The following is a 115343-nucleotide window of genomic DNA, read 5'->3' on the forward strand; positions in this document are numbered from 1 at the left end:
TTAAGTAAACCTAAGCGATGAGAACGCAAGCGTTCGACAAATTCGTCTGGAACGAATTTGATATGCATAATATGTAAATTTCATTTGAATTTATTATCAATCCATCAATCTAAACAACAAAATAAGCTAAAGATTTTAATTTTGCAGATATTTAGGTAATAAAACGCATTAGTGCAGGTTTTCAATACAAACATAGTCATTGTTTAAAATGAAAGATCACTATGCTATAGATTAAAAAGGCTGGATTAATCAGGTTGGCTAATAAAATTTGACGAGATTTGCAAATATTTCAACTTAACTTGCAATCATCATAGTGATCACAAGTGTTGAAACGATCTTGTTGGTCAATAATGGTATATTAATTGTTTAAGTCAATTAAATACCTTGGTAAACATACATAATTAATCGATAAGCGATATAAAACATCACCAAACCGACCAAGCAATCTAAAATAACCCACATTCTTTTTTGTTTGAATAGGGGGGTTAAAAGTCTGGCGCCGTAGCCAATACCAAAAAACCAGATAAATGAAACACAAACAGCACCGATCAGAAATGCTATTTTCTGTTCACTGGTTAATGTGCCTGCAATTCCCCCAACAATAACAACCGTATCTAAATAAACGTGTGGATTGAGTAACGTCACAGCTAAAGTCGCAAGCACGACTTTCAGTAAACTATTGTTTTTTGTATCTTGAGATTCAATTTGCATACTACTTGTGCCTTTAATCGCACTTTTTAATGCGTTAAATCCATACCATATTAAAAAAAGTGCCCCTAAAATGGCAAGAATATTGGTAATTAAAGGATTGGCACTAATAAATGTTCCGACTCCCATGATGCCAATAGACATTAAGGTAAAATCACATATAAAACAGATAGCTGACACAAAGAATATATGATTTTTTAATAAACCTTGCTTTAGTACAAATAGATTTTGTGCGCCTATAGCAATAATTAGACTACCGGAGATCATCGCTCCCCGTAATATTTCCGCCAACATAGTGTAATAATCCCTTAAATGTATTTAATTGTTATTTTGATATATTCCATCCTATTATTCAATACACTATAGCATCGTTGATATAAATTAAAGTTGATTAGGTTATATATTCGCTTTAGTGAATGCCGTTAATTGGCATTTTCCTTGATTAAAAATCAGAACAACAATGCCTATCGTCAACCAGATAATCCCCACTATTTTGGCTTGATTATCAATATGCAGTAATACCGGTATTAAGACCAAGATACCGATAATAGGCAAGCATATATCAAATATAAAAGATGAAATCCCATGGTTGAAATTCTGTTTTTTAAACTTGAAATAGCCGATCACTGAAAGGTGTAACATAATAAATGCAGTGAGTGCACCAACATCAACAAATGAAATTAAAGTTGGCAATCCTTTTGGACTGATTGCTGCAATCGCTGCCAAGGCTAAATTAAAAATTGCTGCAAATAAAATTGCGATAGTAGGTACACCGCTTTGCTTACCGACCTTTGCAAACATTGCAGGTAAGCGTTTATCTCGACCCATACTAAATAGTAAACGGCTAGAAGCAGCTTGTCCTACCATGGCAGCAAATGACGCGCCTATTGCTTTCATTAAACCTAATGCCCATCCAAGCCATAGACTTATCTCTTGGTTAACAATATTGTAAAAGGCTTTTCCTTGTAATTCTGTATGCGTTTGCAGATATTCGGGAGAGTAGGGACTGAGTAAGGAACCGACATAAATTTGAATAACAAACAGTAACCCTGCTATGAATAAACAAGTTAGGATAGCTTGACTGACTAAATTGCGTTCACCACGATTTTCTTCAGAAAAAGTTGCGATGGCGTCAAAACCTAAATACGATAATACGGCAATGGATACCGCTGTAAATAATTTTTCCCAAGTAAATAATTGTCCCCCTGTAAATGGGCTTAACCAGTCTCGTTCAATATCACTTGTTAATAATACCCAAATTCCTACAGTTAAAATCGCTAATAAAATTAAGACTTCCAGAATTAATATAACTAAAGTGATATTAATCGATTTTTTAATCCCTATTAAATTCAGTGCTGTTGTCACAATAACCGCTAAACCCGTCCATAGCCAAACAGGAATATCAGGCATGAGAGCATTAAGGGATATTCCACTAAATAAATAAGCCACAGCTGGGATAAACAAATAATCAAGCAATAATAACCAACCGACTAAAAAACCAGCATGAGGATGAATTCCCGCTGAACAGTAAGCATAAACTGATCCGGCATGGGGTAACGAATTTGCCATTCTGGCATAAGAATATGCCGTAAACCCCATAACTAATGTCGCTACTATATACACTAACGCCGTGGCGCCATCACTCGTTGCATCTAATACCCCAAATAATCCAACTGGGGCTGCGGGTCCAATAAAAAGCAATCCAAGAATGACCAGATCTCGAAATCGCATACTCTTTGTTAACTGCGGCATAACCATTCTCATATAAAATCAAAGCCTACATTCAATATGTTAATGGATGAATGGTTATACAGCTAAGATCAACTTGTTATTTATATATAACTTTTCGATCTATACGATTAATGGTGCTCTCTTATTTCATAGGTGTAACTCATTTTTGCTGTTTTACCTAACATAATTGAGGCACTACAATATTTTTCAGATGCAAGTTTTATGGCTTTTTCGACGGCTTCGTTGTCAATATTCTTACCTGTGACGACAATATGAAAGTTAATCGAGGTGTAAACTTTAGGGGAAGAATCAGCTTGAGTTTTATCGATATCAATCCACAGATCCCGTATATCTTTTTTAGCTGTTTTTAAAATAGCGACAATATCATAAGCCATGCAACCAGCAGCACCATGCAGTAATAGTTCCATTGGACGAGCACCACGATTGCGACCGCCGTGTTCAATGCCGCCATCCATGATTAAGGCATGACCGCTTGCTGTTTCGCCCATAAAACAAAATTCATCAACCCATTTTAATCGATCTTTCATGATGTACTCCTTACCATTTTAATTTTTAGAAATTTATTTTATTCATTGATTTTCTATTAAAATAAGCGATTTTTTGTCATCTGTCACTATTTGATCATGACCAAATACATTGTCATGTTAAACTTAGGTGGTCTGTCAAATATTAACCCTGTAAAACCGTACAATTTCGATGTATAACCAAATGATTATTTGAAATATTATTTAAAATCTGAATTTATGATCTCGATTTTAATGTTAGCTACTAAAACAAAAGGATGCTTTATGATACTAGAATTTATTCTGTTTCTTTGCATTGGGGCAGCAGCAGGTCTGTTAGCCGGCATGTTTGGTATCGGTGGGGGCGCTTTGATTGTGCCGGCGCTAATTTTTACACTCAACCACTTTACCGTTAATAGTGTTTGGACAAACCATATCGCTATAGCCACATCTTTAGCAACAATTATTGGGACGAGTTTGTCTTCAAGCTGGATGCATAATAAAAACCACAATATCGAGTGGTCTATTTTAAAAAGAATGGTTTTAGGTTGTATTATTGGTACTATCGGAGGATCCTACATTACGCCTTTGATACCGGGTGTTTGGTTAAAATGGATTTTTGTCATTTTCATGATTTATGTTGGTAGTCAATTTGTTTTTAAAACCCGTCAAGTTGTGCACAATCACGCTACTGAAGTGGTAAAGTTGAATACTAGTATTTATATCGCAATGGGCGGTGTTATTGGTCTTTTTGCCGCTTTAGTTGGCGTAGGTGGAGGCGTATTAGTCGTGCCTTTTCTAAAAAAATGCGGTATTGGTATGCGTAAAGCAATCGGCACATCAGCGGCTTTTACGCTACCGGTTGCCATAGCTGGCACGATAGGTTACATCATTTCTGGTTGGCATGTCATGCCTCTACCAAAATATTGCGTTGGTTTTGTTTATGTTCCTGCTGTATTAGTCATTATGCTCGCTAGTATTCCTATGGCAAAAGTGGGCCTACTAATAGCACAAAGAATTTCAGTGGATAAACTGATTAAGTTGTTTGGGATGTTCTTACTGGTATTAGCATTAAAATTAATGATTTCTTAGCGTTATACTCTGTTTTTTTGAAATGGTAAACAATTTAGTTTAGATTTTTTGTTTCTGTAAATTGTAACGTTATCTATACACTTTTATAATAAAAATATGTTATGCTTTCTCTAATTTAACTTTTATCGGGTTTTATATAAGGAAAATATAATGGCAGAAGAAACTATTTTTAGTAAAATTATCCGACATGAAATTCCTGCAGATATCGTATTTCAAGATGATAAAGTGACCGCTTTTCGAGATATCTCACCGCAAGCCCCCACTCACATTTTAATCATTCCAAACAAACTTATTCCAACTGTTAATCATGTGACTGAACAAGATGAACAGTTACTTGGACATATGATGATTGTGGCCGCTAACATTGCTAAACAAGAAGGAATTGATGAAAGTGGTTATCGATTAATCATGAATTGTAATAAAGATGCGGGACAAGAAGTCTTTCATATTCATATGCATTTATTAGGTGGAAAAAATTTGGGGCGATTAATAGGTTAATTTAATATGAGAAAAATTATAAGGTTATTAGCATTTATTGCATTTGTCAGTTTATTGGTGGGGTGTCATCTTCTTGATTCTAAAAAAACAGTCGATACTCCTCCAATTGACAATTCACCAATAGGCATTATTGAAACTCCGCCGCAAATTGTTAAAAAAACAGATTGGCGAAGTATTTTATCGCCATTTATTACTAAAATACTACAATCCTCATCAATCCCTGAAGGCAATAGAGTATTATTAATCAGTGATATACAAAATCGCACAGGTGAATTTGTCGCAAATAATCAAATTGATGAAGCGCTACACCAGTTAATGAGTAAGCAACCCATTTTTTCAGTTGTTAATAAGCAATCAATTAATCAAGCTAAACAAGCAATTGGTATTGGTTCAGATGATAAATTTGTGTCTCGAGGAAAAATGATTGGGTTAGCTAAATCAATAAATGCGCAATATGTATTGTTTACCACACTTTATCAATTACCTAATGATGATAATGGCACAGATGCTGATCTTTCAATAGAATTACTTTCTACCCAAAATGGCGAAATTTTAGAGAGAGTAACTTCAAAAGATTTTGCTCAGCCAAAGACGCAAACTAATAATAATCAAACTGAGGCAAATGAGTAATGGGACCGCTATTAATTGATTTTGAGGGGACGACCTTAACCAAAGAAGATCAAACGCTGTTACAAAATCCTTTAGTTGCGGGCATCATTTTATTTAGCCGTAATTTTCAGAATGTAGAACAATTATCAGAATTAATAAAAGAGATTCGTTCAGTATCCCCAGAACGATTATTAATTTCAGTGGATCATGAAGGGGGACGAGTTCAGCGTTTTAGACAAGGTTTTACATTAATTCCCCCTGCACAATCGTATGCGTTGCTGAATGATATTGAACAAGCAAAATCCTTAGCTTTTGATGCCGGTTGGTTGTTAGCAATGGAACTAATTGCCTTTGATATTGATTTGAGTTATGCGCCCGTATTGGATTTAGGTCATGAATGTTTGGCTATCGGCTCACGTTCGTTTCATCAAGATGTCGATATCGCATACCAAATTGCATCAGCAATGATTGATGGTATGCATAGTGCTGGAATGAAAACAACCGGTAAACATTTTCCGGGGCATGGTCATGTTATTGCTGATTCTCATAAAGAAACGCCAGTTGATCATCGCAATCAATCATTAATTGAACATGATATGCAGATATTTTCCAGATTAATTGCTGATAAAAAACTTGATGCAATTATGCCTGCGCATGTTATCTATCCAGCGTTTGATGATAAACCAGCGAGCGGTTCAAGCTATTGGCTTAAAACAGTGCTTCGTCAACAATTACATTTTGGTGGTGTCATTTTCTCGGATGATTTATCGATGGAAGGTGCTTCTGTCATGGGAAATTATGCTGAGCGAGCAAAAAATGCATTAGCAGCAGGTTGTGATCTGTTGTTAGCGTGTAATAACCGTCAAGGAACTTTTGCGATTTTAGAACAATTGGAAAGTTTAGATAAACAACACTCCCTTAGATCAACCAAAGCGCAATCGCTGTTAACAAAAAACAAAATTAGCTATGACGATTTAATCAAAACAGCTGATTGGCAAAATCGATATAATAATTTGATGAAACTAAACGAAAAATGGGCGGATTATAATGCAAATAGCCATCCTTGAAATTGATCATAATAAACGACTGATAGCATATAATGACAAGGCTAAAGCGTTACTTTCATCGACTTTGTTAACGTTACAACAACCTTTTGACTATCAGGCAATATTTCATCTGGATAAGACGCAAGGTGTTGATGAGCTAGATGATACTATTATTGTACTTAATGCACAGTATTATCTGTTGCAAAAAGTTAATGAAACATCAAAAACTATTTTTATCATTCAACCTATAGAATATCTTAAAAAAAGATTATCCAAAATTCATGTTGTGGCAAGTCAGGCTTTTGATATTTTTGCGACCCAAAGTAATGCCATGCAAAAATTAATTGCCCAAGCTAAAGCGTTTTCGATGCAACGTGAACCGTTATTAATCTCGGGAGAAACAGGTACTGGTAAAGATCTGCTTGCTTATGCCTGTCATCAATACAGTCCTCGAGGGGAGCAAACTTTTCTAGCGTTAAATTGTGCTGCAATGCCAGATGAAGTGGTTGAAAGCGAACTTTACGGTCATGCTGCAGGGGCTTACCCAGGGGTAATAGAAAGTAAAAAAGGTTTTTTTGAACAGGCTAATGGCGGATCGGTTCTACTTGATGGTATTGATGAAATGTCTTTTCAAATGCAGACCAAGTTATTACGTTTCATTAATGATGGCTATTTTCGTCGGGTTGGTGATGATAACGAGGTGTATGTTGATGTACGTATTATTTGTGCCACAAAAGTTGATTTAGCCGATTTAGTCGAACAAGGAAAATTTAGAAAAGATCTCTATTATCGGCTCAATGTGCTTTCATTACATCTTCCTTCATTACGCGAACGCAAAGAAGACATTGCTCCGCTAACCATGATGTTTGTCAATGAATTTGCCGATAAACAAGGCATACCTGCTCCTTATGTCGATAATGAAGTTTTTGACTATTTAGCCCGCTACTCATGGCCAGGGAATGTAAGACAACTAAAAAATATTCTGTATTGCGCTCTATCTCAGTTGACATCAACTAAATTGACCGTCAATGATATTGAGTTACCAGTGCAAACTTCATCAAGAATATCTAGCATTGATAATATCGAAAATAAGACATTAGATGAAATGACCAAACAGTTTGAAAAAGAGATTTTATTACAGTTATACGATAAATATCCAAGTTCTCGTAAACTGGCGAAACGGTTAGGCGTATCACATACGGCAATCGCCAATAAATTACGGGATTATGGTATGAATCGATGATTAATTTTGAAAAAAATCCAATTGAAAAATAACGATTGATTTGTTTTATAAGACAAAATTGTTGAACTATTTATTATGGAAAACTGACGAGACAATAAAGAATGATTGAATGCTTCAAACGCCTTAATCGATATAGAAATTTTCTAATTAAAAAGATTAAGAATAATCTTAAAACAAATCAACTTAACAAACGAAAATTAAATCAAACCGTTTTTGATGCTGAAAAATATCACTCATTATTAATAGTCATGTGCGATTTTGGTATTGGTGATGCAATCGTTGCATCTTTTCTTATTAATGAATTAAGACAGAAAAATTATCAAGTGAATGTTGTTGTGGATGAACGGTTAAGCTTTTTATTTAATGGTTTTATTGAAGTCGATAATGCTTACTTTTTTAATAAAAAAGAGATAAAAAAATTTTGCAAAACCGAAAAAAATATCAAGATAGATCTTGCCATTGATCTTTATGATGAAGGTGATAATAGTCTTAGAAGAGTTGAACTTATCTCATCTTTTGACCCGACGCATACCATAGGGTTTAATCAATCTAAATTCTTACAATATGATACTTCAATTGTTTTTAACGAGGTGAACGCTCATATCACTCAACGAAGCTGTAAAATTCTAGATCTTCTGAAAATTAGTTATAATTGTGTTCAATATCATCTCAATATTTATCATGATGAATTATTAACAGCCAAAAAGTTTATTGACGAAGTGTGTAATGGATCGGATAAATTTATTATTGTTTTTAATCCGTTTGGATCGTCTGAAACGAAAAGTTTTTCACATGAACAAATAAAAAGAATTAACGCTTTTCTATCACAACAAACAAATTGTACTACCATTATTGTTGGGGAACAGAAGCAAATTTGTGCTATTGATGAATTACCGAATATTCATCTCAATAGAAATCCATCTTTTATTATGGCATCAGCGCTTGTTTCGCTATGTCATTTAGTCATCAGTGTGGATACATCAGTTGTGCATGTTGCATCAACTTTTAATAAACCAATGATAGCCGTTTATAATAATCGTTTTAATGCTGGTTTTAATCTGAATAAAGTTTGGGCACCTATCGGCACGAACGCTAAACTTTTATTTACACAACAAAACAAGATTACAAAGGCAGGTGATCCGATTGCTGAATTAGATATCCAATTGATTATCGAACAGATTAAAGAAACATTAAAAAGTTTCAGACCTTTGGTGTAATTTAAGCGTAGGATAATTTACGCTATCGATAATCGTTTAAATTTAGGTCATGTTGGTTGAAATTGTTAAGTAAATGAATCAATTTTTATACAAACGAACTTCAAAAATCAATATTTACCAACTTTCATTCCCAATTCAGTGACTAATAGTATAAACTTACCGCCATCCAATATTGAGTTTGGAATTATTAGTTAACTTTTTTATAAAAATAATGTTGACCAGTTATCAATTATTAAATATAACACTGTAATAAAATTTAAGTATTAAGAGTCAATAAAATCGTTGTGTCGTGAAATAATCTAAAAATCTTTAGTAGAGTGTGATTTCTATAGATTGGCATAAAAAAATACAGAATGTTGAATTAAAAATTATAATTGAAATAAGGCATTTTGTTTTAAATAATTGGCTATAAACTAAATAATATTAGAAAATTCCAAGTTTGGTTGTGCTTTGAAGACTGATTTTGGTGTTTAATCATGACTGATGTTATTTGACATATGATTGATAAGCTCACTTTAAACGTTATATTATAATGTTAAACGATACAGTATAGAAAAATGGGATCAGCTTTGTGATAAATGGCACTTGTATGATCTGTATCCCTTTTTTTGCGTGATTAAAATATATCAAACCTTTAACTAAAATATTAGCTAATTTTACCAAACGAATAATTGAATGTTTCAACCCAATTGCAAAATAGTACGTAATATAGTGATTAGAAAGTTAGAAAAGCAGTAAATTGTCAATGCTTTTAACGTTCTAATGTAAGCATGTAATGTAGCAACCCATTTAATTGATAGCGTTTATTAAATTACGAATTGTAATGGCTGGAAAAATTCAAATTAATACATGGGGTAATATTAATTATGAGTTATCTTAAAGAGTTACAGAGAAAAGTTAATAAATATAAAACAAAATACAAAGTTAATGATAAGAAAATTGCGCTTAAATTAATTTGGTGGAACATTGTTCAAATAATTAGTTTAAAAACCAGTAAAGATAAAATATCTAAGAAAAATCTAAATAAAATAGCCCTAATTTTATCAGGGGGTATTGGTGATATTTTAATTGGTTTTAATTACGCTTGTTATTTACGAGAATATTTAAAACCTAACAACATTATTATCGATATTTTTGTTAATAATGCTGGTATGGTGAAATCTTTAGATGGTGGGGCTGAATTTAATATTTTTCCCGTTTTAGAACCAATAAATGATAAATATCTGTTGAAAATAGGATTAGTTAGATACCCACAAATTTTAGAAAATAACCTTATTTATTCAAAGCATTCCAAAAATAAAAAATTGCTTAAACTTATTGACGTTTACAAAGATTTTTACAAGAAAAATACCCGTTTTTTTGATTACTTACCTTTTATGGACGGCATGACTAATCAGTTTTCGCTTATCAATGGACATAAAAGAATACAACAACCTGATATTGCTAATTTATTAAATATTAGTCGTAATTTTAAGTATACCCCTAAAATATTTCACGAAAACCGAATATTAAACAATTTAAGGCTCAAGCCAGGTAAATATATCACTATCAACAGGGGCGTTGATAATCAAGGTAATGTGATTGAGTCCACTAAACTGTGGAGCTTACACAATTATAATGCTTTAGTAAATCTTATTAAAATCAATTATCCAAATTATAAAATTGTTCAATTAGGCGCATCAACCGATCGATGTCAACTGATTGATAATGTTGATATAAACTTGGTTGGCGAAACATCATTAGATGCCCTTAAAGTATTACTTAAGCATTCTGTACTACATATTGATAGTGAAGGGGGAATGGTACATTTAAGAAAGGCTTTAAATGGAGGGGTATCTGTCGTGATTTTTGGGCCTACCTCTGCCGATTTTTATGGATATGCTGACAATATTAATATTGCTTCTAAAGCTTGCCCATTTAGTTGCGAATGGTTAAATGAAACATGGGCAAAAACTTGCATCAATAGTCTCAACAACCATATCTGCATGAAATCTATAGATACAAATTTTGTTTTTGAACAAGTCAAAAAATTTTTAAAGCATGATGAAAGTATAAATTAATTATTATCAATAGTCGCTTTATTGGAAAGGTCAAAGACTAAACTAGCATAGTTAAATAACACGATTGTTTACTCAAGTTATAAATATAATTACTTATTTATTCAGTTTTTTTGCTATAAAAATAATTTTAATTATTAGAAATTTTTCTAAAAATTTTCCTTTATTTTAGGGTATAATACCCCGCCCAAAAGCTAGGTTAATGTAAATATATTTTAATATTGAAACTATATGAGTAAATAAGAAATCAATTATGAACTATTTTGATAAATTACAGCAAAAAGTTAACAAATATAAATCACTTTATTCCAATAAGTATAAAAAAGCTGCAATCAAATTGTTGTGGTGGAATTTGTGTAAACTTTTTGACTTTAAATCAAACAAGCAAAAATTTGATCCGATTACTAATGAACCCTATGAAATTGAATATCGGTTAGATCGTTTATCTTTTTTCATTACAGGGGGAATCGGTGATATCTTAATTAATCTTAATTACTGTAGTTATCTCTTAGATTATTTGAAAGATGAAATTAAAACTATCGATATTTTCGTAAAGAATACCAAATTAGTTAAAGAATTGATTGGGGAATCAGTTTTTAATATCTATCATAAAGATGAGTGGAATCAAGATCGAGTAGCTTACTTACTTGATTTTAAAATAGATCGTTTTCCACTAATAGTTAAAAATAATTTAGTTTTACTCCCGTCAAATGTAAATTTGAAATTAAAAAAATTGGTTAAATTGTATGAAGAATTTTATCGAATAAATGGTAAAATTGTGTACGATCCACCTAAAATTGACTCATTAAGTATTCAGTATTCTATAATCAATAATCAAAATAGATTGCAACAGCCAGATATTTATGGTTTTTTGAATATTGATCGCAATAATTATAAATTTTTACCAGCACTATCTGATGATGAAAAAGTTTTAAAAGATCTAAAATTAGCCGATACAAAGTTTATTACGCTTAATCGTGGGGTGGATGGGACAAATCCTCAAAGTGAATCCACAAAATTATATCCGCTTGAATACTATGATGAATTAGTCAGGCTGATAAAAACAGCGTTTCCAGAATACAAAATTGTTCAATTAGGTGTATCGACAGATAGATGTCAGTTAATTAAAGGTACGGATTTAAACTTAGTTGGAAAAACGACGTTAAATCAGTTGAAAGCTATTTTGAAAAATTCCATGTTACATATTGACGGAGAAGGTGGAATGGTTCATTTAAGAAAGTCTTTAGAAGGTGGTGTTTCAGTCGTGATTTTTGGTCCGACCTCTGCAGACTTTTATGGTTATTCAGATAATGTCAATATTTCTTCCAGTGCGTGTCCTTTAACATGCGAATGGATAAATAATAAATGGGCATCATATTGTATCAATAAAAACAACAATCATATCTGTATGAAAAGTATCAAACCAAATTCGATTTTCGAAGAAATTAAAAAAATATTGAAATAGCACAAACTGGAAATATTAATATGAATCAATTTTATTCTTACCTTGATAGATTTAGAAATACTAAAGTAACGGTCATTGGGGATATTATGTTGGATCGTTTTTTGTATGGAACGGTAGAGCGGATTTCTCCTGAAGCACCCGTACCCATTTTCAGATTGGATCATGAAGAGGTGATGTTAGGTGGTGCAGGTAATGTGGCGGCAAATTTAGCGTCTCTTGGCTGTAAACCTACTTTTTTAGGATTTGTTGGTTTAGACACAAACGGTAAGCTTGTTACTTCACTTTTAAAAAATGCAGGAAGCCATAGTCATCTTTATCGATTAAAAAATCATCCAACTATTATCAAAACACGATTCATCGCTAATCATAATCATTTACTTCGTGCTGATGCTGAAAAGCTACTTCCGTTTGTACCTGAATTACTCCCTAAATTTTCTAAGTTAGTCAAGCAAGCCATTAAGATGACCGATATTGTTTTGTTATCGGATTACAATAAAGGTATTTTTAATCAAGAAACCACTCAGATGATTATTAATCTTTGTAATAAGTTTAATATTCCAGTTATTGTTGATCCAAAAGGTAATGATTATTCTAAGTATCGTGGTGCGACATTAATTAAGCCAAATATCAAAGAATTTTTTGATGCAACAGGTATTAAACTCAATCCTGATAGTCCACAATTTGATGATGAATTGAAACAAGGTGCTGATATTTTCTTAAAACAATATGGTATTAAAAATATTATTGTGACCTTAAGTGAATATGGAATGGCTTATATTTCATGTGAAAATAAAAATTTCATTGTCAAAATACCAACAGAAGCTAAAGAAGTTTTCGATGTTTCTGGTGCGGGGGATACCTCTTTAGCCACATTAGGTATTGCTTTAGGTGCAAAAGCACCAATTGCCGAAGCGATGCAATTAGCCAATATTGCATCAGGAATTGTGGTTGGAAAATTAGGCACAGCCACTGTTTCTTTTAATGAGTTAAAAGCAAAATTAACGACAAAAAAATGTGAAATTAAGTGTACTCGAACAAATAAAATTATCAGTTTATCCGATGCTAAGCCAATTATTGATGAATTAAAAAAACAAGGTAAAAAAATTGGATTTACAAATGGCTGTTTTGATTTGTTACATTTAGGGCATTTAAGTTCTTTGCAACAAGCTAAAAATGTTTGTGATATTCTCATTGTGGGAGTGAACTCAGACGATTCGATAAAAAAATATAAAGGTGCTGATAGACCTATTCAAGATCAAAACACTCGAGCCACGTTACTGGCTTCACTCGAATTTGTTGATTATGTCATCGTATTTAGTGAAGATAATGCGTGTCATATTGTTGAAGAACTTCGACCTGATGTGATTGCGAAAGAAGGCTACACCATTGATAATTGGCCTGAAGCGCAAAAAGTAGTCAGTTATGGTGGTGAGGCCATTATTCTTGAACGTATAGAAGGTTATTCAACCTCTCAGTTAGTCGCTAAATGTAAAAAATAATCGACGATTGGGTGATCTAAATGCATATCGAGCAGATATGCATTTTTTTTGATGCAAAGATTCTATTCTATTTTCAATTAACGAAGTTTTATTGTAGGAATAATTAATTAAGACTCTTTTAAGCATTTATTAAACTAACGAGACATCGTTATTTGTAGTATAATACCTATTATTTTGATAATTTTTAATTAACTTTATGTCGGACAAATATACCTCTTGGAAAACACTTAGACTGCTTTGGCCTTTTGTTGCACCATACAAAAAAGCATTAATTGCGGCCGTGTTTGGATTGCTATTAAATGCCGCTACTGATGCTACGCTAATTTCTCTTACAAAACCGTTATTGGATCATGGTTTAATGGGAAAAAATTATTCGTTATTGATGATCATTGCTGGATCGATCATTGGTTTAATACTGTTAAGAGGATTGTCAAACTACGCATCGACCTACTGTCTATCGTGGTTGTCGGGCAAAGTTGTCACCAAATTTAGGCAGTTAATCTTCAATCATCTTGTTAAAAGCCCCGTTAGCTTCCATGATAAGAGTTCTGTGGGTGACCTTGTGTCAGTTATCACATTCAATACACAACTCTTATCCAAAGCTTCATCTGATGCATTAATTATCTTGGTTCGAGAAATTACCTACGCCATTGGGCTTTGTTGTGTCATGTTTTATGGTAGTTGGAAATTAGCATTAGTGCTATTTATCATTGTTCCTTTAATCATTTTTATCGCACAATTTATTGCCAAAAAATTTAGAGAAACCATTAAATCGATGCAAAAAGGGATGGGTGAAATTACCACCGCTGCCGATGAAATGTTAAACGGTCATAAAGAGGTATTAATATTTAATGCCAAGGATTACGAAAAACGTAATTTTAGCCAGATAACGGATACTGTGCGACGTGGCGTATTAAAAATTGAATTTGTTTCAAGATTGTCAACACCAATCATCCAGTTGATTGCAACTTTAGGTTTAGGGGGCATCTTGTATCTGGTTGCCAGTGAAAGTTTGGATATCACGCCTGGATCTTTTACCGTTGTATTTTCTGCTATGGTTGCGGTTATGCGCCCACTTCGTGAATTAACCAGTTTACATGTTGAATTACAAAAAGGTGCGGTAGCTTGTGAATCATTATTTGGGATCTTAAATTCACCATTAGAAGAAGATGAAGGTAAAATTGAGAAAGATAAAGTTAATGGTAATATAGAGTTTAGACATGTTACCTATACTTATCCTACTCGAAATACACCCTCACTCAATGATATCAGTTTTACGATAAAAGCGGGGCAAACGGTTGCATTAGTTGGACGGTCTGGAGCCGGTAAATCTACCATAGCCAGTTTAATTCCTCGTTTTTATGATGTAACAAACGGCGAAATTCTGTTAGATTCGATTAATATAAAAGATTACACATTAAAATCATTACGAAGCCAGATTGGATATGTATCGCAACGCGTGCATTTATTCAATGGAACAATAGCCGATAATATTGCTTATGGAGAGAAAGGAAAACATTCTCAAGAAGCCATTATGCACGCTGCAAAATTAGCAAATGCTTTAGAGTTTATTGACAAATTAGAACAAGGTATTAATACTGAAATTGGTGATAACGGCGTATTGCTATCAGGAGGGCAGCGACAACGGATTGCAATTGCCAGAGTTCTGTTACGTAATAACCCGATTTTAATTTTAGATGAAGCGACTTCAGCATTAGATAATGAATCCGAACGATTGGTACAGGAAGCGATTGAAATTTTGCAAAAAAATCGTACATCTATCATTATTGCTCATCGATTATCAACCATTGAAAAAGCCGATCGAATTTTAGTTATTGATGAGGGAAAAATCGTTGAAGATGGCGATCATGAATCACTTTTAGCGCTGAATGGTATTTATTCTCAAATGCATAAAATGCAATTTAATGCGTAATATCATTAATTTATTTATGAAGAACAATATGACTAAAAAACATCAACAAGAAAAGCATGATCTCGATAAAGATTCATCAACATGGCAAACGTTTTTGAAACTGTGGCCATATATTATTGAGCATAAACTCATTTTATTTGTCTCTGTATTATTACTTTTCTTAAGTGCATTTGCCGATACATCACTCATTGCAATATTAAAACCCCTTTTAGATAGAGGGTTTAGTGATGGTGATAAAAGTTTTTTACTTATGGCTCCCCTCTATATTTTTGGGTTGGTTTTATTACGAGGTATCGCTAACTACGGCTATTCGGTTTCGTTAGCATTTATCTCTGGAAAAATTGTCATGCGGATTAGACAAAGGTTATTTAACCATTTTGTCGATGCGCCGGTTAGTTATTACGATCAAAATTCGAATGGTCGATTATTGTCTCGTATAACTTACGATACCGATCAGGTAGCCTCGTCATCATCCGATGCTTTAATTATCATTATTCGGGAATCAGCGTTTATTTGTGGATTATTTTATACGATGTTTTATAACAGTTGGCAATTATCATTGTCACTGATCATCATTACTCCCATTGTTATTGGTTTAATTACGTTTATTTCTGTGAAATTCCGACGATTAGCTAAAAATATGCAAAATTCAATGGGTAATGTCACCATGTCTGTTGAACAAATGTTAAAAGGACATCGTGAGATCATCGTATTTGGTGCACAAGACGAAGAGTCGAACAATTTTGTTAAAATAAGTAATAAGTTTCGTCGTGACGGTATGAGACTTGTCTCTATTTCAGCGCTCTCTACCCCAATTGTTCAGTTAGTTATTTCATTTGCAATTGCTTTTGTTTTATTAACGGCAAGTAATCCAGATTTAAATATCACAGCGGGTGAGTTTACGGTTGTTTTTTCTTCCTTAGTTGCGCTTATGCAACCTATTAAAAGTTTGACTAGTGTGAATGCGAGTTTTCAAAAAGGTATGGCGGCATGTCAAACACTCTTTTCCATTTTGGAGCAACCTGTCGAAAAAGACACGGGTAAACTTAACATTGAACGTGTAAAAGGGGATATTGAATTTAAGCATGTTAGTTTTGGGTATGAAACCCGACAACAACTTGCGATCCAAGATATTAGCTTTACTGTTTCGGCAGGAAAAACCGTGGCTTTTGTTGGGCGTTCGGGTTCAGGGAAAACGACGATCACAAATTTACTGACACGTTTTTATGATATTTCTGAAGGTGAAATATTGATTGACGGACATAACATTCAAGACTTAACTCTATTTTGTTTAAGAAACCAAATTGGATTAGTTTCGCAAAATGTTTTTCTGTTTAATGATACCATTGCCAATAATATTGCATATGGTCGACTTGATCAGTATTCACAAGCTGAAATAGAAGCAGCCGCTAAAAAGGCTTTCGCTTATGATTTTATTATGAATTTTGAAAAAGGTTTTGACACCAAAGTTGGGGAAAGTGGCGTATTATTATCAGGTGGTCAACGCCAGCGGATCGCTATTGCAAGAGCATTATTGCGTGACAACCCTATTTTAATCTTAGATGAAGCGACTTCTGCATTAGATACGGAATCTGAACGTGCCATTCAAAAAGCGTTAGATGAATTACAAAAAGGCCGAACATCTTTAGTGATTGCACATCGACTCTCAACGATTGAAAATGCCGATGAGATTCTAGTCATTGATGATGGACATATTATCGAGCAAGGTAATCACGCAGCTTTATTAGAGAAAAAAGGAATATACTTTAATTTATATACAGGTAAACAATTCCAATAAATTAAGTGAACGCAAACTATAATCAAAAGCTGTATTAGTCAAACCGGAAAAGTCGCTACTATTGGATTTTTGAGGGTAAAAAGAATAATTGCAAGATATTTAATTTAAAAATATTATTTGTAGTAAATGGTGCATCATGGAAATAATTTAGATGAATAAACAGAATACGATTAACATCGCTTTTTGCTCAGATAAAAATTACTTAAAATATGTAGCGATAGCTATTCAATCAATCTATTTTAACAATTTGAATAATGCGTTAAAATTTCATGTTTTTCTTTATGATGTCGAACAAGACGATATTGATCAATTGAGTCGTTTAAGCTCAGATATTATCGTCTATCCTATACCTGAAGCATGTTTGGACAAATATGATAACGAACATGCGATAAAGCATCTTAATCGTTCCATGTTTATTCGACTACTTGTCCCGCGGTTATTAAATGGAAAAGTGGATAAATTAATCTATTTAGATGCTGACATCCTTTGTTTCAAAGATATATCTGCAATAAATAATATTGACATCGATAATGTCGTGTGTGCGGCCGGTATTGATTCATTAAATAATGAAAACGTTTCTAAAAATATTCAACGATTAAACTTGTCGACTACACATTATTTTAATTCAGGTTTTTTATACATTAATGTAAAAAATTGGAATGATTTTAACACCGAAGATAAAGTAAATACGCTTTTATTATTGCATAAAGGTCAGTTGCGTTATCCTGATCAAGATGCGCTTAACATGGTATTACAAAATGATGTGTTAATCGTTGATCCTAGTTGGAACTACTTATTCACATGGATTAACGAAAAAAATAAAGATAAGTTTTTTGAAACTGAAAAAAATTTACCTTACTTTATTCATTTTACGGGAGCGAGAAAACCTTGGTACCATGAGCATGTGGGTGCTGCCCAGAATTGGTATCTTTTTTATAAACATTTTACGCCATGGCGAGATAGTTGTTTAGACAGCTATCAAGATAAAATGAGACCAACTGATTGCCGTGTCTATGCAAAAAAATTCTTTAAAAGTGGTCATGTATTAAAAGCCTTAAAATATGCATTTATGTATATTAAACTTAAAAACAAAAAATAAAGTTAATCAAAATGAAATTAAGTGATGAATTGTTTAAAGTAATCTATCGACTAACGCACTCTAAGCGTTATAAACATAACCGTAAACGTTGGCCTCATGTCAAAATCTCTCGTGGGGATTGTGGGCAAATAGTCGATTTTGCTTATAAAGGGATCTCGATTCCTATCATCGATCTTAAGTCATTAAAACATGCCTTTACCGGTCAATTAGTCATGGTTGCTTCTGGGCCATCCATTAATCAAATAACGTTTAAACACTCTCCATCGGTATTAACTTTAGGGGTAAATGGCTCATATTGTCTAAAGGACAAGATAAACTTTAATTTTTACGTTATCACGGATATTCACTTTTTTTCTCAACGACCTGAGATTGTAGAACAAATTATTGCTAACCCAGATCTTCTCTTATTTTTGCAAGTTGATGGTTTAGTGAAAATCATAAACCTTTTCGGTAACCAATCCATCTGTTGTAAAGTTGCGTTAATTGAAGATGCGTTCAAACTGACTTATCAACCAATCCAAACATTGTCTGAAATTGAAAATGATCCTACCCGAAATAAAAGTATTTACTTCTATCATAATGATCATCGGGAACATGAGCCGTTAGCCTTTGAGACAAATATTGTCAATGGCGTATTTCCGGCTAAAACTGTTGTTTATTGGGCGCTTCAAATAGCCGTTTACTTAGGTTTTAACCAACTTTATTTAGCTGGTGTTGATTTAAATAATTTCCATTTACCTCGATTTTATGAAACACCAGACAATATCACCTATTCACAATTAGCATCTGATTTTGAAAAAAATATTCTCCCTGCTTTTGAGCACGCAAGTTCTGTCATGAAAGCGTTAAAAGTAGAGGTTAAAAATATGTCTTTAGATAGTGCTCTTGATACGGATATTTTCGAAAAACAGGCTTATAACGATGTTTTTAATTCATTATAACTGAGTAAGCTTACGCTATATAAACTTCATGACAATAATATTTTTTAAGTGAAATCTGATTTAAAGATTTATTGTCAGCTGATCTATATAGTGCTTTAAGTTCATTATATCTAAATTTTGGGCTGAGTTTTCGGGTGCAATGATCTGTATTGCATTTTCATAATTAGGTTTATACACATCGTTATTTTTATATCGGGGATCAAAAGTATCAATCTCAGAACTATAAACACTAATTAAAGGTTTATTATAAGCATTGGCAAGATGTACAATAGAGGTATCAACCGAAATAACAAAATCACAATGTTTAATTAACGACGCAGCATGAAAAAAATGATTGAGTGGATTAATTACTATATTTGGTGATGGATGTAATTTACTGATTTTATCTGGCAAACCAACGACAATGGTTACTATATTGGGGTAACTCGACATAAGATCTATAATATCTTGTGCCTGTTTGCTTGAAAAACTTCGGCGATCTGAGGATGCATAAGGATTAAAAATACAGATCTTTTTAGATGGATAATTAGATAAAAGACCTTCAACTTGTAAATCATATTCATCGGAATAATGAAGATCATATTTGTAATCATTTTCGCTTGTTTGTATATTAATTCTATTTAAAATATACCTAAATCTTTGACTAAAATGTGCACTAAAATCCGTATAGGTGATGATTGAGTCATATACACGGTAACAATTGGGATAGTTAAAGCCAATAGTATGTTTAGGTTTTATTTTCTTGATGATCTTAAAAATCCAATTGGAATAACTGGTTCTATTGTTTGGATCAATAAATAGATCGCATTCTAAAGATTTTAAAACACGAATCTGTGATTTGGTTAATGGTCTGTCAAGACAAATAACTTGACTGACATAGGGATTAGATTCAAATAAAAAAGCATTGGATTTTTTTGTCAGCACTGTCACTTCAAAACCGTGAGTGGCGAGAATTTTAGGCAGTCCTGATATGATAACAGCATCGCCAAGTCCATTTTTACATGCTTGAATGGTGACTTTATCTATTTTTGATAAATCTAATTGAGACCGTTTCAGCTTAAAGGACAAAATAAAAAGTTTTACATTTTTGAATAAATAATTTCGTTTTCTGTTTAATTTGCTAATTGTATTGATAATTTTTTTAAGCATCGGCTAGGTCTAATTGTTTTGTCTTGATTTTTTTATTGTACCAAAATTTGTATCAGTAAAACATAACCATTAATAAGATAAAATGTTTTTCAAATTATGAAAAACAAATAAAGAATATTTAAATCTGATTGAATAAGAACACTCGAAAATAACGATATTATACAATATAATATCTTTATTCATTAATTAAAAAGGTAATTATTATGATTGTTGTGACCGGTGGAGCAGGATTTATTGGTAGTAATATTGTAAGAGGTCTAAATAAAAAAGGATTTAAAGATATCCTTGTTGTTGATGACTTAAAAGATGGGACAAAATTTTCAAATCTTGTTGATCTCGATATTGCTGACTATATGGATAAAGATGATTTTATTGTCGCCATTTTATCCAACGAAAATTTAAATATCGATGTCATTTTTCATCAAGGTGCATGTTCCTCAACGACTGAGTGGGATGGCAAATTTATGATGGAAAACAATTATCAATATTCTAAAGATCTACTACACTACTGTTTAGAATTTGATATACCATTTTTATATGCTTCTTCTGCTGCAACTTATGGTGGTCGTAGCGACAACTTTATCGAAGATAGAGCTTATGAAAAACCGTTGAATGTATATGGGTATTCAAAATTTTTATTTGATCAATACGTAAGACAAGTATTACCAACGGCTAAATCACAAGTATGTGGTTTTCGCTATTTTAATGTTTATGGGCCTCGTGAAACACACAAAGGTAGTATGGCAAGCGTTGCATATCATCTTAATGAACAGCTTCACAAAGGCGAAAAACTTAAATTATTCGCCGGAAGTGATACTTTCAAACGTGATTTTATTTATGTGGAAGATGTGGTTGATGTTAATTTATGGTTTTGGGAAAATAAAGTATCAGGCATTTATAACTGTGGAACTGGTAAAGCTGAATCATTCCAAACAGTAGCTGATGCGGTACTTAACTATCATAAAAAAGGTGAAATTGAGTATATACCGTTCCCGGAACATTTAGAAGGACGTTATCAACGTTTTACCCAAGCTGATTTAACCAAATTTAGAAATTCAGGTTGTCCGATTCAGTTCAAATCGGTGACCGAAGGTACGACCGAATACATGAAATGGTTAAATAACCAATAAAGTTTACGCTTTTTGGGCAATAGCATTTTTAATCATATTAACAACATCGTCCCTTAATAAACCGTTTTATCGTCATATCATTAAGGGGCGGGTTGATTAAGTAATTTTCCTCAAGTTTTTAATAATATCTAGTGCTGGCTGTAAATAATTGGTATAGTATATTGGTTATTTAAGTTACGGGTTGTTCAATTCCAATACAATCAATTCATCCCTTTTTTATGAAAATACTATGTTTTCTTTATATTGAATTATTCCTTAAATAAACTTTCTAGCGTTTACATATAAACTGAATTATCTTTTTAAATTAGGTGCATTTAAGTGATTGATGATTTTTCTGAAAATGGTTTGCTTGCTCAAACTATTCAAGGCTTTGTGGCAAGAGAGCCACAACGACATATGGCAAGTAAAGTTTCTGAATCAATTAAAAAACAAAAATCATTGGTTGTTGAGGCGGGAACGGGTACCGGAAAAACATTTGCTTATTTAGTTCCTGCGCTACGGAGCGATAAAAAAGTTATCATCTCAACCGGTTCGAAAAATCTTCAAGAGCAGTTATTTAGTAAAGACCTGCCCATTATCAAAAAAGCATTAGACTACACCGGTAAAATTTCGTTATTGAAAGGACGAGCAAATTATCTTTGCTTGGAACGATTATATCATCAATACGCGGCAGCCGGTGACCTTGATAAAGGATTACGGGTTGATTTAGCTCGCGTTAAAAATTGGTCAATCAAAACTAAAGATGGTGATATTAGTAAATGTACGACGGTAACAGAAGACAATGCGATATGGCCTATATTAACCAGCACTAATGATAGTTGTTTAGGTAGTGATTGTGAACATTACAACGATTGTTATGTGGTTAAAGCGCGTAAAAGAGCCATGAACGCTGATATTGTCGTTGTGAATCATCATCTATTTTTAGCCGATGTTGTTGTGAAAGATACCGGTTTTGGGGAGTTAATCCCTAAAGCGGAGGTAATGATCTTTGATGAAGCACATCAATTACCCGATCTTGCTTGTCACTATTTTGGGCAACAACTAACCAGTCGACAGCTTTTTGATTTAGCTAAAGAGATTAATCTTACCTATCGAACTGAAGTTAAAGATATGTCGCAGTTGCAGCAGTGTGCCGATAAATTGCAAAAATGTACGCAAGATTTACGTCTTGTGATTAATCAACAAGCACCTAAAGGAAATCTGCGGTTTTTATTCAATCAAGAACCAGTCAAAAAAGAGATAGCTTACCTTTTTGATACGTTGAATTTTTGTCATGAGGTTTTATTATTAGCGGTCGGACGATCATCAACTTTAGATAATTGTTTTGAGCGTGTTAATCAATATAAAACGTTGCTTAATAGATTAACTGAAACCCATGTGACTGGTTTTAGTTATTGGTATGAAAGCACTCATCATCATTTTGTCTTTGCTTTAACGCCATTATCTGTCTCGGATAAATTTACGGAATTACTAACAGAACGCAAAGGGAGCTGGATATTTACGTCAGCAACCTTGTCTGTAAATAATCAACTTGACTATTTTACCCAGCGTTTAGGGTTAACAAATGCGGATTCGTTAATATTAGAAAGTCCGTTTGATTATTTGCACCAAACGATAATGTGCGTTCCTCGTTATATGCCTTCACCCAATGAACATGGCATTGCAGAAAAATTGGTAGAGCTACTGTTACCAGTGATTGAGGCGAATAATGGGCGATGTTTTTTTCTGTGTACATCCTATGCGATGATGAATGCGTTAGCCAAGCAGTTTCGGGAACTGACAGCGTTACCAGTATTAGTTCAAGGTGAAACCAGTAAAGTTAAACTTCTAGAACAATTTATTAATAGTGGCAATGCGCTATTGATTGCAACCAGTAGTTTTTGGGAAGGAATTGATGTTAGAGGGGATACGCTTTCTTGTGTTATTATAGATAAATTACCTTTTACATCACCGGATGATCCCTTGATTAAAGCTCGCATGGAAGATTGCCAATTACAAGGTGGCGATGCTTTTAATGATGTGCAATTACCCGAAGCGGTGATCACGCTAAAACAAGGGGTAGGGCGATTGATTCGTCATCATGATGATCGAGGGGCAATCATTATTTGTGATAATCGTTTAGTCATGAGACCTTATGGCGCAATATTTCTTAATAGCTTGCCACCGTCGCCACGAACACGTGATCTGAACAAAGTTATTGATTTTTTGCTTGCCAAACACTAGCTTTTAAAAACGGACTATTTTGGAAAAAAAATGAGTACTATTTTAGCCATTGATACCTCAACTGAAGCGTGTTCAGTTGCGCTATTATATCAAAATGAAATCACGCATGATTTTCTTGTTTCTGCTCGAGATCATACCAAGCAGATACTGCCTATGGTGGATAAAATATTAAAACAATCCGATTGCCTATTATCACAAGTTGATGCTATCGCTTTTGGACAAGGTCCTGGTAGTTTTACGGGTGTAAGAATAGGTATTGGCGTTGCTCAAGGATTAGCGTTAGGCATTGACAGACCGATGATTGGTGTCTCGACATTGATGACGTTAGCCCAAGGCGCTTTACGTTTGAATCAAGCCAAAAACGTAATTGCCGCAATCGATGCCAGAATGAACGAAGTTTATTTAGGACAATATCAATATGTTAATGAGCAATGGCAAGCCATGATCGATGAATGCGTGATTGCTCCTGAAAAGGTCGCTGATAAAGTCAAACGAAAATGTACAGCTGGCTATTATAGCGCAGGTACCGGTTGGCAAACTTATCCTGAAATGTTAACAGATATTAAAAGCAGCGATCTTTTGTTACCTCATGCACAAGATTTGATTGTTATTGCCAACCAAAAATGGCAAAGACAAGAGTTAGTGAATGTTGAAGATGTCGAACCAACTTATTTGCGTAACGAAGTTACTTGGAAGAAGTTGCCAGGGCATTAAAAAAAATGCCACTGAAACGGTGGCATAGTATTAATAACCAATCAAGGAAAAGTGTTTAAACTACTCTTTAAATAATCCTAAGTGTGCTTTAGCATAAGCTTCAAAATCAGTACAACCGCCAATCGGTTTTTCATCAATAAAGATTTGAGGTACTGTTTCAACAGGTTTGCCAACACTTTTTGATAAATCTTCTTTAGTGATACCTTCTTCATTGATATCGACATAACGATAAGAAAAATCATCTCGCTCTTGAGACAGTTTTTCAGCTAATTCTTTTGCCCGTACACAATAAGGACAGCCTGAACGTCCAAAAATTACAGTAAACATTGGTCACCTCGGTTATATGTTATTTAATAATAGTTACTATACTTAACTTTTCTAGAAAAAAAAGCACTAAATCATATTTAATTTTATAGTTTAAACCTATTAATAATTTATTATTAGCTGTTAAAATTAATGAATACGTCTGATTTTAAATTAATTATTTCTAACAACGGTTAATTATTAAAAAACGTGTTTACCTAGTTTTAAACTAATATTGTTTATAAAGATAAGTTTCGTTGTTATTATGCTAAATATGGTTTTGTTAATGGCGTTTTTTTATGTCATGTAATTGATCATTTTATTATGGCAAATAAAAATTTTGTTATGTTTTTTATTTAAAGTCTGGTTATAATTTAACTAATCTTAATATATAAAAGTTGATATGTTAAAAAAACTATTGTTTTTATTATTGTTTAATTCATTCACTGTTTTTGCTGCTAACCAAGAGTGTGCAGTAAAACCCAGCTATGACATTGTAATAAGTAAACAGAATGTCCATATTTTTAATGATAAAAATGATTTATTGATTTCACCAACAGGAAAGATTATTTTCAATAATCAGTCGGTTTCGCCTTCTCCTCAATTGAAGCAAAATGCATTAAAATTTCAGCGTGCTTTACGTCAACAACTTCCAGAATTAGAACAACAAGCATTGAACTTGTTAGATGAAGTTAATACAACCTTCAAAAAAGCCATTATTACAAAATTGGATGATGATAGCGGATTACATGAACAACTCAAAAAATTATATAAACGATTAGTAAACTTATTACACCAATCGATTATCACTGAAAATAATGAAACCCATTTTTATTATAAAAATTTTAATAATTTAAAAAAAGATGGTGAACAGATTGGGCAACGAATTTTTTATAATATTGTCGGTAATAGTATTTTGCATTTTCGCCTGTTCAAAAATTATGGGGGAATTAAACAAATATCGAAAAATGAGTGGAAAACTCAAAAACCAAAATTAAAAGCTTTTGATAGTAAAATTTGTTCGGTAATTACAAATGTTGATACACAATATAAACAGATATTATCTGAACTTAGTCAAGCAAACGATAAGTGAATAGACATTAATAACAACTTTTGCGAAAATAAAGACTTTAGTGTTTAAAATAAGTAAGTATAGAAGCTCATGACTGCACATATAATTAATGGTAAAGCGTTAGCACAACAAATACGAAACGAAATTGCTAATAAGGTAAAAGTTCGGGTTGAAAATGGGTTATCTATTCCTGGGCTTGCTGTTATTCAAGTCGGTTCAGATCCTGCATCAAAAATATACGTAAACAATAAGCAAAAAGCTTGTGATGATGTTGGTTTTGCTTCATTTGCTTATGATTTTCCCACATCAACAACTGAAGCATTATTAGCATTGATAGATGAATTAAATCAGCGATCTGATGTGCATGGTATTTTGGTGCAACTTCCTCTCCCTGAAAATATTGATAAAACTAAAGTGCTTGAACGAATCGATCCGAATAAAGATGTTGATGGTTTTCATCCGTATAATATTGGTCATTTGTTACAGCGTGATCCACTTTTACGTCCATGTACACCCTATGGTGTGGTTAAAATGCTTGAATCGACCGGTATCAATTTATCTGGATTAAATGCCACTGTGGTTGGTGCTTCAAGTATTGTTGGTCGTCCCATGGCGTTAGAACTGCTTTTATTGGGTTGCACAACGACAATTACACATAGTAGAACGGTCGATTTAGCAAAGCATGTTAGTAATGCTGATATTGTTATCGCTGGGGTCGGAATTGCCAATTATGTGAAAGGCGAATGGATTAAACCCGGCGCTATTGTTATTGATGTCGGTATTAATCGTTTACCTGACGGTAAGCTTGTTGGCGATGTAGAATTTGATACTGCCGTAAAACGCGCGGGTTGGATAACACCTGTTCCCGGTGGTGTAGGGCCAATGACGGTCGCTATGTTAATGAGCAATACACTTCAAGCTTGTGAAAAATTAAGTAATTGAGTTCAATTAATCGAAACTCATTTAAGGTTTATTTGTTAGATTTACATTAAATAAAAATGAAAATAAGGAACATTTATGATCGTATTTCACACTACATATGGTGATATAAAAATTAATACTTTTGATGATAAAGCACCGGAAACGGTTAAAAACTTTGTCGAGTATTGTAAAGATGGGTTTTATAATAACACTATTTTTCATCGTGTTATTAATAATTTTATGATTCAAGGTGGTGGTTTTGAACCGGGTATGAAACAAAAAAAGACGAAAGCACCGATTCAAAATGAAGCCGCAAATGGATTAAAAAACAATCGTGGTACATTGGCGATGGCACGTACATCAGATCCGCATTCAGCTACAGCACAATTTTTTATCAACGTGGTTGATAATGATTATTTAAATTATCGTTCAGCAGATGTTAACGGTTTTGGCTATTGTGTCTTTGCCGAAGTGGTTGATGGACTTGATGTCGTTGATAAGATCAAAGCGGTTAAAACGGGACGTAATGGTATGCATTCCGATGTTCCAGTCGAAGACGTGATTATTACGAGTGTCACGGTTGAATAATCCTGTCCGTTATTTTATCGCTGATATCCATTTATCAGATAGTGAGCCTGTAGCTGATTCATTTAATATTAGCGCAGGCTTTTTCTCGTTTCTTGACACATTACCTAAATACAGTGAACTTTACATTTTAGGTGATTTATTTGATTATTGGGTGGGTGATGATGTTAATTCTAAATTACAAAATCAAGTTGCAGATGCATTAAAATTACTCTCTCAACGTCATATTAAAAAATATTTTGTTCATGGTAATCGTGATTTTTTATTAGGTAAAAGATTTGCTGAAACTTGTGATATGATCTTATTACCAGATATAAATTGCTTACCAAATCAAAACGGAAAAATTCTATTTTTACATGGCGATTTGCTCTGTACAGATGATCTTCAATATCAAAAGTTTCGTAAAGTTATGCATAACCGATGGTTGCAAAAACTTTTCTTAATGATGCCATTATTCATCCGTTTGAAAATTGCTGCAAAATTAAGACAACAAAGTCGTGAACGTAATCAAGTTAAATCAGCGTATATTATGGATGTTAATCAGCAAACGGTTGACAGTATGATGAAACATTATCATGCAGATATTATGGTGCATGGTCATACACATAAACCTGCTGTTCATGATTTTTTAGTGGACAATAAACCTGTAAAAAGGCTTGTACTGGGTGCATGGCATGATGGTATTTCGTATATTAAACAAGAAAAAGATAGTGCTCGATTAACTCTTTATAACCACTCTTGTAAATAAGCGCTTTGCAAAATAGAATCGGTTTTTCCATAATCTAATAATTTTCCTTGTTCCAAAATGACCACATCGTGAGCGATACGTTTGACTTCGTTTATGTTATGAGTGACATAAATTATTGGGATGTTTAGTTCATTAACCAATTTTTCGATGTAGCTTAACATCTCTTTTTTACGCGGCATATCTAACGCTGATAAAGGCTCATCCATTAATAATAGTTTAGGATGAGTTAATAGTGCTCGACCAATAGCGACTCGTTGCTTTTCACCGCCTGACAACATGGCTGGATAGCGTAATAATAAAGGGCGAATATTGAGTACATCGACGATTTCATCAAATCGTGACATTGTGATTTTTTTTGCACCATAGGTTAAGTTTTTTATGACCCGGTAGTGGGGAAAGAGCAAAGGATCTTGAAATACGGTGCCAATATCTCTTTTTTCAGGCAAAACAAAAATTTTTTGTTCTTCATCATATAAGGTTGTGCCATTAAGTTGGATAAAACCATGGTCAGGTTTAATTAAACCATTAATCAAATTAATCAGTGTCGATTTACCCGCACCCGATACCCCTAATACGGCAGTCACACCTTGACAAGGAATTTGAAGTTTAAATTCAAATAAAAAACGGGGAAGTTGTTTTTTTACTTCAAGATTTAACATCATTTATCAGCCTGCTAACTTTTTTTTATGCCAGCGGTTTAACATTTCAGATAAGAATAACGCCACTAACGATAAGATAATGGAGATAATGCAAAGTCGAAAAGCGGCGAATTCACCATTTGGTATTTGCAATAAAGTATACATGGCTAAAGGCAAAGTACGGGTTTCACCCTGTATATTTGAAACAAAGGTAATCGTTGCACCAAATTCACCTAAACAGCGAGCAAAACCAAGAATTATGCCCATTAAAATACCGGGAAAGGCTAATGGCAATGTTATGGTTATAAACACTCGTAACGGTTTTGCACCTAACGTGCGAGCGACTTGTTCAAGGCGGTAATCAATCGATTCTATCGCCAAGCGAATTGAACGTACCATTAAGGGAAAAGCAACAACGGCTGAAGCTAACGCGGCACCTTGCCAATTAAAACTAAAACTAATATCTAAATAACGATAAAGCCATTTACCGATTATTCCCTGTTTGCCCATGGTCAACAGTAACAAATATCCCAACACTACAGGTGGCAAAACTAAAGGAAGATGAACAAAACTATCCAAACAAGATTTTCCCCAAAATTGGCATCGAGCCAAAATCCATGCGGTGAAAATACCGATGGGTAAACTGCAAGCAATGGCTACGCCTGCAATTTTTAAACTTAGCAACAAGGTTTGCCATTCAAAGTCTGTCAGTAGCATAGTGATAATGTATTATTGCGTGATAAATCCATATTTTTCAAAAATTATTTTAGCATTGGATGATTGTAAATATTGATAGAAATCTTGTGCTTCAGGTTTCAATAAAGCGATAGGGTACTCAATCGAGGTAAATGTATTGGCAGGAAACGTCCCTACTATTTTCACTTTATTACTTACTTTAGCATCTGTGCTGTAGACAATCCCAAGTACGGCTTCGTTTCGTTCAACTAACATTAAAGCATCACGAACATTACTTGCCGGCGCAAATTGAGGGGCTAATTGATCATATACCCCTAAATTTGTTAATGACTCTTTAGCATAAAGTCCTGCTGGCACATGATCGGGATCACCAATAGCCAGTTTTTCATTTTTAGGCAAAATAGCATTCCAATTCGTTGTAGAATTAATCTCAACTTTATCAATCGAGGACTGTTTTGGTGCAATAAGTACTAAAGCATTTTTGAGTAAATTATCTTTATGGTTAACAAGATGATGATCAATCAAGTAAGTCATCCATTTCTGATCGGCAGACATAAAAATATCAGCCGGTGCACCTTGTTCAATCTGTTTAGCTAACACGGATGATGAGGCAAATGAAAACACAATTTCAACATTTTTATGATCGGTTTGATATTCATTTGCAATATTTTGCATAACGTTCGTCAGTGAAGCCGCAGCAAAAACAGTTATCTTCTCAATGGCTGAAACTGAAACGCTAAATAGGGTAGTTGCTGTTAACAATGTTACGGCTAACAATGTTTTTATGTATTTGTTCATCCTCTTCCTCGCTCGATATAGGTTGTTTTAATATGACCTATCATATTGGTTTAACTAAACTTGTCATAACAGATAGCTAATCGTTATATAAAATATTATATAGCGATGCTATCAAAATTCGTTAATAAAGTACAATTAAACTTTTTGATATTTAGGATTGATTCGACAATCGAAAGCGTGTTTAACGGTATAGGGAAATTGCTAAGTCATTTTATTGCTAATCAATCAATTAGTAAGATCGATTCATTTTTTGGTGGATGGCTAAAAAGCGTTTACAATAATAGAAATCTTTTGGTGAATGGTCGCTTTGAAATAAGCGTAATAATGGCTGAAATCATGTTTTCTCCTGAAATTTTACTGACATTAAATCTGAATCAACACCGGTTTGTCGATCCTCGTCGAATAGCCTTACTTAAAGCGATTGAGCAAACAGGCTCATTAAGTCAGGCTGCAAAACAAGTCGGCATGAGTTACAAAACTGCATGGGATGCTATTAATGAAATGAATGCGTTAGCCCCGACTCCTTTTTTTATTACCTCAATTGGTGGCAAGAAGGGCGGTGGAACAAAGCTTAGTCCTTATGCAGTAAGATTTATTCAGCTTTATGAATTGCTAACGCAATTACAGCAAAATGCTTTTAATATATTGAGTGATGATAAAGTTCCACTCGATGATATTTTAAAAACGACAGCAAAGTTATCTTTGCAGACCAGTGCACGTAATCAGTTATATGGTAGTATTAAGCAATTAGAGATCAATGAGGTCGCTGGCTATATCACCGTTCTATTAAGCGATAATCAAACTGAATTGAAAGTTAATATTACCCAATCAAGCGTGCAACGATTAAAATTGAGTCCAAATAAAACTGTTATGTTACTCATTAAAGCCCCTGCCATTGAATTTAATCATCTCAATGAAAACTGTTTATCGGCAAAAGTGCTGCAAATTAAAAGCGATAAACATTGGAGTGAAATTGAATTATTATTGCCCTCTGGGCTTGCCATTTATGCGACCAAATTAACCCAAGAAATAGAAAAATTGGCAATAACTAAAGACAAGAAGATTATGCTGTCTATTGATCCACAGCACATTATTATCGCCACCTTAATATAATATTGAATAAATGGAGGTATCCATGTTACGAATTGAAAATGCGGTTTATAAGATCAGTGATTATCGTGTATTTGATATTGAATCTTTGACGCTCAACTCAGGCAGTAGTTTAGCGTGTATTGGTCGTAACGGCAGCGGTAAATCGGTTTTTGTGAAAGCTATCGCTGGAGAGTTACCCCTATTATCTGGTATAATTGTTAACCAATTTAAATCCATTGCCCATATCTCGTTTGAGCAACTGCAAAAATTGGTTGATGACGAATGGAAGCGAAATAATACAGATATGTTAAGTGAAGGTGAGCACGATACTGGATTAACGACTTCGCAAATTATTCAACAAGCCCATGCAAATGAATCTTTGTGTCATCAATTAGCGCAACAATTTGGTATTAGCGAACTTTTAAGCCGTCGATTTAAATATCTGTCAACTGGTGAAACTCGCAAAGCATTGATTTGTCGAACGTTAATGGTAAAACCCGATTTATTGATTTTAGATGAACCCTTTGACGGATTAGATGTGCAATCACGTGAAAACCTATCTCAAATCCTTGAGGGGTTAGTCAAACAAGGAATTACTATCATATTGGTTTTAAATCGATTTAATGATATTCCTCCTTTCATTGAAAATATTGGACTATTAGCCGATTGTCAACTCTTGAAAATGGGCAAAAAAGATACAATATTAAAGGATGAAACAATCCAGCAGCTGGTTAATTTGGAAAATCTGCCTGAGATGTCATTACCAGAAGCAGATGAATCACCTATTGAACTTGCCGATCACTTAGATCGTATCATTTTAAATAACGGCTATGTTTATTATGACGATAAAGCGGTGATTAATGGATTAACTTGGCAAGTTAAAGCGCATCAAAATTGGCAAATTATCGGGCCTAATGGTGCCGGTAAATCGACACTATTAAGTTTAATCACAGGCGATCATCCTCAAGGTTATAGCAATGATTTGACACTTTTTGGGCGTAAACGTGGCTCTGGTGAAACCATTTGGGACATAAAACGTCATATAGGCTATGTCAGCAGTAGCTTCCATTTAGACTATCGAGTGAGTACCAGCGTTAAAAATGTCCTTTTGTCCGGTTATTTTGATTCTGTTGGGGTTTATCAAACAGCGAGTGATAAACAAAATAAGCTAGCGGATAAATGGCTACAACTACTTGGTTTATATTCTCAGGCTAATAAACCGTTTCAATCGCTTTCTTGGGGGCAACAGCGCTTAGTTTTGATTGCCAGAGCATTGGTTAAACATCCTACATTATTAATATTGGATGAACCCTTACAAGGATTAGATTATTTAAATCGAGAATTAGTCAAACGTTGGATAGATTGCTTAATTGTTGATGGGCATACACAATTGTTATTTGTGTCTCATCATGCTGAAGATGCCCCTAAATGCATCACTCATCGATTAACTTTTGTACCTACAACTGATGTTAACTATCAATATAAGATTGAAGAGATTAATTAGTTTGTTAGTTTTTTGCTATTAAAAACTATTTAAAAATAGAAAAAAACAATTAAATAAAGGCGATTTAATCCCTAAATTTTTTGTTGAAATTTGAAAAAATTTTAAAAAGACTATACTTATGGAGTTATCCCCCAACCCTGTGGATAACTCTGTGAGTAGTTTATTCAAAACAGTAAAAAACTCAGTTTCTATAAGGTTTTGTATTGAACTGTTTAGATTGTAAGCGTAATGGAATGAAATTAATAATATCAATAAGTTATCATAAATCAAGTTGTCATTAGTAAGCGGCGATTAATTGAATTTATGTTAACTGAACAAAAAATATAACATTTTAAAAGGTCAAGCCCTTTTGGGGATAATTTTTATTAATAGGTAAAATTTTAGGTTACGACGTAATGAAAAAATTCAAATTGTGTTCCGATTTTAAACCTGCCGGCGACCAGCCAGAAGCGATTAAAAGGATTAATCAAAATCTTGATGACGGAATAGCACATCAAACATTATTAGGCGTGACTGGCTCAGGTAAAACGTTTACGATGGCAAATGTCATTGCTAAACATAATCGCCCAACGATTATTTTAGCGCCAAATAAAACACTTGCTGCACAGTTATATGGCGAGATGAAAGCTTTTTTTCCTGAAAATGCTGTTGAGTACTTTGTTTCTTACTATGATTATTACCAGCCAGAATCTTATGTACCTTCAACCGATACATTTATTGAAAAAGATGCATCGATTAATGAACATATTGAACAAATGCGACTTTCGGCAACAAAATCTTTATTGGAACGTCGTGATGTCGTCATAGTCGCTTCGGTATCAGCGATTTATGGCTTAGGTGCGCCAGAAACTTACATGTCAATGATTTTGCATTTAACTAAAGGTACGATTACCGATCAGCGCTCGATATTAACCCGTTTGGCTGAATTACAATATACGCGTAATGACCTTGGATTTAGTCGTGGTACTTTCCGAGTTCGTGGTGATGTCATCGATATTTTTCCGGCTGATTCGGACGAACTTGCAGTACGGGTAGAACTATTTGATGATGAAGTCGATCGAATTACATTATTCGACCCATTGACAGGTAATAGCGTTAATGAAGTATCACGTATTACTATCTATCCTAAAACCCACTATGTTACACCAAGAAACATTATGGAAAATGCGATTGCTCAAATTAAGCTCGAACTTAAAGAGCGTCAGAAAGTACTACTTGATAATCAACGACTGTTAGAAGAACAACGTTTAACGCAACGTACGTTATTTGATATTGAGATGATGACCGAATTAGGCTACTGCTCGGGTATCGAAAACTATTCACGGTTTTTATCACAGCGCAAACCGGGCGATCCGCCGGCAACGTTATTTGATTATCTACCGGCTGACGGATTATTGTTTATTGATGAATCCCATGTTGCTATTCCCCAACTAGGTGCAATGTATAATGGCGACCGTTCACGTAAACTTAATTTGGTTGAATATGGTTTTCGTTTGCCGTCAGCGTTGGACAACCGTCCATTGAAATTTTCTGAATTTGAAAATATTATGCCGCAAACAATTTATGTATCGGCAACACCGGCAAAATATGAAATCGAAAAATCGGGTGGCGAAATCATCGAACAAGTGGTTAGACCAACAGGCTTGCTAGATCCTATTATTGAAATAAGACCGGTGGCAACGCAAGTTGATGACTTGCTTTCGGAAATTAAAATCCGCATGCAAAATGAAGAGCGGGTATTAGTTACCACCTTAACCAAAAAAATGGCAGAAAATCTAACCGATTATTTATCGGAGCATAATGTGAAAGTGAAGTATTTGCATTCTGATATTAATACGGTTGAACGCATGGAGATTATTCGGGATTTACGGTTAGGCAAGGTAGATGTGCTTGTTGGAATTAACTTATTACGTGAGGGATTAGATATTCCTGAAGTCTCGCTTATTGCGATTTTAGATGCTGACCGAGAGGGCTTTTTACGTTCTGAAAGTTCTTTAATTCAGACAGTAGGACGTGCCGCGCGTAATGTAAATGGTAAAGCGATTTTGTATGCTGATAAAATTACGCCAGCAATGCAAAAAACCATTGATGAAACCGCTCGACGTCGAAAAAAACAGGAAGATTTTAATACGGCACATGGCATTACACCAAAATCAGTACGTAAAGAGATTAAAGATATTTTAGAAGCAGGATTAAGCACTAAAAAATCAACGGCGAAAGTCCAAGCTTTTGAACCAGGTAAACCGTATCATTATGTCTCTGTCAAAGAGGTTCAAGCCAGAGTGAAAGAGCTTGAAGCAATGATGTATGAAGCAGCACAAAATCTTGAATTTGAAAAAGCAGGTGTGTTGCGTGATGAAATAAAAAAATTACGTGCAGATTTTATTAAGGTTTCTTAATTAATCATCTTATAAGGAATAAATGATGACAATAACACGAATTGATCCAGCAGATCGTTGGTCTGAAGCGGTAATACACAATGATGTAATTTATTATACCAGTGTACCGACTAATTTAATCAATGATGCTTATGCACAAACTAAAAGTGCACTGGCTGAAATAGATAATATGTTAGCCAGAGCAAATAGTGATAAAACACAGCTTTTAGATGTCACCATTTTTCTTGCCAACAAAAGTGATTTTACCGCAATGAATAAAGCATGGGATGAATGGGTAGCAAAAGGTAGTGCGCCCGTTCGTTGTACGGTACATTGTGCGCTGATGGTAGAAGCGTATCTGGTTGAAATAAAAGTTATTGCTGCGGTTAAAGCGCAAATTAAAATTGATGCACATGCTACCTTTGTTATGTAGGCAAGGGTGGCATTGTGTATATCCTTAACGATCCTTTTTATCCCCATTCATAAAATTTTAGTGTATACTTTATCTACTTAATCTTTTAAATATTCATACAATTTTCTATGCGTATTCAACCTAAAATTGCTATTGTTATGGGCTCCAAAAGTGATTGGGCAACGATGCAACATGCTGCTGACGTGCTCGATATACTCAGTCTTCCTTATCATGTTGAAGTCGTATCTGCTCATCGTACTCCAGATAAACTGTTTCAATTTGCTCAGGACGCTAAGCAAAAGGGCATTGATGTGATTATTGCTGGTGCTGGCGGTGCAGCTCACTTACCGGGTATGTTAGCGGCTAAAACACTTGTTCCTGTGCTGGGTGTACCCGTTCAAACCGCGGCTTTAAGTGGGGTAGATAGTCTTTATTCAATTGTGCAAATGCCTAAAGGTATTCCTGTTGGTACGCTAGCGATTGGTAAAGCTGGGGCAGCAAATGCTGCTTTACTTGCTGCGCAAATTCTTGCCCTGCATGATGCCGATATTTTCCAACGATTATCCCTTTGGCGATTAAGCCAAACAGATGATGTCCTTAATCATCCCGATCCGCGAGTTGAAGATTAACATGACAATGAAAACGGTGTGTGTACTTGGAAACGGGCAATTAGGACGAATGTTAAGACAAGCGGGGGAGCCTTTAGGGATAAAAGTCTATCCTGTTGGCATAGATGTTGAACCCGATTCAATTCCTTATCAACAGTCGGTGATTACTGCTGAAATTGAACGTTGGCCTGATACGCCTTTTACCAAGCTTTTAGCTAACCATCCTCAATTTGTTAATCGCCATGTATTCCCTATTATTGCCGATCGTTTAACGCAAAAACAGTTACTCGATGGACTTGGTCTACCAACAGCGAAATGGCATTCACTTGAACATCAACAACAGTGGTCAAATCTGTTTGCTCAGTTAGGACAACGTTTGATTGTCAAACGTCGAACAGGCGGATATGACGGTCGTGGTCAATGGCGGATTAACGATGAAAATAACGTCAATATACCCGATGAAGTTTATGGACATGCGATCGTTGAGCAAACCATTAAATTTGAAAAAGAAGTTTCACTAATTGGGGCTCGTAATGCTAATGGGGAAAAAGTTTTTTATCCATTGACTAACAATTTACATCAAGACGGTATTCTAAAAATGAGTGTTGTCTTACCCGATGAATACAAAACATTACAGTCAAAAGCTGAACACATGTTATCGGCTATTATGGATAAACTAAATTATGTGGGTGTCATGGCGATGGAGTGTTTTGTGATGGGTAATGATTTGCTCATTAACGAACTGGCGCCTCGTGTGCATAATAGTGGGCATTGGACACAAAATGGTGCTTCAATTAGTCAATTTGAACTGCATTTAAGGGCTTTATTAGGATTGCCACTACCTAAGCCAGATGTCTTTACCCCTTCAATTATGATGAATTTAATCGGTACAGAACTCAATAAAAAATGGTTATCGATAGATTTAGTGCATCTGCATTGGTACGAAAAAGAAGTTCGAGTTGGGCGTAAAGTAGGGCATATCAATTTAACACATGATAATCCAGATAAATTAAAGCAATCTTTAGCTAGTTTGATATCGTTATTACCAGTGGAATATCAATCGGCTATTGAATGGGCGAAACAGAAATTATAACAATATTGATACAAGGGATTGAGCATGATCGAATTTAATAAAAAAATTAATTATCAACGTAACGAAAGAAATAAACAAGAAAAAATAACCGATCCCTACTCTATTATTGGTTGTTTTGAAAGCGATCGAGGAAGGATCCTTAACTCTGCTGCGATTCGCCGTTTACAGCAAAAAACGCAAGTTTTTCCATTAGAGCGTAATTCTGTTGTCAGAACGCGCTTAACCCACTCAATGGAAGTACAACAAGTAGGGCGTTATATTGTTAAAGAGATCATTCATCGTCTTAGCAACGCCGGAAAACTGGCACAATTGGGATTAGAACAAGTTATTATGCCTATTGAAAGTTTGGTTGAAATGGCTTGTTTAATGCATGATATTGGTAATCCTCCTTTTGGACACTTTGGTGAAAAAGCAATTAACCAATGGTTTGGCTCACGATTAAAAATTCATGCATCATCTTATTATCCTGTGCTTGAAATACAAAAAACGGATAATACTGAGCTTCAGGAGTTGAAAAGTAAAATTCGTCAAGACTTATGCAATTTTGAAGGTAATGCACAAGCCATACGATTAGTTCATACCATTTTGCGATTAAATCTTACTTATTCGCAAATTGCATCAATATTAAAATATTCCAAACCTGCCTATTGGTTGCGTGAAGTTCCTGTTAAATTCTCCTATTTGATGAAAAAGGCGGGTTATTACTTATCTGAAGAGCCTTTTATCAAAGAGTTATCTGAACAACTTGATATTAAACCTTTTCACCGTTATCCACTCACTTATATTATGGAAGCAGCAGATGATATTTCTTACTGTATTGCCGATCTTGAAGATGCGGTAGAAAAAAAATTATTTTCTGTACAACAACTTTATGAATATTTAAAGGACGCTTGGGGACCAATCAAATCAGGTGATCTTTTTGATAAAGTTGTTAAGCGTTCATATGAAAATCTAAGACAAAATCAATTTAATGCGATAGCTATTGGGCAATTTTTCATGTATTTACGTGTTAACACTATCACAAAACTCGTCCCTCATGCTGCTGAACGTTTTATTGAAAATATCGAGGAGATATACCATGGTTCATTTAATAATGCGCTCTTAGAAGGTAACGGGGCTGAATATAAATTATTAAATATCTTTAAAACGGTTGGGGTCAAATATGTTTTTAATCATGAATCTGTTGAAAATATTGAATTACAAGGTCACCGAATTATCAGTGGATTGTTAGATATCTATAGTCCTTTACTCGATATGCCAACCCATGATTTTTTAAAATTAGTAAAAGACGATAATCACAAAGAATACCCGATTGAAACACGGCTTTATCATAAACTTTCCGCTAAACATCGGGATGCTTATCAACAAGCTATTAAGAATAAAGATGAAACGAAAGAGACTTTTCAAAGTTGGGAGTTCTATTATCGTTGTCGTTTGTTGCAAGATTATATTAGCGGCATGACTGATCACTTTGCTTTTGATGAATACCGCAAGTTAATGGTGACCTTCTAATTAAATTAATGAATAGATTAAAAGGCACTACAAAAACGCAATAGCACCAGATTAGTGCATCAAACGCTATCGAGTTAAATTTTCTTGATAACCCAATAGAGCTTATCAGCTCAATCATTTGTTATACAATTCATGTTTTATACCTGCATGATAACGCTTCATCATTGCTTATCTAAAATCACAACAAATTAATCTTAATCAAAGCTGGCATAACCTTTGCATTATGTTGATTACCCATAGTAAAAGATGAGGAGTTACATAGATGAAATTAGTGACTGTTGTGATTAAACCTTTCAAATTAGAAGAGGTCAGAGAATCACTTTCAAATATTGGTATCACTGGATTAACTGTTACAGAAGTAAAAGGGTTTGGGCGGCAAAAAGGTCATGCCGAACTTTATCGGGGTGCAGAATACACTGTTAATTTTTTACCTAAAGTGAAAATAGAGTTAGCGATCAGTGACGATCAACTCGACGAAGCTATTACCACAATTTGTCAGGCAGCTTATACCGGCAAAATTGGCGACGGAAAAATTTTTGTTACGCCATTGATGCACGTTGTTCGGATCCGAACGGGTGAAACCGATGAGTTAGCACTATAAATAGGGATAATATTATGTTAAAAAAATTAAGTTTAGTGTTTGGATTATTGGTTTCTGGTTCAGTATTGGCAAATGAAGTTCCTATTGCTAATAAAGCGGATAATGGTTTTATGATGATTTGTACTGCACTGGTACTATTTATGTCCGTACCGGGTATCGCACTCTTTTATGGTGGATTATTACGTTCTAAAAACGTGTTATCCATGTTGTCACAAGTATTGGTTACTTTTTCATTAATCACCGTGCTTTGGATAACGTATGGCTATACCTTATCCTTTGGTCAAGGAAATTGGTTTTTTGGTAACTTCGACCATTTTTTATTAATTGGCGTGAAGATAACGGACTTCTCGGGAACGATTTATGAGCTGATTTGGATCGCTTTTCAAGGCTCTTTTGCCTGTATAACCTGCTGTTTAATACTGGGGGCTTTTGCGGAACGTATTCGTTTTTCAGCAGTATTAATTTTTATGGTAATTTGGTTTACATTCGCCTATATACCGATGGCTCATATGGTTTGGGGCGGGGGTATATTAGGGGATGAAGGGTCATTAGATTTTGCTGGTGGTACGGTGGTTCATATTAATGCTTCAGTTGCCGGATTAATTGGCGCCTATCTGCTTAAAAACCGTATCGGTTATAATCGTGAGCCCTTAAAACCTTTCAATTTACCTTATGTGTACTTAGGGGCAGCAATTCTTTATATTGGCTGGTTTGGTTTTAATGCGGGATCGGCAACACAAGCCGATGAGATTGCCAGCTTGGCTTTTATTAATACGGTCGCAGCAACGGCAGCCGCCGTTTTAGCGTGGACCATTGCCGAATGGGTATTGCGAGGTAAACCATCATGTTTAGGCGCTGCTTCAGGGGTTATTGCTGGATTAGTTGGCATAACGCCAGCCGCTGGATTTGTCGGCGTTGGTGGCGCAATGTTAATTGGTTTGATTTGTGGTTTTGCCGGTGTTTGGGGCGTATCTTCTCTTAAAAAAAGGTTAAAAATTGATGACACCTGTGATGTGTTTGGAGTACATGGCGTCTGTGGTATTGTAGGTTGTCTGCTAACAGGTATATTTACAGCAGAATCGTTAGGCGGCATTGGTTATGCCCAAGGCATGAATATGCTAAGCCAATTAGGTATCCAATTATTGAGTGTGATTACCTGTGTTGTTTGGACAGCTATTATCGCATTGATTGGTTATAAAATTGCCGATTTGTCAGTTGGATTACGTGTATCAGAAGAGCATGAACGTGAAGGATTAGATATTAACAGCCATGGTGAAAGTGCCTTTAACAGTTAGCACTGATAAATATTAGTATTTGTTCTAACAAACCTATTAAATAAATTACAGGGCTTATACCCTGTAATTTATTAGACCTAGTATTAATTATTGTTAAAACTATTTTTTAATCATCCCAAAGCATAATGGCATTATCTTCAGTTAAGATTAAAGGTGGAGCAAACAAATGTTCTTTTATTTGTGTTGGGATCACATCAACATCACTTAGATCAAGTTCAACATCTGGGTATACTTTAGCCATCTCTTTCAATCGAGTACCAAGTAATTCCTTTACTTTATTGGACTCTTTAGCCAAAGCTATCTCATCTTTTAACATACCGATTTGTTTCTCATGGTGTTCGGATTCAAATATTTCCCCAAATATAAATGAAAACTCTTTATTTTTACGAAAAGTATTTTTTTCGTTGTACTCTTTTTCTTTATACTCAGTATGATGTAATTTAAGCTCCTTAATACGTAATGCAATGATTTCATCTACGCAATCCGGATAATTTAGTTTAGAGTCTAAATAGCTTAAAGTATTTTGTTTTGTTACTGATTCACTGTTTTGTACTAAGGTAAATAATGGTTTTTTATGTGTCTTCATTCTATAACTTCCTTTCTATTTCAGGACAATAATATAACAATGTGTCGGACAATGAAAAAAACGATTGTTACTTGTTTTCTTAAGATACTTCTTGTTACGGTGCTACATCAGTATAAAATAACTAACTTCCAGTTTTTTTGTAATTTCCTTATAACAAGTCGATTAAATGCTATTCAACAATTAATAAATCAAGTTAAAAAATTATTATTTACTTTATTTTTACAAGACGAAAATTAAAATTTAATGCCTCCTGTCATTACTAATACACTTTATAATGGATAAAACTAACTAAGAACTTAACACTAATTTCGAATAAAAATACCAATAAAATTACCAATTCTGTTCGGCTAACTCGTTTTCATATCACTCTTTAAATCAAATTTAGCTTGATCTCCATAATGAGAAAATATCGACATAGGTATAAGCTTTCCTAAGAAAATAACTATATTGTTAAGCAAATAATTACTTAAACTGTCGAGATGATAGTGTTTTTCTGGAAATAATGTTGTGTTCGATATGATAATTTTATTTGGCTTAATAATTCCTTTTGTTACAGCCGCTTTTGGAGATGATTTCTCGTGATAAGAAGTACTTCTTAGTAGTTGTTGATCACATTCCATTACGCCTATTTTTGTTAATACTTGAAAAAATAATTTTTGAGTTAAAACGGTTATTCTTCGTTTAGACCAAGAAAATATTGCCAATTTAACAAAACTAATCACTAAATGGTGGCTTAGTAGACGTTTTTCAAGGTCTTGAAACATCATAATCCTATTCCTCTATATTATTTTATTGATTTAAAAAATAAAAATGTAGAAACAAGTATAACAAATCAAACTATTAAGGTTAAAAAAGTATAGAAATTGTTCATTGCAATAAAGATTGTGGAGGAATATGTTTAAATTAAACATAAAAAATGGATAAGACATTTTGCTAGACGCATTTAAATTTAATATTTACTCGATCTTATTCACTCTCACATTCTTATTAAAATATTAGGATGACTACATAGCAGTAACTTAAATTAACGGCTAAGTTGTCTAACCAATATTGACTACAACAAACTCATTACATTCATCTCAATTTTATCGACCACCATTCTTTTAAGCCGGTTTAACTCACTAAATAGGCTAATCAGACCAGATGAATGAATAACAATTCACGACAAAAACTTCAATCTACGTTATACTAATGATTAATTTAGTAAAAATTATAAATTTTGAATTAAAAATGCCGTCTTTTTAAGCTGTTAAATACTGTTATTATTAGATGTTTTTGATTAATATTTGACAAATGATAAATAAACAACTTAACATGAACTGGATTCATCTAAAAAAGTAATTTAAAACCAGCAAGTCCTTCTTTTCAATACTTGTCCTACATATTATTGTTTGTAAATGTAAAGATGAAAGTTGAAAAACAGCTAACTGAAGTTTGACCGTCGAAGTACAGGAGAATTACAGATGTATGATGAAAATAAATATTTGGCACAAAGCCGTATCGTTAATCGTTATCAATTAGCTAAACTACATACTTTTGAATCAGCAGCTCGCCATTTATCATTCGCTTTAGCCGCAGAAGAGCTTTGTATTAGCCCAAGTGCTGTCAGTCATCAAATCAATAAATTAGAAGATGAGCTAGGTTTTAAGTTATTTCAGCGTTTTCATCGTCGTATTGAATTGACTTATAATGGCAAAAATCTTTTTAGTGCAGTAAAAAATTCGCTTCGTAATTTGAATCAAGAAATTCTGGAAATAACGAATCAAGAGGCAGCTGGAACATTAACGGTCTATGCAAAACCGTCATTTACTCAATGTTGGTTAGTCCCTAAACTTGCTGAATTTACTCGGCAGTATCCGTATATCAGTTTGAATATTTTGTCCGGTAATGAAGTGAGTAATTTTAATCGTCATCATATTGACCTTGCCATCTATTTTGATGCGCTACGCTATGAAGAAGTTCGTTATGACCATTTGATGAATGAAACCATTATTCCAGTCTGTAGCCACGCTTATGCGCTTAAACAGGATTTATATGGTAATGTGGATAAATTGACCAATTGTACTTTATTGCATGACGGACAAGCTTGGGGACATGACTCCAACTTAGAAGAGTGGAAGTCATGGGCAAATAATTTTTCATTACCTTTTGAACTTAATGATATCCCCAAAATCATCTTTGATCGTTCTGATTTAGCTATTATTGCGGCTATTAACCATACCGGTATTGCCATGGGACGAAAACAGTTAATTAGTAAATATTTGGAAACGAAAGAGTTGGTTATGCCTTTTCCTGATATGGAATTATTATGTAAACAGCGTTATTACATTTTAAGACCACAAACCAAATATAATCCGAAAGCGGATATTTTTATTAAGTGGCTTAAACGTTATGTTTAAGCCTTGATATCAGAATTTGTATATATGCGAATTAGTCTTATTCGTAAATTATAACGCCGTTATGAGCCTTTCTTAAGGTTTTTCAGATTTAACACTGCAATGGCTGATAGAATAATGATGACGCCGATCCATTGCGTTAACAAGACAGATTCTTTCAAATAGAAATAAGAACAGGTTACGGCTATCGGAAGCTCAGCTGCCGATAATATCGCACTAAATGAAATGCCAATTTTTGGCATACCAACCGAAAATAAAAAGGGCGGTAAAACGGTTCCTAATAACGCCAATAAGAATCCTAATACATAAAGTGGGTCTGAAATACTGTATTTAAAAAAGAATAACGGTGGAAAAATTAAAAACGTAATAATACATGCACCCGTTATCATTAAGGCACTTTTTTCAAGCTTTGGTAAATCGTTACCTACATTACTACTGGTAGTGATAAAAAGGGAATACATTAAAGCGGCTAAAAATCCAAATAAACAGCCTGAAAAATTTAAATGAATGTCTTGATTAAGAACGCCTGCTGCTAAGCAACTACCGATGATGATAATGCCTACTGTCAAAAGTTGAACGCTACTGGGTTTATTTTTAAATATGACAAAATCAATAATGATACTGATCCATAAATATTGCATCAGTAGAATAATGGCTATTGATGCCGGAACTAATTGAACACACTGATAGTAGCAGATACCAACTAAGCCGGGAAAAATTCCAACAGCACACACTTTCCATTTTGGGGTAGAAGGAGAATGTTTAACAGGGGTTGCTTTGGGTTTATCTAAGCTTTTAACGATTAGGTGACTGCCCCATAGTATCAGCATACCCAAAAAACATTGCACACCGGTAACTTCACCTAATGTATATCCAGCTTGATAAGCGGTTTTTACAATAGAAGAGAGGACACCAAAACTACATGCCCCTAAAAAAACTAGAAAACTGCCTAAAAATTTTTCTTTCATATTTGAATCTCAATACTTTTGTAACAAAAAACTTCATCGATAATTTTCGATGTAAAACATAATCACAGGGGGATTAGCCCTGTCGTTTATTCAAGTTCATTAAATGAGTGATGATAATGAATACGAACTGATTCGATTTAGAAGATAAACATGTTGTTATAATCCATTATATGAGTTGACTATCCTATTGTTTAATTTGTTTATTGCTTATATGGTCATCATGAAAACTAAAGTAAAACACGATAGCTAAAATGAGTGCATAAGACGCAAAAATTAACCATATTGCTTGCCAATCTTTTACATTATTATGGGTACATATATCGACAACTAAACCACTGATAATTGAACCTAAATAAGCCCCGACACCGTTTACCATAGTCATAAATAAACCTTGTGCGCTGGCTCGTATACTTGCATTAACCTCTTTTTCAAGAAAAATTGAACCGGAAATATTAAAGAAATCAAATGCACAACCATAAACAATCATGGATAACATGAGTAAAACAAAACCAAATGGTGTTGGATCACCAAATGCAAATAGTCCGAATCTTAAAGTCCAAGCGATTAAGCTTATCATTATGACCTTTTTTATCCCCAATTTTTTGAGAAAAAATGGGATAGTTAAGATAAAGGCAACCTCTGCCATTTGTGAAACTGAAGATAAAATAGCCGGGTACTGTGTAATTAGACTATTTTCAAATTGCGGAATCTTATTAAAATCACGCAAAAAGGTGGTACCAAAAGTATTGGTTATTTGCAAAATAGCGCCTACTAATACCGAAAATAAAAAAAACACCGCCATTGTCAGTTTTTTAAAAAGTACAAATGCGTCTAATCCTAATCGAGAATGCCATGACTGTTTTATTTTTTTATGAATCGTTATTTTAGGTAGTGTCGAACTGTAAATGACAAGTATGATTGATGCGATACTGGCTACATAGAGTTGTGCATGACTCTGTTCTAATTTAAGTAGGCTTATTATCCACATTGCAATAATAAAGCCTACGGTACCAAAAACCCTTATTTTAGGAAAAGCTTTTAATGAATCAATATTATTGTTGTCTAAACAGTGATAACTGATCGAATTCGATAAAGCGATAGTGGGCATAAATGCTAAAGCATTCGCTAACATTACCCAAAATAATGGATTAGGTTGAGTGATTGATGCTGCATAAAAAAGTGCAATGGCACAGATTGTATGACATAGCATGAAAAGGTATTTAGGTTGTAAAAATTTATCTGCAATAATGCCGATAATGCATGGCATGATTAATGCGGCAAGTCCCTTTGAACTAAACACTAATCCTATCTCAGTCCCTGAAAAATGGAGAGTATGACTCATATAAGAGCCAAAGGTAACCAGCCAGCTTCCCCAAATAAAGTATTGGAAAAACAACATTATTTTCAATCTATTGCTTATGTTCATTACAGATACCTACAAAGTAAACCCTTAATACAACATCAACACAATAAAACAGTGATTAAAAGCGTGCTATCGTTTTAGTAATTAATTGTAAAAACGTTGATTTTACACGTTCTGCTGTTTCAATCACTTCTTCATGCCCTAATGGTTGATCCAAAATACCACAAGCCATATTCGTTAAACAGGATATGCCTATCGTTTTAATTCCCGAATGATGAGCAATAATGGCTTCAGGCACAGTGGACATACCGACTGCATCGGCACCTAATACCCGAATCATTCTAATTTCTGCTGGCGTTTCATAAGTTGGCCCTGTCCACCAAGCATAAACGCCTTGGCGTAAGGTAATATTAAGTTCTTTGGCAACGTCTAAAACGGTTGCTCGTAATTGTTTATTATAAAGTTCACTGACATCTAAAAAACGTACACCTAGTTCATCGTTGTTCGGACCAATTAAAGGATTATTTGCCGTCAAATTAATATGATCAGTAATCAGCATCAAATCACCAGGATTAAAATTGGTATTCACTGCACCACAAGCATTGGTAATAATCAGTTTTTCAACGCCCAGCATTTTCATGACTCGCACCGGAAAGGTCACTTGATCTAACGAAAATCCTTCGTAGTAATGAAAACGTCCTTTCATGGCAACTACTGTTTTATCGCCGCATTGACCAATAACTAACTCATTAGAATGTCCCACAGCAGCTGATTTTGCAAAATGAGGGATTGTGTCATAAGGAATATGGATTGCATCTTCAAGCGTATCGGCAAAAGGGCCTAATCCTGAACCTAATATAATACCAATAGTTGGTTTTTTATTGGTTTTTTGTTGAATATAGCTGACCGCTTGTTGAATATCAGATGTTTGATGCATGGATGTATCCTTAAATTGTCTGTAGATGTTTGTAAGAATAAATTTTGATGAAGCTAATTCATCTTTTCAAGATTAATGTATTATTAATAAATTCATTTTGAGAATGTGTGATGGCGTTGTTATTTTTGGCACATTCTTAAAATCGCCGTAGTATGTCATATCTAAAAAAATAATTAATCATCTTTTTTTTAAAACGCGAAAAAGATCACATAAAAATTTATCGTTAAACTCGCATTGTTCACCTTTTAACGTATTCGGTGACTAGCTGAATAAATCACACCTTTATCATTTTTGAAAAAACCGATTAAGGTAAGATTACTTTTCTTGGCCATATCGACTGCCATCGAGGTTGCAGCGGATACTGCCATCAATATTTCAATTCCACAATGAATGGTTTTTTGTACCATTTCATAACTGGCTCGACTTGAAACAACAATAACACCTTGAGGAAAATTCGGATTTTTTTTAAGTTGTGTCGCTCGAAAGCCTAACAATTTATCCAATGCGACATGTCGACCTATATCTTCGAAACCAGCAATAAAATTACCTGCTAAATCAAGTAATATTGCAGCATGCGTACAACCCGTTTGTTCACCAACAGTTTGAACACGTTTTAATGCTGACAATGCTTGATTAAAATAGGATAACTCAATGAAATGAGTGGATGACAAGGTAGGCAAGATGTTACAGACTTGTTCAATCTGTTCCGTGCCACAAATACCGCAACCTGTTCGACCTGTTAAGTTCCGGCGCTTTTGTTTAAGCTCAAAAAATCGCCGTGATGATAGCTCAATGTGCACTTCAAAACCATTTGTCACTTTGATAATGTCAATGCTGTAGATGTCATCTAGGGATTGAATAATTCCTTCTGTTAATGAAAAGCCGATAGCAAAATAGTCAAGGTCTTTAGGGGTTGCCATCATGACAACATGTGAAATACCGTTATATACCAATGCAACAGGGGTTTCTATAGCTAAAACATCATGTTCTGAATGGATGGGTTGATTACTGTTAAATTTTTCAACGGTAATATGTTCTAAACCGATTGTCATAGACTTTCTCTGGCTATCTGTCTTTTATAAAACGTTATGGCTAAGTGATTAGCTATTATACGCTATCTGGATTTGTTGAAAATAGGGTATTAGCATACTTAAAAATAGTTGTAAGATAATTCATAATGCACTTATAACTTAACGCTAATACTTACTTATTATGATAAAATAGGTCACCATAATCAATTGAAAATTTGTGATGCAATTATGTCATTAAATGAAATTACACACACCATAATGCAATTTATTGAAAATCATCAAATCTGGGCTTTGCCCATTATATTTTTATTAGCATTTGGTGAATCGCTTGCCATTATTTCTTTAGTGGTTCCAGCAACGGCTATATTATTAGGTGTAGGTGCATTAATTGGAACAGGTACACTCTCTTTTTTACCGGTATTGATTGCTGCTTCGCTAGGAGCCATTTTGGGTGATTTAATTTCATATTGGTTAGGTAAACATTATCATCATCAAGTTATCCATTCTTGGCCACTTAAAAAGTATCCTAAATTGGTTTTTCGAGCAGAGCAATTTTTTCAACGTTATGGCGCGTTAGGGGTTTTTATCGGGCGTTTTTTTGGTCCGTTAAGAGCCGTAGTGCCGTTAGTTGCTGGCGCAATGCATATGCCAACAACTAAGTTTAATTTAGCTAACATCACCTCAGCACCGATATGGGCATTTGTTCTGTTAGCGCCAGGCGCCTTCGGCGTGCCTTGGTTAGAGACTCTTTTTGGTTAAATGGTTCCTACAGTATAACTACGACGCCCACTTTTGCGACCCAGTGCCTCTAAATTGGTTTGTAATGGTGGAAAAGGGAGTGTCAGACCGTTTTCACGGTAGGCTTCAAGGATTAATTTATGGATTGCACTTCGTAACACCATGCGATGTCCCATTTCAGCAGCAAAAACACGCAGTTCAAATAATTGAATACCTTCTTGAATATCCACTAAAAAAACTTGCGGTTCAGGGTCTTTAAGCACATATTCACATTTATCCGAGGCTTTTTGAAGTAATTCAATAACCAGATCACTATTGGCATCAATTGTAGCCGGTATAGTGAGTACAATTCGTGTAATAGAATCTGACAATGACCAGTTAACGAGTTGTTCGGTGATAAATGCTTTATTCGGCATCACAATCTCTTTTCGATCCCAATCAACAATAGTGATGGCTCGAGTGTTAATTTTGGTGATATTACCAGTCAGATCCCTGATTGTTACGGTATCGCCTATTCGGACTGGTTTTTCGAAAAGAATGATTAATCCCGAAATGAAATTTGCAAATATTTCTTGTAAACCAAAACCTAAACCAACACCAAGTGCCGCTATAAGCCATTGTATTTTCGACCAATCTATCCCAATAAATGAAAAGGCCATCATGGAGCCAATCATTAAAATGATATATTTTGATAAGGTTGATATTGCATAACTCGTGCCCGGTGCTAAATCTAAGTGTTGCAATATTCCCAATTCCAGTAAGGCAGGTAGATTTTTAACTAATTGGACGGTAATTGTCATCACCAAAATAGCAATACATACCGCGCCTAAAGTAATATATTGTTCAACTTCGGTACCATTGATGATCGTGGTAGTTCCCCAAAGTTTGATATTATTCATAAATGCGAATGCTGAATGTAATTCAGACCAAAGTAAAATCATACTAATTAAAGCAATTAACATGATGATAGAACGCACAAGTTGTAAAGATTGTGCACTAATCACATCTAAATCGATAACAGGCTCATCAACGTTGTCAGCCAGATCTTCTTCGGGTGTTTTAGCGCGTTGCAGACGTTCAAGACGGCGTTGTTTAGTTCGTTCAAATTCGATACGCCGTTTTTGTATCCACATCCAGCGACGAATCATAAAATAGATAACGAGAAGTCCACACCAAATCACGACCGATGCTTCAAGACGACCTAATAAAACTTGTGCCGTTGATAGATAACCCAAACAAGCAGCAATAATGGCAAGCCATGGCGCACTAAGAAGTATTAGCCAAACGATACGGCTTAATAAATTTTCGCCCGATCCTTTTTTATCAATATAAAGTGGAACGCCTGCTCGGTGGATAGAGTTAGTCATAAACACTAACGCAAAGCAAAGAATGATAAACGCAATACGCCCAATGGTTGCGGCAAATTGACGATTACTGAACTGATCAAAGCTCATGACAACCATTACCAATGGTATGACAAGCCATACCGATAATTGATAATATTTCATGGCTGCACGGACTTTTTTAGATGACCAACCAAAATGACTAATAAACAAGCCGTTTTGTGATGCCAGATGTGCCGTGATGATAAATACCCATAAAATTGGAGCAGCAGCATTAACACCGTATCCTAACGCAACGGCAACAGGATAATCCCAGTTGAGTTGTAATGCATAGCCAAAGACTGCCCATAAAATAGGAACCGGTAAAGCCATAATTAAAGAATATATGACAACTTCTAAAGTTAATGAAAAGTTATCTTGCGTTACTTTACCCACACGGGAGGCAGATTTATTCAAAAATGCGTAATATTTTTTACGCATTTTAAAATGCACAACGACAAATAATATCGATAAAATCAGTAAAAAAAGCGTTTTCGGGGTCGTCAGTATTTGGATTCCCGCTTTATATAATTGTGAAAGCGAGTCGATCGAAAAAATAACATAATTGACGTCTTTAGCTAATTGTAACGGAAAACTCAATGATACGGGATTTACATCAGCAACCCAGAAGAAATATCGATGAGCAGCATCATTCACTTCGTCAATAGCATTAATTAATTGCTTATTGGCAATTTTTAATTTGGTTAATTCTAAAATCGTGGTATCTGTACCTGCGATTAACGTCTTAAGTAACTCGCTTTGTTCACGTAATAGACGGCGATATTGCGAGCCTTGTTTTCCAGCGTTAATTTGATTAGATAAATTTGGATAATTATCCAAATTTTTAAGAACATTACTGTAATTAAGTTGTTGAACTTTTGCTTTGGCTATTTCTGCGTCGAGCGCTAAAGATTTTGGTTTTTCAGGTAAACGTAATAATTGTTGACGTAATGTTTCACCTAATGCTGTTGAAAAGCTTAGCCACTCCCCTTGTTCATCGAGAGTAGCTAGGGTATTTTGAACATGAGAGATTTGCGTTGATATATTTGTCTGTTCGTTAATTATACTGGTTAAATGAATCTTTTGGCTTTCCATATTTTGGCGAAGATCTTCATTAGTCTCGTTGAGTTTATCAACGATTTCAGTAAGTTGTTGAACATCATCAATAGTCGTTATTTTTTCTTCAGCGAATAGGGTTGAAGAAAAAACCATTAATAACAAATACAATAATCCACGCATCCACATATTGTTAAATCCTTTCAGCTAATTTTTGACCTACACGTGTTACATCCCCAACTTTAAGATCGTTTGAAAATTCAATCGCATTTGAAGCAAATAATGTAATAACGGTTGAACCTAATTTGAAACATCCCATGTCTTGACCTTTGCTGAGTTTAATTTCATCAGAATATGTCCAACGTTTCATGATTCCTTCACGTGGTGGTGTGATTATTCCAGCCCAATCTACTTCAATACTTCCGACGATCGTAGCCCCGACTAATATTTGTGCCATTGGCCCCAATTCTGTTTCAAAAAGGCATATAACACGTTCATTACGCGCAAAAATATTCGGAATGCTTTCTGTTGTGGCTTTACTGACTGAAAAAAGTGAACCAGGCACATAGATCATCTCGCGCAATGTACCGTCACATGGCATATGGAAACGGTGGTAATTTTTGGGCGATAGATAGGTGGTGGCATAAGATCCATTTTGGAAGTACTTAATCATATCTGGATGACAAGCAACCAAAGATTCGAGTGAATAAAAATGTCCTTTTGCTTGTAATAATTGGCTATCTTGAATTGTACCAAATTGGCTTAACATGCCGTCGGCGGGCATGATAATTGAATTTTCAGCCGTATCAATTTCGCGAGCATCTTCTTTTAATTCCCGCGCAAAAAAATCATTAAATGTTTTATAGTCTGTAGCATTAGTGAACTTTGCTTCACTTAAGTCGACTCGATATAACTTACAAAAGCCTTTAATCATCCATGTTGTGACTTTTCCCAACTGTTTTTTGGCTAACCATCCAAAGATAATTGTTAAAAACTGTTTTGGAAGAAGATACTGAATAATTGCTTTAAGCTGATTTAACATAAGTCACTCTCAAATTATTGTAAAAATAGGTCATTATAACAATAATTATTATGAAAGTATAAAACGAACTAAAACCAAAACTGAAGCCTTATTGTTTATTCGCTTTATTATGAGTAATAAAATGATCGTTTTTGCGTGGATTAAGAAAACATATTTGAACTTAACCAGACGTTTTATTTAAAGCCTCAAGCAGGATGAGCTATTACGCATTTAAATAAAAATTTGCTAATGAATGTTGATGGATGCTGGGGTAAATTCGCTGTCAATTTAAAACAGTTATTGATGAAATAGTTAAAAGTTAAAAGGTTAAAATATTCATGTTAATTTAGTTGATGCTTTTAAAAAATGCCTTTTTTTGCGTTCATCATTTAGTTAAAAAAATGACTGTAATTTTTATTATAAATTCAATTGCAACCTCATTTTGACATGCGTCAATATAAACAACTTATCTTTTCTAAAATGATTTTTGGGAATTATTGTGATTATCTAAATTAAATAATTGTTAATGAATTAACATAATCTATACATAAATAAATAATTATTTACAATCATTAGAGTTTGATATTAAATTCTATTTATAAAAAAAGTAAATATTTTTTTATAGCATATAAAATTTGGATATTAAGTTGTCATTACTGATTCATTTTTCTCAATATCAATTAAATTTTTTATTTGAGTTGAAAATATCATGTAAATAAAAATAGGTAATGTAGTATTCAGTGCAAAGTAAAAAATATATATCAATCAGTTGGTTATAGTTTTAAGGGGTAAGTTGAAAAAAAACATAAAGAATTTAAGTGTTATGACCGATATATAAATAAGCTTAAGGCAAGATGGAAATTTTGTGTTTTACACAAAATTAATTGATGGGATTAAATGAGAGTTGTTTTAAATATGGATCAAAAATATAGATTAAAGTGGAATGTTGCACTACAACGTTGGATTATGACTTCGGAAGTATTACGACATGGAAAATCAAAATTTAAAAAAATATTAGTATTAACAGCATTAATGGGCGCTCCCTATATTTCTTATGCTGATTGTTATGCCGGTAACAAAGCGTATGCTAACCAAGGTTCAACATGTGAATTTTCAAACGGTGATTACTACGGAACTAATTTATCACGCATTGAAGGTGAAAATACAACAGCAATATTTACCGCTGATAAGGTAAAAATGATAAGCCCTTCTTATTCAAGTAATCACACGCTAGCGATAGGTGGCGGTAATGGCGGACCTCAAGTAGAAGGCGGGACAACAATATTTAATGGTGATTTGGAAATTATTACCGGTAATAAAGTTTCTCGTGGTATTTATATGTACAATAAGGGTACCCTTTTAATTAAAGGTGATTTAACGATAACTAAAAAAACCCCTACTGGTGCACCACTGGAAGTTGTAAAAGATAACAATGTGGTAACGGTCAATGGTGTTGCAACGTTTAACACTGATGGAGCAGATGCGATACGTAATGGTGGAAACATTACCTTTAATAATGATTTAATCATTAATAACAGTCAAGTCAGTGGTATTGGAATCAGTCTAGGCAACAAGGATGGAAATGAAAAATATTCTGGTAATCTAACATTAAATAAAAATACGACAATTACTACTGCAGGAAAGGGTATCCATTTATGGTACGGAACCTTAACAAATAATGGAATTATCACCTTAAATTCAAATAATGATGTGTCAATAGTCCATGCAGCTGTCATGGGTGATGATACGACAACATTTAACAATAATGGAACACTTAGAGCTGATCCTGCTTCGACATCAATTGAACATATGTTTATTCATGAAGGAACAGGAACGTTTATTGTGAATAATAGCAATAATGGGGATCTTTCTTTTGATAAAGGTTCATTATTTAAAAATATCACACCAGGTACAATTAATATTAATAATGCAGGTAAACTTAGCGGAACAATGGATGCTAATGTAGGTATTATAAATCTTGATAATAGTGGTCAATGGTATATTAATGGCGACTCAAATTTAAATAATGTCATAAATTCAGGTCTCATTTCATTTGCTCATAAATCGCCAACTGAATTTCATATTATGGATGTGAAGGGTGATTATGTTGGAAAAAAAGGTATCGTGAAAATGCGTACTGTATGGGGAGCTACTGATAATGAAAGCGATAAAAATATTCAATCTGATACAATAAAAATTGCCGGTTCAGCTAAAGGGCATACCGTTGTTGTTCCTGTTTCTAATGATGGTAAAGAGAATATTATTGATGGTGATATAAAATCAATCACTAAAGCCATAAATACAACGCCTGTCATTTATGTTGCCGAAAGTAATAACGAAAAAGCCTTTAGTGGCACAGCAAAAACGAATGGCGTTGTTGAGTTTCAGTTAGCCAAACGCACAACAGAGAGTGGCGATGAATACTTTTGGACTATGGCAGCTAATTCGAAATCAGGCAAAGATGCTCAAAATGCTAAATTTGATAAGTTAATTTACGCAAATCCAGTGTCAGGTTATACATTGATGCCTCGTGTCAATTTAGAACAAGGGTATTCTAGTATAGCCAGCTTCAGAGAACGTCGAGGTGACATAACTTGTTATGATTGTAGTGAAATTAATGGAAATCATTCTTGGGGACGTTTTTTTGGGAAACATCATAAACAAGATGGTAAACAACGTTTAAATCTTGATACAAATATTTATGGTTTACAAATTGGTCATGATTTTTTTGTTAAACAGACAGATAGTCAAGATGTTATGATGTTAGGTGCTTATTTTGCCTATAGTAATGCCAATACTGATTTTTCAGATAAATATCATGCAAAAGATGGCGTTATCACACATGATAAAGAAACAGGTAATGGTAAATCAGAAAGCTTTAGTTTTGGCTTAACGAACACTTACTATACCCAAGGTGGGAGTTACTTAGATTTAGTAGGTCAATTATCTTATTTAACTAACAAATATCATGCTAAAAATAGCCATAATCCAGATAGTCAACATGGTTGGGCTGCTGCTGTTTCTGCTGAAGTTGGGCACGCTATTTCAGTGTTTGATAAAAATTGGTCAATAGAACCACAAGCACAATTGATTTACCAACATATCAATTTAAGTCACTTTAAAGATGGTATTCGTCATGTTGATCAAAATGGACAAGACGGTTTACGTAGTCGTTTAGGCTTAAAGTTATCCTATCATGATGATAACCAATTTAGTCAACGCAAATCTTTTTATGTTATTGGAAATTTATGGCATGATTTCGTGAATCCAGAAAAAACCAATATCGGTCGTAATCATATCAACGAAAAGTTTGCACGAACTTGGGGAGAAATGGGTATCGGTATGCAGTTACCTATAGTGACCAACATGAATCTGTATAGTGATGTTCGATATGAACATAACTTTGGTAGTACTCATCGTCAAGGTCTATCAGGGAATGTTGGAATGATGATCCGTTGGTAGTATGGAATATTAACGATTAATAATAAAAAGGATCGTACATCATTGGTTTTATAATGTTGTACGATCCAGTAAAGTAAAATTTAAAACGATTTAACACCGCTAAATTTGTCTTCTATCCTTCATATCCTAAACAACAGTATAAATAGATTACTCTTACCGATTGCATAGCCTATAACTTAGGTTAAATTGACAATTTTTAATATTACATCGTTTTGTCTGTCATTATTGGTCATTGTTAACCAATTTTGATGACGTCAATAAGCCATTTTTTAAGGCTAATCTTAGTTCAATTAATTCTAGAAAATTAAGCGTTGAATATTCTGCCACATAAATTCAACATTACTTTCATGTGGCAGAATAGATTGATGATAATTACCAGTTTATTTTTAAACCGATGTTACCACGAAAACTTTGATGTTTACTGCCACCAAAATTGTGTTCGTAGCGGACATCACCATATAGTTCACTTTGGGTAGTAATTGGAATATTTAAACCTAAACCAATTTCTCCCCAAGTTTTATTGAACTTCTCGCTAAGTTTATCACGTCCAATTTTTACATCATCAGGGCTAAAGAAATCATGCAAGATATTTACAATACCATATACTGACGTTTTTTGGTCTTCTGTATCTGTTGCATTATACGCAAACATGACACCAACACGACCACGTAATGTATCAGGATTATTCTGATCGACATGGCGAATATGATCATTAAAACTGTCAAGTTTCAAATACTGATATGTCAGTTGTGCTTGAGGTTCAATAGACCAATTCGTTCCACTTAATGGAATTGAATGACCTGCTTCAGCCGATAGCGCTACACCCCAACCATCTTGAGTGGATGGATTTTTACCTGTGCGAGCATTATATTTGTTGCGTAGATAAGATAATTGACCGACTAAGTCAACATAAGTGCCAGTACCGGTATAGTAGGTATTAGTGATACCCAAGCTGAAGTTATCTGATTCGCCTTTCCCTGTTTTTTTGTTACTGATAAGGATACCGTCTTTAGTACGATATTTATCAGAAAAATCAGTTTTAGCTCTGTTGTAAGACAGATAACCACCAAATAAATTCAGACCATTATTTTCTAACGATGTGATGGCGAAGTCGTGCCCAATTTGGAAACCATAGATATTGGTTTCAAAATTGAGGCGATGTTCACCATCTTGTTTTTGATGTTTACCAAAAATTCGAGCCCAAGTATTTTGACTATCGTCAGTAGCACAGTCCAAGCAATAGATTTCTCCACGACGTTCCCTTAAATTAGCTAACGTTGTGTATCCTTGCTCAAAGTTGACACTCGGCATAAGTGCATAAGCCGCAATTGGATCGGCATAAATAGTTTTATTGGTTTCGACAAGTGATTTGGTTCTTGCTTTCATTGTCCAATAGTATTCATCTCGATTATCGACGGTACGTTTAGCTAACTGAACTTCTGTCAATCCGGTCGTTTGAGCTTTACCCGTAAAGGCAACTTCTGAACCGCTATTAGCAACATTGACAACTAAAACACTATTCAAACTTTTTTCAATTTGCTTTATATTACCATCAATAATGCGTTCTGTACCATCAGCAGATAATGGAACGATGGTCGTTGTTCCTTTAGCTGTTCCACTTATATTTAAAACATCTGACTTGATGCTACTATTATTTGGGTCGTCTGAAGCATTCCATATAGTATGCATTTTCACTGTACCTTGATCACCCACATAATCACCGGCAATATCAATTGAATAGAATTCGCTTGCGCTGCGGTTAAGCGATGTTGGGTGTTTAAAGTGAATGGTTCCGGCATTTTTGACATTGGTGAGAGTAGAATGTTCAGTGATTTCCCAAAGACCTGAGTTATTTAAATTAATGCTACCATTTCCAGTTTCTATCTTGCCATACAAATTACCAGCATTATTAACGACGATAGTTCCTGTAGATGTGTTGGTAAAAAGATTACCATTGTTAGCATTCAATACACCCGTTTTCGCATTGTTAATTTCTAACGTACCTGTTTTATCATGACTAACAATAGATTGAATATTATCAATTTTACTGGTATCTAATGTTCCGGCATTATTAAATACCGCTTTTTTGCCAGATTCGACAGTACTATGTATCGCTGCCGTATCCGTCACGGATTCAATAGTCAATTTACCTAAATTAGATAGTGAACCACCATCGAGAATAATGGCTTTATAACCTTGCGGAGATTTAATATTTGTATTTTTTAATATTAAATTTCCACCTGTTTGATAAATAGCGCTTGATTCTGTCGTGGTTATGTCTAACTGTGAATCATCTGCGGCAATGATGTTTCCTCCGCTAAGATGAATACCGTTGCCCAATTGGGTATTGATAGTGGTTTGTTGATTCAAATTAACTGTACCATTTTCAACATGAATACCGTGAGTAGCATGTTTAGCATTAAGCGTGGTATTTTTGGCTAAGTTGACAGTACCATTTGTAACTTTAATTAAATTACCATTATTCGCATTTGAACTGATATTTAATTGATCGGCTTTATCACTATTGATTGTGCCACCATTAATATTGAGACCATCGCCCATTTCGGTAAAAATAGTCGTTTCTCGGTTAAGGTTTAATTTACTATTACCACCCATAGTTATACCATTACCGGCGCCTTTTGCAGTAAGGGATGTTTTGCTCGCTAAATTAATTTCTCCCAGATCTTGCAGTTTTATGACATCACCGTTACCGGTATCCGTATTATTGGAATTGACGCTATTGGTGGTTGCGTTAAGTTCGGAACCAAAAGACGCTTTCCCTTGTCCTGAGACATATAATGAAGTGCCTGATGCATAATGTTGATTCCCTGCACCATATGATTCAATTGTGGTTATACCATCAATATTCATTTCACCACCATAAATATCGATGGCGTTATGGCTAGCACCGCTTAATTTATTTGATTCTACACCCAGATTACCTTTCACATGAATCGAACCAGAAGTTTGAACAATTCCTTTTCCTTCTTTCATATTAATATTTAGATCATTATGAAATGTAGTGTCACCTGCGCTGTTTTTTAAACCAACATAATTTGCTTCAATATTGACGTTTTTCTCAAAATTTAAGATTCCCCCTAATTGGGTATCATTTAATTCCGAACCATTACGAATACCGTCACCATTCGATTTTATATTGGTTTCTCCTTTTACCGTGATGCGTGCTGAGTTTGCCTTCGTCAAAGACACGTCGATCGGGGCACCCGTTTCAAATTCGGTTTGTGACTGATCATTTTTATCGGGCCAGAAATCGGTGTGATTGATGTTTAAATTACCATTAACCACTAATTCACTATTGTCCCCTAATAAAATACTACTTGGTCGGTATTGTTTTTTTGTAGCATCTGGTGGTAAAGTTTGAGCGTTAAGATTAATCGTTAAATCGCCGTCAACGGTCACCGTTCCGCCTAAATTTGGACGATTATTTACTGGGTCTTGCTTAGGATAAGGTTCTGTCGTCCCAACGACCAAAGCATGATTTTGGTTTTTGCTGGTAATGGTCACTTTACCGTTAGTTGGATTAAAAGTCAGTTTACCGCCGTTATCAACAGTAATGACTTTATTATCTTGCCCTTTAGTTTCAATGCCCGTATAGCTGTCATCAGTAAGTTCACAGTTACTACCATTGACATTTATTTGGTTTTGAACATTGATTGAGCAAGGACCAGCTAATGCATTAGCGGAAAGCGAAGCCAATGCTGTTACTGCTAACAATTTTGAACTTTTCGTTTTCCCTTTTTTTGCCAGCTCTGAAACAACAACCCATTGTCGTTTAGAGGTGTGCCAGACTATTTTGTAAACTTTATTCATATTTTCATCCTTTTAAGGTATTTCTTAGTCAACTTTGTTAGAAATCAAGTCAACAAAGTTTTTTTTATAATTAGATCTTATTACTTGTCTTTAACGGGTTGCGTAAAAATTATCCTAACAATATTTACATTTAAATAATAATTTGATGTGAATTATGTATCTAAATTGATTTTATTGTCAGGAACTCGTTAAAGGCGATTAATTCTATTCTTATTCGATTAATAAGTATATATAAAAATCATCTTTTTATGATCATAATTTGATCAGTGAAATTAGTGGTTAAAATCAAAAATTAAATTTTTGTTAAAATGTGTAAGTGTGCATTTCGACCCGTGATTAGGGATTAATATTATTTCGATAGGCATCGGGTTAACATTAAAAAATAATGCTAATCCCGATGAAATAAAATTAAGTGAAGTGTTTTCAACTAGTAAAAAAGAAATATTTAAAGTTCTTTTAGGATTTATTAACAGGCAATATTCATCTGATGTCACTGACTGACCCCATTCTATTTTTACGTTGTCAAATAAAAAATAATAAATTATTAACAATAAAAACAGGGATTAATATGCCAATTGACCATTTCATATACCCAAAAAAACTAGGCATCTCGATTTGATTTTGGGTCGCAATACTTTTAACCATAAAGTTAGGTGCATTACCAATATAGCTTAAAGCCCCCATAAAAACAGACCCCATAGATACGGCTAACAAGGTCTTTTCAAGCGAAGTCATTAATATTGTTGCATCACCCGATGCTAAATTAAAAAAGACAAGGTAAGTTGGTGCATTGTCTAAAAAGCCTGATAGGAGCCCGGAAAGCCAAAAATACATACTATTAATGGGGTGCGCTTGTTGATTATTGACTAACGAAACTAGTGGCGATAACGCTCCGTCACTGCCTGCTTTTAAAATGGCCAGAACAGGTACAATTGTAATAAATATACCAATGAATAGTTTAGCTACTTCAATAATAGGTTCCCAATTAAACTCATTAGCTGCGCGAATGTTTTTCGGAGTTATGCAAATAGAAATTAGGGTGATAATGATAAAAACGCCATCTCGGACAAGGTTAGGTAAACTTAGATGCGTCTCGAATAGCGTTATCTCTATAGAAGAATGCCATATTCCAGATAATAGAACCATTGCAATAATCAGGATTAACAGCAACACATTATTTAATCCATAAAACTTTATGGAACTGTTATTTTTGGGCATTGTGGCTAAATGTTGCTTTCCGTACTGTAATTGGAAATAGTGGCGATCAATGAAATAAAAAATCGTAAGTAATAATGTTGAAGTTAACAATACTGGTAATAACATATGGCTCATTGTCCAGAAAAAATCGACACCTTTTAAAAAACCGATAAATAGTGGCGGATCACCAAGTGGTGTCAATCCTCCTCCTATATTAGCCACTAAAAAAATGAAGAAGATAATAATGTGAACGGCTTGTTTTCGATTGCGATTGGCTCTGATAAGGGGGCGTATCATTAGCATGGCAGCTCCAGTTGTTCCCATGATTGAAGCTAATAAAGTGCCCACTGCTAATAAGCATACATTTAATTTTGGGGTACTGACTATTTCACTTTTAATTAAAATACCACCTGATACGGTAAACAGCGCCAGCAATAACAGAATAAAAGGGAGATATTCAGCGAATATTGCATGAGTAGTTAGCTCAAGAGTTGATTGCCACCCAAAAAAATAACATGCTGATCCCATAAAGAGCAACGTCCAAAAAATGGTGATCTTGCCATAATGATGATGCCAAATTCGGGGGATCAATAATGGTAACAATGCTATCGACAACAAAATACCAACAAATGGGATACCCCAACAGAGTGATAGATGTTGACCACTAAAATCATCAGCATACAAGTCGAAAGGGATGAAGGTTAATATAATCAGTGGTGCGAGTGATATTTTAATTAATTGTTTCATTAGATCTATTTTAATTATTTATTTATCACCTATTATAACAAATATTTTAAAGGTAATAATGATTGCTGATTGTTGTATCCGTTACAGTTCTGAAAAGTTTGAATATTTGCTATGTTAATAGTTGCAATTTGCTAGTAACCTATGTGAATGATGCCTAATTCATCATGTTTGTATTTTTCTCAATGCAAAACGCCATTATAATAAATAATAGTACATATTTCTGGAATAAACATGCCAAACCGATCACCAACTATCAACACATCGCCTTTACATATTCGCAATAAACATCGCCATGGATATGACTTTGCACAATTAATTAAAGCTGTGCCAGAATTTTCAGCTTTTGTTAAACGGAATCAATACGGAAATTTATCGATTGATTTTGCTGATCCTAACGCTGTCAGAATGTTAAATAAAGCACTACTATTGACCTATTACCAACTTTCTTATTGGGATATTCCTAACGATTATTTGTGTCCACCAATACCCGGACGAGCCGATTATATGCATTATTTGGCCGACTTGCTGGCAGAAGATAATCAACATATCATGATTACGGGTAAAAAAGTTCAGGTGTTGGATATCGGTATGGGAGCCAATATGATCTATCCTATCATTGGTCGAGCTGAGTATGGTTGGTCATTTGTGGGCAGTGATATCAATCCAACAGCCATCAAAGTTGCATCATTAATCACAAAGGCTAATATGTTACTCAAGGGATCTGTTCAATGTCGATTGCAAAAAAATTGTTTGGCGATTTTTGATGGGATTATTCAGCCTAAAGAGTTTTATATGCTTACCCTTTGTAATCCTCCTTTTCATGCGTCAGCGCAAGCTGCCTTGGCCAGTACCCAGAAGAAACTCAAAAATCTAGGAAAATTGGGTGATTCAAAACAAAAAACAGTACTGAATTTTGGTGGGCAACATATGGAGTTATGGTGTCAAGGTGGCGAAAGTACATTTATCAGTAATATGATAAAAGAGAGTGCCAATTATAAAACACAGTGTTTATGGTTTACGACATTGGTTTCAAAAAAAGAATCATTACCGGTAATTAGAAAACACTTAAAAGCCGTTAAAGCTATTGAGACAAAAATTGTGCCTATGGCACAAGGACAAAAAATTAGCCGTTTTGTCGCATGGACTTACTTTAATAAAGCAGAACGTCAACAGCTTCTAGCAAATTATTAATGTTTAGTAAAATATCTCAAACAGACTGATATTTAAGTACTACAAAGGCGAGTGATTAATCACCCAAGATGTCCTGCAAAAATAGTATTCAATAATTTTTGTGTTGTTAATTGACCTTTTCTTGTTTTATCTAATCAGATGTTTAATCAACATGCTATTTTTAACATATATAAAAAATGATATGTAATCAATGTTTAATATTAAAAATGGGTATTCATTAATTATATAATTCTTTGTTATAACTAAAAATTATTATTTTTCTTATAAAAAATTAACGATAATTAAAATGCTTTGCAATGAACAGTAATGGTTATAATATAATCAATACTGAAGCGATTTCCATTTAGGTATAAGGAAGATAATATGAGTAAGAATACGACGGCAGAACTGATTGAAAAGTTAGAAACTATTGTGGGCAAAAAGCACACATTAACTGATCCTTCCCGTACTTTACTTTATCGTAAAGGTATTCGTTTTGGGGAAGGTGATGCTATTGCAGTGGTTTTACCCGGTACGTTAGTTGAACAGTGGCTAGTTTTAAAAGCGTGTGTTGAAGCCGATGTCATTGTGATTACTCAATCGGCAAATACAGGATTAACCGGTGGTTCTACACCTGACGGTAATGATTATGATAGGCCTGTGGTAATTGTCAGTACTCGTCGACTTGAAGGTATTCAAGTGATTGAAAATGGTGAGCAAGTGGTTTGTTTGCCAGGCAGTACACTATTTAAACTTGAAAAAGAGTTAAAAAAATATAATCGTGGGCCGCATTCGGTAATAGGTTCATCTTGTATTGGCGCATCCGTTATGGGTGGGGTGTGTAATAATTCTGGTGGTGCTTTAATCCAGCATGGGCCTGCCTATACACAAATGGCCGTATTTGCTCAATTAGATGATCAAGGACAATTGCATCTGGTTAACCATTTAGGGATTGAATTAGGTGATGATCCAGAGACGATCTTACAAAATCTTCAAAATCATACTTATACTGAAAAAGACATTAATCATGATGCAGGTTTAGGACACGATCATCATTATTGCGATCATGTTCGTGAGATTGATGCCGATACGCCAGCGCGTTTTAATGCCGATCCAACTAGACATTACGAAGCTTCGGGTAGTGCAGGTCGGTTAATGGTATTTGCTGTACGATTAGATACATTTCCACTTGAAAAAAATAGTGCAGTATTTTATATCGGTACTAATAATACTGATGATCTTGATGAAATCCGACGTCATATTTTAGCTCACTTTAAAAATTTGCCGGTATCGGGCGAATATATTCATCGTGATGCATTTGATATCGCTGCTGTATATGGTAAACATATCTATTTAGCCATACAAAAATTAGGGACAAATGTGATTCCTCGCTTATATGCATTTAAAAATTTCGTTGATCGTGTCAGTACAAAAATTCCATTCTTCCCCAATAATTTTTCAGATCGATTTGCGGTGTCTGTGAGTAAATTACTTCCTAACCACTTACCTAAATCTATTCGTGATTATCGTGATCGTTTTGAACATCATCTTATTTTAAAAATGGCCGATGATGGCATAGCGGAAGCTCAGGCATTTTTGCAAACATTTTTTCAAAACAAACAAAGCGACTATTTTCATTGTAATGAGAAAGAAGCAGAAGCGGCGATGTTGCATCGTTTTGCGACAGCTGGTGCTGCAACTGTTTATCGTAGTGTCCATTCGGATACGGTTGAAGATTTGGTGGCACTGGATATTGCTTTACGACGTAATGATAAAGATTGGTTTGAAACATTACCAGAAAATATAAGTCAGCATTTTATTCATAAATTATATTATGGGCATTTCTTCTGTTCTGTTTTTCACCAAGATTATATTGCCAAAAAAGGAACAGATTGCCACAAAGTGAAAGAAGCGATGTTAGCTATTTTAGATCAGCGTGGGGCACAATATCCTGCTGAACATAATGTTGGTCATTTATATCAAGCTAACGCTGATTTGAAAAAATTCTATCAGCAATTAGATCCGACTAACAGCCTCAATCCAGGTATTGGTAAGACATCGAAAAAGAAATATTGGCAGTAATTTGACCTTAAACGAAAACCGCCAGTATTGATAAACTGGCGGTGTTATGTTGATATGACTAAATAATCATATTGTTCAATAATTCGATTAATATATTGTCTTGAAAATCATTTGTATATCAAAGTAATTTTTTTAATTGATATAACATTTCTAATGCCTGTTTCGGTGTTAATGCATCAGGATCTATACGTTTTAAAGCCTCTTCAACTTCAGAAGGTTCTGATTCAGTTTCAAACGAAAGTTGCGAGCTATCAACATGGCTGTTCGCTGTCTGTTTTGAAATCATTTCAAGCTCTTTCAATTTCTGTTTGGCCCGTTTTAAAACCGTTTTAGGCACACCAGCTAAACCCGCAACGGCGATACCGAAACTTTTGCTTGCTGCACCTTCAGAAACTTCATGAATAAATGCAACGGTATTATCATGTTCAATAGCATCAAAATGGATGTTATAGACACCTTGCATATGTTCAGGTAGTTGAGTTAATTCAAAGTAATGAGTAGCAAATAGGGTCATTGCCTTAATGTGATTAGCTAAATTTTCTGCACATGCCCAAGCCAATGAAAGCCCATCATAGGTTGAAGTGCCTCGACCAATTTCATCCATCAGTACCAAACTTTGTTCAGTTGCGTTATGCATAATATTGGCTGTTTCGGTCATTTCAACCATAAAAGTAGAACGCCCGGATGCTAAATCATCTGATGCACCTATCCGCGTAAAGATGCGATCAACAGGCCCAATCACGGCTTTAGATGCAGGAACAAAGCTACCAATATAAGTCAGTAAAACAATCAATGCAGCTTGACGCATATAGGTGCTTTTCCCGCCCATATTTGGGCCCGTAATAATAAGCATTCTGCGGTTTGGTGATAGCAAAAGCGAGTTAGCAATAAATGGTGTTTTTAATACTTGTTCTATAACCACATGTCGACCATCTTTAATTTCAATTCCTGCACTATTAGATAATGTCGGGCACTGATAATTAAGTGTTAAAGCACGTTCAGCAAGGTTAGTTAGTACATCAAGTTCAGCTATTGCATCAGCACTCATTTGCATATTCGCTAAATCAGGCAATAGTAACTCAAAAAGTTGATCGTAAAGTTGTTTTTCTAAAGCTAATGCACGACCTTTAGAGGTTAACACTTTATCTTCATATTCTTTTAATTCTGGAATAATATAACGTTCAACATTCTTCAATGTTTGCCGTCTGGTATAGTGAATCGGCGCTAAATGGCTTTGCCCTCGACTTATTTGAATATAGTAACCATGTACCGCATTAAATCCGACTTTTAAGGTATCGATACCTAGCGTTTCACGCTCGCGAATCTCGAGTTGTTCCAGATAATTCGTTGCACCGTCAGCAAGATTACGAAGTTCATCTAATTCGGCATTATAGCCAGTTGCAATCACCCCTCCATCACGAATAATAACGGATGGGGCTTCAACAATCGCTTGATTTAAAAGATCGGCTATCTGATCAAATTGATTGATTTTAGCTCGTAAAGCAATTAAATAAGGTGATGAGTGATGATTTAACAATTGTTGTAATTCTGGCAATACATTATAAGCATCACGTAAACGAGCAAAATCACGTGGGCGTGCTGTTCTTAACGCTAATCTGGCTAAAATTCGTTCCAGATCACCAATTTGCTTTAAGAACGGTTGAATATCACTAAGATCATGTTGTAATTCGCTAATGGCTTCTTGTCTATTTTGCAAAATAACCACATTACGGATAGGCGAATGCAACCAACGTTTTAACATTCGGCTTCCCATAGCGGTTTGCGTTTTGTCTAATATATCGGCAACCGTATTTTCAGTGCCACCACATAAATTTTCGGTGATTTCTAAGTTTCGGCGAGTAGCTGCATCTAAAACAACAAAATCATAGGCTGACTCTTTAATGATAGAGCGAATATGGGGCAGGGCTGTGCGTTGAGTATCTTTCACATATTGTAATAAACAACCTGCGGCAGACAATGCATAACAACAATCTTCAACTCCAAATCCGACTAAATCATTCGTTCCAAATTGTAACTTAAGCTGTTGTTTTGCTGTTTCAAGATCAAAGTCCCATAATGGGCGCCGTCTTAAGCCATTACGATTGTCAATTAATGACATGGATTCGAAATCTTCAGGATAAAGAAGTTCAACCGGATTTGTCCGCTGTAGTTCAGCTTGCATTGCTTCAACGTTATCGCATTCGAATACAAAAAAACGACCAGAACTGATATCAAGAGTTGCATAACCAAAATGATTTTTGTGCTGCCAAATGGAAGCCAACAAATTATCTTTTCGATCTTCTAAAAGTAATTCATCACTTACTGTGCCAGGGGTGACTATACGAACAACCTTACGCTCAACAGGCCCTTTACTGGTAGCAGGATCGCCAATCTGCTCACAAATTGCGACCGACTCACCCAACGCAATGAGTTTTGCTAAATAACTTTCAACCGCATGATAAGGCACGCCTGCCATTGGAATAGGTTCACCATTTGAAGAGCCTCTTTTTGTTAACGAGATATCAAGAAGTTGCGAAGCCCGTTTGGCATCATCATAAAACATCTCATAAAAATCACCCATACGATAAAACAGTAAAATATCCGGATTTTCTGCTTTCAATTTTAGGTATTGTCGCATCATTGGTGTGTGGTCGGTGAAGTTGTCGTATTCGGTCATATTATCAATTCTTTTTTATCTAAAACTCAGGCGATTACTATTTCTACTCTTATTCACTTTATCGCAAAATCTTTGATTTTGCTCTTAAGTATCAAGGTAACTGTCTTAAAAAACCTAAAAATCGGTGAAACTTATTATTATATTAGGCATTGTTTAATATTAAATGATTGTATCACTTTATAGGCTGTATTGAAAATGAGGTGATGAGGTCATAATGAATTTATTGTTTTATATCAGAGTTTAGTCTGGTAATGATTAAAATCTTAACAGGATGTAACCATAGAGGATCTAAAACAGGTAAAAAGTAAGTTTTATATAATTGGCAATTGTGTTGAATGAGGTAGCAGAAGATACATATGAGTACTTACGAAAAGGGATCAAAGCAACATATTATTTATATCGTTGCGATGATGAATGTTGAGGATGGTTACAGAAAAGGGATAGATTTTTGAATAGTTCAAAAGATTTGTAAAATTGATTTATTACGAATCCATAGTTTTTGAATTTATATCTTATTTCAGTAGTTAAATTAACGATTCAAGAATATAGTAAATATTGATAGCAAAACATTCTAAACTACAAATAAACTAAAGTTATCAGATTTACTTGCGGGTGATAAATTATTAGATCCAATAGTTGTAATTGATGAACATTATTATGGTAAGGCAATTGGCTATCCTCAACACCATGGAGTAATATAATTTGCAATCTAGCAATTGAATATTTTTAAATATATTTAATCTTCTATGGTATATTATCTTCAAAAAATAAAAATTATTTTTAGAGACTTTAAACGTTAAAGAAATGAGTTAAAAATTATGGGGAAATCAGAAAAGCTAACTCGTCAAGAACTTATTGATAGTGAATTGCTTAAATCTGGCTGGAATGTTAAGGATTTAACGCAAGTGAAACAGGAGTTTAATGTCGTTGTTTCACCGAATTCTGCTGCTGAGCCTGTACCTCCTTATCAACGCCACCAATTTAGTGATTATGTTTTATTAGGTAAAAATGGCAAACCTATTGCTGTAGTAGAAGCTAAAAAAACAAGCAAAGACGCAAAGTTAGGTCGAGAACAAGCTAAACAGTACTGCTATCACATTCAAAAACAGTTTAATGATGAGTTACCTTTTTGTTTTTATACAAACGGACTTGAAATATATTTCTGGGATTTGGGAAATTCACCTCCGAGAAAAATTTTAGGGTTTCCAACACGAGATGATTTAGAACGTTTACAGTATCTACGTCGCCATCGAAAAAGTCTCTCTCAAGAACTGATTAATACAGATATTGCTGGACGAGATTATCAAATTCGTGCAATACGTTCGGTATTAGAGGCGATTGAGCAAAAAAAACGAAATTTTCTCTTGGTTATGGCAACAGGAACAGGTAAAACTCGCACTTGTATCGCCATGATTGATGCTTTAATGCGTGCTAAACACATCGAAAAAGTGTTGTTTTTAGTTGACCGAATAGCGTTACGTGAGCAAGCATTAGCAGCATTTAAAGAGCATTTACCCAATGAACCTCGCTGGCCGAATGTCGGTGAGAAATTAATTACCACTGATCGGCGTATTTATGTATCAACATATCCTTCAATGCTCAATATTCTCAGAGGTGATATTCAGCATTTATCACCACATTTTTTTGATTTAATTGTTATTGATGAAAGCCATCGTTCTATTTATAACACTTTTGGCGAAATCATAAACTATTTTAATACTCTAACATTAGGACTAACGGCTACACCAACCGATATTATTGATCATAACACTTTCCGGTTATTTGATTGTGAGGACGGTCTTCCTACCTTTGCTTATACCTATGAAGAAGCAGTGAACAATTTACCGCCTTATTTATGTAATTTTCAGGTAATGAAAATTCAAACTAAATTCCAGATAGATGGTATTAGTAAACGTACCATATCTTTAGAAGATCAAAAGAAGCTTATCTTAGATGGCAAAGATATTGAAGAGTTGAATTTTGAAGGTTCACAGCTTGAAAAAACAGTTATAAATAAAGGTACTAATACACTGATTGTCAAAGAGTTTATGGAAGAATGTATTAAAGACCAAAACGGAGTTTTGCCAGGTAAAACAATTTTCTTTTGTTCTTCTATGGCTCATGCTCGACGTATTGAAGAAACCTTTGATAAACTCTATCCGCAATATAATGGTGAACTGGCTAAAGTATTAGTGTCTGATGATTCTCGAGTTTATGGTAAAGGCGGTCTTTTAGATCAATTCACCAATAATGATATGCCTAGGATCGCAATAAGTGTTGATATGTTGGATACCGGTATTGACATTCGAGAGATTGTTAACTTAGTTTTTGCTAAACCGATTTATTCATATACTAAATTTTGGCAAATGATAGGTCGTGGTAGTCGATTATTGGAAAGTAATAAAATAAAACCATGGTGTATAGAGAAAGATACATTTCTTATTTTAGATTGTTGGGATAATTTTGAATACTTTAAGCTAACGCCTAAAGGTAAAAAACTAATACCTCAATTGCCGTTGCCTGTTCGTTTAGTTGGAATTCGGTTAGATAAAATCGAAAAAGCCTTAGATATTGACGAAATAGCTATTGCTCAAAATGAAATCTCAAAATTGCAAACACAAATTAAAGACTTACCACAAGACTCTATTGTCATTAAAGATGCTGCTGGAATTTTAGAGAAACTTAATTTGGATGATTTCTGGGCAAAAGTCGATCATCAAAAAATAGCTTTTTTGCGTAATGACATTAAACCATTATTTCGAACTCTCTCTAACACCGACTTTAAAGCGATGCGATTTGAACGAGATTTGTTAGAATTTTCATTAGCGCGATTAAATCAAGCGCAAGAACGAGCTGAATTATTACAGCAAGCTATTATTGAAAAAATTTGTCTTTTACCTTTGAATATCTCTTTTGTTCAGGTAGAAGAACCGCTTATTCGAGAAGCTCAACGAAACTATTTTTGGGCAAATATTACCGAATCAGCTTTAGATAACCTAAATAACAAATTAGGACCATTGATGAAGTTGTGTGAAACCAACCCTAGTTATTCTGGTCCAGTGTATTTAAATTTACAAGATAGTTTACATCATAAGGAATGGGTTGAATTTGGACCACAACATGAATCGGTTAGCATAACCCGCTATCAGGAAATGGTTGAAACATTAGTTCTTGAACTGACAGCGCATAATCCTTTATTAGCAAAAATAAAAGAAGGTCAATCTCTTGATGCTACGGAAGCAAAGCAACTAGCTGAGTTACTTCATGCCGAACATCCACATATTACTGAAGATTTACTGCGCCAAGTGTATAAAAATCGTAAAGCTCACTTTATCCAGTTTATTCGGCATATACTTGGTGTTGAGGTGTTAAAAAGTTTTCCAGATACTGTTAATGAAGCGTTCGAACAATTTATTCAGCAGCACACTCACTTAACTAGTCGTCAGTTGGAATTTTTGAATTTGCTAAAAAATTTTATTATTGAACGCGAAAAAGTCAGTCGTAAAGATTTAATTAGCGCACCATTTACGATAATTCATCCTCAAGGTATTCGAGGTGTATTTAGTCAAATAGAAATAAATGACATATTACAGCTAACCGAAAGACTTGCGGCTTAATTTAAGCAAGTTTAAACAGTTAAAATAAGGTACACAATTAATGTTACAAAATAATCCCCAACTTAAAAGTCTGATCAATCAATTATGGAACAAATTTTGGAGTGGTGGCATTTCCAATCCTTTAACTGCAATTGAACAAATTACTTATTTGCTATTTATGAAACGAATTGATGAAGTTGAATTGAAAAAACAGGCTGATGCAGAGTTCACAGGAGAAACATATGAATCTAAATTTTCAGGCATATGGATCCCACCAGAATACCGTGCAAAAATTTTGGAAAGTGATACTGAAGAACAGATCAAAGATAAATATGCCCAAGAGCAACAATACGCAATTGATAAACAAGAGTTGCGTTGGAGTGAATTTAAACGCAAACCTGCTGATGAGCTGCTACAGCATGTACAAAATAAGGTTTTCCCGTTTTTAAAGGATCTTAATGGTGAAGAATCCCATTTTACTCACCATATGAAAAATGCAGTTTTTATTATTCCCAAAGCGGCATTATTAGTCGAAGCGGTAAAAACCATTGACCTAATTTTTGAGGTAATGGAGCAAGATTCTGCAGAAAACGGACAAGCATTTCAAGATATTCAAGGTGACGTGTACGAATATTTATTATCAGAAATTGCTTCAGCAGGAAAAAACGGTCAATTTCGTACACCGCGCCATATTATCAAGCTGATTGCCGAATTAGTGCAACCACAATTAGGACATCGAATTGCCGATCCGGCGTGTGGAACAGCGGGTTTTTTATTGGGGGCGTACCAGTATGTTACTACTCAACTCGCGCTAAAGTATGGTACTGACGTTGCTGAATTAGTTGCCGATGAAGATGGATTTATCCGGACATCATTGGCGGCCGTGTTGACACCAGAAAATCAAAAAATATTGGAACACTCATTAATTGGTTTTGATATTGATAGTACCATGGTTCGCTTAGGTTTAATGAATTTGATGATGCACGGCATTAATGAGCCTCAAATTGATTATCAAGATACGTTAAGCAAAGGATTTAATGAAGAATCTTGCTATGACATTATCATGGCAAATCCACCATTTACAGGTAGTATCGATAAAGGTGATATTAACGAAAATCTGCAAGTTGCCACCACAAAATCTGAATTACTGTTTGTTGAAAACATTTATCGATTATTAAGAAAAGGTGGTACGGCCGGCGTAATTATCCCACAAGGCGTGCTATTTGGTAGTGGAAAAGCCTTCAAAGATTTACGCAAAATTTTAGTGGAACGTTGTCAATTAAAAGCCGTAATCAGTATGCCTAGTGGTGTGTTTAAACCTTATGCCGGAGTCAGTACAGCAATCTTACTTTTCACAAAAGTCTGGGATGCTAAAGATGAGGTGATAAAACCAGCGACAGAACAGGTATGGTTTTATGATATGCATTCTGATGGTTATACGTTAGATGATAAACGTAGCAAACTTGATGGATACGGCGATTTACAAGACATTGTCACCCAATATCATCAACGTGACAACAATATACAATCTGAACGTACTCAAAAATACTTTTCTGTTCCTTATCAAGAGATTAAGGATGAAGGTTATGATCTTTCGTTTAATCGTTATAAAGAAGAGATTTTTGAAGAAATTGAATATGAAGCGCCAACTGTTATTTTAGATAAGTTGATAATGGCTGAAGTGGGAAATGCTGATGAAAATGATTTAGCGAACATTAAAAGTGGTATTGTAAAAGAGCTTTTAGAGTTAAAAGGAATGATTAAATGAAGTCTGATAAAATAGAGCATCTTTTCGAATTTCTTCCAAAATCAAAAATTAAAGCAGCAGAAGGTAAAGAAACTGGACGATATCCTTTTTATACATCTAGTGAAATACAGTCCAAATATATTAATAGCTTCTTATATTATCCAGATTGTTTAATTTTCGGAACAGGTGGAAAATCGAGTATACATTTAGCTAAAAATCAATTTGCAACATCCACTGATTGTATTGTAATTACGCCGAAAAAAAACACATCGATTAATATAGATTATGTTTTTCAATATATTAAATATAATAGAAAGTTGTTAGATAATGGATTTAAAGGTGCAGGTCTTAAACATATATCCAAAGCTTATATTTCAAAAATCCCTATTAAATATTATGAAAATATCAATCACCAAATTCGCACCGCTTATTTATTAACTAAGATAGAGCTGTTAATTAAGCAACGTAAACAGAATTTACAACAATTAGATGATTTTATAAAAAGTGTGTTTTTAGATATGTTTGGTGATCCTCTCAAAAATGATAAAAAATGGGAAAAGGTTGCACTAAACAATTTTGGTAAAGTTATTACAGGAAATACACCTCCTAGAAAAGATGAATCAAATTATTCAGTTAAATATATTGAGTGGATTAAAACAGATAATATTATAGAAGAATTGCTTTATATTACTAAAGCATCTGAATATTTATCAGAAACTGGAATTTTGAAAGCTAGAATTCTAACAAAGGGAGCACTGTTAGTTACTTGTATTGCTGGTAGCATTTCTTCTATTGGTAGAGCTTCACTTACAAACAGAAAAGTATGTTTTAATCAGCAAATTAATGCAATTCAACCAAATAAAGATACTAATCCATTTTATTTATATGCATTGTTCAAAGTTCAAAGAAAATATGTTCAAAGTTTCGCTAACAAAGGGATGAAAAAGATCATTACAAAAGGTGAGTTTGAAAAAATAGAAATGATAAAACCGCCAGTCGACCTACAAAATCAATTTGGAGTCATTGTTGAAAAAGTAGAAATAATTAAAGAACTATACCAACAAAGTCTTACTGAATTAGAAAATCTTTATGGTGCAGTAAGCCAAAAGGCGTTTAAAGGAGAGTTAGATTTAGACAAAATCCCTTTTATTGAAGCCTCACAGACTCAAAAACAGGTTAATATTATTGATAAAGAACAGGATACTCAAACAATTACTCAATCCAAACCATCATTTCATCTTTATCCTTTTTTAAAGGGAGTAGATATATTAACTGTGAAAGGGCGTTTGGAGTTAATTAAATTTTGGTTTGAACAATCTTTAAAAAATACAAAAAAAGGTAATCCTTTATCAATAGAGACATTTTGGCAAAATGCAAAGTTTAATTTCGAACCGTATCGAGATAAACAACTTAACATTGCTGAAAAAAACAATAAAAGTGATGAAGTCGATGCAATAAATAATCTTAATTTAGGGATACAAGAATACGATTTTTTAAAAGAGTTAATCTTTGAAAAATTAGCTGACGGACTATTATATCAGGAATTGTCAGAAGTTGAAAAAGTTGAATTGGCTCAATTAACAAATGAAAATGATTTGGATACTAAAAATACAATAATATTAAAAAATAATATGCTCTAAGGGATTTAATATGAAATTGCTGCGCTTAAAAGTAACCGATCCTGTGGGATTTCGGAGTTTACAAACAGGCTTTGAGATCTATTTCCGTGATGAATGGCAACTGAATGATGAAAATAGTCAAGATTTGCCTATGCAACAGGAATTCGCACCGATTATTTGTATTGGACCAAATGGTTGTGGAAAATCTAATGTATTGGAGCTTTTGGCAGCAATTTTTTATCAACTTGAAATTTTAAGAGTTAGGCGACACTTTTTACCGCGTAATTTTATCTATGATGAAGAGGATAATCCTAATGGTTATAAGGAGAATAATGGGTCTCCGGCAGCATTTGAGTTGGAATATTTGATTAAAGTACCTAATGAATATATCAACCCAGCAGGGAAATCTTTTGCTCATGTAAGGATAATCAAGAATATAAATAGCTCACCGGATATCGATTGGCTAAATGCTGAGCAGTTTAATATTGAAAATTTTACCAAAGTCAGTGATCGTGAACGAGAGTTTTTACTACCGCAATATATATTGGGCTACTCTTCTGGTGAAAATGAAATTCTTAGTCTACCTTTTTTTAAAATGCGATTTATTCAATTTGATGAATATTGGGATGCTTTACAAGCACAGCTTCCTTATTCAGGTCGACCCGAAACGCGTTTAGCTTATATTGATAATTCGTTCAGTCAAGCCATTTTATTATGTAACCTGCTTTTTTATGACAACGATATATTAAAACCATTTCAAGAAGAAGTCGGACTTGTTGATGTTAAAACGTTTCGTATTATTATTAAACGTCAGATTACTATTAACGAGCTACAGGTTGAAGCGTTTTTATCAGCTAACAATAGTCAACCACATCCAGCAATTGTCAAAGATGACGATACAGGCATTATATCGCTTAAGTTGGTTAAGCTGCTTGAGGCTGATGACGATTCTGCTAAAAATTTTGATCCAATGATTAGCCGTTTGAAACGGTGTGCGACTTGTTTTTTTGTTGATGAAGACTCTGATACTTTATATTTAGACTACTATGTTAATGAAGCAACTAAGCAAGCTTTCCAAAAAAACTTCAGCTCACCTATTGAATTATTTCAAGCTTTTCAAGTGTTATTATCGCTCAATTTATATTCAGTCAGTGATAAATTAAAGTCAGAATTGTATTGCTCTAATAGTCATTATGTTAGCGAAACGGTGCCAACATTAGCGTCAGATGAACGAATTATGCGGTTCAAGGATGTTTATTTAACGAAAAAAAACATATCGCAACCTGTGTTACTCAAAGCGTTATCGGACGGCGAACATCAATTATTACATAGTCTTGGTTTATGTTTGTTATTTAAAAACACCAATAGCTTGTTTTTCTTGGATGAGCCAGAAACCCATTTTAATCCTGACTGGCGTTCTAAGTTTGTCAGTTTATTGAAGCAATGTTTTTCTGAGCAACAATACGATCCAAGTCATGAAATGTTAATTACTACTCATGCGCCGTTTTTAGTGTCTGACAGTACACCAGAAAAAGTTTTTTTATTTAAAAAAGAAAATGATCAAGTCATTACAGAGCATCCAAATTTTAACACTTTGGGCGCTTCAGTGAATAAAATTACTATGAATGCTTTCGGCAAAAAAGAAACTATCGGCGGTTATGCTCAAACATTATTAGATAAATTACAATTACGGTTTGAAAAAGGTGAGCAAACTGAATCATTACTTGAAGAAATAGACCAAACATTGGGCGATTCAGTCGAAAAAATGTTATTACTTAAAACGCTTAATGACAAGCTGGAGGAACAATAGTGCTTTTCCCTTATGAATATGTTCCCCATACAATGGATAAAATGCAGAAGTTTATCGATTTTATCTTTCTAGAGGTTTGGTGTAAGGCTTCAACACATGGCTCTTATAAATTAGAACTCTTCGGTGCCAATGAAGAGTTATACGATGTGATGGAGTATTGTCATTTTAATGATAGTAAATATGCTGATTTTTTTGCTAGCCATGTGGAGCAAATTTATGGGTTATTTTCCCAACTAGACCCAACGACACTTTCACAATTACAAACATGGTATAGGAATAATAACAATATTGAACGAGTTTGTTCCAATGATCCTGCAACATCAATTGCCAAATATTCATGTTTATGTAATTTACTTTCGAACAGTGATTTATATAAGAAACTCTCCAGATTTTTTAAGGAACTTTATAATAACAAGTTATTAACCTTAAAAATATTTAAAGATACAATTGGTACTATTGATGACCACTATAAAGTATTTCGTGATCAAAATAAGATAACTAAGTGCCCATTTTGCGGTATTAATAACATGAAAGGTACTCATCATCGGTATCGTGACGCCTATGATCATTACCTACCAAAAGGTATTTATCCCTTTAACTCAATTAATTTTCATAATCTAGTACCAACCTGTCATGAATGCAATAGTTCTTACAAAACTCAAAAAGACCCATGCCATAATTCTCTAGGTCGGCGCAAGGTTTTTTATCCTTATAATACCCAATCATATAACATAGAGTTAACGATCAACTTAAAAAATAGAGATTGGCAAAATATTCAACCTGAGGATATTGATTTAATATTTGGTCCTGCCATATTGAATGAAGAAATTGCAGCATGGAAAGAGATTTACGGAATTGAAGAACGTTATAAAGCCAAATGCTGTGCAGAAGAAGATGGAAAAGATTGGCTAGTTCAACTACATGATGAATGGCAAAGCAAAGGGGGAAATATTAAAACATTTATGGATAATCTAATTATTAATACCCAACGTTCACCTTATACAGACAACCGTTTTCTAAAAAAACCTTTTTTAGAAGCATGTGTACGAAGTGGTTTGTTTGAAATAACAAAATAAGTTATTAGTGTAACAAAAACTATAACATATCTTAGTTTTTATAAGAATTCATTAAAAATCAAATTAACCATACAAACGCATCATTGGTATATACTCGGTGAAGTTGTCATATTCGCTCATATTATCTCTCTTTTTTTATTAACATTTCAGGCGATTACTCTCTCTATTTTTACTGACTATTTAGCATAATTTTCGATTCTTTCGGCTTATTAAGATATGACCAATCAGAAATATTACTGATGATAAAGAGTTTGCTTTAAAAGTCTTATTATTTCTAAAATTAATCATTTTTATTGTTTAAAAATTTAGCATTAAATGAAAAAAATAAGGTTAATTTTTTTCATAAGATCACTAAATCAAACTGTTTTTATTCTAACTGTCTGATAATTAATTAATAAATAGAGAAAGGAAATAATATGCGGATAGTTTTAGCGATTTTGTTGGTGTTTTGTTTAACGGCTTGCCATGTTCGTACGGCTGATCAAGCTTATAACGAAGGGAAATATGTAGAAAGTATTAGTTTATTAACGGCTACTATTGGTGAAAAAGGCAAAGCAAAATTTAATGAAGAAAGTGCCGAAAAATTACGGGGATTGGTTAGTAATGTGATGAAACATTACGAGACAATCATTAATAGTAGTGCTAGTACTGATTATCAAGCACGTATTGATAGTTATGAATCGCTTCGAAAAATCAATTTAATGTTAGTTAATCGTTTTTATAGTCAAACTGTTGCATTTTTTAACGATAAATATCCAGTGAGTAAATTAGATCAACTTATTGCAAAAGAGTATTACGATTATGGTAATTCGATAAAAGGTACGGATAGTGAAAGTTACAAAATAAAAGCTGACTTATATTTAAAAGGTTCAGAACGGTATAAATATAAAGATATTTTTACTTTATATAAAAATGCTAAAAAGCAACATTTGGATATTGAAGCAAAACAACACTATGATTTAGGTAAAACATTTTCGCAACAGGGTAGTTATCATGAAGCATCCCTAGAATATCTTAAAGCTTGGGAAGTTTATAAGCCAATAGGCGAATATAAAGATAGTTTTAAACTCTATGAGGATAATAAAAGAAAACATGTTACTGCGCTAGCAAAAGAGTATTATGAAAAAGCCTCGTCACTTGAAAAAATAGCTTATAAACGCAAAATTTATCGTGAAGCGGCTAAATATTATGAGGCAGCCAATTCAGCCTATGAACAGTTCGGTTCATACCGTGATGCCAGCGCTAGAGCGAGTCGTTGTAAATTAAAGGGACGCGTTAATGTGTATGTTAAAGATTCCGACTATCTTAGCTGGGTAAAACAAGTTTTTAACGCTGATTATATATACTTTGTTGATCATAGTTCACAAGCTAATATCATTATAGATATTAATGCCAAATCTGACTATATTCATATGAAACCGTATGAAAAAAATGAAGTAAAAACAGAAAAATATGTAGAAAGAATGAGCGAAAAAACCGATGATAAGGGTAATAAAATTAAAGTTCCAATTTATAAAGAGCAAAAATTCAACTTAAAGACTATCACTAATTCAAAAAAATACATTTTTACTACTGATATCGAAATAACCGGAGAAATCAGTAATTCTAAACGTTTGATAAGCGAAGCCATCTCTTCTAAAACGGATTATATCTATTCGGGCGATGTTCCAAGTAAATTTCATAACTCACAAGCAGGCGAGTGGAAGTCCAAATCAACGTTAAAATCTGAAGCACATTATACGCAAGGTGAGGATATCAGAAACCATTTAAAACAATTTATTGATAAGATGAGTTCTTTATAATAATTGTTAATTATCGCTCAAAAATAGAATCCCACAAAATTGATAATGTGGGATTTTTTATTTTAATCGTCTTTTAGTATAACTTAACGTCTGATATGGATTAATTGATACCTTTTAATTTATTAAATGTAATCGTGCGATTATCTAAAATTTAGCACCTTAATTATGATCAATTTAACTCTGACAATTTAGTTAAAAATTATCATTGTCATTGCTCAATCCAATCACAGTCTTATATAAAATATAACTAACCTATATCCTATGATTATTAAGATAATTTTCATTTTAATTTATTCTTGCCAATTATTCTGAATCAGCTTGAATAAACCTTAAAAATTTGGTAGTTTACTGTTAGTTATTTTATCATTTAACACAAATAAAGAAGGTAATTTTTATGACAATCAAAGTAGGTATTAATGGATTTGGCCGTATTGGTCGTATTGTTTTCCGTGCTGCACAAAAACGCTCTGATATTGAAATCGTTGCTATCAATGATTTATTAGACGTTGAGTATATGGCGTACATGCTTAAATATGATTCAACTCACGGTCGTTTTGACGGTACTGTTGAAGTTAAAGATGGCAAATTAATCGTTAACGGTAAAACAATCCGCGTTACAGCTGAAAGAGATCCTGCAAACTTAAAATGGAACGAAGTGGGTGTTGATGTTGTTGCTGAAGCAACAGGTTTATTCTTAGATGATGCAACTGCTCGTAAACACATCCAAGCGGGTGCTAAAAAAGTTGTTTTAACTGGTCCTTCTAAAGATAGCACGCCTATGTTTGTTATGGGTGTTAATGATAAAGATTATGCTGGTCAAGATATCGTATCTAATGCGTCATGTACCACTAACTGTTTAGCGCCTTTAGCTAAAGTAATCAATGATAACTTTGGTATCGTTGAAGGCTTAATGACAACTGTTCATGCAACTACAGCTACTCAAAAAACGGTAGATGGTCCATCTCACAAAGATTGGCGTGGTGGTCGTGGTGCAGCACAAAACATCATCCCTTCATCAACTGGTGCAGCTAAAGCAGTAGGTAAAGTTATTCCTGAATTAAACGGTAAATTAACTGGTATGGCTTTCCGTGTTCCAACTCCAGATGTTTCTGTTGTTGACTTAACTGCTCGTTTAGCAAAACCTGCTAAATATGAAGATATCTGTAAAGTGATCAAAGCGGCTTCAGAAGGTCCAATGAAAGGCGTTCTTGGTTACACTGAAGATGATGTTGTTTCAACTGATTTCTTAGGTGAAGTTTGTACTTCTGTATTTGATGCAAAAGCGGGTATCCAAATCAGCGATACTTTCGTTAAATTAGTTTCTTGGTACGATAACGAAGTTGGCTATTCAAATAAAGTTTTAGATTTAATTGCGGTTGTATCTAAAAAATAATGACTAATTTTTAGTTTTTTAAAAAGTGACCAAATGGTCACTTTTTTTTCGCTAAAATCTTATAGCTTTACAAAATAAAAACGCTCATTTTTTAAAAATGAGCGTTTTCACTAATATATATACTACGATATTAATTAGATTACGACAACTTCTGATGCCGCTGGTCCGCGAGGGCTATCTTGAATAGCAAATTCGACTTGTTGACCTTCAGCTAGAGTTTTAAAACCTTCCCCCGAGATTGCTGAAAAGTGAACAAATACGTCTTTGCTCCCATCGGTTGGTGTGATAAATCCAAAACCTTTACTCTCGTTAAACCATTTTACTTGGCCTGTTTTCTTATTCATTTACTAGATATCCTAACAATAATTAATATTTTGCCTTTAAGGCACGTATAGACTTTTATGCAATATAAATTAATCAACTTACAAACTAGATGATGCGTTAAAAACACCCCCTAATTGTTAAACGTTTTCATAAAAAAATATTGCTTCATAAGTCTGTTACTATTACCGCATAATTTATAATCGAAAGCAAGATATTAATGACAATTTTTTCATCTTAGGATGAAGTTTTTTATAAAATTTTTAGATATAATGGTTAAATTTGATAAATAGCAAATTATTGAAGGGTTTTTGATTTAAATTTATTTCGAAAGTAAAGATTATTTAAGCAAATTAAGGCATGTAAGATGTAAATTTAAAAATTAGTATTAACGATTACTTTTAGGTTTCTTTTGAATACATTGTTTTATCGTTTCTTTATATCAAACGTTTACATACGTTTTAACTATAGGTTTACAACTTACTGTTAAAGATGTGAATCACAATGTGGTTAATTATGTCATTTATGTCATTTATGTCATATAAGGCTTGCAACTTGCCTTATTGAGATAAGATTGCCAGCGCAAATTATCTAAGCTAAATAGCACTAAATTGGATATTCACTTATTTTTCATCTCATCTGTTAAAAAGGCATTGTTATTGATTTAATTACTTTCTGCTATTCTTTATTTAAAAATAAAAGCTATAAGTAAAGACTTATAGCTTTTAATTAACCATTATTATGAAAATTGATAGCAAATATTAATTATTTTTTAGCTCTCTCAAAAGATTCAATAATTTCTTTGCGAGCAGCATCGGCATTTTCCCAACCGTCAACTTTTACCCATTTTCCTTTTTCTAATGCTTTGTATTGTTCGAAAAAGTGTTTAATTTGAGATTTTAGTAATTCAGGTAAATCATCCACATCTTTGATGTGATCATACTCTTTAGATAATTTAGTATGTGGTACGGCAACTAATTTAGCATCTTGACCGGCTTCATCAGTCATTTTTAATACACCAACAGGACGGCAACGAATCACTGAACCAGGTTGTAATGGATACGGCGTTGGAACTAAAACGTCAACAGGATCGCCATCAAGCGATAATGTGTTATTAATATAACCATAGTTACATGGATAAAACATTGCTGTTGCCATAAAACGGTCAACAAAAACTGCACCTGTATCTTTGTCTACTTCATATTTAATTGGATCCGAATTTGCTGGAATTTCAATTACTACATAAATATCATCCGGTAATTCTTTACCTGCTGGTACATTTAAAAGTCCCATTTTTGTATCCTCTATCTTGGTTAATAATTTACAATATTGTTTCTGATATGAAATGAGCGAACATTATAAAGATTATTCGGCGTTGCTCAATTCTTTTAAGTATTGAAAAATCTGTTTGGCTGTTTTTGGTGGTTTATTGGATTCTCGTTCTTTTTTAGCCTGACGGGCAAGCGTACGCAGTTGTTGTCTGTCTGCTATAGGAAAGAGTTCGATAATGTTTTCTGCATCACCTGTTTCAATCAATTCGTCACGTAACTTTTCAAGTTTATGAAATAAGGCAACTTGTTGGTTATGACGGTTTTTGAGCTTGTCTAAAGCTTGCGTGATAGGATCGATATTGCGGCTACGAAGCAATTTGCCAATATATTGTATTTGTCTTCGATATCCCTCTTTTTTGATTTTTTGAGCAAGTTCGATAGCATAAAGTAAATCTTCATCAAGGGGGATTTTAGTCAGTTCATTTTTGCTTAAATTAACCAATTCGACGCCCATTTTTTTCAAAATTTCGGCATCTCGTTTGATTTCACTTTTACTGACATAAATAATTTCATCATCCATATCAGTATCAAATTCTTGGTCAATGATTAAATCTTTAGGGTTATTCATAGGATTTCTTTTGTTAATAGTTAACTAAAATTGAATTCTGGCTTATTATAACGTATCACTAGCAGAATTGTAGAAAATAATAAAATGAGTATTGAACAGATTAAAAAAGATGCCCAAAGACAACAAGATAAGTTATCAAATATTGTTGCTCAAGCTATTGAACTGGCTAAACCTCGTGTTGATTCAGTTGAAGTTTCAATTAACCAAGCAACTGGTATTGGTGTAAGTACTCGACAAGGGGAAACTGAAAATGTTGAATTTAATAGTGATGGTGCATTATCTATAACCGTTTATAAAGAACAACGCAAAGGAAATGCATCAACTAATGATTTATCGCCACATGCAATAAATCAAGCTATCGATATGGCAATTAATATTATGCAATATACTTCTGCTGATCCTTGTTCTGGTTTAGGAAACTTAGATCAGATGGCATTGAATCCTCCTGATTTAGATCTTTTTTATCCCAGTGATTTAGACGTGGATAAGGCTATTGAGCAGGCAAAACAAGCTGAGCTAGCGGCCCTTGCCAATGCTGACATTATGAGTAGTGACGGCGGTTATTTTAGTAGTAAATATGGTGTGTATGTATATGGTAATAGTCTTGGTATGTTACAAGGCTACTGTGCAAGTTCTCATTCGTTGTCTTGTACAGCGATTGCTGAACAGGCGGGAAAAATGGAACGAAACTATGCTTACACTTCATCGCGTGATATTAAGGCACTCAAATCTCCTAGTTGGGTTGGGCAGCAAGCAGCAGAAAGAACAATTGCGCATTTAGGGGCTAAACAAATTTCTACCATGCAAGTACCCGTACTGTTTAGTGCAGAAGTTGCAGTTGGATTAATAAGGCACTTAGTGGGTGCAATTAGTGGCGGTGCAATCTATCGCAAATCATCATTTTTACTTGATAGCGTGGGTAAACAGATTTTTCCTTCATGGCTAACTATTTTTGAAGATCCACATATTTTAAAAGGTGTTGGTTCATCGCCTTTTGATAGTGAAGGAACCAAAACAATTAAACGAAATATCATTGAAAACGGTGTATTGCAAACCTACTTGCTTAGTCATTATTCAGCCAGAAAGCTTGGTTTAACATCAACAGGTCATGCGGGAGGAATTCATAACTGGCTTGTATCGCCAAGTGAGCATGATGCTGATTTTAAAACCATGTTGAAAAAATTGGATAAAGGGGTTGTGATTACTTCGCTTATGGGGCAAGGTGTGAATAATGTAACGGGCGACTATTCACGTGGTGCGACAGGTTTTTGGGTTGAAAATGGTGAAATTCAATATCCAATAAATGAAATAACCGTTGCTAATAACCTAAAAGATATGTATAAAAATATTGTGGCAATAGGGAATGATCTTGAAACACGCAGTAATATTCAATGTGGTTCAATATTAATAGATAAAATGAGTATAGCAGGGAAATAGGATGAAAAATGGGAAAGTTAGTCAGTAGTACGTTTTTCCAAAAAATCACATTATGGATGCCAGGACTAATCAGTTTCTTACATTATAAACGTGAATATTTAAACGCAGATATAAAAGCCGGATTATCCGTAGCCGCGGTATCCTTACCGGTATCGATTGCTTATGCTGAGCTAACAGGTGTTGGTGCCATTGCGGGGCTATACTCAACCATTTTACCGCTTATTGTCTATGCCCTTTTTGGATCGTCTAAACAGTTGATTGTAGGGCCCGATACCGCAACGTGTGCGGTGGTTGCTGCGGTTGTTTTTCCTTTAGCTGCAGATGATCCCATGTTACGTTGGCAACTGGTGGTGCTGCTGACAATTATGATTGGTATTTGGTGTATCATTGCCGGCAAATTTCATCTTGGCGCCTTAGCAGATTTACTCAGTCAACCTATTTTAATTGGTTTGTTAAATGGTATTTCTATTACAATCATTGTCGATCAATTAGCGAAAACATTTGGTTTTCATTATGACTATTCTTACCTTATTGAACGTGTGGTTTATTTACCGGTTAAGCTTTATCAATCACATTTAGGCACGACATTTATATCTTTCATAACATTATTGATTCTCATTGCTTTTAAGAAATATAAACCACGTTACCCGGCACCACTTTTTGCCGTTGTGATAATGACTTTATTTTCATGGCTGTTTAATTTTGAACATTTTGATATCCACATTATTGGTAATGTAACTGGTGATTTTATACCATTGGAAGCTTGGATTGATTTTGACAAAGGATTAATGCGTGATTTAGTTGTTCCCTCATTGAATATTGCTGTTATCTGTTTTGTGAGTATGATGATTACCGTACGAAGTTTTGCGACAAAAAATAATTATGAAACGAATGCCGATGTTGAATTTAAGGCATTAGGCATGGCAAATATTGCAGCAGGTCTATCACAAGGATTTGTTGTAAGTGGGACTTCGTCACGAACGGCAGTGAACGATGCGAATGGTGGAAAAACTCAGCTTGTATCGATAATCGCTGCGGCATTAATAGGATTTGTGGTACTCTTTTTGTTGTCACCGTTACAATATATTCCAACAAGTGTCCTTGGCGTGATTTTGATATATTCCTCGATCTCGCTAATTAATGTACAAACAATTTTGCGTTTTTTTAAATATGACCGTGACGCATTTTATTTAAGCTTATCAACATTTATTGCGGTATTACTTATCGGTATTATACCGGGTATGGCTTTAGCGGTATTATTAGGTATCTTTTTGTTTCTACGTCGCGTTTTTCGACCTAAAGATCAGTTATTAGGGGTTGATGATGACGGACGAATTCATTCATTAGGCAAAGATGTTAAACCTGTTAGTAATACGATAATTTATCGATTCAATTCACCTTTAACGTATTTTAATATTGCTTATTTTAAACGAAGAATCATTAGTTATATTGACGAATCAGAGCAACCTGTTAATTATGTTATCGTCGATGCGATTCCTTGCTTTACTTATAAAGATGTCAGTGTATTATCGGGTATTAACGAATTAGTTAATGCATTAAAAGTACGTAATGTAGTTTTAATCTTATCAGGTAGACGCAAAACCCTTAAAAATTGGTTTAAACAAATGAATATTACCCCTGATCATGATTACATTGAATTTACTTACGATCTCTATTTTGCTGTTAAGTTAGTTCAAAGTAGGGAACATATGGACAATAAAAATGAAGACGAGGATACGGATTAATTAACGACCCCTTTTTTGTTCAATTAATGATGTCAAAAGGTGCAGAACCATGATGAATAGGAACAATAATCACGTTAAGATCGAAATGATAAGTACCGGCGATGAAATTTTATATGGTCAAATAACCGATACGAATGCAGCTTGGCTTTCTGAACTATTTTTTCAAGAAGGTATTTTAATCACGACTCGCCTCACAGTTGGTGATAATCTTAACCAGCTTACCCAAACATTACAAGAACGTAGTCTGATCAATGATATCATTATTGTTAATGGGGGGCTTGGGCCAACCAGTGACGATTTAACAGCACAAGCGGCAGCTTTAGCCAATCATGAAGCACTGGTACTCAATCAGCAGTGGTTGACACAAATTGAACGTTATTTTGCCAGTTGCGGTAACGTGATGCCGTCAAGCAACCTTAAACAAGCTTTATTGCCGCAAAGTGCTGTATTAATTGATAATCCAATAGGAACAGCCTGCGGATTTAAAATGCACATCAACGGTTGTATTGTGTTTTTTACGCCTGGTGTGCCTGCTGAATTTAAAGAGATGATCAAAACTCTTGTATTACCAGAAATTAAATTATCCTTTCCAAAATTAGAAAAAACGCTCTGTTATCGATTAACTATTATCGGGCGCACTGAAAGTGATTTAGCCACCGAGCTAACATCTAAATTAGATATTCCAAAAGATATCGTGATTGGTTATCGTGCTGCGATGCCTATTATTGAATTAAAATTGAGTGGTCCTCAACATAAAAAAGACACGCTGGATAGTTTATGGCGAAAAACTAAAACAATTGTTGATGACAATTTGCTTTACGAAGGCATGATTAGCAAAGACAGTGAACTCGGTTTAGCCAAAGTTGTTTCAGGGCTGTTACATGAAAAAGATTTAACTATCGCAGTGGTCGAACAACAATCAGCAGGGATAATTAGTTATCAATTATTTGAAACCGATGCACCCATCGCAAAATCAGAAGTGATTCCATTATTATTTGAAGATCCCAAAGATTATCTTTGGCATATTATGACCCAATATAGAGCTGATATTGTATTAGGTATGGTTAATTTCAAAGAAAAGAACAGTCAATTTACGTTAATCATTACCACAGCAAAGCAAACTATCCAAGTTAATTTAAAATATATTGGTCGAAAACTTTCAAGGCATGAAGAGTTACAAACTTTTTCAGCAATAGCGTTAGATGCTTTACGTCGTTATTTGTTAAATAAACCAATAATTGCTTCTAATGTTTGGCTCGATATTTTGGATTAAGTTAAACGATAATGTGATGTTTTTTAGAATGGGAATGGTTAATTTTAACTATCTTAACAATAGTATGATATTAATATAGACAATTCCCCACAAAATTAAGTAAAATAACGGATCTTCCAAATTACATAAACTAGTAAATACATTAGAGGTAAAAATGGCTCGAGTAACTGTTCAAGATGCTGTAGAAAAAATTGGTAATCGCTTTGATCTAGTTTTAGTTGCAGCAAGACGCGCACGTCAATTGCAAGTTGAAAACAAATCACCATTAATTCCAGAAGAAAACGATAAAGAAACCGTTGTTGCTTTACGTGAAATTGAAGATGGTCTTGTTAATAAACAAATTCTTGATACAGCAGATTTTCAAGCTCGTCAGGAAGAAGAAGCAGAAGTGCGTTCTACACTGCATGAATCGATCCTTCTTGAAAATACGCCATCATACGAATAAGCGCTATAGGAATTGCCTATGCAATATTTTGATAGCTTAAAAGAGGTTGTAGCATCTTATCTTCCACCCAAACAAGTTGAACTTATTAAAGATGCTTATCTTTTTGCTCAGAAAGCACATGAAGGGCAATTTCGATCTAGTGGTGAACCTTATGTCACGCATCCTGTTGCTGTGGCATCAATTTTAGCCGATATGCGGCTTGATTATGAAACCATCATTGCTGCACTATTACATGATACGATTGAAGATACACCAGTTACTTTCCAAGATATCACAAATCATTTTGGTAAACATGTTGCAGTGTTAGTTGAAGGTGTATCCAAACTTGATAAATTAAAATTTCGTAATCGACAAGAGGCTCAAGCTGAAAATTTTCGGAAAATGGTGCTCGCCATGACCGAAGATGTGCGAGTGATTTTAATTAAACTGGCTGATCGTACGCATAATATGCGAACACTTGCGGCATTAAGACCAGACAAACGCCGTCGTATTGCAAAAGAAACGCTTGAAATTTATGCTCCATTAGCTCACCGTTTAGGTATTCACCATATTAAAACTGAACTCGAAATTTTAGGATTCACGGCGATGCATCCTAATCGAGCCAAAGTAATTGAAAATGTGATAAAAGCAGCTCGAGGTACACGTAAAGAATTAATTCAACAGATTTTATCGGAAATTCGTGGTCGTTTAGCTGAAGCAAATATCGAGGCGGAAGTTGAAGGATTAGAAAAAAATATCTACGTGATTTATCAAAAAATGCAAATGCGTGAACAGCATTTTCATTCTATCATGGATATTTATATTTTTCGGATCGTTGTGAAAGATGTTGATGCCTGTTATCGTGCACTTGGTCTTGTTCACAATCTGTATAAACCTCGCCTTAATCGCTTCAAAGACTATATTGCAATTCCTAAAGCTAACGGTTATCAGTCATTGCATTCTTCATTAATTGGACCACATGGTACGCCAGTTGAAGTGCAAATACGTACTGAAGATATGGATCAAATGGCTGAAATGGGTGTTGCCGCACATTGGGTTTATAATGCCAATGATGAGCTGAATAATACAACGGCGCAAATCAAAGCACAGCGTTGGATGCAAAGTCTATTAGAGTTGCAACAAAGTGTGGGTAACTCTTTTGAATTTATTGAAAATGTGAAATCTGACCTGTTTCCGAAAGAAATTTATGTTTTTACCCCTAAAGGAAGGATAGTACAGTTACCGGAAGGTTCAACCGCCGTAGATCTTGCTTACGCTGTCCATTCTGATATTGGCTATCAATGTATCGGCGCAATTGTTGACCGAAAACCTTATCCACTTTCACAGCCATTAAGTAATGGTCAAACCGTTGAAATTATCACTTCGCCTGAAGGTCGTCCGAATGCAAACTGGCTTAATTTTGTTGTGAGTGCTAAAGCCAGATCACGTATTAGACAAGCGTTAAAAATGTTAAAACGTGATGATGCGATTGAATTAGGTAGAAGACTATTGAATCTGTCATTATTAAAAACAGGTGGCATCAATTCACTTAAACCTAAACAAATTGCGAAAATTGTTGAGATAACGCAGTTACAATCTTTTGATGATGTCTTAGCCGAGATTGGTCTTGGTAATATAATGAGCCATTTTATTGTCAAAGGGTTAGAACACAAAGAATTGTTTCAAAATAACAACGATACAAATAAAACCTTAGTCATTACTGGTAGTGAAGGGGTTTTAGTCACATTTTCGAAATGTTGTCACCCAATTCCCGATGATCCGATTGTCGGTCAAGTGAGTCCTGAAAAAGGATTAATTGTTCATCATGAATCATGTCGAAATGTCACGGGATACCAAAACAATCCTGAAAAATACATCTCTTTAAAATGGGCGACTGATATCACTCAACAATTTGTTGCTGAAATATGGGTAGACATTTCCAACAACCAAGGAGCACTTGGGCATATTCTTTCAATTATTAATGATGAAAAAGCGCATTTGCAATGGCTTAATACCGAACAGAAAGATCGACAAATTTATACAGTCATTTTGCAAGTTGAAGTTAAAAATCGTCAGCAGCTCAATGAGTTAATGCGTAAAATTTCATTGCAGCAAGATGTTGTAAGTGTCTCACGTAATATTAATAAGCGATGATGGCAAATCGATTTTTAAGTCAGGTTCCGATAATAAAATTGAGCGGAATTGGCTCTAACCTTGAAAAAAAATTCAATGCATTAGGTATCTATACTGTTCAAGATCTTTTATTACACTTTCCGTTACGTTACGAAGATCGCACCTCATCTTGTCCTATAAGTGAGGTTGCTATTGGTGAGCACACTACCATAGAAGGTCGAATCATCAAGTGTGAAGTGGTGCTTAGACGTCGACAAATGTTAATTTGTCATATTCAAGATGATTCGGGCATAGCAATATTAAGATTCATGCATTTCAATGCAGGCATAAAAGCAAGTTTAGCACTTGGCAATTGGGTTAGTGCTTATGGTGAGATAAAAAAAGGAAAATTAGGCGCTGAAATTATTCATCCTCAATATAAAATTATTGCTAATCCAGCAGACAAATCTAAAAAATTATTGGATGATCAAGAAAAATATACCCCAGTCTATCCAACCACCTATGGATTAACTCAAAATGTCATTCGTAAATTAATTGCTTCTGCGTTATTACTGTTAAAACGTAATCCACCCAAAGAAATTCTGCCTAAGTCAATAGCAAATCATTTTTTACCAGCATTGGAATCATTAAATATCATTCACAATCCTCCAATTGGTACCGATATCACTCAATTATCTGCAGGGGAACATCCTGCTATCAAACGTTTTATTTTTGAAGAGCTACTTGCTTATCATCTGAGTATGTTAATGCTAAAAGTCGATAACCAAAAACAGCAAGCCCGTATTTATCGCCCAACGCAACAATTTATTGAGCCTTTTTTAGCCTCGTTACCCTTTAAACCCACTAACGCACAACAACGTGTTGTACACGATATCTATCACGATATGGCAAAACCAGTCCCAATGATGCGATTAATTCAAGGGGATGTGGGATCTGGCAAAACATTAGTCGCGGCTTTAGCGGCATTAAATGCGATTGAAAATGGTGCGCAGGTTGTCTTAATGGCACCGACCGAGATATTAGCTGAGCAACATTATAATAACTTTAAACAATGGTTTGATCCTTTGGGTATTACCGTTGATTGGTTATCAGGGCGTTTGACTGCTAAAAATAAAAGATTGCGTTATGAACAAGTAAAAAGTGGGGATATTAGATTGTTAATTGGTACACATGCCGTATTTGTTGATAAAGTTGAATTTGCTTCGTTAGGACTGGTGATTATCGATGAACAGCATCGCTTTGGTGTGAATCAAAGACTGAGTTTATGGGAAAAGGGAATCAAAGATAATGACTATCCACATCAATTAATTATGACAGCCACTCCGATTCCACGAACATTAGCCATGACGGTATATGCTGATTTAGATGTGTCTATCATTGATGAGTTACCCCCGGGGCGCACACCTGTCACAACTGTTGTGATTCCAAATTCTCGGCGTGATGAAATTATTGAACGCGTTAATCAAGCTTGCTTGGAAAATCGTCAAGTCTATTGGGTTTGTACATTAGTCGAAGAGTCGGAAACATTAGATGCTCAAGCCGCTGAAATACTGGTTGAAGAGCTCAAAGAAAAAATGCCACATTTAACGATTGGGCTGGTTCATGGCAAAATGAAGTCGGACGAAAAACAATCGGTAATGCAGAATTTTAAACAAGGTGTCATCCAATTGCTCGTCGCCACAACGGTTATTGAAGTGGGTGTCGATGTGCCAAATGCAAGCTTGATGATTATTGAAAATGCGGAAAGATTAGGTCTGGCGCAATTGCATCAATTACGTGGTCGTGTAGGTAGAGGAACGGCGGTATCTCATTGTGTATTAATGTATCAAGCCCCATTAAGCAAAGTTGCACAAGCAAGAATGAAAGTCATGCGTGACAGTAATAATGGTTTTGTGATTGCGCAAAAAGATTTAGAAATACGTGGTAGTGGGGAGATTTTGGGCACGCGTCAAATGGGGATAGCTAACTTCAAAGTTGTGGATTTAATCCGTGATCAACATTTGATAAGTCAAGTTCAAAAAGCCTCTTATTTTTTACAACAACAACACCCCGAAAGTGTCAAAGAGCTGATTGACTGTTGGCTTCCGGATAGACAAAAATATATTAATGCCTAGTATTTTCATTTTCTTATTAGTTTATTCATAAAAACAGATAGATAATTTCAGTGAATTGATTCCACATTTATTCATGGCAGAGAATATAAAAAGTGGACATTGAATTTTATTCACTGCCCACAAAAAATTATTGATCTTAATTTCGAAACAAATTACAAGAAAGATCGATAAGGTAATTCAGGCTCATCGGTAAAGATGTCTCTAAATCCACGATAATGCTGATAGTGCATTTTGTTTTTATCTGTTGGATAAGTATATTTACCGCCAACTTGCCAGAAGAAAGGCGTAAATTGATATTCCAAACGATCTTTCTTCATTTGCCAAAGCACTTCAATTTCACGAGGATCACTTTGGAAATTTGCCCAAATATCATGATGAAAAGGAATCACAACTTGGGTTTTCAGTGATTCCGCAGCACGCAAAATATCTGAAGAGGTCATTTTATCGGTGACCCCACGCGGATTTTCACCATAAGAAAGTAACGCAACATCGATTTTGTAATCATTACCATGTTTGGCATAATAATTAGAGTAATGAGAATCACCCGAGTGATAGAGCGAACCACCTGAGGTTTCAAACAGATAGTTAACGGCTCTGTCATCCATGCCATCTAATATCGCTTTATCAGTTGAGGAAACCCCTTTAGGTAGTGTCACTAACGAAGTTCTGTCAAAAGAATCTAGCACCCGAATGGTAATATCGCCCACTTTAATGGTTTCGCCTACTTTGGCAACAATGCAACGATCTTCAGGTACACCCCAACTTTTCCATAATTCGACACAAGCTTTAGGGCCAATAAATTTCACTTTTGGTGAACAGTTTTGAATGACCGCAGCAGCCACATTGACATCAATATGATCGGCATGATCGTGGGTTGCCATTACCGCATCAATCTCTTTAATAGCAAAAGGATCTAATACAAATGGACTGGTTCTTAAATTAGGTTGTAATTCGCGTACTCCCCCCATACGCATCATTTGATGTTGTTTGTTCATCAAGGGATTAGCGTGTGTTTTTTTACCGGTCCCACACCAAAAATCGACGGAGATATTGGTATTACCGGCAGATTTTAACCAAATGCCAGTACAAGCAAGCCACCACATGGTAAACGTATTGGGTTTAACCTCTGTTGCTTCAATCTCTTCATTTAGCCAAGTACCCCATTCAGGAAAGGTATTTAATATCCACGATTCTCGGGTAATTTCGTTCACTTTACTCATACTTTGTTCCTTTTACATTTTAATAATTAAACTAAAATAACATCTACACCTTGCTCCTTAATGCTTTCAATGACTTCCTTGTTTGCTTGTTTACCGGTAATTAAAATATCGATTTTATTCACAGGACAAAAAAGCATGCCAGAATTGGCTTTGGTTTCAATTTTTGAACTATCGACAACAACAACTAATTTTTCAATTTTTTCAAGTATCTGTTGTTCAGCCACTGCACCTAATATTTCATTCTTATAAAGTCCATTGGGTGTTAACGTCTTGCCACTGGTAAACATCCATTTGCCAGCATAAGAATCAGTAATGTTCGCAATGGGGTTAAGAATAATATTTTGTGTTTTGTTATATAATCCTCCCATAATGATGACATTTTCATGATCATGTTCAATCAAGTAACACGCTAACGGGAAATAGTTAGTAATGATTGAAACATTTTTACCACAGAGTTCTCGACCCAATAAAAACGCTGTTGAACCGCAGTTAATGACAATATTTTCATCAGCACCACATAACTTAGCTGCACGAATAGCGATGCGAGCCTTTTCATGATAATGATCGGTATTATTATTGCCGATTGGTGCCCATATAGGCTTTTTCTCTTCGATGCGCATAATACCGTTACGTACTTTTTTTACTCTTCCTTCCTGATCGAGCTTAGTGATATCACGACGAGCTGTAGCCGGTGAGATAGAAAAATATGAAACTAACTCAGTCACTCTTAACATCCCTTTGCCGTTAACCATTGCCACTATTTCATTATGTCGTGATATTTCGTTCATTATTACCTCTTTGTTGAATTAAAGTGATTAATTTTGATCAAAAATGATAATAATTTTCATTCATAATATTGTCAAATATTTATAACCAATATTTAACTCATTGTTGATTCAATATGTTGATAATAATAATTATATTTCTAATTTTTACCGCTGTTTTTTCCTAAAAATGTGATGATAATCACAGATGTGGCTGTGATAGATTTAGAAAAGTGATCTTTATCAAAATAATCATAAATAATCATTGAATGGTTAATTGTGATTGTAGAATATAACAAGTGTTATTTAATCATGAATAACGAAGTGTAATCAGAAATTTTATCTATTCATATAACAATAAATATTATAGAAAAATTTAAAAACGAAGTTAGTTCTCCACAGTAAAGCGTTAGATATTTAAAGATGTCGATAAACCAATGAGAGGAACATATGGAAGTAATCTACAACATATTTTATATTTTTTATAGCCAAGTTATGACAAAAGCGCCTTTGTTGCTTGGCTTAGTGACAATGTTAGGTTATTGCCTTTTACGTAAAGACATAACAACCGTTTTAAAAGGCACCATTAAAACCATTGTTGGTTTTATGTTATTACAAGTCGGTTCAGGAGTGTTAGTTTCAACCTTTAAACCCGTCATTGCAAAACTATCAGAATATCATGGTATTAAAGGATCGATTATTGATACGTATGCCTCGATGGTGGCCGTCGAAAAGGGTATGGGTGATCAATATTCTTGGGTTGGCTATGCAGTACTATTGGCTCTTGCTATCAACATTGCACTTGTGCTGTTTCGCCGTTTAACCGGTATCAGAACGATCATGCTGACAGGTCATATTATGTTTCAGCAAGTCGGTCTTATTGCACTATTTTACTTTTTATTTGGTTATGGCATGTGGGAAACCATTATCTATTCCGCCATTATTACTGCACTCTATTGGGGGATATTCTCAAATATGATGTTTAAACCAACCGAAGCGGTAACAGGTGGAGCTGGTTTTTCCATTGGTCATCAACAGCAACTCGGTTCATGGATAGCGGTAAAATTAGCGCCAAAACTGGGTGATAAAAATGATTCGGTTGATAATCTTAAATTACCTAAATGGTTACATATTTTCCATGATAGTATCGCTGCCACAACCATTGTCATGACATTCTTCTTTGGCATCATCCTTCTTTCATTTGGTTTAGATAATCTTCAAACAATGGCTGGTTCAACCCATTGGACAATCTATATTTTCGAAACAGGGCTTAAATTTGCCGTTGCAATACAAGTTATTGTGGGCGGTGTACGAATGTTTGTTGCTGAATTATCTGAAGCATTTAAAGGTATTTCTGAAAAATTAATTCCCAATGCTGTGCTTGCTATTGATTGTGCAGCCATTTATGCATTTTCACCCAATGCCATGGTTTTTGGTTTTATTTGGGGCGCATTAGGGCAATTCTTAGCGATCGCATTATTGCTTATCTTTAAATCCCCAATAATGATTATTCCGGGATTTATTCCAATGTTTTTCTCAAATGCGACAATTGGCGTATTTGCCAACCATTTTGGTGGTTGGAAAGCAGTTATGAAAATCTGTTTTGCAATGGGAATAATTGAAGTTCTGGGTTCTGCTTGGGTGATCAATATTTTTGCACAAAACGGCACGCCTATTGACTCATGGATGGGGATGGCGGATTGGTCAATTCTATTCCCACCAATCTTACAAGGGTTATCATTTTCTCATTTGTTTATCTATTTAATCATTGCGTTAGCATTGGTGTATATGTTCTTTGCCGCTAAAACACTACGCGCTGAAGAAGCACAACAAAAAAATCAACCTATCGAAAACGATATACATCAGGATGTAAATGAAGCAGTAGTTAAAAAAATGGATGAAGTTGCAATAAGTGAAGGCCAACCAATTCGTATTCTGGCGGTATGCGGTAGTGGTCAAGGGTCATCAATGATGATGAAAATGAAAATTGCGAATTTTCTGGATAAGAAAGGGATCCCTAACATTATGGATTCTTGTGCAGTTACCGACTACAAATCCCGATTACCGAATGTTGATATCATCGTAGCATCGAAGCATCTGATACATGAAATTGAAGTGAATGAAGGTCAACATGCACTCGGTGTACAAAATATGCTTAATCCACATACGTTTGGCGATGAGCTTATCGAACTAATTAACCAAGTTAATACGAATAAATAGATAGAATATGAAAAAGGAGCGCAATATGGCTTTCAAAGAATCTTTAATTGAAAATAACTCAATATTACTCAGCGCAGAAGCGGCAAATTGGGAAGATGCAGTCAAGCTTGGAACCGATATGTTAGTAGCATCAAAAGCCATTGAACCATCTTATCACGATGCCATTATCCGTTGTGTAAAATCCATGGGACCTTACATTATCATTGCGCCTAATCTGGCTATGCCGCATGCCAGACCTGAAGATGGTGTCAATCGTACCGCTTTTGCCTTAGTAACCTTAAAAAAACCGGTTTATTTTGACGGAGAAGATGAACCGGTTGATGTGCTTGTCACCTTAGCCGGAAGTACGTCTGATCAACATATGGAAGGGTTAATGGAAGTGACACAAATTTTAGATGATGAAAATAGCGCAACAGGTGTTGATCTCGATAAATTAAGACGTTGTCACAGTAAAGAAGATGTCTATGCAGTCATTGATCGGGCTTTAAATGGAGGCTAGTTTATGTATCAAGCTTTAAAAGAAAGGGTTTTACACGCTAATTTACTGTTACCTAAATATAATCTGGTTACTTTTACTTGGGGCAACGTATCAGAAATTGATCGCACAAAAGGCGTTATTGCCATAAAGCCTTCAGGTGTTGAGTACGGTGCGATGACTATAGATGACATTGTTGTGCTTTCATTAACAGGGGAAATTGTAGAAGGTAAACTCAATCCGTCCAGTGATACAGCCACTCATCTTGAACTCTATAAAGCATTTGAAAATATTGGTGGCATTGTCCATACCCATTCGCGCTATGCCACCATTTGGGCTCAAGCAGAGTTAGACATCCCAGCCTTAGGCACAACGCATGCCGATTACTTTTATGGTGATGTACCTTGTACTCGTCGGTTAACTGATAGTGAAATTGCGAACGATTATGAAAAAAATACAGGACTTGTCATTATTGAGGAGTTCAAACGTCGAGGCGTCGATCCAAAAGCCATGCCTGGCGCTGTGATTTCTGGACATGCTCCATTTTGTTGGGGAAAAAATGCTATCGATGCCGTACATAATGCTGTGGTACTGGAAGAAGTCGCTATGATGGCAATTGCAACTCGTCAACTCAATCAAACCATTAAAATACAACAAACCTTATCTGATAAGCACTATTTTCGCAAACATGGCGCAAACGCTTATTACGGTCAAAAATAAAATGAACAAGGAAATAAAAATGACAGCACCTAAATTACAAATCGCCTTAGATCAAACTGAATTAAAACCAGCATTAGATGTTGCTAAAAATGTGTCAGGATTTGTCGACATTATTGAAGTCGGCACTATTCTTGCGTTTGGGGCAGGCATGGAAAGTGTAAAAACATTACGACAACTTTATCCCGATCATATTTTAGTCTGTGATTTAAAAACTACCGATGGCGGAGCAATATTAGCAAAAATGGCTTTTTCTGCTGGCGCTAATTGGTTAACCGTATCGGCAGCTGCGCACATAGCCACGGTTGAAGCATGTAAGAAAGTCGCCGATGAGTTTAAAGGCGAAATCCAAATCGAATTGTATGGGCATTGGACATTAGAAGATGCAAAAGCTTGGCGTAAATTGGGGATAAAACAGGCAATTTATCACCGTTCTCGAGATGCGGAATTAGCTGGCGTAGGTTGGGGGGAGGAGGATTTGGTTAAAATGCGTCAGCTTTCAGATTTAGGACTGGAGCTTTCAATCACAGGGGGAATTGTACCGGAAGATATCCACTTGTTTGCCGGCATTAAAACCAAAGCCTTCATTGCTGGTCGAGCTCTTGCCAATGAAAATGGTAAAAAAACGGCTCAAGCATTAAGAGAGCAAATAGCAAAATATTGGTAAGTGATAGATTGCAGTCGTTACGGCGACTGCATTTTTGAAAATAATAAAGATATGAACGGGTTTTAACTATGTCAACATTTGCAATCGATCCCACTCTACAGACCAATCATATTGGTATTTATGAAAAGGCATTGCCTAATGAACTTTCATGGCAACAAAAATTGCAGGAAGCAAAATCATTAGGATTTAATTTTATTGAGATATCAATAGATGAATCAGATGAGCGTCGAGCAAGGCTCGATTGGTCTGATGACGAAATCTATGCACTAAAACGATTATGTGAGCAAAATCAGATACCACTACATTCAATGTGTTTAAGTGCACATCGTAAATATCCGTTTGGCTCAGCAGATGAAACAGTCCGCAGCCAAGCTAAAGACATCATGAATAAAGCACTTCGTTTGGCTTATAAGCTTGGAATACGAGTGATTCAGTTAGCAGGGTATGATGTCTATTATGAACCAGCCAATAACAAGACTCACCAACGTTTCATTGAAGGTATGCAATGGTCAGCTAAACAAGCGGAAAAAGTTGGGATAATGTTGGCAGTTGAAATTATGGATACTAATTACCTAAATTCACTCAGTAAATTTGAAATTTTAAAACGGGAAGTGAATTCCCCTTACTTCATGGCTTATCCTGATGTTGGAAATATCACGGGTTGGAACTACGATACATGTACTGAGCTATTGTTAAGTCGTGATCATATCGTCCAAATTCATCTGAAAGACACCTTAAAAGTGAAAAAGAATTATTCAGGACAATTTAGAGATCTTGTCATTGGTGAAGGTGAGGTTGATTTTCTTTCCATACTTAAAACACTTAAAATGATGAACTATTCCGCACCGTTAGTCATTGAGGTGTGGGCAAAAGATGACAAATGGAAAGAAAATATTATCACAGCTCAAAAAAGATTAAAGGCAATCGGCGAACAGGCAGGATTTCCTATATTTAATTCAATATAAAATCAAACATGATTTGATTGTGAATCAACGCTTCATCTTATTAAAAAAAGATGAAGCATTCAATGCATTAAGCTTTTTTGACAAAACAGGCTTTAAGCATAATTTTCATGCCATCGATTTTACAATCAATTTCATGATCACCGTCGACTAAACGAATCCCTTTTGCTTTTGCCCCTTTTTTTAGCACAGTCGATGAACCTTTTAATTTAAGGTCTTTAATCAATAATACATCATCACCATCCGCTAATAAATTACCGTTGCTGTCTTTCACTTCACGTTGAGATGATTCAGTCGTTGCTTGATTAGGATCCCACTCATGAGCACACATTGAGCAGACAATTAAATTACCGTCGGGATAAGTATATTCTGATCCACAGGTAGGGCAGTGATTTGTTGATTCCATCTTGTTTCCTGTCGTATTAAAAAGTTTAATTATAGCATAATTATTGTCAAATTTCCTGACATTAGATTTTGCTTTGTTATTTACCAAACTCATTATTTGCGCTTTGCACGATAAGGGCTATCGTGTAATATAGTCGTTATCATAAAAATTTAGAATATTGTGAATATTATATGAAATCATTAATAAAATTACTTTCGATGTTTTTGCTCATTCTATCTATTGTGGGTTGTGGGCTAAAAGGGCCTTTATATCATCCTACAGAAGCATCCAATAATCAAACTGATCAATCAACTATGAAGAGTTTGAATCAAGAACAAATAATAAATAAAGTTGCTTAAATTAGGAAAGAAACAATGAATTTTTTGCATTATCAAAATGGTCATTTATTGGCTGATCAGATTGCTATTGATGATTTAGCCAAACAATATGGTACTCCTTTATATGTCTATTCTGCTGACTATATCACTCAGCAGTTTTTAGCTTACAAGCATGCACTTATTCATCGTAAACACTTAATTTGTTATGCGGTTAAAGCGAATAGTAACTTAGCGGTATTACAGTTATTAGTTAAGTTAGGCTCAGGGTTTGATATTGTTTCACAAGGTGAGTTAGAACGAGTACTTAAAGCGGGCGCAGACCCCAAAAAAGTTGTCTTTTCGGGCGTGGCGAAATCCATTGTCGAAATTGAACGAGCCTTACAAGTAGGTATAAAATGCTTCAATGTTGAATCAGAAGCAGAATTATATCGAATCAATGATATTGCAAAACGTCTTGGTAAAGTCGCTGCTATATCTTTAAGAATTAATCCCGATGTTGATGCAAAAACGCATCCGTATATTTCAACCGGTTTACGAGAAAACAAATTTGGTATTAGTTATCAATTAGCGATTGAGGTGTACCGCCAAGCAAAAGCGTTATCCAATATTAACATTGTTGGCATTGATTGCCATATCGGCTCGCAACTTACCGAATTATCGCCGTTTTTGGATGCCGCTGAACGTATACTTTTATTAGTTGATAAATTAAAATCAGAAAATATTCAGATACAACATATTGATCTAGGTGGCGGGTTGGGTGTTTGTTATGATGATGAGCAACCACCATCGGCATCGCTACTGATGACTGAATTATTGAAAAAATTAGCGCATTATCCAGATCTCGAAGTGATATTTGAACCGGGGCGTTCAATTGTGGCTAATGCTGGTTTACTCATTACGAAAGTGGAATACACTAAACATCAAGATGATAACCATTTTGCAATAGTTGATGCGGGAATGAATGATTTAATTCGTCCAGCGCTTTATAAAGCTTGGATGCGTATATTACCCGAAAAAGAGCAACAAGCGGAAGATAAAACCTTTATATACAACGTTGTTGGGCCGATTTGTGAATCAAGTGATGTACTTGCTTATCAACGTGAGCTATCTGTCAAACAAGATGATTTAGTCGTGATATGTAGCGCAGGTGCTTATGGGTTTAGCATGGCTTCAAATTACAACAGCCATCCACGCCCGGCAGAAGTGATGCTGATTGATCAACAACAGCATAAGTTAATTCGTCAACGCGAAACGTTTGACGACTTATGGCGTGGAGAACACGTCTTCTAGCTATCCATTGATGTATAAGTTATAACTGGTTAAACAAGAATGATGAATCTTAATAAGTTGTTTATGACGTTCTTTAGTTCAAACGAATCAATAAACAATTATTCAAGATATAGTAATCTTTGATGATAAAAGGTAGATGATGATGAACTTTTCAAAAATGCATGGACTGGGAAATGACTTTATGGTTATTGATGCGGTAACGCAAAATGTTCATCTGTCTCCGGATTTAATTAAGCGTCTGGCTAATAGATATACCGGTATAGGGTTTGATCAGCTACTGATTGTTGAACCCCCTTATTCACCTGATAGCGATTTTCACTATCGTATTTTTAATTCGGACGGGACAGAAGTTCAGCAATGTGGTAATGGTGCACGTTGTTTTGCGCGTTTTGTTCGTTTGAAAGGTTTGACCAAAAAGCGCGTGTTAAAAGTCAGTACCATGAAAGGGAACATTGTCTTAACCGTTAACGATGATGAAACCGTTCGAGTGAACATGGGGGTACCTGTTTTTGAGCCAAATAAAGTACCTTTTAAAGCGATTAAAGAAGAAAAGACCTATATTATCAGAGCACAAGAACAAACCATTTTATGTGGAGTTGCCTCAATGGGCAATCCACACTGTGTAATACAAGTCGATAATATCTTAACTGCTCAAGTGAGCACGCTAGGGCCATTATTAGAGCAACATGAACGTTTTCCTGAACGGGCTAATATTGGATTTATGCATATTATTGATCGTAATAACATCAATTTGCGCGTATTCGAACGTGGAGTGGGTGAAACCCAAGCCTGTGGGACTGGTGCGTGTGCAGCGGTCGCGGTAGGAATTAATCAAGGCTTGTTAAATTCGACTGTGAATGTCAATTTACCCGGTGGCAAGTTGCTGATTGAGTGGAAAGGCGAAAATCAACCACTTTTTATGACGGGGCCGGCAACACATGTTTATGACGGTTTTATCTCTTTTTAAAATAGTGCTTATTTGGCAATTAATTTGTAGCGTGGGTCAATAAAAATCCGAGTTCGCATATTTGAATATTAAATGAGTCTATCTTTAAAATGTTAACAAATGAATAAAGAATTTAACTATGGTTGTAAAAAACACGCGGAATTTAAAAACTAAAAACAGTCAAACTCAAACTAAACCACTCAAATTAAATGATGAAGTGGTCAGTCAGTATATTATCAATAACCCTGATTTTTTTATTCGCAATGCCAACCAGATTGAAAGTTTGCAAATTCCTCATCCCGTGCGTGGCGTCATCTCATTACCCGAATGGCACATGGCAAGGCAACGAAATAAAATAAAGCAACTTGAGTCTGAAATAACGTTATTAATGGAACATGCCACAGCGAATGAGCAGTTGTTTAGCCAATTGATGGATCTTCAACTGAAATTGATTCAAACCTCAGACCTCAATGAATTAATTCAGTCACTTAATTCATGGGCAAAATCATTGGGACTGAACGGCGCTTATCTCTACCTTTTTGACGATAAATGGCTACTTAGTGCGCCATCAAATTATCACTATTTGGCGCTGAATTCTTCACAATTTGATTTTATTCGTGTTCGTCATTTGCAGTATAGCCATCAGTATTTAGGTACATTAAATTCGACGGAATTAGATTTTTTATTACCGGAACATAACTATGTTGGATCAGTTGCTTTATCGCTATTAGGAAAATTTGGTGATTTGGGCATCTTGATTTTTACCAGTGCAAATCCACATCATTATCAAGCAGGTCAAGGGACACTCTTGTTGGAAAAAATAAGTGAGTTATTACCGATCTTGATTGAAAAGTGGATTATGCGAACAAAATAAGGACTAATGATGATTCAGTCTAATCAAGAACAACTATCATTATTAACCCAACCCGTTGAGCAATTTTTAAACTACTTAAAATCCGAAAGACAACTCAGTTTAAACACGCAAATTAATTATCGTCGACAACTCTATGCCATTATTGAATTAGCAAAAACAGTCGAAATTGCTAACTGGCAAGATCTCGATTCATCCGCGGTGCGCTTATTAATTGGTAGAAGTAAACAAGCAGGATTACAAGCAAGAAGCTTGTCATTAAGGTTATCGGCATTGCGGAGCTTTTGTGATTGGATGGTCAAGAATCAATTGATCAGCGCAAATCCTGCTCGTGGCGTTTTAAATCCTAAGATCGGTCAACATCTGCCTAAAAATATTGATATTGACGAGATAAATCAATTACTGGACATTGAATATAACGATCCTTTATCTGTACGTGATCGGGCAATGCTTGAAGTTATGTATGGATCCGGATTACGTTTGTCAGAATTAGTGAATCTAAATTGCCGTGAATTAAACCTAAAAGAGGGGGAAATTCGGGTAATGGGGAAAGGAAATAAGGAACGGAAATTACCATTAGGTAGAGAATCGATTAAATGGATCCAACACTGGTTATCCATGCGTAACTTATTAGAACCTCAAGATGATGCCTTATTTATATCAAAATTAGGTCGTCGAATCTCCCCACGAAATGTTGAAAAAAGATTTGCTGAGTGGGGGATCAAACAGGGATTAAGTTCACATGTTCATCCGCATAAATTGCGTCACTCTTTTGCAACGCATATGTTAGAATCCAGTCGAGATCTGCGTGCAGTACAAGAGTTACTCGGGCATGCTGATTTGTCTACAACTCAAGTTTATACCCACCTTGATTTTTCACACTTATCTGATGTTTATGATTCGACGCATCCAAGAGCAAAAAGAGGAAGAAAGTAATGCGTTTTTACCGATCAATTAACCGCATTCAAGCAATGACATTTGATCTTGATGATACGTTATATGACAACAGCATGATTGTTGAAAAAGCTGAAGATGAAATCATCAAGTCTTTAAGACAACATGAACAGCTAAAAAATATCACCTTGTCAGATCTTCATAATGAAAAACAACAGGTATTAGCCCTAAATCCCGAAATCTATCACGATGTGGTTATTTGGCGAATCGAAACGATTAAATCTCTACTCCTTAAAATGGGTGTATCAACATTTAACATTGATGATATCGTTCAGCAATCTATGGCGTGCTTTAACTTTTGGCGTCATAAAATGCAAATCACTGAATCGACGCATCAATTATTGGCAACACTTGCCAGTAAAATACCCTTAGCGGTGATCACAAATGGCAATGTGGATATTCATAAAATAGGATTAGGAGATTACTTTCAATTTTCGCTGCGAGGTGGGGCGGATGGTCGTTCTAAACCTTTTCCTGAGATATTCGATTTGGCAGTTAACAAGTTAGCCGTACCAGCAAAGCACGTTTTACATATCGGTGATAATCTATTAACAGATGTTAACGGCGCAGTAAATAATGGTTTATTAGCTTGTTGGATTAATATTTATGGTCAAGATATTTATCATCTTGCTGATGCCAAATGTTTACCACATATTGAAATCAATCATTTATCAGAACTGGATAATCTGCTATAATTTATTTTAAATATGTATAAATAGACAGTAAGCTACACGATCATCATCAATTGCTTTAAAAAACGCCTATCTTTACATCCTTTTTGATGACAACCTAAACACGACAGATTAACTGAAAAGAATTGATTGATACTAGGTTTAAATTCAAAACCTATCAATAATTGCTATGATGACAACAGGTTTTAACATAATGGAAAACAGACAATCATTATTAAACGACCTTAATACCGAGCAGAAAGATGCGGTGACCACTGATAATCAATACACTATTGTTCTTGCAGGGGCTGGCAGTGGTAAAACACGGGTATTAGTTCACCGTATTGCATGGCTCTGTATGGAAAAACATTATTCGCCTCATTCCATATTTGCCGTCACTTTCACCAATAAAGCTGCGGCTGAAATGCAAGAGCGTATACAGCATCTGATTGGTGAAGGTTATTTTAATGGTATGTGGGTTGGAACATTTCATGGGTTAACGCATCGTTTATTACGCATGTTCTCTCAGCAAGCTAAACTCCCATCCAATTTTCAATTGATCGATACGGAAGATCAGATCCGTCTGATTAAACGGATTTTTCGTGAATTAAAAATTGACGAAAAACAGTGGTCGGCAAAAGAGTGTGCAAGTTTTATCTCTAATCAAAAAGAGAAAGGCTTACGCGCTAAAGATTTGATACCTGAAGATCCTAAACAGATAATGTGGCAGACTATCTACAATGACTATCAAGCGATTTGTGACAGAGTAGGCTATGTTGATTTTTCGGAGCTTATTTTACGTGCTTATGAATTATTGTGCAGTGACAAAGATGTATTAAGTTACTGCCAACATCGTTTTTCAAATATTTTAATTGATGAATTCCAAGATACGAATCATATACAATATTCTTTAGTAAAAAAATTAGCGGGCACGACGGCGAATGTCATGATTGTTGGCGATGATGACCAATCAATCTATAGTTGGCGTGGTGCAAATGCCGATAATTTACAACTCTTTATTCATGATTTTCCCGAAACTGAAATTATTCGATTAGAGCAAAATTATCGTTCAACCAGTACGATTTTAGATGCCGCTAATCAACTTATTGCTAAAAATCAGAATCGATTAGGTAAGAATTTGTGGACAGATCGCAATGAAGGCGAAAAGATTTCTCTTTATGTTGGTTTCAATGATATTGATGAAGCCAGATTTGTTATTGGGCAGATAAAAAAATATCATGATGCTGGTGAAAAATATTCCAGTTGTGCCATTTTATATCGCAATAATGTGCAATCCCGACTGTTTGAAGACACCTTATTACAAGCTGGGTTACCTTACCAGATCTATGGTTCGATCCGGTTTTATGAGCGGCAAGAAGTCAAGTTAGCACTTGCTTATTTACGGCTTTTGCATGATCACGATAACGATATGGCATTTGAAGCAACGGTGAATACACCAACGCGGGGTATTGGTAATGTGACCCTTGATAAAATCAGATTAACAGCCAAACAAAATAATATTTCATTATGGAATGCGTGTTTAATGTTAATTCAAATGAATGGATTAACCGAACGGCAGCGATCTGGAGTAAGTCGTTTTCTTGAACTTATGGGATCAATTTATGATGAAGTTGCGCAAATGCCGTTTTATCAACAACTCGATATCCTGATAAAATCGTCTGGAATTCAACAAATGTATGAGCAAGAGCCAGGCATTAAAGGACAATCTCGACTTGAAAATCTTGAAGAGTTAGTGTCGGCGGCTGAACAGTTTTATCGTAATAATGAAAATACCGTGATTGAAGATAGTGAAACCGGTCAGACCTTAACCGTGCTTGAATCATTTTTAGCTTATACTTCGTTAGAAAGTCGAGACGTGCTAAAAGAACAAGATTCAGTCCAATTGATGACATTACATGCCGCAAAAGGACTTGAATTTGATAATGTTTTCATTGTCGGTCTTGAAGAAGGACTGTTTCCGGCGCAACGTTCAGCACTAGAAATCGACAGAATGGAAGAAGAAAGACGCCTTGCTTATGTTGGTATAACACGAGCACGCAAGCATTTAACCTTATCGCTATGCGAGTTAAGACGCCTTTATGGTCGTGAAGAGCGTAATTTACCTTCTCGCTTTTTAGCTGAATTGCCAGTCGACAGGTTAAACGAAATTAGCTATCGGGGATTCTTTGCGCCTCCTGAAGGCAAATTAGATAATATAAGTCAAGAAAAGCAATTTCAGCAAAATCGTAGACAATCTTATCTGGATAAAAGTCGTGAAAGTGATGGTTATACATTAGGCAGAAAAGTTAAACATCATCGTTTTGGTGAAGGTACAATTATCAATCTTGATGGTGAAGGGGATCATCGACGCGTTCAAATCGCATTTGTTAACGAAGGAATCAAATGGTTAGTGATTAAATTAGCCAATTTAACCCTACTTTGATTATACCTGCAAAAAAATGAATATTGTTTGAACCTGAAAAGGGATCTTAATAAAGTATTGTAGGATCCCTTTTTTAACTGTTTATATGATTAGCTTGCTTGTTCTTTTACTGCTTCAGAAAAAATCGTGTCAAAGGTTTGATCACTTCGGTTACATATCCACTGCTGATCATGATAATCAAAATGATAACCCTGTTTTAAGGTTGCTAACCAAACTTGATAAAGCGGCTCTTGAGTATTGACAATAATTTTGCTGCCATTTGGAAAGCTGATTGTAATCACATTACCATTAGTTTCATAATCAATATCGACATCATGTTCTTGAGCGTAGTTATCTAAAAAAAGTTCAACACTATTAAATAATTGTTCTGTTAAAATGTGAAATTGCGTAATATTCATTTCATTGTCATCAATTCGTTAAAAATAATGCCAGAATATTAGCATAAACGCCTATTCTTCGCTACCGTACGCCTAAATGCAATGCACAAAGTTTGTGACTAATTCACAAGGGGTAACGAGCAGGCAATAACCAGTAACACCCGCATATCAGTTCCTGGATTGGTTGCAACCCAACGGTTTACTAACTGATTTTCAGAAATCAATTTACCGTCACCAAAATAGTTTGCATAAATTTGTATCTTGCCTTCGGCAATTTCCATTTTATCGCAATTCGCAAATTCTTGGATAACCATTGAATGATAAGGTACTTTATTCCCATTAATCTGTTCATAGTTAAGAGAAGGTATATAATTAGTCACTTTATTAAATTGACGAATGTTTTTATTATACGGATGCAATCTGACCGAATTTTTATCTATAAAAGTGTAACCGACCGAATCTCTTTCATAACTTTTATTGATTGAAATAAATTGCTCTCCAATACTGGCGTCTTTTAATTTTTGATACTCTTTATTAAAGTCAACTTTATTCACCTCCGTTTTATTTTTTGTTACTCCCTGAAGGCTTAGTACAGAAAAAGAAAAAAGAAATAACAGTATTCCTAATTTTTTCATTAAATTTCATCTCCATTTTTTAATTATTTTTTAAGCTTTGGTTAGGCTTAACTTGAGGTTGAAATTGTCTTTTTTGTTCTATTTCTTTCTGTTTATTATCTAGTTTTAACTTCTGTTTACGTTCAAGTTCCATTTTTTTAAAAATTGGTTTTATATCTGGTCTTGTAACATAAAGAATCTGTTTGTCTACATCACCTTGAATTGAGCACGACACCAAGCTTTGTTCGTCAGAAATCGGTTCTAAATAAAGTGATTTTTCAATAGTGCCAATTTTAGGAAGCACACCGTCTATAGAATAAGGATTATCCTGCCAATTAGGAGAATGAGATTGGGTATCAAAAATTTTAGTATTTGCAGTATAAATTTGTGCATTGAATTTAGACCAATGGAGAGTATCTAATGCGTTTTTTACATCGTCAATGGCATTATCAACAATAAATCCCCAGTAATAAAATTGGCCTGATGCGGTGGTGGTAAGGTAGACATTTTGATAACCCGAAATGGTTAACCCACGATATTGAAACGGTTTTTTAAACATCACTTTGTTTTTATCATGACTTTCGATAGATTCGACAGGAATATAGGTCACATTATCGGCAGTGGCTAAGTCAACATATTGATTAAAATCATCTTTGTATAAAGCGAGTTGCTTAAAAAATTGATTATCACATGCTAAAAAAGCTTTCATTACTTTGTCAGTTTTATTGATATCTTGTTGATTTTGAGCAGAAAAAGCCATGCAAGATATCAATAATGTACTCACAAGCACAGAAAGTTTTTTTAAAAGCATGGTGATGTCCTTTTGGTAATCTTTTTATTAAAAAAGTATAATGATATTGTAAATTATTGTAAATCACGCCGTCAATGTTTACTACTAAAATCTTCAATGAAAATGATTAAATTACCTTGTTGAAAAGTAATTTTAACTAAATCTGATATGGCTTTATTGCGTACGCTAATAAATTTCCCAAAAGTGAGCGTTTGATTGACTAAAGGATACTGCACGCCTGTAATGGTCAAGTCCGTCACTTCACAAAATGGCATAAAAGAGACTATATGATTGTTGATATTAACGATTTCTTGATACTTTTTGGCAAAAAAGAAGTGGCCGTAATTATCATAAAAAGTGATTTGATATTGTGAATGATACTGCAACGCTACCGATAAATTACCTAAAAAATGGTCGCTAGCATGTCCAGTTGCCCCATAAATATCAAAGTGTTGAATCCCTTTATCTGCTAAAAAAATGATAGCTTTCTCAAAGTCAGTTTTATTTTGATCGGGAGTTTGTATTATTTGGATTTTGTCTGGCACAGCCATAGTGTGATGGTAACTGTCTAAATCGCCAATAATAAAATCCGGTATGATAGCGGTTGAGGCTAAGTAATTATGATAAGCGCCGTCAGTACAAGCAACATAATGATAGCCGGTTAAATCACTTGGAAAGTGATGTGGCGGTTCACCATTGACAAAAAGTAGAGCCCGATGAGCTATCATTGATTATTCCTTCTGTAATTTATCATTATGATAAGGTTAATGTGTAAGCCATAATAATTGCATCTTCGTGTTTGCCATTGGTTGTTGGATAATAGTTTTTCCTAACGGTAATTTGGTTAAAACCAAGAGAATGATAAAGTTCGATTGCGGGTGTATTTGATCTTCTTACTTCTAACCACAATGTGGAAATCGCAATCGGGTGATCGATGCTAGTCAGGTGATCAATTAAATGATTCAGTAACGCCTTAGCAAGCCCTTGTTGTCGATATTTTGGATGAATAGCGATATTGAACAAATTAGCTTCGTCTGCAACCATTTGACAAATACAAAAACCAACTATACGGTTATCGATAGTCAATTTAAGATTGTAATAATGATCGCCTTGATTTGAATAGAACGTCTGCTTTGACCAAGGAATCAAGTGGCATTGTTGTTCTAACTCAAAAGCATCGGGTAAATCATTGTCGGTCAGGGTGGAAATAGTTTTCATATTCGCATAATTGTTGCCAAAGTTGGCGTTTTTGTTGTGGAGCTTTAGCTAAAGAAATTAAATCCGTTGTTTGAATCGTTAATGCACGTTTCCAAGATTCATCAGGATTTATGTCAATAAACCATATAACCTTATCAATATCATCGGAGGGGATGATTAATTGGGAAGGCGTTAAAAAAAGTACCTGCTCTTGATTAAGGCGAATGGCATTTAAAATATCAAAATAAATTTTTTGCGTGGGTTTTTGCTCAGCGACAACAATTAAACGAATTTCATCGTCAATATGGTTTACCACTTCACCTTTAAAAACATTTGCTTTACGCAACACATATTGCGTAATATTGCATTGTTGTAAGTACCAATCACGTTGTGACATTATCGACATTCGGTTTTTATTAGAGATTAAAGATGGTTAATTGTATAATCATCGCATCAATTTATAAAGGTTTTTCATTGAGGCATTATGGCAACATCCGCTTTTACTCCTGCAAGTCAAGTACTTGAACGTCATCAAACATTTTTTAGCGATAAAAAAGTTATTATTGCTGGTGATATTCAAGATAGTTATCCTATTGTTATTGCGGCTAATCAAGTTAAAATTCATTGTTCACAATTTCATACCTATTTGCGTCTAAAAAATAGTCGCAAGGGCACTGAAATCGATTTTTCTCTTCTGCCTGATAAAGATTTTTATAACGGCATGAATACGTTAATCTATTATTGGCCAAAAACAAAAAGCGAAGCCCAATTTCAGCTCTCTTATCTATTAAATAATATGCCAAAAGATAGTGATATCTTAATTGTTGGTGAAAATCGAACGGGGGTGAAAAGTGTTGAGTCGCTTCTCGCTGATTTTGGTGTCATCCAAAAAATTGACAGCGCAAGGCGTTGTGGTTTGTATCATTTTCAAGCTGAAAGTCGTTTGGCATTTGATCTTAGTGAATGGTGGTTAAATTATCATTTATCCATTGAAGATCAAGATATTGAAATTAAGAGTTTACCGGGCGTATTTAGTCAAAAAGGATTAGATGCCGGAAGTGAACTGCTATTAAATGCGTTAGTTGATCATGCTGATATTATTAAAGGCAATGTGTTAGATGTAGGATGCGGAGCAGGGGTGCTATCAACCGTGTTGGGTAAATTGTATCCTGAAATCAATCTTACTTTGTCTGATGTTAGCGTTGCTGCCATTGAATCAAGTAAAGCAACGTTAATTGCTAATCATATTGATGCAACGGTTGTTGCCAGCGATGTATTTTCAAATATTAATGATAAATATCATCTTATTGTGTCTAACCCCCCTTTTCATGACGGTAAAGAAACCAGTTATACGGCAGTAAACACACTGATTAAAGAAGCGAAAAAACACTTAAAACTAAATGGTTACCTTTGTATTGTGGCAAACTCATTTTTACCTTATCAAGCTATTTTAGACGAAACCTTCAAAAGTGTTGAAGTCATTGCACAAACAACAAAATTTAGAGTTTATTTAGCTTGTCATTAACTGATAATTCCACACAAGAAAAAAAGTTACGGTTTTTACCGTAACTTTGCCTTTAATACATCATCGAAAGAGGGCGGTTTGACTAGTGACTAAATCACCCTTGAAAACTGCTGTTGCCGTGCTTGTTGTCTCATATAGCTATCAAAACACATGCAAATATTACGGATAAGCAGATGGCCTTTAGGATTAACGATAATGGCATCGTCTGTTACTGTGACTAATCCATCTTTGACTAATGGGTCAAGCAAGGTTAAATCTTCGGCAAAATAGTGATCGAATCGGATTTGATACTGCTGTTCAATCGCTTGTTTATCTAAATAGAAATGACAAATAAGCTGTTTTATCACATCACGACGAATTTTATCATCTTCCTTTAAGGAAAACCCTTTCCATAAACCATTACCACTTAATTCAACTTGTTGTTGATAAAGTTTAAGATCTTTTTGATTTTGTGCATAACTATCACCCAGCATACTAATTGCTGATACGCCAAGCCCTAATAAATCCGCCTCCCCTTGGGTAGTATAACCTTGGAAATTTCGATGTAATTTATTTTGCTGCTGGGCAATTGCCAGTTCGTCAGTCGGTTTTGCAAAATGATCCATACCAATAAAGCGATACCCTGCCTGGGTTAACTTTTGAATACTGGTCTGTAAAATCTGTAATTTTGCATGAGCATTAGGTAAATCGTGGTCTTTAATTTTGCGTTGTGCTGCAAATCGGCTAGGTAAATGGGCATAATTAAAGACACTTAAACGATCGGGTGAGATATCAATCACTTTATCCAATGTTTCGGTAAAACTGTCAACCGTTTGTTTAGGTAATCCATAAATAAGATCTAAACTAATTGAATGAAAACGGTTTTTTCTTGCTTGAAGGATCAAGGATCGAATGAGTTGTTCATCTTGTTCACGATTGATTAAATACTGAATTTCATGATTAAAATCCTGAATCCCCATACTTAATCGATTAAAGCCCAAATTGGCTAGATGATCGATAGTTTGTGGGGTAATTTCCCTTGGATCGATTTCGATTGAAAGTTCAGCGTGGGTATCAAAATGGAAATGCTTTTTTAACGAGGTAATAAGTCGAGTAATCTCGTCATGCGTTAAAAAAGTCGGTGTACCGCCTCCCCAATGCATTTGAGTGACGGTGCGATCTTTAAATAACTGAGAACGTGAAGCTATTTCCTGTTCCAGTATATCTAAGTATTGGGTGACTTTTTGGGTTTGTCGGGTAACCAGTTTATTACACCCACAAAAATAACAAAGTTTATGGCAAAATGGGATATGAACATAAAGCGATAAAGGTCTATCCGCAAAACGGGTAGCGGACAAGATAAAGTCTTGTTGGCTAAAATTTTCATTAAACTCTAACGCAGTAGGATAAGAAGTATAGCGTGGGCCTGAATAATTGTATTTTTCAATTAAACTTTGATCCCACAATTGTGCTTCTGCTAAGCTATTATTTTCGTCTAATTTTGTCTTTGACATGACTTTTTCCATGACCTTTTAAAATCGTTTTCTGTTTTGCCTTAACACGAAATTTAATCCGATTCGTTTTTCGAAGATAGAGTAAAGTACAAATAAATAGTCCAATATATAAACTAAGCATGATTAACATAGGCATAATGATTGGCTCTCATTATTAAATATTTGATTGTACATTCAGTCGACGGAACAGATTGATGTTGATATTTTAACAGCCAAACTATCACAAATTCATCGCATTATATATCACAATAAATTAATGTAAATTTGTTCAGGTATGACGTTAATTACGTTTCAATAAACTCACAATATCTTCTTGTTTCTCTTCTTCATCTTCAAAATCATCAACACTATAACCGAGTTGCTGCATCAATTCATCGATACGATTTAATTTAGTATCGAGATATGTTTGTTGCTCTTTTGTTAATTGGCTTCCACTTTCGACTAAATCAAGTAATTGCTCTAATTTAGGATCGTTTTCCAGTTGTTCCAATTCTTGCTCGGGTGAAAGAACTAATTTTTGCGTTTTCGGTTGTTTGATTTTATTGGTCGATTTCACTGATTCATCTGCAATTAACGAAATCGGTTTTTTACTACCAATGCGCGGATCTTTAACGGTTTTAGTAGTTGGTTTATTTTTTTTGGTTTCATTATTGAAACGAGAACCACTTGGTAAGCCTTTATGTTTGCGTTTTCGCTTGAGTGCCCAAGATTCTTCATTAATCTCTTGACGGGTTTTTTTCGGTTTTTGTTTCGATTTGGTTTTTAACATATAATCTCTGTTTAATATTAGGACAAATATTTATTTAGGCTATTTTATCAGTAAGTCTTCAATATAGCTACGATCATGCATTAATGCTAATTTATGATTGTAAAAGTTAAGATTTATGTATAATCTTAACCCAATCAATTTAAATAGATGGAATTTGAGAACACGACATGATGAAAAATCATCTTAGTCCTTATATGCAGTTTAGCCGCCAAGAATGGGCTAGTTTGCGTAATGCTGAACCCATGACATTAACCCCAGAGGAACTCACCTCATTGCAAGGGATTAATGAAGATTTGTCCATAGATGAAGTCAGCGAAATTTACTTACCCTTATCCCGATTGCTCAACTATTATATTAATAATAGTTTTAGCCGTCAGGCTGTTCTTGCCAAATTTTTAGGTAAAACCCAAAAAATCCCTTACGTTATCGGTATAGCAGGGAGTGTAGCAGTAGGTAAAAGTACAACTGCACGCGTTTTACAAGCACTATTAAGTCGTTGGCCTGAACATCGAAAAGTTGCATTAGTCACCACGGATGGTTTTTTATATCCTAATAAATATCTTGAAGAGCGTGGCATAATGAACAAAAAAGGCTTTCCACAATCTTATGATATTAAAAGGTTGATCAATTTTGTTGCTGATGTAAAATCAGGTCAATCTCAAGTTAAAGCACCCGTCTATTCACATCTGGTTTATGATATTGTTGATAATGAAGAAATCGTTATAGATAGTCCTGATATTCTTATTTTAGAAGGATTAAACGTATTACAAGGAACCTTAAATTTTACACAAAATACCAACCGAGTCTTTGTTTCAGATTATGTTGATTTTTCGATCTATGTTGATGCAGATTTGTCGCTTCTACATGATTGGTATGTGAATCGTTTTTTAAAATTTCGAGCTGGCGCCTTTAGTGATCCTAACTCATATTTTAATCACTATTCACTGCTTCCAGAGCAAGAAGCGATAAATATCGCTAATCGTCTTTGGCGAGAAATCAATGAATTAAATTTGATCGAAAACATTTTACCGACAAGAGAGCGAGCAAGTTTAATATTAACGAAAGGCAAAAACCATAAAGTCGATTGTGTTCAATTAAGAAAATAAACTTAAGAGGAATTATTATGAAATCAACAATTAAGTCGTCTGTAAGTAAATTAACACTGCTTTCTTTTTTAACAACCCTTACATTAGGTGTTTGTGCCGCAAACGTTGATGATCATGAAGGGCAAACGTGTGCCGGCAAAAAAGAGGCAATTGAAGCACAAATTACTGAAGCCCAAAAAACAGATAATGTTGAACGTGTTCAAGGATTAGAAAAAGCATTGTTAAATGTCAAAATGCATTGTAAAGATGATAATTTAGAAGCCGAATACAAAAAGAATATTACTGATAAGACTGAAAAAGTGGCAGAAAGACAAAAAGATTTAGCAGAGGCAAAACTCAAAGGTGATAACCAAAAAATTGCCGAAAAAACCGCAAAATTAAATGATGCTGAAAAAGAACTTGCGGAAGCTAAAGATAAATTGGACAACTTCTACAAAGCAGTGAAATCGAAATAAATTTTAAATTTTAGCTTTTATTAAGATTATCCTCCAAATTTGTCATCATCAAAATAGTGATAACGTTGTGAGTTATCCCGTTGATGATGACAACTTTCTTATTCAACACGCATTGCTATTGTTTAACCA

General features: G+C 34.6%; 95 protein-coding genes. 62 read left to right on the plus strand and 33 right to left on the minus strand.

Annotated elements, in window-relative coordinates:
• Window positions 1–375: 375 nt before the first annotated feature.
• The 3 genes from J3U35_RS10170 to J3U35_RS10180 all read right to left on the minus strand — a co-directional run bounded on the left by J3U35_RS10170 (window position 376) and on the right by J3U35_RS10180 (window position 2987).
• Window positions 376–1002, minus strand: a complete 627-nt coding sequence (locus J3U35_RS10170) for a LysE/ArgO family amino acid transporter (protein WP_267361149.1) — start codon at window positions 1000–1002, stop codon at window positions 376–378.
• A 102-nt stretch (window positions 1003–1104) separates the two neighbouring features.
• A complete protein-coding gene (locus J3U35_RS10175) occupies window positions 1105–2460 on the minus strand; it encodes an APC family permease (protein ID WP_267361151.1) in 1356 nt (451 codons plus the stop codon).
• Between the two features lie 107 nt (window positions 2461–2567).
• Window positions 2568–2987 (minus strand): OsmC family protein, encoded by a 420-nt coding sequence (locus J3U35_RS10180; RefSeq protein WP_267361153.1) that lies wholly within the window; start codon window positions 2985–2987, stop codon window positions 2568–2570.
• 261 nt (window positions 2988–3248) lie between these two features.
• Between J3U35_RS10180 and J3U35_RS10185 the strand changes: the two genes are divergently transcribed.
• The 13 genes from J3U35_RS10185 (at window position 3249) to J3U35_RS10245 (ending at window position 19460) form a co-directional block, all read left to right on the plus strand.
• Complete coding sequence (locus J3U35_RS10185; RefSeq protein WP_267361155.1) at window positions 3249–4055, plus strand: sulfite exporter TauE/SafE family protein; 807 nt, start codon at window positions 3249–3251, stop codon at window positions 4053–4055.
• A gap of 150 nt (window positions 4056–4205) precedes the next feature.
• A complete protein-coding gene (locus tag J3U35_RS10190) occupies window positions 4206–4553 on the plus strand; it encodes an HIT domain-containing protein (RefSeq protein WP_267361157.1) in 348 nt (115 codons plus the stop codon).
• A 6-nt stretch (window positions 4554–4559) separates the two neighbouring features.
• Complete coding sequence (locus J3U35_RS10195; RefSeq protein WP_267361159.1) at window positions 4560–5183, plus strand: hypothetical protein; 624 nt, start codon at window positions 4560–4562, stop codon at window positions 5181–5183.
• A complete protein-coding gene (gene nagZ / locus J3U35_RS10200; protein ID WP_267361161.1) occupies window positions 5183–6229 on the plus strand; it encodes a beta-N-acetylhexosaminidase in 1047 nt (348 codons plus the stop codon). The genes J3U35_RS10195 and nagZ overlap by 1 nt, the downstream gene beginning before the upstream one ends.
• Entirely contained in the window at window positions 6210–7451 is a 1242-nt protein-coding gene (locus tag J3U35_RS10205) for a sigma 54-interacting transcriptional regulator (RefSeq protein WP_267361163.1), read from the plus strand. The genes nagZ and J3U35_RS10205 overlap by 20 nt, the downstream gene beginning before the upstream one ends.
• Window positions 7452–7552: 101 nt before the next feature.
• Window positions 7553–8668, plus strand: coding sequence for a glycosyltransferase family 9 protein (locus tag J3U35_RS10210; protein WP_267361165.1), 1116 nt, complete (start codon window positions 7553–7555; stop codon window positions 8666–8668).
• Window positions 8669–9534: 866 nt separating this feature from the next.
• A complete protein-coding gene (locus J3U35_RS10215) occupies window positions 9535–10728 on the plus strand; it encodes a glycosyltransferase family 9 protein (RefSeq protein WP_267351280.1) in 1194 nt (397 codons plus the stop codon).
• Between the two features lie 250 nt (window positions 10729–10978).
• Window positions 10979–12190, plus strand: a complete 1212-nt coding sequence (locus J3U35_RS10220; protein ID WP_267351281.1) for a glycosyltransferase family 9 protein — start codon at window positions 10979–10981, stop codon at window positions 12188–12190.
• Between the two features lie 20 nt (window positions 12191–12210).
• Window positions 12211–13689: a D-glycero-beta-D-manno-heptose-7-phosphate kinase gene (gene rfaE1 / locus J3U35_RS10225; RefSeq protein ID WP_267351283.1), complete on the plus strand. Its 1479-nt coding sequence runs from the start codon at window positions 12211–12213 to the stop codon at window positions 13687–13689.
• 196 nt (window positions 13690–13885) lie between these two features.
• The gene (msbA, locus tag J3U35_RS10230) at window positions 13886–15622 is read left to right on the plus strand and encodes a lipid A export permease/ATP-binding protein MsbA (RefSeq protein WP_267361167.1); all 1737 of its coding nucleotides are present in this window, start codon (window positions 13886–13888) and stop codon (window positions 15620–15622) included.
• Between the two features lie 28 nt (window positions 15623–15650).
• Window positions 15651–17420, plus strand: coding sequence for a lipid A ABC transporter ATP-binding protein/permease MsbA (gene msbA / locus J3U35_RS10235; protein ID WP_267351286.1), 1770 nt, complete (start codon window positions 15651–15653; stop codon window positions 17418–17420).
• 151 nt (window positions 17421–17571) lie between these two features.
• Entirely contained in the window at window positions 17572–18519 is a 948-nt protein-coding gene (locus J3U35_RS10240) for a glycosyltransferase family 8 protein (RefSeq protein ID WP_267361169.1), read from the plus strand.
• Window positions 18520–18530: 11 nt separating this feature from the next.
• Complete coding sequence (locus J3U35_RS10245; RefSeq protein WP_267351289.1) at window positions 18531–19460, plus strand: hypothetical protein; 930 nt, start codon at window positions 18531–18533, stop codon at window positions 19458–19460.
• A 60-nt stretch (window positions 19461–19520) separates the two neighbouring features.
• On the opposite strand, the gene J3U35_RS10250 is transcribed toward J3U35_RS10245, so the two are convergent.
• Complete coding sequence (locus J3U35_RS10250; RefSeq protein WP_267361171.1) at window positions 19521–20609, minus strand: glycosyltransferase family 9 protein; 1089 nt, start codon at window positions 20607–20609, stop codon at window positions 19521–19523.
• Between the two features lie 203 nt (window positions 20610–20812).
• On the opposite strand from J3U35_RS10250, the gene rfaD reads away from it, so the two are divergent.
• The 3 genes from rfaD to tsaB all read left to right on the plus strand — a co-directional run bounded on the left by rfaD (window position 20813) and on the right by tsaB (window position 24676).
• Window positions 20813–21739, plus strand: a complete 927-nt coding sequence (gene rfaD / locus J3U35_RS10255) for an ADP-glyceromanno-heptose 6-epimerase (RefSeq protein ID WP_267351293.1) — start codon at window positions 20813–20815, stop codon at window positions 21737–21739.
• 318 nt (window positions 21740–22057) lie between these two features.
• The gene (locus tag J3U35_RS10260; RefSeq protein WP_267351295.1) at window positions 22058–23962 is read left to right on the plus strand and encodes an ATP-dependent DNA helicase; all 1905 of its coding nucleotides are present in this window, start codon (window positions 22058–22060) and stop codon (window positions 23960–23962) included.
• A gap of 30 nt (window positions 23963–23992) precedes the next feature.
• Window positions 23993–24676, plus strand: coding sequence for a tRNA (adenosine(37)-N6)-threonylcarbamoyltransferase complex dimerization subunit type 1 TsaB (gene tsaB, locus J3U35_RS10265; protein ID WP_267361173.1), 684 nt, complete (start codon window positions 23993–23995; stop codon window positions 24674–24676).
• Between the two features lie 60 nt (window positions 24677–24736).
• Here tsaB and J3U35_RS10270 read toward each other — a convergent pair whose 3' ends face one another.
• Window positions 24737–25003, minus strand: coding sequence for a GrxA family glutaredoxin (locus tag J3U35_RS10270; RefSeq protein WP_220216757.1), 267 nt, complete (start codon window positions 25001–25003; stop codon window positions 24737–24739).
• Between the two features lie 379 nt (window positions 25004–25382).
• Between J3U35_RS10270 and J3U35_RS10275 the strand changes: the two genes are divergently transcribed.
• The 4 genes from J3U35_RS10275 to J3U35_RS10290 all read left to right on the plus strand — a co-directional run bounded on the left by J3U35_RS10275 (window position 25383) and on the right by J3U35_RS10290 (window position 28305).
• Window positions 25383–26072, plus strand: a complete 690-nt coding sequence (locus J3U35_RS10275; protein WP_267361175.1) for a DUF2884 family protein — start codon at window positions 25383–25385, stop codon at window positions 26070–26072.
• 69 nt (window positions 26073–26141) lie between these two features.
• Window positions 26142–26993 carry a bifunctional methylenetetrahydrofolate dehydrogenase/methenyltetrahydrofolate cyclohydrolase FolD gene (gene folD / locus J3U35_RS10280; protein WP_267351302.1) on the plus strand — a complete coding sequence of 284 codons (852 nt, stop codon included), beginning with the start codon at window positions 26142–26144 and terminating at the stop codon, window positions 26991–26993.
• A 75-nt stretch (window positions 26994–27068) separates the two neighbouring features.
• Window positions 27069–27560 carry a peptidylprolyl isomerase B gene (gene ppiB, locus J3U35_RS10285; protein ID WP_267361177.1) on the plus strand — a complete coding sequence of 164 codons (492 nt, stop codon included), beginning with the start codon at window positions 27069–27071 and terminating at the stop codon, window positions 27558–27560.
• The gene (locus J3U35_RS10290; RefSeq protein ID WP_267361179.1) at window positions 27553–28305 is read left to right on the plus strand and encodes a UDP-2,3-diacylglucosamine diphosphatase; all 753 of its coding nucleotides are present in this window, start codon (window positions 27553–27555) and stop codon (window positions 28303–28305) included. The genes ppiB and J3U35_RS10290 overlap by 8 nt, the downstream gene beginning before the upstream one ends.
• Here J3U35_RS10290 and modC read toward each other — a convergent pair.
• Genes modC through modA form a run of 3 tightly spaced genes read right to left on the minus strand, consistent with a single transcriptional unit; the run spans window position 28284 to window position 30437 of the window.
• Complete coding sequence (gene modC, locus J3U35_RS10295; protein WP_267361181.1) at window positions 28284–28967, minus strand: molybdenum ABC transporter ATP-binding protein; 684 nt, start codon at window positions 28965–28967, stop codon at window positions 28284–28286. The genes J3U35_RS10290 and modC overlap by 22 nt on opposite strands.
• Window positions 28968–28970: 3 nt before the next feature.
• Window positions 28971–29660 carry a molybdate ABC transporter permease subunit gene (gene modB, locus J3U35_RS10300; RefSeq protein ID WP_267361183.1) on the minus strand — a complete coding sequence of 230 codons (690 nt, stop codon included), beginning with the start codon at window positions 29658–29660 and terminating at the stop codon, window positions 28971–28973.
• Between the two features lie 12 nt (window positions 29661–29672).
• A complete protein-coding gene (gene modA / locus J3U35_RS10305; RefSeq protein WP_267361185.1) occupies window positions 29673–30437 on the minus strand; it encodes a molybdate ABC transporter substrate-binding protein in 765 nt (254 codons plus the stop codon).
• Window positions 30438–30761: 324 nt separating this feature from the next.
• Here modA and J3U35_RS10310 point away from each other — a divergent pair, with 324 nt between their 5' ends.
• The 9 genes from J3U35_RS10310 to amtB all read left to right on the plus strand — a co-directional run bounded on the left by J3U35_RS10310 (window position 30762) and on the right by amtB (window position 40932).
• A complete protein-coding gene (locus J3U35_RS10310; RefSeq protein WP_267361187.1) occupies window positions 30762–31550 on the plus strand; it encodes a TOBE domain-containing protein in 789 nt (262 codons plus the stop codon).
• Between the two features lie 10 nt (window positions 31551–31560).
• Window positions 31561–33033, plus strand: coding sequence for a molybdate ABC transporter ATP-binding protein ModF (gene modF, locus J3U35_RS10315; RefSeq protein ID WP_416380698.1), 1473 nt, complete (start codon window positions 31561–31563; stop codon window positions 33031–33033).
• A 395-nt stretch (window positions 33034–33428) separates the two neighbouring features.
• On the plus strand, window positions 33429–35432 hold the full coding sequence (gene uvrB / locus J3U35_RS10320) for an excinuclease ABC subunit UvrB (protein WP_220216767.1): 2004 nt from the start codon (window positions 33429–33431) through the stop codon (window positions 35430–35432).
• A 25-nt stretch (window positions 35433–35457) separates the two neighbouring features.
• On the plus strand, window positions 35458–35844 hold the full coding sequence (locus tag J3U35_RS10325) for a RidA family protein (RefSeq protein WP_416380701.1): 387 nt from the start codon (window positions 35458–35460) through the stop codon (window positions 35842–35844).
• A 107-nt stretch (window positions 35845–35951) separates the two neighbouring features.
• Window positions 35952–36452 (plus strand): 5-(carboxyamino)imidazole ribonucleotide mutase, encoded by a 501-nt coding sequence (gene purE / locus J3U35_RS10330; RefSeq protein ID WP_267361193.1) that lies wholly within the window; start codon window positions 35952–35954, stop codon window positions 36450–36452.
• A 7-nt stretch (window positions 36453–36459) separates the two neighbouring features.
• The gene (purK, locus tag J3U35_RS10335; RefSeq protein ID WP_416380702.1) at window positions 36460–37524 is read left to right on the plus strand and encodes a 5-(carboxyamino)imidazole ribonucleotide synthase; all 1065 of its coding nucleotides are present in this window, start codon (window positions 36460–36462) and stop codon (window positions 37522–37524) included.
• Window positions 37525–37542: 18 nt separating this feature from the next.
• Entirely contained in the window at window positions 37543–39036 is a 1494-nt protein-coding gene (gene dgt, locus J3U35_RS10340; protein WP_416380699.1) for a dGTPase, read from the plus strand.
• Window positions 39037–39298: 262 nt separating this feature from the next.
• On the plus strand, window positions 39299–39637 hold the full coding sequence (gene glnK / locus J3U35_RS10345) for a P-II family nitrogen regulator (protein WP_220216771.1): 339 nt from the start codon (window positions 39299–39301) through the stop codon (window positions 39635–39637).
• A 14-nt stretch (window positions 39638–39651) separates the two neighbouring features.
• Window positions 39652–40932: an ammonium transporter AmtB gene (gene amtB / locus J3U35_RS10350; RefSeq protein WP_267361199.1), complete on the plus strand. Its 1281-nt coding sequence runs from the start codon at window positions 39652–39654 to the stop codon at window positions 40930–40932.
• Between the two features lie 106 nt (window positions 40933–41038).
• Here the strand turns inward: amtB and J3U35_RS10355 are convergent, their stop codons facing one another.
• Both J3U35_RS10355 and J3U35_RS10360 read right to left on the minus strand, forming a co-directional pair.
• A complete protein-coding gene (locus J3U35_RS10355; RefSeq protein WP_267351326.1) occupies window positions 41039–41518 on the minus strand; it encodes a hypothetical protein in 480 nt (159 codons plus the stop codon).
• A gap of 347 nt (window positions 41519–41865) precedes the next feature.
• Window positions 41866–42285 carry a hypothetical protein gene (locus J3U35_RS10360; RefSeq protein WP_267361201.1) on the minus strand — a complete coding sequence of 140 codons (420 nt, stop codon included), beginning with the start codon at window positions 42283–42285 and terminating at the stop codon, window positions 41866–41868.
• Between the two features lie 696 nt (window positions 42286–42981).
• On the opposite strand from J3U35_RS10360, the gene dsdC reads away from it, so the two are divergent.
• On the plus strand, window positions 42982–43917 hold the full coding sequence (gene dsdC / locus J3U35_RS10365) for a DNA-binding transcriptional regulator DsdC (protein WP_267361203.1): 936 nt from the start codon (window positions 42982–42984) through the stop codon (window positions 43915–43917).
• A gap of 59 nt (window positions 43918–43976) precedes the next feature.
• On the opposite strand, the gene J3U35_RS10370 is transcribed toward dsdC, so the two are convergent.
• From J3U35_RS10370 to fdhD, 4 genes are all read right to left on the minus strand, one after another.
• Window positions 43977–44882 carry an EamA family transporter gene (locus J3U35_RS10370; RefSeq protein WP_267361205.1) on the minus strand — a complete coding sequence of 302 codons (906 nt, stop codon included), beginning with the start codon at window positions 44880–44882 and terminating at the stop codon, window positions 43977–43979.
• Window positions 44883–45066: 184 nt separating this feature from the next.
• Window positions 45067–46308 carry a nucleoside permease gene (locus tag J3U35_RS10375; RefSeq protein WP_267361207.1) on the minus strand — a complete coding sequence of 414 codons (1242 nt, stop codon included), beginning with the start codon at window positions 46306–46308 and terminating at the stop codon, window positions 45067–45069.
• Window positions 46309–46363: 55 nt separating this feature from the next.
• Window positions 46364–47182 carry a purine-nucleoside phosphorylase gene (locus J3U35_RS10380; protein ID WP_267361209.1) on the minus strand — a complete coding sequence of 273 codons (819 nt, stop codon included), beginning with the start codon at window positions 47180–47182 and terminating at the stop codon, window positions 46364–46366.
• A 245-nt stretch (window positions 47183–47427) separates the two neighbouring features.
• On the minus strand, window positions 47428–48234 hold the full coding sequence (gene fdhD / locus J3U35_RS10385) for a formate dehydrogenase accessory sulfurtransferase FdhD (RefSeq protein ID WP_267361211.1): 807 nt from the start codon (window positions 48232–48234) through the stop codon (window positions 47428–47430).
• Between the two features lie 207 nt (window positions 48235–48441).
• Here fdhD and J3U35_RS10390 point away from each other — a divergent pair, with 207 nt between their 5' ends.
• Window positions 48442–48972, plus strand: coding sequence for a DedA family protein (locus J3U35_RS10390; protein WP_267361213.1), 531 nt, complete (start codon window positions 48442–48444; stop codon window positions 48970–48972).
• Here J3U35_RS10390 and mscM read toward each other — a convergent pair.
• Entirely contained in the window at window positions 48969–51578 is a 2610-nt protein-coding gene (gene mscM / locus J3U35_RS10395; RefSeq protein WP_267361215.1) for a miniconductance mechanosensitive channel MscM, read from the minus strand. The genes J3U35_RS10390 and mscM overlap by 4 nt on opposite strands.
• A gap of 4 nt (window positions 51579–51582) precedes the next feature.
• The gene (gene asd, locus J3U35_RS10400) at window positions 51583–52431 is read right to left on the minus strand and encodes an archaetidylserine decarboxylase (protein WP_267361217.1); all 849 of its coding nucleotides are present in this window, start codon (window positions 52429–52431) and stop codon (window positions 51583–51585) included.
• 894 nt (window positions 52432–53325) lie between these two features.
• On the opposite strand from asd, the gene J3U35_RS10405 reads away from it, so the two are divergent.
• Window positions 53326–55872, plus strand: a complete 2547-nt coding sequence (locus J3U35_RS10405; protein ID WP_267361219.1) for an autotransporter outer membrane beta-barrel domain-containing protein — start codon at window positions 53326–53328, stop codon at window positions 55870–55872.
• Window positions 55873–56244: 372 nt separating this feature from the next.
• On the opposite strand, the gene J3U35_RS10410 is transcribed toward J3U35_RS10405, so the two are convergent.
• Entirely contained in the window at window positions 56245–59703 is a 3459-nt protein-coding gene (locus J3U35_RS10410) for an autotransporter outer membrane beta-barrel domain-containing protein (RefSeq protein ID WP_267361221.1), read from the minus strand.
• A 522-nt stretch (window positions 59704–60225) separates the two neighbouring features.
• Complete coding sequence (locus J3U35_RS10415; RefSeq protein WP_267361223.1) at window positions 60226–61647, minus strand: sodium:proton antiporter; 1422 nt, start codon at window positions 61645–61647, stop codon at window positions 60226–60228.
• 231 nt (window positions 61648–61878) lie between these two features.
• On the opposite strand from J3U35_RS10415, the gene rlmF reads away from it, so the two are divergent.
• Window positions 61879–62838: a 23S rRNA (adenine(1618)-N(6))-methyltransferase RlmF gene (rlmF, locus tag J3U35_RS10420; protein WP_267361225.1), complete on the plus strand. Its 960-nt coding sequence runs from the start codon at window positions 61879–61881 to the stop codon at window positions 62836–62838.
• Between the two features lie 363 nt (window positions 62839–63201).
• Window positions 63202–64899: a D-lactate dehydrogenase gene (dld, locus tag J3U35_RS10425; protein ID WP_267351367.1), complete on the plus strand. Its 1698-nt coding sequence runs from the start codon at window positions 63202–63204 to the stop codon at window positions 64897–64899.
• Window positions 64900–65017: 118 nt separating this feature from the next.
• Here dld and mutS read toward each other — a convergent pair whose 3' ends face one another.
• Window positions 65018–67576: a DNA mismatch repair protein MutS gene (mutS, locus tag J3U35_RS10430; RefSeq protein WP_267361227.1), complete on the minus strand. Its 2559-nt coding sequence runs from the start codon at window positions 67574–67576 to the stop codon at window positions 65018–65020.
• Between the two features lie 818 nt (window positions 67577–68394).
• On the opposite strand from mutS, the gene J3U35_RS10435 reads away from it, so the two are divergent.
• The 7 genes from J3U35_RS10435 (at window position 68395) to gapA (ending at window position 80619) form a co-directional block, all read left to right on the plus strand.
• Window positions 68395–71193: a DEAD/DEAH box helicase family protein gene (locus J3U35_RS10435; RefSeq protein WP_267361229.1), complete on the plus strand. Its 2799-nt coding sequence runs from the start codon at window positions 68395–68397 to the stop codon at window positions 71191–71193.
• A 40-nt stretch (window positions 71194–71233) separates the two neighbouring features.
• The gene (locus tag J3U35_RS10440; RefSeq protein ID WP_267361231.1) at window positions 71234–72940 is read left to right on the plus strand and encodes a type I restriction-modification system subunit M; all 1707 of its coding nucleotides are present in this window, start codon (window positions 71234–71236) and stop codon (window positions 72938–72940) included.
• Window positions 72937–74559 (plus strand): restriction endonuclease subunit S, encoded by a 1623-nt coding sequence (locus tag J3U35_RS10445; RefSeq protein ID WP_267361233.1) that lies wholly within the window; start codon window positions 72937–72939, stop codon window positions 74557–74559. The genes J3U35_RS10440 and J3U35_RS10445 overlap by 4 nt, the downstream gene beginning before the upstream one ends.
• 10 nt (window positions 74560–74569) lie before the next feature.
• Window positions 74570–76348, plus strand: coding sequence for a restriction system-associated AAA family ATPase (locus J3U35_RS10450; protein ID WP_267361235.1), 1779 nt, complete (start codon window positions 74570–74572; stop codon window positions 76346–76348).
• The gene (locus tag J3U35_RS10455) at window positions 76348–77424 is read left to right on the plus strand and encodes a hypothetical protein (protein ID WP_267361237.1); all 1077 of its coding nucleotides are present in this window, start codon (window positions 76348–76350) and stop codon (window positions 77422–77424) included. The genes J3U35_RS10450 and J3U35_RS10455 overlap by 1 nt, the downstream gene beginning before the upstream one ends.
• 416 nt (window positions 77425–77840) lie before the next feature.
• Window positions 77841–79226 (plus strand): hypothetical protein, encoded by a 1386-nt coding sequence (locus tag J3U35_RS10460; protein ID WP_267361239.1) that lies wholly within the window; start codon window positions 77841–77843, stop codon window positions 79224–79226.
• A 394-nt stretch (window positions 79227–79620) separates the two neighbouring features.
• Window positions 79621–80619, plus strand: coding sequence for a glyceraldehyde-3-phosphate dehydrogenase (gene gapA, locus J3U35_RS10465; RefSeq protein WP_065559241.1), 999 nt, complete (start codon window positions 79621–79623; stop codon window positions 80617–80619).
• Window positions 80620–80753: 134 nt separating this feature from the next.
• Here the strand turns inward: gapA and J3U35_RS10470 are convergent, their stop codons facing one another.
• The 3 genes from J3U35_RS10470 to yjgA all read right to left on the minus strand — a co-directional run bounded on the left by J3U35_RS10470 (window position 80754) and on the right by yjgA (window position 82839).
• Window positions 80754–80963, minus strand: a complete 210-nt coding sequence (locus J3U35_RS10470; RefSeq protein WP_065559242.1) for a cold shock domain-containing protein — start codon at window positions 80961–80963, stop codon at window positions 80754–80756.
• 742 nt (window positions 80964–81705) lie between these two features.
• Window positions 81706–82233: an inorganic diphosphatase gene (gene ppa, locus J3U35_RS10475; RefSeq protein ID WP_065559243.1), complete on the minus strand. Its 528-nt coding sequence runs from the start codon at window positions 82231–82233 to the stop codon at window positions 81706–81708.
• 72 nt (window positions 82234–82305) lie between these two features.
• Window positions 82306–82839, minus strand: coding sequence for a ribosome biogenesis factor YjgA (gene yjgA / locus J3U35_RS10480; protein ID WP_267361241.1), 534 nt, complete (start codon window positions 82837–82839; stop codon window positions 82306–82308).
• 84 nt (window positions 82840–82923) lie between these two features.
• On the opposite strand from yjgA, the gene pmbA reads away from it, so the two are divergent.
• The 6 genes from pmbA (at window position 82924) to recG (ending at window position 91965) form a co-directional block, all read left to right on the plus strand.
• Entirely contained in the window at window positions 82924–84276 is a 1353-nt protein-coding gene (gene pmbA, locus J3U35_RS10485) for a metalloprotease PmbA (RefSeq protein WP_267361243.1), read from the plus strand.
• Between the two features lie 8 nt (window positions 84277–84284).
• The gene (locus tag J3U35_RS10490) at window positions 84285–86021 is read left to right on the plus strand and encodes a SulP family inorganic anion transporter (protein ID WP_267361245.1); all 1737 of its coding nucleotides are present in this window, start codon (window positions 84285–84287) and stop codon (window positions 86019–86021) included.
• A 49-nt stretch (window positions 86022–86070) separates the two neighbouring features.
• Window positions 86071–87294 (plus strand): CinA family nicotinamide mononucleotide deamidase-related protein, encoded by a 1224-nt coding sequence (locus J3U35_RS10495; RefSeq protein ID WP_267361247.1) that lies wholly within the window; start codon window positions 86071–86073, stop codon window positions 87292–87294.
• Between the two features lie 154 nt (window positions 87295–87448).
• Complete coding sequence (gene rpoZ / locus J3U35_RS10500) at window positions 87449–87739, plus strand: DNA-directed RNA polymerase subunit omega (protein ID WP_220216796.1); 291 nt, start codon at window positions 87449–87451, stop codon at window positions 87737–87739.
• Between the two features lie 18 nt (window positions 87740–87757).
• Window positions 87758–89872, plus strand: coding sequence for a bifunctional GTP diphosphokinase/guanosine-3',5'-bis pyrophosphate 3'-pyrophosphohydrolase (gene spoT, locus J3U35_RS10505; protein ID WP_267361249.1), 2115 nt, complete (start codon window positions 87758–87760; stop codon window positions 89870–89872).
• A complete protein-coding gene (gene recG, locus J3U35_RS10510) occupies window positions 89872–91965 on the plus strand; it encodes an ATP-dependent DNA helicase RecG (RefSeq protein ID WP_267361251.1) in 2094 nt (697 codons plus the stop codon). The genes spoT and recG overlap by 1 nt, the downstream gene beginning before the upstream one ends.
• A 152-nt stretch (window positions 91966–92117) precedes the next feature.
• Here the strand turns inward: recG and ulaG are convergent, their stop codons facing one another.
• Entirely contained in the window at window positions 92118–93185 is a 1068-nt protein-coding gene (ulaG, locus tag J3U35_RS10515) for an L-ascorbate 6-phosphate lactonase (RefSeq protein WP_267351386.1), read from the minus strand.
• A gap of 26 nt (window positions 93186–93211) precedes the next feature.
• Window positions 93212–93973, minus strand: coding sequence for an HTH-type transcriptional regulator UlaR (ulaR, locus tag J3U35_RS10520; RefSeq protein ID WP_267361253.1), 762 nt, complete (start codon window positions 93971–93973; stop codon window positions 93212–93214).
• A 426-nt stretch (window positions 93974–94399) separates the two neighbouring features.
• On the opposite strand from ulaR, the gene J3U35_RS10525 reads away from it, so the two are divergent.
• The 5 genes from J3U35_RS10525 to J3U35_RS10545 all read left to right on the plus strand — a co-directional run bounded on the left by J3U35_RS10525 (window position 94400) and on the right by J3U35_RS10545 (window position 98993).
• Window positions 94400–96169: a PTS ascorbate-specific subunit IIBC gene (locus J3U35_RS10525; RefSeq protein WP_267361255.1), complete on the plus strand. Its 1770-nt coding sequence runs from the start codon at window positions 94400–94402 to the stop codon at window positions 96167–96169.
• A 25-nt stretch (window positions 96170–96194) separates the two neighbouring features.
• Entirely contained in the window at window positions 96195–96668 is a 474-nt protein-coding gene (locus J3U35_RS10530) for a PTS sugar transporter subunit IIA (protein WP_267351391.1), read from the plus strand.
• Window positions 96669–96671: 3 nt separating this feature from the next.
• A complete protein-coding gene (locus J3U35_RS10535; RefSeq protein WP_267361257.1) occupies window positions 96672–97364 on the plus strand; it encodes an L-ribulose-5-phosphate 4-epimerase in 693 nt (230 codons plus the stop codon).
• 19 nt (window positions 97365–97383) lie between these two features.
• Window positions 97384–98028 (plus strand): 3-keto-L-gulonate-6-phosphate decarboxylase UlaD, encoded by a 645-nt coding sequence (locus J3U35_RS10540; RefSeq protein WP_267361259.1) that lies wholly within the window; start codon window positions 97384–97386, stop codon window positions 98026–98028.
• Between the two features lie 68 nt (window positions 98029–98096).
• Entirely contained in the window at window positions 98097–98993 is an 897-nt protein-coding gene (locus J3U35_RS10545) for an L-ribulose-5-phosphate 3-epimerase (protein ID WP_267361261.1), read from the plus strand.
• Window positions 98994–99060: 67 nt separating this feature from the next.
• Here the strand turns inward: J3U35_RS10545 and J3U35_RS10550 are convergent, their stop codons facing one another.
• On the minus strand, window positions 99061–99396 hold the full coding sequence (locus J3U35_RS10550; RefSeq protein ID WP_220216805.1) for a zinc ribbon domain-containing protein YjdM: 336 nt from the start codon (window positions 99394–99396) through the stop codon (window positions 99061–99063).
• A gap of 170 nt (window positions 99397–99566) precedes the next feature.
• On the opposite strand from J3U35_RS10550, the gene lptM reads away from it, so the two are divergent.
• The 7 genes from lptM to uvrD all read left to right on the plus strand — a co-directional run bounded on the left by lptM (window position 99567) and on the right by uvrD (window position 106888).
• Window positions 99567–99734 (plus strand): LPS translocon maturation chaperone LptM, encoded by a 168-nt coding sequence (gene lptM / locus J3U35_RS11635; protein ID WP_416380700.1) that lies wholly within the window; start codon window positions 99567–99569, stop codon window positions 99732–99734.
• Window positions 99735–99749: 15 nt separating this feature from the next.
• Window positions 99750–101003: a diaminopimelate decarboxylase gene (lysA, locus tag J3U35_RS10555; RefSeq protein WP_267361263.1), complete on the plus strand. Its 1254-nt coding sequence runs from the start codon at window positions 99750–99752 to the stop codon at window positions 101001–101003.
• 142 nt (window positions 101004–101145) lie between these two features.
• On the plus strand, window positions 101146–101970 hold the full coding sequence (dapF, locus tag J3U35_RS10560; protein ID WP_267351401.1) for a diaminopimelate epimerase: 825 nt from the start codon (window positions 101146–101148) through the stop codon (window positions 101968–101970).
• 118 nt (window positions 101971–102088) lie between these two features.
• Window positions 102089–102823 (plus strand): DUF484 domain-containing protein, encoded by a 735-nt coding sequence (locus J3U35_RS10565; protein ID WP_267361265.1) that lies wholly within the window; start codon window positions 102089–102091, stop codon window positions 102821–102823.
• A 9-nt stretch (window positions 102824–102832) separates the two neighbouring features.
• Window positions 102833–103756, plus strand: coding sequence for a tyrosine recombinase XerC (gene xerC, locus J3U35_RS10570; protein ID WP_065559259.1), 924 nt, complete (start codon window positions 102833–102835; stop codon window positions 103754–103756).
• Window positions 103756–104469, plus strand: coding sequence for a 5-amino-6-(5-phospho-D-ribitylamino)uracil phosphatase YigB (yigB, locus tag J3U35_RS10575; protein ID WP_267361267.1), 714 nt, complete (start codon window positions 103756–103758; stop codon window positions 104467–104469). Before xerC ends, yigB begins: the two co-directional genes overlap by 1 nt.
• Window positions 104470–104659: 190 nt before the next feature.
• On the plus strand, window positions 104660–106888 hold the full coding sequence (gene uvrD / locus J3U35_RS10580; RefSeq protein WP_267361269.1) for a DNA helicase II: 2229 nt from the start codon (window positions 104660–104662) through the stop codon (window positions 106886–106888).
• 89 nt (window positions 106889–106977) lie between these two features.
• Here the strand turns inward: uvrD and cyaY are convergent, their stop codons facing one another.
• The 6 genes from cyaY to J3U35_RS10610 all read right to left on the minus strand — a co-directional run bounded on the left by cyaY (window position 106978) and on the right by J3U35_RS10610 (window position 110272).
• Entirely contained in the window at window positions 106978–107286 is a 309-nt protein-coding gene (gene cyaY / locus J3U35_RS10585; protein ID WP_267361271.1) for an iron donor protein CyaY, read from the minus strand.
• 98 nt (window positions 107287–107384) lie between these two features.
• The gene (locus J3U35_RS10590) at window positions 107385–107900 is read right to left on the minus strand and encodes a surface-adhesin E family protein (protein WP_267351411.1); all 516 of its coding nucleotides are present in this window, start codon (window positions 107898–107900) and stop codon (window positions 107385–107387) included.
• 19 nt (window positions 107901–107919) lie between these two features.
• Window positions 107920–108690 carry a hypothetical protein gene (locus J3U35_RS10595; RefSeq protein WP_267361273.1) on the minus strand — a complete coding sequence of 257 codons (771 nt, stop codon included), beginning with the start codon at window positions 108688–108690 and terminating at the stop codon, window positions 107920–107922.
• Between the two features lie 71 nt (window positions 108691–108761).
• A complete protein-coding gene (locus tag J3U35_RS10600) occupies window positions 108762–109397 on the minus strand; it encodes a thiamine diphosphokinase (protein ID WP_267351415.1) in 636 nt (211 codons plus the stop codon).
• 25 nt (window positions 109398–109422) lie between these two features.
• Window positions 109423–109887: a ribosomal protein S18-alanine N-acetyltransferase gene (gene rimI / locus J3U35_RS10605; RefSeq protein ID WP_267351416.1), complete on the minus strand. Its 465-nt coding sequence runs from the start codon at window positions 109885–109887 to the stop codon at window positions 109423–109425.
• Window positions 109856–110272 (minus strand): DNA polymerase III subunit psi, encoded by a 417-nt coding sequence (locus tag J3U35_RS10610; RefSeq protein WP_267361275.1) that lies wholly within the window; start codon window positions 110270–110272, stop codon window positions 109856–109858. Before J3U35_RS10610 ends, rimI begins: the two co-directional genes overlap by 32 nt.
• A 78-nt stretch (window positions 110273–110350) precedes the next feature.
• Between J3U35_RS10610 and rsmC the strand changes: the two genes are divergently transcribed.
• A complete protein-coding gene (gene rsmC / locus J3U35_RS10615) occupies window positions 110351–111391 on the plus strand; it encodes a 16S rRNA (guanine(1207)-N(2))-methyltransferase RsmC (protein WP_267361277.1) in 1041 nt (346 codons plus the stop codon).
• A gap of 89 nt (window positions 111392–111480) precedes the next feature.
• On the opposite strand, the gene hemN is transcribed toward rsmC, so the two are convergent.
• Both hemN and yihI read right to left on the minus strand, forming a co-directional pair.
• Window positions 111481–112884, minus strand: coding sequence for an oxygen-independent coproporphyrinogen III oxidase (hemN, locus tag J3U35_RS10620; protein WP_267361279.1), 1404 nt, complete (start codon window positions 112882–112884; stop codon window positions 111481–111483).
• A 280-nt stretch (window positions 112885–113164) separates the two neighbouring features.
• Window positions 113165–113653: a Der GTPase-activating protein YihI gene (yihI, locus tag J3U35_RS10625; protein WP_267361281.1), complete on the minus strand. Its 489-nt coding sequence runs from the start codon at window positions 113651–113653 to the stop codon at window positions 113165–113167.
• 167 nt (window positions 113654–113820) lie between these two features.
• Between yihI and coaA the strand changes: the two genes are divergently transcribed.
• Entirely contained in the window at window positions 113821–114759 is a 939-nt protein-coding gene (coaA, locus tag J3U35_RS10630) for a type I pantothenate kinase (protein WP_267361283.1), read from the plus strand.
• Between the two features lie 17 nt (window positions 114760–114776).
• Window positions 114777–115214, plus strand: a complete 438-nt coding sequence (locus J3U35_RS10635; protein WP_267361285.1) for a DUF1090 domain-containing protein — start codon at window positions 114777–114779, stop codon at window positions 115212–115214.
• The last annotated feature ends 129 nt before the right edge of the window (window positions 115215–115343 follow it).

Source organism: Gilliamella sp. B2717, from assembly GCF_026536675.1.
GTDB lineage: Bacteria > Pseudomonadota > Gammaproteobacteria > Enterobacterales > Orbaceae > Gilliamella > Gilliamella apicola_I.

Excerpts from the sequence above, each read along its gene's own strand:
- yigB (WP_267361267.1), top strand. The coding sequence starts at position 103,756 with ATGCGTTTTTACCGATCAATTAACCGCATTCAAGCAATGACATTTGAT.
- mutS (WP_267361227.1), bottom strand. The coding sequence starts at position 67,576 with ATGACCGAATACGACAACTTCACCGACCACACACCAATGATGCGACAA.
- rfaE1 (WP_267351283.1), top strand. The coding sequence starts at position 12,211 with ATGAATCAATTTTATTCTTACCTTGATAGATTTAGAAATACTAAAGTA.
- msbA (WP_267351286.1), top strand. The coding sequence starts at position 15,651 with ATGACTAAAAAACATCAACAAGAAAAGCATGATCTCGATAAAGATTCA.
- J3U35_RS10445 (WP_267361233.1), top strand. The coding sequence starts at position 72,937 with ATGAAGTCTGATAAAATAGAGCATCTTTTCGAATTTCTTCCAAAATCA.
- modC (WP_267361181.1), bottom strand. The coding sequence starts at position 28,967 with ATGATGTTAAATCTTGAAGTAAAAAAACAACTTCCCCGTTTTTTATTT.
- J3U35_RS10205 (WP_267361163.1), top strand. The coding sequence starts at position 6,210 with ATGCAAATAGCCATCCTTGAAATTGATCATAATAAACGACTGATAGCA.
- J3U35_RS10185 (WP_267361155.1), top strand. The coding sequence starts at position 3,249 with ATGATACTAGAATTTATTCTGTTTCTTTGCATTGGGGCAGCAGCAGGT.
- mscM (WP_267361215.1), bottom strand. The coding sequence starts at position 51,578 with ATGTGGATGCGTGGATTATTGTATTTGTTATTAATGGTTTTTTCTTCA.
- J3U35_RS10210 (WP_267361165.1), top strand. The coding sequence starts at position 7,553 with ATGATTGAATGCTTCAAACGCCTTAATCGATATAGAAATTTTCTAATT.
- folD (WP_267351302.1), top strand. The coding sequence starts at position 26,142 with ATGACTGCACATATAATTAATGGTAAAGCGTTAGCACAACAAATACGA.
- J3U35_RS10470 (WP_065559242.1), bottom strand. The coding sequence starts at position 80,963 with ATGAATAAGAAAACAGGCCAAGTAAAATGGTTTAACGAGAGTAAAGGT.
- ulaR (WP_267361253.1), bottom strand. The coding sequence starts at position 93,973 with ATGAACGAAATATCACGACATAATGAAATAGTGGCAATGGTTAACGGC.
- modA (WP_267361185.1), bottom strand. The coding sequence starts at position 30,437 with ATGAACAAATACATAAAAACATTGTTAGCCGTAACATTGTTAACAGCA.
- spoT (WP_267361249.1), top strand. The coding sequence starts at position 87,758 with ATGCAATATTTTGATAGCTTAAAAGAGGTTGTAGCATCTTATCTTCCA.
- recG (WP_267361251.1), top strand. The coding sequence starts at position 89,872 with ATGGCAAATCGATTTTTAAGTCAGGTTCCGATAATAAAATTGAGCGGA.
- J3U35_RS10270 (WP_220216757.1), bottom strand. The coding sequence starts at position 25,003 with ATGTTTACTGTAATTTTTGGACGTTCAGGCTGTCCTTATTGTGTACGG.
- modF (WP_416380698.1), top strand. The coding sequence starts at position 31,561 with ATGGAGGTATCCATGTTACGAATTGAAAATGCGGTTTATAAGATCAGT.
- yihI (WP_267361281.1), bottom strand. The coding sequence starts at position 113,653 with ATGTTAAAAACCAAATCGAAACAAAAACCGAAAAAAACCCGTCAAGAG.
- J3U35_RS10450 (WP_267361235.1), top strand. The coding sequence starts at position 74,570 with ATGAAATTGCTGCGCTTAAAAGTAACCGATCCTGTGGGATTTCGGAGT.
- J3U35_RS10435 (WP_267361229.1), top strand. The coding sequence starts at position 68,395 with ATGGGGAAATCAGAAAAGCTAACTCGTCAAGAACTTATTGATAGTGAA.
- J3U35_RS10595 (WP_267361273.1), bottom strand. The coding sequence starts at position 108,690 with ATGCTTTTAAAAAAACTTTCTGTGCTTGTGAGTACATTATTGATATCT.
- J3U35_RS10530 (WP_267351391.1), top strand. The coding sequence starts at position 96,195 with ATGGCTTTCAAAGAATCTTTAATTGAAAATAACTCAATATTACTCAGC.
- cyaY (WP_267361271.1), bottom strand. The coding sequence starts at position 107,286 with ATGAATATTACGCAATTTCACATTTTAACAGAACAATTATTTAATAGT.
- lptM (WP_416380700.1), top strand. The coding sequence starts at position 99,567 with ATGAAATCATTAATAAAATTACTTTCGATGTTTTTGCTCATTCTATCT.
- purE (WP_267361193.1), top strand. The coding sequence starts at position 35,952 with ATGCGTATTCAACCTAAAATTGCTATTGTTATGGGCTCCAAAAGTGAT.
- J3U35_RS10250 (WP_267361171.1), bottom strand. The coding sequence starts at position 20,609 with ATGCTTAAAAAAATTATCAATACAATTAGCAAATTAAACAGAAAACGA.
- modB (WP_267361183.1), bottom strand. The coding sequence starts at position 29,660 with ATGCTACTGACAGACTTTGAATGGCAAACCTTGTTGCTAAGTTTAAAA.
- J3U35_RS10310 (WP_267361187.1), top strand. The coding sequence starts at position 30,762 with ATGGCTGAAATCATGTTTTCTCCTGAAATTTTACTGACATTAAATCTG.
- glnK (WP_220216771.1), top strand. The coding sequence starts at position 39,299 with ATGAAATTAGTGACTGTTGTGATTAAACCTTTCAAATTAGAAGAGGTC.
- tsaB (WP_267361173.1), top strand. The coding sequence starts at position 23,993 with ATGAGTACTATTTTAGCCATTGATACCTCAACTGAAGCGTGTTCAGTT.
- J3U35_RS10355 (WP_267351326.1), bottom strand. The coding sequence starts at position 41,518 with ATGAAGACACATAAAAAACCATTATTTACCTTAGTACAAAACAGTGAA.
- uvrB (WP_220216767.1), top strand. The coding sequence starts at position 33,429 with ATGAAAAAATTCAAATTGTGTTCCGATTTTAAACCTGCCGGCGACCAG.
- J3U35_RS10495 (WP_267361247.1), top strand. The coding sequence starts at position 86,071 with ATGATGAATAGGAACAATAATCACGTTAAGATCGAAATGATAAGTACC.
- lysA (WP_267361263.1), top strand. The coding sequence starts at position 99,750 with ATGAATTTTTTGCATTATCAAAATGGTCATTTATTGGCTGATCAGATT.
- gapA (WP_065559241.1), top strand. The coding sequence starts at position 79,621 with ATGACAATCAAAGTAGGTATTAATGGATTTGGCCGTATTGGTCGTATT.
- rpoZ (WP_220216796.1), top strand. The coding sequence starts at position 87,449 with ATGGCTCGAGTAACTGTTCAAGATGCTGTAGAAAAAATTGGTAATCGC.
- amtB (WP_267361199.1), top strand. The coding sequence starts at position 39,652 with ATGTTAAAAAAATTAAGTTTAGTGTTTGGATTATTGGTTTCTGGTTCA.
- J3U35_RS10550 (WP_220216805.1), bottom strand. The coding sequence starts at position 99,396 with ATGGAATCAACAAATCACTGCCCTACCTGTGGATCAGAATATACTTAT.
- rfaD (WP_267351293.1), top strand. The coding sequence starts at position 20,813 with ATGATTGTTGTGACCGGTGGAGCAGGATTTATTGGTAGTAATATTGTA.
- J3U35_RS10540 (WP_267361259.1), top strand. The coding sequence starts at position 97,384 with ATGACAGCACCTAAATTACAAATCGCCTTAGATCAAACTGAATTAAAA.
- hemN (WP_267361279.1), bottom strand. The coding sequence starts at position 112,884 with ATGTCAAAGACAAAATTAGACGAAAATAATAGCTTAGCAGAAGCACAA.
- yjgA (WP_267361241.1), bottom strand. The coding sequence starts at position 82,839 with ATGAATAACCCTAAAGATTTAATCATTGACCAAGAATTTGATACTGAT.
- J3U35_RS10245 (WP_267351289.1), top strand. The coding sequence starts at position 18,531 with ATGAAATTAAGTGATGAATTGTTTAAAGTAATCTATCGACTAACGCAC.
- fdhD (WP_267361211.1), bottom strand. The coding sequence starts at position 48,234 with ATGACAATCGGTTTAGAACATATTACCGTTGAAAAATTTAACAGTAAT.
- J3U35_RS10610 (WP_267361275.1), bottom strand. The coding sequence starts at position 110,272 with ATGTCGATAATGTCACAACGTGATTGGTACTTACAACAATGCAATATT.
- J3U35_RS10170 (WP_267361149.1), bottom strand. The coding sequence starts at position 1,002 with ATGTTGGCGGAAATATTACGGGGAGCGATGATCTCCGGTAGTCTAATT.
- dapF (WP_267351401.1), top strand. The coding sequence starts at position 101,146 with ATGAACTTTTCAAAAATGCATGGACTGGGAAATGACTTTATGGTTATT.
- J3U35_RS10390 (WP_267361213.1), top strand. The coding sequence starts at position 48,442 with ATGTCATTAAATGAAATTACACACACCATAATGCAATTTATTGAAAAT.
- msbA (WP_267361167.1), top strand. The coding sequence starts at position 13,886 with ATGTCGGACAAATATACCTCTTGGAAAACACTTAGACTGCTTTGGCCT.
- J3U35_RS10195 (WP_267361159.1), top strand. The coding sequence starts at position 4,560 with ATGAGAAAAATTATAAGGTTATTAGCATTTATTGCATTTGTCAGTTTA.
- ppiB (WP_267361177.1), top strand. The coding sequence starts at position 27,069 with ATGATCGTATTTCACACTACATATGGTGATATAAAAATTAATACTTTT.
- J3U35_RS10410 (WP_267361221.1), bottom strand. The coding sequence starts at position 59,703 with ATGAATAAAGTTTACAAAATAGTCTGGCACACCTCTAAACGACAATGG.
- J3U35_RS10190 (WP_267361157.1), top strand. The coding sequence starts at position 4,206 with ATGGCAGAAGAAACTATTTTTAGTAAAATTATCCGACATGAAATTCCT.
- J3U35_RS10375 (WP_267361207.1), bottom strand. The coding sequence starts at position 46,308 with ATGAACATAAGCAATAGATTGAAAATAATGTTGTTTTTCCAATACTTT.
- J3U35_RS10220 (WP_267351281.1), top strand. The coding sequence starts at position 10,979 with ATGAACTATTTTGATAAATTACAGCAAAAAGTTAACAAATATAAATCA.
- J3U35_RS10635 (WP_267361285.1), top strand. The coding sequence starts at position 114,777 with ATGAAATCAACAATTAAGTCGTCTGTAAGTAAATTAACACTGCTTTCT.
- J3U35_RS10215 (WP_267351280.1), top strand. The coding sequence starts at position 9,535 with ATGAGTTATCTTAAAGAGTTACAGAGAAAAGTTAATAAATATAAAACA.
- J3U35_RS10360 (WP_267361201.1), bottom strand. The coding sequence starts at position 42,285 with ATGATGTTTCAAGACCTTGAAAAACGTCTACTAAGCCACCATTTAGTG.
- J3U35_RS10370 (WP_267361205.1), bottom strand. The coding sequence starts at position 44,882 with ATGAAAGAAAAATTTTTAGGCAGTTTTCTAGTTTTTTTAGGGGCATGT.
- J3U35_RS10380 (WP_267361209.1), bottom strand. The coding sequence starts at position 47,182 with ATGCATCAAACATCTGATATTCAACAAGCGGTCAGCTATATTCAACAA.
- J3U35_RS10565 (WP_267361265.1), top strand. The coding sequence starts at position 102,089 with ATGGTTGTAAAAAACACGCGGAATTTAAAAACTAAAAACAGTCAAACT.
- nagZ (WP_267361161.1), top strand. The coding sequence starts at position 5,183 with ATGGGACCGCTATTAATTGATTTTGAGGGGACGACCTTAACCAAAGAA.
- dsdC (WP_267361203.1), top strand. The coding sequence starts at position 42,982 with ATGTATGATGAAAATAAATATTTGGCACAAAGCCGTATCGTTAATCGT.
- J3U35_RS10240 (WP_267361169.1), top strand. The coding sequence starts at position 17,572 with ATGAATAAACAGAATACGATTAACATCGCTTTTTGCTCAGATAAAAAT.
- dld (WP_267351367.1), top strand. The coding sequence starts at position 63,202 with ATGAGTAAGAATACGACGGCAGAACTGATTGAAAAGTTAGAAACTATT.
- pmbA (WP_267361243.1), top strand. The coding sequence starts at position 82,924 with ATGAGTATTGAACAGATTAAAAAAGATGCCCAAAGACAACAAGATAAG.
- rlmF (WP_267361225.1), top strand. The coding sequence starts at position 61,879 with ATGCCAAACCGATCACCAACTATCAACACATCGCCTTTACATATTCGC.
- ppa (WP_065559243.1), bottom strand. The coding sequence starts at position 82,233 with ATGGGACTTTTAAATGTACCAGCAGGTAAAGAATTACCGGATGATATT.
- J3U35_RS10440 (WP_267361231.1), top strand. The coding sequence starts at position 71,234 with ATGTTACAAAATAATCCCCAACTTAAAAGTCTGATCAATCAATTATGG.
- J3U35_RS10490 (WP_267361245.1), top strand. The coding sequence starts at position 84,285 with ATGGGAAAGTTAGTCAGTAGTACGTTTTTCCAAAAAATCACATTATGG.
- rsmC (WP_267361277.1), top strand. The coding sequence starts at position 110,351 with ATGGCAACATCCGCTTTTACTCCTGCAAGTCAAGTACTTGAACGTCAT.
- coaA (WP_267361283.1), top strand. The coding sequence starts at position 113,821 with ATGATGAAAAATCATCTTAGTCCTTATATGCAGTTTAGCCGCCAAGAA.
- J3U35_RS10460 (WP_267361239.1), top strand. The coding sequence starts at position 77,841 with ATGCGGATAGTTTTAGCGATTTTGTTGGTGTTTTGTTTAACGGCTTGC.
- J3U35_RS10590 (WP_267351411.1), bottom strand. The coding sequence starts at position 107,900 with ATGAAAAAATTAGGAATACTGTTATTTCTTTTTTCTTTTTCTGTACTA.
- xerC (WP_065559259.1), top strand. The coding sequence starts at position 102,833 with ATGATTCAGTCTAATCAAGAACAACTATCATTATTAACCCAACCCGTT.
- J3U35_RS10535 (WP_267361257.1), top strand. The coding sequence starts at position 96,672 with ATGTATCAAGCTTTAAAAGAAAGGGTTTTACACGCTAATTTACTGTTA.
- J3U35_RS10275 (WP_267361175.1), top strand. The coding sequence starts at position 25,383 with ATGTTAAAAAAACTATTGTTTTTATTATTGTTTAATTCATTCACTGTT.
- J3U35_RS10415 (WP_267361223.1), bottom strand. The coding sequence starts at position 61,647 with ATGAAACAATTAATTAAAATATCACTCGCACCACTGATTATATTAACC.
- J3U35_RS10545 (WP_267361261.1), top strand. The coding sequence starts at position 98,097 with ATGTCAACATTTGCAATCGATCCCACTCTACAGACCAATCATATTGGT.
- ulaG (WP_267351386.1), bottom strand. The coding sequence starts at position 93,185 with ATGAGTAAAGTGAACGAAATTACCCGAGAATCGTGGATATTAAATACC.
- rimI (WP_267351416.1), bottom strand. The coding sequence starts at position 109,887 with ATGAAAACTATTTCCACCCTGACCGACAATGATTTACCCGATGCTTTT.
- J3U35_RS10600 (WP_267351415.1), bottom strand. The coding sequence starts at position 109,397 with ATGATAGCTCATCGGGCTCTACTTTTTGTCAATGGTGAACCGCCACAT.
- J3U35_RS10525 (WP_267361255.1), top strand. The coding sequence starts at position 94,400 with ATGGAAGTAATCTACAACATATTTTATATTTTTTATAGCCAAGTTATG.
- J3U35_RS10405 (WP_267361219.1), top strand. The coding sequence starts at position 53,326 with ATGGATCAAAAATATAGATTAAAGTGGAATGTTGCACTACAACGTTGG.
- asd (WP_267361217.1), bottom strand. The coding sequence starts at position 52,431 with ATGTTAAATCAGCTTAAAGCAATTATTCAGTATCTTCTTCCAAAACAG.
- J3U35_RS10175 (WP_267361151.1), bottom strand. The coding sequence starts at position 2,460 with ATGCCGCAGTTAACAAAGAGTATGCGATTTCGAGATCTGGTCATTCTT.
- purK (WP_416380702.1), top strand. The coding sequence starts at position 36,460 with ATGAAAACGGTGTGTGTACTTGGAAACGGGCAATTAGGACGAATGTTA.
- J3U35_RS10325 (WP_416380701.1), top strand. The coding sequence starts at position 35,458 with ATGACAATAACACGAATTGATCCAGCAGATCGTTGGTCTGAAGCGGTA.
- uvrD (WP_267361269.1), top strand. The coding sequence starts at position 104,660 with ATGGAAAACAGACAATCATTATTAAACGACCTTAATACCGAGCAGAAA.
- J3U35_RS10180 (WP_267361153.1), bottom strand. The coding sequence starts at position 2,987 with ATGAAAGATCGATTAAAATGGGTTGATGAATTTTGTTTTATGGGCGAA.